The sequence below is a fragment of the Curtobacterium sp. C2H10 genome (assembly GCF_025407985.1).
Lineage (GTDB): Bacteria > Actinomycetota > Actinomycetes > Actinomycetales > Microbacteriaceae > Curtobacterium.
In genome coordinates, this window is sequence record NZ_JABXGF010000002.1 from 1 (window position 1) to 112,949 (window position 112,949).

The following is a 112,949-nucleotide window of genomic DNA, read 5'->3' on the forward strand; positions in this document are numbered from 1 at the left end:
CGGCGACGCCGCGCAGCGGCACGGCGCCCGCGGCGCGCGGCACGGCGCCAGCGCGGCTCAGTGGTACCGGTGGTCCTGGATCGTCAGGCGCGGCCCGAACGACGGCTTCCGGAAGCCCGACCCCCCGATGAGCCGCACGACCCGCTCCCGGTGCCCCCGCCACGGCTCCAGCAGCTCGAGCATCCCGTCGTCGTCCACCGGTCCCCCGGTCAGCGCCCACCCGACGAGCGCCGCCACGTGGAAGTCCCCCACGCTCGGGGAGTCCGGATCGCCGTGGGCGCGCTGCGCGGTCTCCGCCGCCGTCCACTTCCCGACGCCGGGGACCGACTGCAGCCGCGCGGACACGAGGGCCCCACCGCGACCGACCGCCAGCGTCCGTTCGAGCGCCGGAGCCACCCGGACCGCCCGCATCACCGTCGCCGAACGACCGGGCTCGATGCCGGCGCGGTGCCACTCCCAGCTCGGGATCGCACCCCACCCGGCAGCGGTCGGCGGGACGAACATGTCCGCCGGGGCCGGTCCGGGCGCCGGTGTGCCGTACCGCCGCAGCAGGTACCGCCAGGCACGCCAGGCCTGCCGCGAGGTGACCTTCTGCTCCATGATCGCGGGCACCAGGGACGCCATCACGGTGTTGGTGCGGAGCAGGCGGAGGCCCGGTTGCCGGTGCCGGGCGTCGACGAGGAACGGGTGCCGGGACACGTCGAGGTCCGACCAGTCGTCACCCCGGCCGAGCAGTTCGGGAGCGTGCGACACCGCCCACTCGGCACCGTCGCCCCACGCCGAGACCGCGATGGCGTCGGGACCGGCACGGCGCACGAGCACCGAGGCCGGGCCGTCCGGTGTGCGGAGCGCGAGCCACGTGTCGGAGCCGACCACGCGGAAGGCGGGGTCGCCGGAGCCGCGCTGCAGGGGCCGGAGCGTCGCGCGGACGTCCACCGCGCCTCCTGGCCGGTAGACGGTGTCGACGCGCGACACGGCCTCGCCGACGCGCGACACGGCCTCGCCGACGCGCGACACGGCCTCGCCGACCCGCGCCGCAGCCTCGCCGACCCGCGCCGCAGACCCACCGACCCGCGCCGCGGCGCCCTCGACGCCACCGGCGGCGGAGGACGGAACGGTGAGGGACACACGCAGGATGGTAATGCGGAACCACCGTCAGTCATGATGGGCGTGTCCCACTGCACCCCGACGACGGAGTTCCCCATGCGCATCGGCATCCTCACCTCCGGAGGCGACTGCCCCGGCCTGAACGCGGTCATCCGCGCCATCGTGCTGAAGGGCATCGCGATCTACGGACACGACTTCGTCGGCTTCCGCGACGGGTGGCGCGGCGTGGTCGACGGCGACATCGTCCCGCTCGGCCGCAAGGACATCCAGGGCATCGCCAAGCAGGGCGGCACGATCCTCGGCACGAGCCGGACGAACCCCTTCGAGGGTCCGAACGGCGGCGTCGAGAACATCGAGCGCACCCTCGAGCGGCACGGCATCGACGCCATCGTCGCGATCGGCGGCGAGGGCACGCTGGCCGCCGCGAAGCGCCTCACGGACGCCGGGCTGAAGATCGTCGGTGTCCCGAAGACCGTCGACAACGACCTCGGGGCGACCGACTACACGTTCGGCTTCGACACCGCCGTCGCGATCGCGACCGAGGCCATGGACCGCCTCCGCACCACGGGCGAGTCGCACTCGCGCTGCATGGTCGCCGAGGTCATGGGCCGGCACGTCGGCTGGATCGCCCTGCACTCCGGCATGGCCGCGGGTGCCCACGCGATCCTCATCCCGGAGCAGAAGACGAGCATGGAGCAGATCGCCGCGTGGGTCCGGGCGGCCTACGACCGTGGTCGGGCGCCGCTGGTCGTCGTCGCCGAGGGCTTCGTCCCCGACCACGAGGACAACGCGCACACCGAGCGCGGCCTCGACGCGTTCGGGCGTCCGCGGCTCGGCGGCATCGGCGAGCGACTCGCGCCCCTCATCGAGGAGATGACGGGCATCGAGACGCGTGCCACGACGCTCGGCCACATCCAGCGCGGTGGCACCCCGACGGCGTACGACCGGGTCCTCTCGACGCGACTCGGCCTGGCGGCCATCGACTCGGTGGTGGAGGAGCGCTGGGGTCGCATGGTGGCGCTCCGGGGCACCGACATCGAGCACGTCTCCTTCGAGGAGGCGCTCGGCGAGCTGAAGACCGTGCCGCAGGCCCGGTACGACGAGGCCGCCATCATGTTCGGCTGACACGCGTCCGCAGGTCGGCCGGTCGTGGTCCTGGAGGCGCGGGTAGCGTCCGACACGTGACCCGCGCAGTCCTCGTCTCCAGTTCCGCCCCGCCCACCGTCACCGAGGTCGACGTCGCCGACCCGACCGAGGGCGAGGTGCTCGTCGACGTCACGTACTCGAGCGTCAACTACAAGGACGGCCTGGCGCTCGCCCGGAACCCCGGCGTCGCGCGGGTCGACCCGCTCGTGCCCGGCATCGACGTCGTCGGCACCGTCTCGGCCCTCGGACCGGGCGTGCACGACGTCGCGATCGGTGACCGGGTCGTCGTGAACGGCGCCGGGCTCGGCGAGACCCGGCACGGCGGCTGGGCGGAGCACGCGGTGGTGCCGTCGGGGTCGCTGGTCGTGCTGCCCGGTTCGATCGACGACTCGTTCGCGGCCGCGATCGGGACCGCCGGGTTCACCGCGATGCTCAGCGTGCTGGCACTCGAACGGTTCGTCGAGCCGGGCAGCGGTCCCGTCCTCGTGACGGGTGCGTCCGGCGGCGTCGGCACGGTCGCGATCGCGCTGCTCGCCGCCCGTGGGTACGAGGTCACGGCCTCGACCGGACGCGCCGCGAACGACGCCTCGCTCCGGGCACTCGGCGCGACCGACGTCATCGACCGCGCGACCCTCTCCGAGCTCGGCCGGCCGATGCAGCGGGCGCACTGGGCGGGCGCGGTGGACAGCGTCGGGGGTGCGACCCTCGCGAACGTCCTCGCGGCCACCCGGTGGGGCGGGGCCGTGACGGCGTGCGGCCTGGCGCAGGACTCCGCGCTCCCGACCTCGGTGATGCCCTTCATCCTGCGGGCGGTGTCGCTGCTCGGCATCAACTCCGTCGACGCCCCGCTGCCCCTCCGGCAGCAGGCGTGGCAGCGGCTCGCGACCGATCTCGACCCGGCGCTCCTGGCGGGCGTGACGCGGGTCGCCGGGCTCGAGGAGGCCATCGCCGTCGGACCCGAGGTCGTCGCCGGCAACGTGCACGGACGCACGGTCGTCGCGGTCGATCGCTGAATACTAAGATTTCACAAGCGTTTGCATATTGACACGTTAGGATTTGAGTACAGAACACCTGAGCCTGTGAGGAGTCCGGCATGCCGGTACCCAAGTCCACCGTCGAGAACTCGCCGCGGAAGCTCCTGCGCGACGTCGTGCTCGAGAAGATGCTCGCCGCGATCCAGGACGGCACGCTCCAGGCGGGCGAGCGCCTCAACGACGACGAGCTCGTGCAGTGGCTCGGGGTCAGTCGCACCCCCATCCGTGAGGCGATCGCCAAGCTCGTCGACTACGGCCTGGTCGAGATGGAGGCGAACCGGTACACCCGCGTCGCCACCCCGACCGGCAAGCAGGCCGCCGACACCACCCAGGTCCTCGGTGGGTTCGTCGAACTCGCTGCGCGCTGGGGCGTGCCGAAGCTCGACGCCTCCGCCGCCAAGGCGCTGACCGAGCACCTCGAAGCCGTGCGCTCGTACTCCGAGCAGCAGGACAAGCGCATGGACGCCGAGCTCGAGACGGTCATCTCGCTGCTCGTCGACGCCGCCGACAACGAGCTGCTCGACAAGTTCGCCGAGTCGCTCCTGCCCCGCGCACGGTTCCTCTCGCTCGCCCAGGGTGCGTGGCAGTTCTGGGACTACAAGCACTCGGTCGACCCGCTGCGTGCGGCCATCGCGAAGCGTGACGGCGACGCCGCCGCGGCCGCGATCCGTGCGCTGACCGCGACCGCCGAGCAGCAAGCGGACGAGCTCCGCGCTGCCGGGACCGCCGCCGCCGGCTGACCCGTCCAGCGATCCCCGGCCGCCTGGGCCACGATGGACCCGTGAGCAGCAACGACGACGTCCTCATCCGGGCGGCCGGGGTCCGCGTGACCCGGTCCGGCCGGGACCTCCTGCACGACATCGACCTGACCGTCCGGCGTGGGGAGCACTGGGCGCTCCTCGGGCCGAACGGTGCCGGGAAGTCGACGCTGCTCGCGGTCCTCGGCGCCACCGGGCACCCGACGGCCGGCACCGTCGAACTGCTCGGCCGGCGACTCGGACGCGTCGACGTCCGGGAGCTCCGCGAGCACATCGGGCACGTCGACCCCCGCCACCGGATGCTCTCGCCGCTGACCGTCCTCGAGACCGTGCTCACCGGGCTCACCGGCACGACCGACCTCATGATGCGGTGGGAGCCGACGCCCGCGCAGGTGGCCACCGCCGAGCAGCACATCGCCGACGTCGGGCTGACGGCGCGTCGGGACGCCCGCTGGCCGGTCCTGTCGCAGGGCGAACGCGGACGGACGCTGATCGCCCGGGCGCTCATGTCCGAGCCGCAGCTGCTCCTGCTCGACGAACCGGCGACCGGACTCGACGTCGCCGCGCGCGAACACCTGCTCGAGACCGTCGACGCCCTGCGCCACCGGCACCCCGAGCTCGGGAGCGTGATGGTGACGCACCACCTCGAGGACCTGCCCGCGTCGACCTCGCACGCGATGCTGCTGCGCGACGGCGTCGCGGTCGCCCAGGGCACCTCGGACGAGGTCATCACGTCCTCGGCGGTCTCGCACGCCTTCGACTTCCCGCTCGCGATCCTCCGGGCCGAGGGGCGCTGGGCCGCCCGCCGCGCGTCCTGAGCCGCGGCGCACCGCACTCCGGGGCGGTGCTGTCCCCTGTCCCACCCTCGGCGATCCGGTCGGTACGCGGTGATGCGTGGTGCCTCGTGCCCCGTCGCCGGTGCGCGGTGCTGGGCTGCGTTGTGCCGGCTCGCGCCACGGCGCTGCCCACTGCGCCACATGAGGACCGGTTTGCCCGCCGGTCCGTCGGGTCCGTACCCGCCCCGGTCCGCCTACCGACGCACCGCCCGTCCGATCAGTCCGTCGTCTCCAGGAGCGCCACCTCCCAGTTGCTGCGCTGGATGGTCGCGTCGAGCTCGCGGAGCTCCTTGGCGAGGTCGTCCGCCCGGGACCGCAGCGTCGCGGTCGGCAGGGCGGCGAACGTGCGGAGCTCGCTGCGGAGCTGTCGGTACCCGCCACCTCCTCCCGCGGTCGCGTCCGCGGCGCCGGTCACGAGCGCGTGCCGGAGGCGCAGGGCGTCCCGGCGTGCGAGGAGCGTCGTGATGGTCTCGCCCGAGGCCAGCCGGGTGGACGCGTTCGTCGCGTTGATCCTGGCGAGCAGCACCTCGAGGTCGTCGACGGCCCGCTCGGCCTCGGCGAGCAGGGACGCCGCGTCCTCGTCGGGCTCCTCGCCCTCCTGGTAGCGGGCGTTGGCGGCGATCCGCGAGCGCAGCTGCTCGATGCGCTTCTGCAGGTCGGCGCGCTCGATGAGGGCCTCGGCGAGTTGCATGTCGCCATCCAACCAGCGCACGCGGCACACCGCCGGGTGCGGCGGACGGGAGGCGCGGGTCCGGCCCGACCCGCGCCTGACGTCAGGTAGGTGGTGGCGTCACGCCGTGGCGCGCGCGGCCGCCTTCGCCGCGGCCGGCAGTGCGTCGAGCACCCGTCCGACGGCCCGCTCGTCGTGCGCCGCCGTGACGAACCACGCCTCGAAGACGCTCGGCGGCAGGGTCACCCCCGCGTCGAGCATGGCGTGGAAGAACGGCGCGTACCGGAACGCCTCCTGCGCTCGGACGTCGTCGTAGTTCCGCGGGGCGGTCTCGGTGAACGCGAACGAGAAGAGGTTGCCGGCGTGCTGGACGGTGTGGGCGACGCCCTCGGCGGACAGCGCGTCGCTCGTCGCCGTCGCGATGGTCGCCGCCGTCCGGTCGAGGTGCGCGTAGACCTCCGGCGTCGCGGCCCGCAGCGTGGCGATGCCCGCGGCGACCGCGAGCGGGTTCCCCGACAGCGTGCCCGCCTGGTAGACGGGGCCGAGCGGGGCGAGGTAGTCCATGACCTCGCGCCGACCACCGAGTGCTGCGAGGGGCATGCCGCCGCCGATGACCTTGCCGAACGTGACGAGGTCGGGCTTCCACCCGGCGCCGTCCGGCACGACCTTCGACGCCTCGAGGCCCCACCACCCGGCGGAGCCCACCCGGAAGCCGGTCAGGACCTCGTCGACGATGAGCAGCGCACCGTGCGCCTGCACGATCTGCGCCAGGGCCCGGTTGAACCCACGCTCGGGGGCGAGGACGCCCATGTTCGCGGCCGCTGCCTCGACGATCACGCCGGCGATGCGCTCGGAGTGCTCGTCGAACGCGCGGCGGACGGCGTCGAGGTCGTTGTAGGGCAGCACCAGGGTCTGTGCGGCGGTCTCGGCGGTGATGCCGGCACTGCCGGGGAGCGCGAGCGTGGCAACACCCGAACCGGCCTCGGCCAGCAGGGAGTCCGAGTGGCCGTGGTAGTGCCCGGCGAACTTCACGAGCAGGTCGCGACCGGTGTACCCGCGGGCGAGCCGGATCGCGGTCATCGTCGCCTCGGTGCCCGTGGACACCATGCGGAGCTTCTCGATCGGGCCGTCGCCGTCCACCGACACCCGCTGCTTCACGAGCTCGGCGAGTTCGGTCTCCCCCGGGGTCGACGCCCCGAAGCTCAGCCCACGGGCCGCCGCCTGCTGCACGGCCTCGACCGTCGCGGGGTGCGCGTGCCCGAGGATCGCGGGCCCCCACGAGGCGACGAGGTCGACGTACTCACGCCCCTCGGCGTCGGTGACGTAGGCACCCTTCGCGCTCGTCAGGAAGCGGGGCGTCCCGCCGACGGAGCCGTACGCCCGGACCGGCGAGTTGACCCCGCCGGGGATGCTGTTCTTCGCGCGGCCGAAGAGCTGGTCGTTCGTGGTCATTCTGGGGCCTTCCCGGTCGAGGCGATGCCGTCCACGGCACTGGTGCTGCCGGAGGTGCGGAGTCCCGCCTCCTCGTTGAGCTTGCGAGCGATGTCGACCGCGAAGTAGGAGAGGATCGCGTCGGCGCCGGCGCGCTTGATGCCGACGAGCGCCTCCATCGCCGCGGCGTCGCGGTCGATCCAGCCGTTCTGCGCGGCTGCGGTGATCATCGCGTACTCCCCGGAGATCTGGTACGCCCAGACCGGCACCGGCGAGGTGCGTGCGGTCTCGGCCAGCACGTCGAGGTAGCTCATCGCCGGCTTCACCATGACGATGTCGGCACCCTCGGCGATGTCCTGCTCGACCTCGCGGAGGCCCTGACGACCGTTCGCGGCGTCGATCTGGTACGTGCGACGGTCGCCCACGAGCGAGGAGTCGACGGCCTCGCGGAAGGGACCGTAGAACGCGCTCGCGTACTTGGCCGCGTACGCCAGCAGCGCCGTGCCGCTGTGCCCGGCCGCGTCCAGCGCGTCCCGTGCGGCGGCGATCTGGCCGTCCATCATGCCGCTCATGCAGACGAGCTCGGCACCGGCCTCGGCCTGCACGACCGCCATGTCGCGGTACCGCTCGAGCGTGGCGTCGTTGTCGACCGAGCCGTCCGCGGCCAGGACGCCGCAGTGCCCGTGGTCGGTGAACTCGTCGAGGCACAGGTCGGACTGCACGACGAGCGCGTCACCGACCTCTTCGCGCGCGACACGGATCGCGACGTTGAGGATGCCGTCCGGGTCGGTCGCGCCGGACCCCTGCGCGTCCTTCGACGTCGGCACGCCGAACAGGTTCACGCCGCCGATCCCGACCGACGCCGCCTCGTGCAGGGCACGGCGGAACGAGTCGAGCGAGTGCTGCTGGACCCCGGGCATGCTCGTGATGTCGATCGCCTCGGTCGCCCCCTCGCGGATGAACATCGGCAGCACGAGCTCGGCGGGGTGGAGCCGGGTCTCGGCGACGAGTCGACGCATCGCGCCGGTCGCGCGGAGTCGTCGGGGGCGGACCTGGGGGAAACGGCCGGTCACTTCGGTGCCTTCCTGTTCGGGGCGGTGGGGTTCAGGGACTCGACGACGGCGTCGAGCAGGGCTTCTGCGGATCGGCTCCGGGCGACCACGTGCACGGGCAGGCCGGCGGCGCGGGCTTCGGCAGCGGTCCCGGGTCCGATGCACGCGATGACGGTGCGGGGGTCGAGCGGGGTCATCCGCCGGGCGATCTCGCGAGCGATGCTGCCGCTCGTCACGAGCACGGCGGCGGGCGGGGAGTCGAGGACGACCGGCTCGTCGCCGGTCCCCACGGTACGGTACGCGACCACCTCGTCCACGTCGATCCCGCGGGCGCGCAGGGTGTCGACGACGGTCGGGGCAGCGAGGTCCGAGCGTGGGAAGAGGACAGTGCCGGAGGTGTCCGGCAGCGCATGGGCGAGCGCGGCGCCCGAGGACTCGGACGGCACCAGGTCGACGACCCAGCCCGCAGCACGCACGGCACGGGCGGTCGGCTCGCCGACCGCCGCCACCCGCAGGTCGGACGGGAGGCGCGCCACCCGTTCCGCGACCACGCGCACGGCCGTCGCACTGGTCACCACCATCCACGCGTACCCGGCCACGTCGGTGCCGTCGGTGCGGTCGGTGCCGCCGGTACGCGCGGTGCCGTCGGCACGCGCGGTGCCGTCGGTCGCGGGTCCCGAATGGGCACGATCCGGCTCGGTCGACGCGGCCGGGCGGCCGGTTCCGCCCGCTCGCCGACCGGCCGACGGCGCGTCCTGCCCGCTCGCCGACGGCGCGTCCTGCCCACTCGCCGACGGCGCGTCCTGCCCACTCGCCGACGGCGCGTCCTGCCCGCTCGCCGACTGCGGACCGGACCCGGCCGGCGGAGGTGCGTCGTGCCTCCTGGACCCGCCGGACGCGATCAACCGGTCGACCGCAGCCTCGAGGGCGGACCGATCAGTGGGTGCCGCGTCCGCGATCAGCGGGACGACGAGCGGGTCGAGCCCGCGCTCGCGGGCGGCCGCGGCGACCCGGTCACCCCACGCCCCGCCGCGCGGGACCAAGACGACCGGCTGTCGTGCCGCGTCCGCGGTGCTGACGTCGGGGTGCGTGGCGACCGCCTACTCCGCCGAGGTCGCGAGGTCCGCCAGGTCGGCCGCACCGTTCTCGAGCAGTTCGGCGGCGACCCGGCCACCGAGCTCGAGCGCCTCGGTCAGGCGGTCCTGTGCGGAGCCGTCGAGAACGGCGGCGTGTGATGCGGTGCGGTACTCGGAGCCGTCGGGCCGGTAGACCGTCGCGGAGACGAGGAGCATCTCGGCATCGACGATCGCGGTGGCACCGATCGGGGCGGAGCACCCGGCCTCGAGCTTCGCGAGCACCTCGCGCTCGGCGGACACGGTCAGGCGGGTCGGCGCGTGCTCGATCTTCCGCAGGGCCGCGAGGAGGTTCCGGTCCGTCTCGTCCGCGCGGGTCTCGATCGCGAGCGCTCCCTGCCCGGGGGCGCTCGGCCAGAAGCCGAGGTCGAGCAGCTCGGTCGCCGCGTCGAGCCGGTCGATGCGCGTCAGGCCGGCGGCGGCGAGGACCACCGCGTCGAGGTCGTCGTCCACGCGTCCGAGGCGGGTGTCGATGTTGCCGCGGATGTCCACCACGTCGAGGTCGGGCCGCTTGGCCTTGAGCTGCGCGACGCGGCGGGGCGAACCCGTGCCGACCTTCGCGCCCTCGGGCAGGGTCTCGATGGTCGCGGCGTTCCGGGCGACGAGGACGTCTCGGGCGTCGGCGCGCTTCGGCACCGCGGCGATCGTCAGCCCCGGGTACGGCGCGGTCGGGAGATCCTTGAGCGAGTGCACGAGGACGTCGACCTCGCCCGCGACGAGTGCTTCGCGGAGCGCGCTGGCGAACACGCCCGTGCCGCCGAGGCTCGCGAGCGAGGCGCGGTTCGTGTCGCCCTCGCTCGTGACCGTGACGAGCTCGACCGGTCGACCGGACGCCGTCGCCAAGCGGTCGGCGACGTCCTGCGACTGGGCGACCGCGAGCCGGCTGGCACGGGTGCCGAGCCGGATCGGGGCCGGGCCGTCGGGGCTGCCGGTCGGCGCGGACGCGTCGGTCACGGGGCGAGTCCGGCCGCGGCGGGCTTGAACCCGGCGCGCACGTTCTCGCAGCACCCCGGACGGCAGACGTCGTACCAGGGACCGAGGTCGGTCAGGTGCGGGCGCTCGCTCGTCGGGGTGCCGTTGACACGCTCGAGGACGAGGTCCACCAGACCGGAGACGTAGGCCGGGTCGACACCCGGGGTCTGCGTGCGCACCGACCAGAAGCCGAGCTCCTGAGCGGTCTCGGTGGCCTCTTCGTCGAGGTCCCACATGACCTCCATGTGGTCGCTCACGAAGCCGAGCGGGACGATGAGCACGGCACGGGTCTGGCCGCCCCTGAGCTCCTCGTTCATGTAGTCGTTGATGTCGGGCTCGAGCCACGGCTGCGTCGGGGGGCCCGAGCGCGACTGGTACACGAGCTTCCACGGCGGCGTGCTCGTGCCGCGGAGCGACGCGTGCTCGGGCTGCTCGAGCAGCTCCGCCCACGCCTGGTCGAGGACGACCTGCGCGACGGCGAGGTGCTGGGCCTCGTACGCGCCGTGCTCGTCGAAGCCCCGGTGGTCCGGGCCGGACTTGGCGGCGTCGGTCGACGGGATCGAGTGCGTCGAGAACAGCACGTGCAGCTCGGTCGCGACGTCGAGGCCGTCGTTCTCGGCGATCGCACGCGCCATGCCGTCACGGACGCCGTCGACGAACGGGCGGACGAAGCCCGGGTGGTCGAAGAACTGCCGGACCTTGTCGATCTGGATGGTGTCGATCAGACCGGTCTCGGACAGCACGCGGGCGTAGTCCTCGCGGTACTGGCGACAGCTCGAGAACGACGAGTAGGCGCTCGTGGCGATCGCGATGAGCTTGTTGTAGCCCTTGTCGGCCGCCTCGGTGAAGGCCTCTTCGAGGTAGGGCTCCCAGTTGCGGTTGCCCCAGAGGACCGGCATGTCGATGCCGCGCGCGGCCAGCTCGGCCTCGAGCGCGGCCTTGAGCGCACGGTTCTGCGCGTTGATCGGGCTGACGCCGCCGAAGTGCCGGTAGTGGTGGGCGACCTCTTCGAGGCGTTCGTCCGGGATGCCGCGGCCCCGGGTGACGTTGCGCAGGAAGGGGATGACGTCGTCCTGGCCCTCGGGTCCGCCGAAGCCGGCGAGCAGGATCGCGTCGTACGCGACCGGGACCTCGACGTGCTCGGGACCGTCGGCGGCCGCGGGGGTCGCGGCGAGGACGGCCTGACCGTTCGTGATCATGCTGGTGTCGGTCACGAGAGCACCTCCGGCAGCTCGGTGGTCGTCACGCGACGACCGGTGAAGAAGGGCACCTCTTCCCGCACGTGCATGCGGGCTTCGGTGTAGCGCAGGTCGCGCATGAGGTCGACGAGGTCGACGAGGTCCGGGCTCTCGAGCGGCAGGATCCACTCGTAGTCGCTCAGCGCGAAGGTGGCGATCGTGTTCGTCAGCACGCGGCGGTACTTCGCGCCGGCGATGCCGTGGTCGCGGAGCATCTTCGAGCGCTCTTCTTCCGGCAGGAGGTACCACTCGTAGGACCGGACGAACGGGTAGACCGTGATCCAGGCCTCTGGCTCCTTGCCGCGCAGGAAGGCGGGGGTGTGGCGCTTGTTGAACTCGGCTTCGCGGTGCATCGCCATGGCGTGCCACACCGGCTCGGCGTCCTGGAAGAGCGCCGTGCGGCGGATCTCGCGGAGCACCGCCTGGATCGCCTGCGCGTCGTCGCCGTGCAGCCAGACCATGACGTCGGCGTCGGCGCGGAAGCCGGACACGTCGTAGAAGCCGCGGATCGTCACGCCGCGCTCGGCAGCGGCGGCGATGACGGCGTCGAGCTCGGCCACCGCGTCGTCGCCGACCGTGTGGATCGGCCCGAGCGGACGGCGGAAGACGGCCCACAGGGCGTAGGCCGTCAGCATGTTGGGGTCGATGCCGTCGGGGGAGGTCTCGTGTGCGTCGTGCGTGGGCACGGTGGAACTCATGTGTCCATTGTCCTATCGGTCACAAAGGTGACGCCGCTCCCCTTTCGACGGCGAGCGCTACCGCCGTCGGAGCACCGCTACGACGATACCCCCGACCACTGCCACGCCCGCTGCGAGGCCGGCCAGGTACGGCACCGGCTTCTCGTCGATCCCGCGCTTGACCTTCGACGCGGCGATGCCGATCTGCTTCGGGACGTTGAGCTTGTCCTCGATCGCGTCGAGGGTGTCGAACAGCTGGGCGCGGGTCGACGCGACGCGGTCGGCCAGGTCGTCGTGCTGATCGGTCACGTGGGTCCTCCGGGGTGTGGGGTGGTGGACGGGACGGTCGTCGCTAGAAGCGGCCGCCGACGTCGGGCTTGCGAGTGCCGTACTGGGTCGGCGGGGTCGGCTTCTTGCCGAGGCCCTTCACCGCGTTGACGTCGTTCTTCACGCTGTCGATGGTGCGCTTCGGCGTGATCGGGAGCCCCTTCTTCAGGCGCTTCCAGCCGAGCAGGCCGAGGATGCCGGCGACGATGAGCATCACGACGGCGATCACGAGCGCTGCGAGCCACGCGGGCATCACGGTCGCGAGCCCCATGACGGCGGCGGTCAGCAGCACGCCGATCGCGTACAGGACGATGACGAGCGCGCCCACGAGCAGACCCGCGGCGAGGCCGAAGATCTTCGCCTTCGTCAGCATCTCGGCCTTGAGCAGGTTCAGCTCACCCGTCACCAGCTCCTTGACGAGCTTGGGGACGTCGCCGACCAGGCCGAACAGCGAACGCGGCTTGCGGTCGCGGGTGTCTGTCATGAGGCCTGGCTGTCCTTCTTCTGCCCGACCTTGCGGACGACCTTCTTCGTCTGCTCACCGACGAACTCGGCGACGTCGGGGGTCTTGTCGGCGATGAATTCCTCGGCGACGTGGACGCCCTTCTGGACGCCGTTGCTGTTCCAGATCTTGCCGCTGACGGTCTTGATCTGCTCGTACCGCGCCCGTCCGGCTCGCGATCCCAGGACGTACCCGAGAGCGGCGCCGGCGACGAACAGGAGCTTGCCTCGCATGTGCGATTCCTCCGTTGGGTCAGTGTGCGTGGTCATGCGCCGAACGGAATACGTCCGGCGTTCCTGCAACAGTAGCCCTCTCCCAGTGTGCGGTCCGCTCAGGAATCCAGGATGTGCTCAGCGGCGGTCCGTGCGGCCGCGACGATGCCGGCCAGCCCCCGGCCCGTCGATGCCTCGCCGATCCCGACGACCCCGTCGGCGAGCCCCGCGGCGGTCGTGTCCGGACCGTGCCACCGGACACGTGCGGCACCGACGACGGCGGACGGCGCGATCGGCACGCCGAGCAGGGCGGAGGCGTCCTGGGCGGCGCGGGTCCCGGTCGCGTCGTACGGGTCGACCTGGAGGCTCCTCCCGATCTCGACCGCGTCGGCCGCGGCTCCAGGGGTGGTCGCCGCGACCCCCGTGTCCGTCGTCGCGTAGCTCAGCCGCAGGACGTGCCGGCCCCCGGCCGCCTCGGCCAGCCACGGCCACTTCACCGTCGCGTGCGTGATCGCCTTCGCCCGGACCCCGGGTGCGTCCGGGTGCACGAGCATCCCGGTACCGCGCGGCGCCGCGTCGAGTTCGTGCTGGTCGACCACGAGCGTCACGAGCTCGATGCCCGTGCGCACGGGTCCGGCCGTGCGGGCGGGGTCCGCCGTCGAGGCGAGGACGTGCTCGGCCACCAGTCGCTCGGTCTCGCCGTCGTCGGTGCGGACCTCGACGGCGTGCTCCTCGATCGCGGTGGCCCGGGTGTGCAGGCGGACGTCGACCCGGTAGGTCTCCATGTCGGCCACGAGCTCGTCGACGAGCCGCACGGTGCCGCCGCGGATGCCCTGCACGGCGGACCCGGCCGTCGCACGGGCCCGCAGTGCGAGGACCGCGCGGGCGAGGGACCCCTCGCGCAGCAGCGCCGCCCGGAGCCCGGGAGCCACCCGGTCCGGGTCGAGGTCGTCCGGGTGCGTCGAGTGCACGCCGGCGACGATCGGCACCACCAGGTCGTCGAGGACCTGCTCGCCCATGCGCTTCCGGACCAGCTCGCCGAGCGACGGCGCCTTCGACCCGACCAGGGACGGCAGCAGGGAGTCCATCTGCGCGCGGAGCGCCGCCTTCTGCCCGACCACCGCGAGGACGTCGGCCGCCATCGGGCTCCCCGGGATCCCGAGCAGTCCGGTCTGCGGGATCGGGGACGTCCGGCCGTCGCGGGTCATCAGCCACGCGCCGCGCGGGTCCGGCGTGGTGACCTCGTTGCCGAGGCCGAGTTCGATCGCCAGCCGGCCGACGGCGTCGTTGCGGGTCGCGAACGAGTCCGCCGCCATGTCGAGGTCGAGTCCCGCGACGGTGTGCCGACGGACCATGCCGCCGAGCACGCCGGAGCCCTCGACGAGGACGACGTGCGCGCCGCCCTTCGCCAGGTCCCGCGCCGCGACGAGTCCGGCGACCCCGCCGCCGACCACGACGACGTCGGTCACGCCCGCGCTCCGGTCGCCGCGGCCGTCCCGTCCCCGAGCTCGTGGACGAGGGACACGATGCGGGTGAGCACGGTCGGGTCGGTCTCCGGCGGCACACCGTGCCCGAGGTTGACGACGTGCGCCCGGGCCGCACCACCGCGGCGGACGACGTCGCGCACGTGTGCCTCGAGCACCTCCCACGGGGCGGAGAGCATCGCCGGGTCGATGTTGCCCTGCACGGTGACCCCGGTGCCGACCCGGCGCACGGCCTCGTCGAGCGGCAGCCGCCAGTCGACGCCGACCGCGTCGACGCCGACCCGGTCCGTCCCGAAGGTCGTCATGTCGCGCAGGACCTCGCCGCTGCCGACGCCGAAGTGGATGCGCGGGACGCCGAGGTCGGCGACGTGGGCCAGGGCGTCGGCCGAGTGCGGTGCGACGCGGGTGACGTAGTCCTCGCGGGAGAGCGAGCCCACCCACGAGTCGAACAGCTGTGCGGCGGAGGCCCCGGCGAGCACCTGGGCCCGGAGGAACGCCCCCGACACCCCGGCCGCCCAGGCGAGCAGACGCGACCAGGTCTCCGGGTCCGAGTGCATGAGCGTCCGGGCGCGGATGTGGTCCTTCGACGGTCCGCCCTCGACCAGGTAGGCCGCGAGCGTGAAGGGCGCCCCGGCGAACCCGATGAGCGGGGTGTCGCCGAGCTGCTCGACCGTGCGCGCCACGGCGTCCGTGATCGGGGCGAGGGCAGTCGCGTCGAGCTGGCCCAGCGCATCGACGTCGGCTGGGGTACGGATCGGGGACGCCAGCACCGGCCCGCGTCCGGGGACGATCTCGACGTCGACGCCCGCGAGCTTGATCGGCACGACGATGTCGCTGAAGAAGATGCCGGCGTCGACCCCGTGCCGGCGGACCGGCTGCAGCGTGATCTCCGACGCCATCGCCGGGTCGAGGCAGGCGTCGAGCATGGCCGTGCCGACGCGCAGTTCGCGGTACTCCGGCAGGGACCGGCCGGCCTGACGCATGAACCACACCGGCAGGGTCTCCGGCCGGTCGCCGCGGAGTGCCCGGACGAGGGGCGAGCCCGACGTCCGCCCGGAGACGAGCGGGTGCGAGGCGGGGAGGGCGGTCGTGGATGCGTCGGTCACCGCACGATTCTCCCATCGGCGAACGGAACGTATCCCGAGCACGCACGATGGGAACGGGAGCCGGGCGCAACGCGAGTTACCATGGAAGACGTGCTCATCTGTCTCACGGCGTCGCATCGCAACGCCAGCTTCGATCTCCTGGAGCGACTGAGCATCGGCGCACCGACCGCCGCGAGCCGTCTCGTGACGGACTCCGACGTGCTGGACGGGGCCGTCGTCCTCGCCACGTGCAACCGCTTCGAGGCCTACCTCGACATCGCCGGCGACGACCGCGACTCCGCCGTCTCGGCCACCGTCGACGCCGTCGCCACCGCGAGCGACCTCGACCCCGCCGAGGTCCTCCGGTCCGTCAACGTGCTCGGCGGCAAGGACGTCGTGCAGCACCTCTTCGCCGTCTCGAGCGGCCTCGAGTCCGTCGTCGTCGGCGAGACCGAGATCTCCGGGCAGGTCCGCCGCTCGCTCGAGGACGCCCGCTCGAACGGCACCACCACCTCGGACCTCGAGCGGCTCTTCCAGGAAGCCGCGCACACCTCCCGCGGCGTCAAGACCCGCACCCGCATCGGCGCCGCCGGCCGGTCGCTCGTGCGGCTCGGCCTCGAGCTCGCGTCCTCCCGCGTGACCGACTGGGGCCGGACCCGGGTGCTCCTGATCGGCACCGGCAGCTACGCCGCGACGACCATCGCCGCCCTGCGCGACCGCGGCGCCGACACCATCCAGGTCTTCTCCCCCTCCGGCCGGGCGCCGTGGTTCGCCGCCAAGCACGACCTCGTCGCCGCACACGACCTCCGCCAGGCCATCGGTTCGAGCGACGTCGTGATCACCTGCACCTCGAGCGAGGTCCCGGTCGTCGAACCGGCCGACCTCGACGACGGCGTCCGGCGCATCGTCATCGACCTCGGACTCCCCCGCAACGTGGACCCCGACGCGGCCGCCGTCGACGGCGTCGAACTGCTCGACCTCGAGACCATCAGCATCCACGCCCCGATCGCCGAGCTGAACGCCGAGTCCGAGGCCCGCGCGATGGTCGAGGACGCCGTGTCCCGCTTCCGCGCCCAGGCCCTCGAGCAGTCGACGACGCCGGCGCTCGTGGCCTTCCGCAAGCACGTCTTCGACATCCTCGACGACGAGATCGACCGCGCGAAGCGTCGTGCGGACGGCGACGACGCCTCGGCCGAGCAGACCGAGCGCGCCCTGCGGCACCTCGTCGGCGTCCTGCTCCACCGTCCCTCGGTGCGCGCTCGCGAACTCGGTCGCGCCGGTCGCGGCGAGGAGTTCGTCGGGGCGCTCGACGCCCTCTTCGGTGTCCGTCCCGAGCCCGAGGCGGAACTGCCGTCGCCGGTGGTGCCGCTCGCGGAGCGCACCGCGCCCGAGCGGATCGAGCGCGACCGCACCGACGAGGCGGACGCGAGCTGAGCCTCCAGGGCCACCCCGCGACCCTGCGTGTCAGTGCGCTGCTGCTGGTGCGCGAACGCCGCGTGCTCATGGTGCGCGCGCGGATGCGCGACGTCCTGTACCTCCCCGGGGGCAAGGCGGAGCCGCACGAGAGCGACGTCGAGGCCGTCGTCCGCGAAGCCTTCGAGGAGACCGGCCTGCGGCTGACCGCCGACGACGTCGAGCCGTTCGGCACCGTCACCGAGCCGGCGCACGGGCAGGCCCCGGGCACGATGGTCGCGATGGCGCTGTTCCTGGTCCGTCCAGGAGGCGCGCTCGACTCCGCCACGCCGGTCGCCTCGGCAGAGGTGGACGAGGTCGAGTGGGTCACCTCCGCGGACGCGGACCGGTGCCCGCCGGCGGGCGTGGAGACGCTCCGCCGCCTCGTGGCGGCGGAGCTGATCGACTAGGTCAGACCTGGTCGCGGTCGGTGTAGTGCCCGACCTCGCCGTCCGGGGTGGGCTCGGCCTCGCCGGGGATGTCCGACTCGACGTACTCGCCCTCGCCGTCGCCACCCTCGGGACGGGTCTCGCCGGGGATGTCGCTCGAGACGAACTCGCCCGCGGGCTCGTTCGACGCCACGGGGGGCTCGCCCGGGATCTCGCTGTCCGTGAAGGACCCGGCACGGGGCTCGACGCCGTCCGACCGGCCCTCGTCGCCGCGTGCCTGTTCGTGCTTGCCTGCCATGTCGACCTCCGTTGCTCGTGCGTTGGCGCGTGCCCTGGAGTGTCCTCGGGGCGGCTGGGCGCCACCCGAGTCGTGTACCCCGGGGCGGTGGTTGCGTTGGCTCATGCAACGTCGCGCTGGTTCCCCACTGCTCGTCGCCGTCGGCATCGTCACCGTCGGTCTGCTCGCCGGCTGCTCGTCGGGCGGCGCCACGACCCCGTCGGCCACGACGACGGAGACCGTCACGGCGACACCGACATCGACACCGACGCCTTCGTCCGCGTCGTCCGGCTCGGCGTCGTCGCCGAGCACGTCGGGCGGCGCGTCGGGCGGATCGTCCGGTGGTTCCTCGGGTGCAGGGTCCTCGGGCGCTGGGTCCTCGGCGTGCGCCACGTCCTCGCTCGCCGGGAGCATCGAGGCCGGCAGCGGTGGCGCTGCCGGCAGCACGTACGTCCACCTCGTCCTGCGGAACACCGGGTCGTCGACGTGCACGCTGCAGGGCTGGCCGGGGGTGTCCTTCGTCGGCGACACGAACGGCACGCAGATCGGCAACGCGGCGACGCTCGACCGTGCGGCGCCCCACCCGACCGTCACGCTGGCGTCCGGGCAGAAGGCCGTGGCACCGCTCAAGGTCACGAACTCGGAGAACTACCCGGAGTCGACGTGCGACCCCACCTCGCCCGACGGCTTCCGGGTGTACCCGCCCGGGTCGAAGGAGTCCCTGTTCATCCCGTACACCGCGTTCGCCGCGTGCCGGTCGGAGGACGTGACGGAGCTCGACGTGCAGGCCTTCGTCCCCGCGGGGCAGGCCGCCGACTGACGTCTGCCACGATGGGACCGTGGTGGTGATCGCGGAGGAACGACCGGCCGGGGACGAACTCCTGGCGCTGTACCGCGACGTCGGGTGGACGGCGTACACGCGGGACTCGGAGACCCTCGTCGCCGCGGTCCTCGGGTCCCACCTCGTGCTGACCGCCCGGGACACGACGGGCTCGCTCGTCGGGCTGGTCCGGACCGTGTCCGACGGCGTGACGATCGTGTACGTGCAGGACGTCCTCGTCGCACCCGAGCACCACCGGGCCGGCATCGGCGGGGCCCTACTCGACGGCGTCCTCGAGCGGTACGCACACGTGCGCCAGACCGTGCTGACGACCGACGCCGAACCGGGGCAGCGGGCGTTCTACCAGTCGCGGGGCTTCGTCGAGGTGCACGACGTCGTGCCGACTCCGCTCCGCTCGTTCGTCCTGCTCCACTGACCGGAGTCGCTCAGGACTCCGGGTCGTCCATGAACGCGCGGACCTCCTGCGCGCACCGGCAGGCCGCTGCGAACCGGGCAGCCCACACCAGGGCGTCGTCGCGCGTCGGGACGTCGAGGATGCAGAAACCCCCGATGAAGGTGTCCTTGCCGGGGCGGACGGCCGGGTCGTGCACGGTGCCGTCGGTGTCGACCAGGGCACCGGTGTCGGGCGGGAGGAGTCCCCCGCCGAACACCCACACGCCGGCGGCCTTCGCGTCGCGCAGCACCGCGTGCGTCGCGTCGGAGACGGCCTGGAGGTCGGCCACGGGGAACACCATCGTGCCCTCGTCGAAGGAGATCAGGTACTCGGTCACGAGCGTGAGGGTACGCTCAGCGGGCCGCGGGCTCGTGCACGGTCTCGAGCACCTCGGTGCCCATCGTCCGCAGGGCGTCGATGACCGCCAGCCGCCGCTGCAGCGAGTCGTCGTCGAACGTCACCGTGACGGCGTAGCTCACCGACGACCCGGGCCCGCGCAGAATCCCGGCCTCGGCCCGCACGCCCGTGCTCGACCCGGTCGCCGAGACGACCTGCAACCCGTGGTCCAGTGCGCGGTGCGCGAGCGGGTCCAGCCCGAACGACCCCGCGACGAGGCTGAGGTCGGACGCGAGGGACAGCCATCCGAGCACCCGGTTCGACACCGCCTCGTCGACGACCTCGCCGAGTGCCAGGCCCCGCATGAGCCAGGCGAGCTCGCCCGTCGGCGCGACCGAGGCGTCCGGAGCGTCGTCCGGCCCGCGACGGTCCCGCACCCGGTCGATGAGGGCGGTCCGTTCGATCCCGAGCGACTCGGCGCGCTCGCGGACGGCGTCGATCCCGACGGTCGAGAGCAGCGCGTTCATCGCCCAGGCGTCCGCACCGGCACCGACGAGGGTCGCCAGGTCGGACACCTGCATGGTCGGCTCCTGCAGGAACTGCCAGAGCCCGGCACCGGTCGCCGTGTCGCGCGCCATGCGCTGCAGCCGGTCGCCGTGCAGCCCGCCGTCCTCGAGCCGCGCCGCGACCTCGACGAGGAGCAGCACGCGGCCGAGGCTCGCCACCGGTTGGACGAGCGTGTCGTCCACGGCCAGCAGGGCCTTGCCCGTCGAGGTGTCGATCACCGAGGCGCTGACGGACGCGCCGTCCCGTGCGATGGCGCCGAGCGCCTGCAGCGTCGCGGCGAACCGGTCGTCGGCACCACCGCGGTGCCGCCCGCGCGCACGCCCGTCGGCCCCGCCGGCGTGCTGCCGTCGCCGCGACCGGCGAGCCGCTCCCGGCTCCGACGACGGAGCCGCGTCCGGCTCGGCCATCACCAGATCGAGACGCGCTCGGCCGGGTCGAGGTACATCGCGTCCCGCTCGGTCACGCCGAAGGTGTCGTAGTAGACGTCGATGTTGCGGACCACCTGGTTGCAGCGGAACTCGGTCGGCGAGTGCGGGTCGATGCTCAGCAGACGGGCGGCTTCCTCCGGACGGATCGCCATCCGCCAGGCCTGCGCCCAGCTGAGGAAGAAGCGCTCGGCACCGGTGAGGCCGTCGACCACCGGTGGCTCCTGCCCGTCGAGGGACAGCAGGTACGCCTTCCACGCGATCGACAGCCCGCCGAGGTCGCCGATGTTCTCGCCGATCGTCAGGGCGCCGTTGACGTGGCCGTCCGGGACCTCGGTCGGGACGAGCGCGTCGTACTGCGCGATGAGCGCCTTGGTGCGCTCCTCGAACGCGGTGCGGTCCGCCTCGGTCCACCAGTTCTCGAGCCGGCCGTCGCCGTCGTACTGGGAGCCCTGGTCGTCGAAGCCGTGCCCGATCTCGTGCCCGATGACGGCACCGATCGCGCCGTAGTTCGCGGCGGCGTCACGCCCGGCCTCGAAGAACGGGAACTGCAGGATCGCCGCCGGGAACACGATCTCGTTGAACCCGGGGTTGTAGTACGCGTTGATCGTCTGCGGGGTCATGAACCACTCGTCGCGGTCGATCGGCCTGCCGATCTTGCCGAGCTCGCGGTCGACCTGGAAGCTCGCGACGGCACGGACGTTGCCGATGAGGTCGTCGGCGGACACCGGCAGCGCGGAGTAGTCCCGCCACTTGACCGGGTACCCGATCTTCGGCGTGAACTTGTCGAGCTTGTCGAGGGCCCGAGCACGCGTCTCGTCGGTCATCCAGTCGAGGGCGGTGATGCTCTGCCGGTAGGCCTCGACCAGGTTCGCGACGAGGTCGTCCATCGTCGCCTTCGAGGTCTCGTCGAAGTGCTCCTGCACGTAGATGCGGCCGACCGCCTCGCCCATGGCCCCCTCGACCAGCGAGACCCCGCGCTTCCAGCGCTCGCGCTGCTTGGGCGCACCGGTGAGCGCGGTGCCGTAGAACGAGAAGTTCGTCGCCGAGAAGGCGCTCGTCAGGTAGGCCGCGGAGGCGCGGATCACCTGCCAGCGCAGCCAGTCCTTCCAGACGTCCAACGGCTGGTCGCGGAGCAGCTCCGCGAGACCGGTCACGAACGACGGTTCGCGGACGACGACGGTCTCGAAGGCGCCGGCCGGTGCGTCGATCGCTTCCCACCAGAGGCGGAGGTCGATGCCGTCGGCGAGCGCCGCGACCTCGGCCCACGGCAGCTTGTTGTAGGTCTTCTGGCTGTCGCGGGTGGTGACGTTGTCCCAGTGCTTCGACGCCAGTGCGGTCTCGAGTGCGATGACGTGCTCGGTGCGGTCGCCGCCGTCCTCGAAGCCGGCGAGCGGGAACATCGCGGCGACGAACTCGCGGTACTTCGTGCGGATGTCCGCGAAGCGGTCCTCGCGGTAGTACGACTCGTCGGGCAGCCCGAGGCCGGACTGCTCGAGGAAGACCACGTAGGACTCCGGGTCGCCCGGGTCGTTGTCGACGAAGAGCTGCAGGAAGCTCGGCAGGCCGAGGCGCTCGAAGCGTCCGACCATGCGGATGACGTCGTCGACCGAGTCGACGGCGGCGATCTCGGCGAGCAGGGGCTCGATCGGCGCGGTGCCCAGGGCCTCGAGCCGGTCCTCGTCGGTGAAGGAGGTGAAGAGGTCGCCGACCTTGCGGTCCTCGGTGCCGGGCGCGGCCTGCTGGGAGCGCTCGATGATGTCCCGCACGGCGATCTCGGCGGCCTCGGCCAACACCGTGAACGAGCCGTACCGTGCCTTGTCGTCGGGGATCGGCGTCGATGCGATCCACGAGCCGTTCACGTGGCGGTACAGGTCGTCCTGCGGGCGGACCGCGGCGTCCAGCTCGTCGGTGTGGATCCCGGAGGTGCTTGCGACGTCGGTCATGCGGTCAACGATAGCCACCGTCGCCCTGATCGAGCGGTGTCAGCCACGGTGGGCACCCCGGCGCCCGAGTGCCCGCGCTCCCGCGAGCCCGCCGAGCCCCGCTGCGAGGAGCACCCCGGCGACGCCGAGCGGCACCGAGGGGTCCTCACCCGTGTACGCGAGCCGCCCGCCGGGCACGGCGGTGATCCGGCCCGCGGTGGCCTGCGGGGCGGCCCGGTGGTTGCCGGTGGAGACGCCGGGACCCGCGCCGGGACCGGGACCGTGCTCGGGTGCGGGGCGGACCGAGAGCCTCGGCAACACGAGTCGGAGCGCACCCTGCTCGACCCCCTGCACCCGCTGCCGGGCGACCACGACGTCCCCGGGCAGCGTCGCGCGCGGGACGACGAGTTCCCAGCCGCGACCGATCGCGGCGGTGATCGGTCGGCCGTCGGCACCGTCCACCGGCGTCCCGCTCGCGGTCTCGAGCGCCACCACGCCGCCGGGCTCGCCGGTGCCGGAGAGCCGCACGGAGCCGTCGGCGAGCTCCTCGACCGAGCCGGTGATCGCGATCGGCACGGTGACCAGGGCGTCCGTCGTCCCGATCGGTGTCCCGTCGTCGAACGTCGTGACCGTGATCCGGTGGAACCGCACGGTCTCGGGGAAGGGCAGCTCCGCGCGCCAGGTGGTGTCGGTCGAGGTGGTGGCGACGACCGGTTCGCCGTCGGCACCGAGGACCGGCCCGGACGCGTCCGCGAACCGGAGCGTCGTGCCGACCGGCGCCCGTCCGGCGAGGGTGGTGCGCCGGGTCTCGCGGGAGGCCGAGGCGGTGCCGACCTCGGCCGCTCCGGAGAGCTCGTACGAGTCCCGGCCGATGCCGTTGACCGTGCCGTCGAACACGCGCTCCACCACGATGTCGTGTCGGCCTGGTGCACGGTCGCGCAGGACCGCACGCCAGGGTGCACCGGCTTCGGCGGTGACGTCCGCGACGGGTTCGCCGTCGTCGGTGACGACGTAGCGTGCCGGACGGCTCACCCCGCTGCCCTCGAGCGTGATGGTGCGGGTGAACGGATCGATCGTCGGGACCCACGTCGGCGGGAGCAGCCCGAGCACCTCGACGGGCAGGTCGACCGTCTCGCCGGTCACCTGCGACGTCGCGTGCACCACGCGGGGCCCGGGGCCGACCCGGAGTCCGACGCTCCACACGCCGTCGCGGACCTCGGTCCAGACGGTGTCGGCGCCGTCGACCGCGATCGCGACGCTGCCGCCCGTGGGTCCGGTCCCGGTCAGCTCGACGCGTCCGGTGGCGTGCTCGATCGAGCGGACCTGCGCGGTGAAGTCCGCCGCGGGGGTCGTCCGCTCGTGGGCCGGCGCGGCGACGGCACCGCTCAGGCCGACGACGGGCGAGAACGCCACGGCGACCGCGGCGCACCAGGCGGCGATCCGCCGGAGTGGGGTGGATCGGACGGACTTCGACATGGGCAACGCTCCTCCTGTGGTACGTCACACACCATATACGTGTCGACGGACATCCTCGGCGAGATCGTCACGAGCGGTGGACTGCCGCTAGCGTCGACCCCATGGGACTTCCGTGGAAGCTGCACGGGGACGGCGCGACCGTCTCCGCGACGACGATCGTCGCGCCGGACGAGCGCCTCACCTGGGGCCGGACGATCGGCCTCGGCGTGCAGCACGTCGTGGCGATGTTCGGCGCGACCTTCCTCGTGCCGCTGCTCACCGGCTTCCCGCCGGCGACGACGCTGCTCTTCAGCGGCATCGGCACGATCCTGTTCCTGCTCATCACCGGCAACCGGCTGCCGAGCTACCTCGGGTCGTCCTTCGCGTTCATCGCCCCGATCGCCGCCGCGACGAAGATCGGCGGCATCCCGCTGGCGCTGTCCGGGATCATCGTCGTCGGGGTGCTCCTCGCGGCCGTCGGCGCCGTGGTGCACCTGGCTGGCGCCGGGTGGATCGACCGCCTCATGCCGCCGGTGGTCTCCGGCGCGATCGTGGCCCTCATCGGCTTCAACCTCGCTCCGGCCGCCCGCGACAACTTCACGAAGGCCCCGGTCGTCGCGGTGATCACCCTCGCCGCGATCATCCTCGTGACCGTGCTCTTCAAGGGGCTCATCGGGCGCCTGTCGATCGTCATCGGCGTGGTCGTCGGGTACGTGGCGGCACTGATCGCCGGCGAGGTCTCGTTCGACGCCGTCGGCAAGGCCGCCTGGATCGGCCTGCCCGAGTTCACCGCGCCCGCGTTCGACCCGTCGCAGCTCGCGATCTACCTGGCGTTCGTGCCGGTCGTCCTCGCGCTCATCGCCGAGAACGTCGGCCACGTGAAGGGCGTCGGACAGCTCACCGGTCGTGACCTCACCCCGCTCACCGGGCGAGCACTCTTCGCCGACGGCATCTCCACCGTCCTCGCGGGCGTCGGCGGTGGCTCGGCGACGACCACCTACGGCGAGAACATCGGCGTGATGGCCGCCACCCGGGTCTTCTCGACCGCGGCGTACTGGGTGGCCGCGATCGTGGCCGTCCTGCTCGGCCTCTCCCCCAAGGTGGGCGCCGTCATCTCGTCCGTCCCGCCGGGGGTCCTCGGCGGAGCGACCACCGCGCTCTACGGGCTCATCGGCGTCATCGGCATCCGGATCTGGGTCGAGAACCGCGTCGACTTCGCGAAGCCGAAGAACCAGCTGACCGCGGGCATCGCGCTCATCATCGGCATCGCCGACTTCACGTTCTCGTTCGGTCAGGCGAGCTTCGGCGGGATCATCCTCGGCACGGTCGCGGCGATCGTGGTCTACCACGTGATGGACCTCGTGGGCCGTGCCCGCGGGACCGACGAGGCAACGCCCGAGGCGCCGGAAGCGGCCCACGCCGCCACCGGCGGGGTCCCCGCCGAACCGCGCGCTGACTGACGCGGGTACCCGCCGGACGGGAGGCGCGGGTCGGCGCCGACCCGCACCTCCCGTCCGACCCGTCACCGGTCCGGGCGTGCGCGCACCACGCGTGGTCCGCATCGCCGCCAGAATGGGTCGGTGCCCGGACCGACGCGACCCGCAGTGACCACCGAGCGGCGCGCGGTCGACCGCGACATCGTCCGCCTCGCGGTGCCGGCGCTCGGTGCGCTCGTCGTCGAGCCGCTGTTCCTGCTGACCGACACCGCGCTCGTCGGGCACCTCGGTGCGACGCCCCTCGCTGCCGTCGGCCTCGCCGGCGCCGTCCTGCAGACCGTCACGGGGCTGCTCGTCTTCCTCGCGTACTCGACGACCCCGGCCGTGGCCCGCGCGCTCGGCGGAGGCGATCGACGCGGGGCCGTGCACGCCGGCATCGACGGGATGTGGCTCGCGCTCGTGCTGGGCGTGGTCCTCGCGCTCGTGGGCTGGCCGCTCGCCGGACCGCTGGTCGACCTGTTCGGCGCGTCGGCCGACGTGTCGGCGGCGGCGACCGCCTACCTGACGGTGTCGCTCATCGGGCTGCCCGGGATCCTGGTCGTCACCGCCTCGACCGGGTTGCTCCGCGGACTGCAGGACACGAGGACGCCGCTCGTCGTCGCCACCGTCGGGTTCGTCGCGAACGGGCTGCTCAACGCCGCCCTCATCTACGGCGCCGGCTGGGGTGTCGAGGGGTCGGCCGCCGGCACCGTCATCGTGCAGTGGGCGATGGCGATCGTCTACGTCCGGATCGCGGTCCGCGCGGCGCGGGCCTCGGGGGCACCGCTGCGGCCGGGCGCCTCGGGTGTCGCGCGGGCGCTCCGGTCCGGTGCCTGGCTGTTCCTGCGGACGGCCTCGCTGCGTGTGGCGATGCTCGCGACGGTCGGCGCCGCCGCGGGGCTCGGGACGACCGGGCTCGCGACCACCCAGGTCGGGTTGACCGTGTTCTCCACCCTGGCGTTCGCGCTCGACGCCCTGGCGATCGCCGGGCAGGCACTCGTCGGACACGGGCTCGGGGCACGGGACCCGGCGCGGGTGCGGCTGGTGACGCGGCGGCTCGTCCTGCTCGGGATCGCCGGCGGTGTGCTGCTCGGGATGCTGACCCTCGCCGTGAGCGGGGTGCTCGGGCCGGTGTTCTCCGACTCGTCCGCCGTGCGTGGCGCGCTGCCCGTCGTCCTCGTGCTCATCGCCGTGGGGATGCCGGTCGCGGGCTACGTGTTCGTGCTCGACGGGGTGCTGATCGGCGCCGGGGACGCGCGGTACCTGGCGATCGCGGGTGGGGTGAACCTCGTGGTGTACCTGCCCCTGCTCTGGTGGGCGGGTGGGACCCTCGCGGGGCTGTGGGCCGCGTTCGCGCTCGGGTACATCGGGGTGCGGGCGGTGACGCTCGGGGTGCGGGCACACCGGCGCGGGTGGGTCGAACAGGCGTTGGCGCGGTGAGCGTGCGTCCGGCTCCCGCTCCGGCCGCGGCCTCGTCCGTCGCGTCGTCGGCCGCGCTCGCCACCGTCGGCATCGGGGTGCAGGGCGTCGCGAAGCTGCTCGTGACCGTCGTCGTCGGTCGGGTGTTCGGCACCGAGACCCTCGGGCAGACCACCGCGCTCCTGTCGCTCTCCGTCTTCGCCGCGCTGCTCTGGCCGAACGCCGCCGGCAACACGGCATCGCGGTACCTGGCGATCGCGCTGCGCGGACGACGCTCCGACGCCGCGGTGAACCGGCTGCTCGGGCTGTCCATGCTCGTCTCGACCCTGGTGCTCGCCGCCGTCACCGTGCCGATCGCCCTCGCGTGGGGCAACGGCCCGGGCACGGTCCTCGGCGGCGTCGCGGTCGTCGTCGGGTACGGGCTGTACTGCTACGCCCGCGGAGCGCAGCTCGGGTACGGCCGTGCTCCGAAGGTCGCGCTGTGGGACGGCGTGACGAGCGTGCTCGCGCTCGGGCTGCTCGTGCTCGCCTGCGTTGCCCGGCTCGAGCCGTTCGTGCTGCTGCCGCTCGCGATCGGGTACACCGTCTTCGCCGTCGCCTGCTGGCCGCGGGGGAACGGGTTCGGGCCTGCTGCTCGCGAACCCGTCGGCGGGGTGCTCGGGTTCGCGGGGTGGAACGTGCTCGCGGTGGTGACATCGAACGGGTTGCTCCAGCTGACGATGATCTCTGCGCAGGTCACCGTCTCCGCCCACGACGCCGGCGTCTACGCGGCCGCGTTCACCCTGGCGACCCCCGCGTCGATGCTCGGGCAGGCGCTGGGGCAGGTGCTCGTGCCGGCGTTCGCCCACCGGACGGACGGCGGGTCGCTCCGGTCCCGCGGGGCCGTCCTGTTGGTGGTCGGCTTCGCTGCCGGCACCGCCGTGGTGTTCGGCCTCGTGGCGCTGCTCGCCGGGTGGTTCCTGCCGATCGTCTACCCGGCCGAGGGCGCTGCGGCCGTGGCGGACCTGCGGTACCTGATGGTCGGAGTGTGGGTGTTCACCGTCGGGCTCGTGCCGGCGGCGCTGTTGCTGGCGGCGGGGCGGTCGCGGCAGGTGGCGCTGGCGTCGGTGGCCGGGTTCGTCGTCGGGGCGGTGCTCATGGCGGTGCTCGGGCCGGTCGCGGGGGTGGCCGGGGGGACGACGGGGTTCCTCGTGGGGAGTGCGGTGAACCTCGTGGCGGTGGTGGGGCTCGGGATGCGTCGAGGGAGCCCGTAACCTGCCGTCGGCGACTCGTACCGTGGGACGATGGACCTCGAGCGAATCTGGCCGCTGTTCGGATTGCGGCTCACCACTCCGCGGCTGGAGCTCCGGCCGCTGCGCGATGACGACCTCCCGGGCCTCGTCGACGCAGCCCTGTCCGGCGTGCACGATCCCGCTCGCATGCCGTTCGGTGTCCCGTGGACGGACGCCGAACCGGACGCCCTGGCTCGTTCACTGGCGCAGTACCACTGGAAGCTCCGGTCCGGGGTGACCAGCACTGCGTGGGGCGTGAGCTTCACGGTGCTCCACGACGGCACACCCATCGGCGTGCAAGAGCTCCACGGCCGACGCTTCGAGGCGCGGAAGACCGTCGAGAGCGGTTCTTGGCTCGCGCGGCCTCATCAGGGCCTCGGATTCGGCACGGAGATGCGAGCTGCGCTCCTGCTGTTCGCGTTCGACCATCTCGGTGCCGAATGGGCGGAGTCGAGCGCGGCGGCGTGGAACCACCCGTCGCTGCAGGTCTCGGAGAAGCTCGGCTACCTGATGAACGGTGTGACTCGTGCGCAGACCCGCGACGACGAAGTCGTGGACGAAGTCCGGGTCCGGCTGAAGCGGGACGACTTCGTCCGCCCGCACTGGACGCTGCGGACTACGGGGACCGAAGCCGCGATGGAACTGCTGCGGTAGCCGTCCGCTCGGACGACGGAGGCACGGCCGGCGAGCCGGAGGTCCACTCGCGGGCCTACGAGCCGGCGGTCTCGATCATCGCGAACACGTGTGGGGCACTCCAGCGCAGGAGCGCCTCGGAGGGCGGTGCTTCGAGGTCCTCGCCCCAGATCGCGACGGCCGCCCCGGACATCGGACCCGCCAGACGCGCGCCCGAGTCCCCGTCCCAGGCCCGGAGCGACCAGTTCTCGCGGAGATCGGCGACGGTGTACTCACTGTCGGCCGCATCGAGGTCCGTCGGCACCTCGTACAGGTAGTACGAGTCGTAGTTCAGCAGGTCGATCCCGGCCGCGTACAGGTCGTTCGCACCCGCCCGGCGCTCGCGGCGCTCGCGGCGTTCCGCCGCGTCCTCGGTGTCGCCGTCGAAGCTCCAGTAGGTGACGTGGATACGCGGATCCAGTCGCCCGATCGCAGCCCGGTCGATCCCGTCGTTCCACGCCCACACCGCACGGTTGCCGACGGCGGACGCCATCGTGTTCAACCACCGGACGCGTTCGTCGGCGGTGACGTCGCCGCCCCACTCGTCGCCGCCGATGTGGACGGTGCGGCTCGACGGGAAGGTCCGCGTGACCTCCTGCAGAAGTCGTGCGGCCAACGCGGAGCTCCCGGGCACCGACGTGTCGAGTTCGCTCTCGCCCGAACGGATCCGGTCCACCCACTTCTTGCCGTGTCCGGCCTCGAGGAGGGCGAACGCCGCAGCCATGTGGCCGGGGGTGTCGATCTCGGGAACGATCGCGATGCCTCGTTGCGCGGCGTACCGGGAGATCTCTCGCGCTTGCGCCGCGCTGAGGAACGGCCGACCGGTGATCCGACTCGTGTAGACGCCGTCCCGGAGATCGGCGTTCGCGAGGGTCTGGCCGAGGACCTCGCTCTCGATGCCGACGTTCTGGTCGTCGGTGAGGTGGAGGTGCAGGAAGCGACCACCGTGATCAGCGAGGAGCGCGATGTACTGCTCGATCAGCGCCACCGGGTAGTAGGCACGAGCCACGTCGAGCATCACGCCGGTGTCGGGACGTGCCCGGGTCGCGCGGGCAGTGGTGACGCTCGTGGCCGAGGTGCCGCACTTCGACAGGGAGAACGCTCCCGTGCACGCGAGGACCGCGTACTTCCCGGCCGGCGCACGAGGAGGCGCGGTGTGCGTCGCGTGGATCGTCGCGCTCGCACCGGCAGCGAGTGACTGCACCGAGACGTGTCCGAGCGTGTACCGCTTGCTCCCGGCCGCCAGGGAGAGCCACGCGTCGGCTGCCGGCTTGCGCGCCACCGAGGTGTTCTTGACCGTCAGCGTCGTGCGCACCGTGGTGCGTGTCGACGTGGTGGTGCTGCTCGCGGTGACCTTGGTGACCACCAGCCGCGGAGCTCCGGACGCATCAGCAGTGCCCGCCGATCCGCCGATCGCGTCCGCTCCGATCACGACTGCCGCCGACATCGCGATCACCAGGCCGACGGCGATGCTGCGCTTCACGCGCGACCCCGAGGCTGCCGTCGTCCTCGCATCCGGATCGCGTCTCCCGAGCCCCACAGCACCCCACCCTCGAACCGCTCCGGCGCGGACGGTCCGAGCAGGATCGCACGATCGTACTGGACGCCGTCCCCTGCGACGAGGCTGGCCCGGCACGACGGGTCGCACCCTAGGGTGATCGGGTGTCTTCCCCCGCCGAGGCCCCCGGTCCCACGACCACGACCACGACTGAGACCGAGACGACGGGCACACGCCGGACCCTGCTCGCCGTCCTCCCGTTGACGACGGCGTGGGCGGGAGCGGCGGCCGTCGTGGTCGTGCCGACCGCGAGCGTGGTGGTGGGTGCCGTCGTCGAGCGCTCCCCCGCCGCGTTGCCGTTCATCCTCATCATGACGCCGGCGATGATCGGCGGGGCGGCGGCGGTGTTCGTGTTCGGACTCGCCGCGGGCGCACTCGCGGGTCTGCCCGACCGGTGGCTGGGTCGACGCCGTCCGAGCGTCACCGGCGACGTGGCCGCCGTGATGATCCTGACGCTGCTCGTGGCGGGGACGTCGGGTCTCGCCCAACTGCTCGTGCCGTACCTGTTCCCGTGGCCCGTGACGGCTCAGGTGATCGGTGTGGCAGCCGTGACGGCCGTGTCGACGCTGCTCGTCGTCGCTGCCCACCGCAGACGCGAACGTCGGCGGCACGACCTCCGATCGACTGCTGCAGCGCAGCCGACGACCGAGGTGCGACGCTAGCGCGCTCGTCCCCGCCGGAGTGCGACCAGTCCGGCGATGCCCAGGACGAGGCCCACGACACCGCACAGCATCCCGCCGAAGTACACCGCCGCAGCGCCGAAGTTCACGCCGCCTCCGATCGGACTGAGGATCACCCAGACCGACCCGACGGCCGTCGCGACGAAGCCGATCCCGAGGACGACGACCCCCGTCGTCACGAGTCTCCGGCCGTCAGTCACGGTCGGCTTCGCGGTCTGCTTCGCGGGCTGCACGCTTGGCAGCGCGTCGTGCTCGCGCCTCGGCGTCCTGTTGCTCCTGGAGCGGGCTCTTCTGCATCGATCCCCGCGCTGCGAGCACGATCATCACGACGACCAGCACGAGCACGACCGGGACCAGGAAGGTCAAGAACACGCAGCGCCCCCATCGGTCACGAGGCTCTCGGTCGAGCCTCGTGTGCATCGTAGCCCGCGGGACACCTCAGTGCCGGCTCCCGTCCGCCGGCCCCTCCGCCCGCGGCGGCCCCGTCGTGTCCCCGATGCGGAGCTCCGAGCGGAACGCCGCCGGCTGGGGCTCGGCCCCTTCGAGCATCGCCAGGGCAGCACGGGCCGCCGCCTGCCCCTTCTGCACGAACGGCTGCACGAGCGTGGTCAGCTGCCGGATGCGCGTGCGGTGGAACAGGCTGTCGTCCACGGTGATGCCGTCGAACCCGACGACGCTGACGTCCTCGGGCACACGGAGTCCGGCGTCGAGGGCGGCCGAGATCACCCCGACGGCGAGGACGTCGCTCTGCGCGATGACCGCGGTCGGCCGGGGCCCGTCGGGGGCGAAGAGCGCGGTGCCGGCGATCCGGCCTTCCTCGACCGAGCTGCCGGCAGCCTCGATCGCGACCGAGTCGGGGTAGACCCCACGGACCCCGCGCAGGCGTTCGAGGGACGTGAAGGCGATGCCAGCGGCCTCGCGCTCGGCGTCGATCGGCCCGCGGCGGTGCGCACCGTCGAGCGGCAGCGACACGATGGTGACCGCCTCATGTCCGAGGTCGCGCAGGAATGCTGCCGCGCGGCGGGCGGCCTCGCGGTTGTCGAGCTGGATCGGCACCGCACCCTCGATGTCGTCCGCCTCGATCGCGACGACGGGGATCTGCCGACGCCGGAGCACGGCGACCGCGGGGTCGATCCGCACGTTGCACCCGACGAGGACGACGGCGTCCATGGGGGCGTCGACGAGGGGGACGGCGCCCTGTTCGTCGTCGAGGGGGCTCCGGACGAGCAGCAGCGAGGCACCGGCGGCACCGGCCACCTCGGCGATGCCGTCGAGCGTCAGGACGTTCACCGGGTCGCGGAAGGCATCGCTCAGCCGTTCGTCCATGACGACGCCGATGACGCCGGAGCGACCGCGGCGCAGCGAACGGGCACGCGGATCGGGGCCGCCGTAACCGAGCTCGGCAGCAGCGGCCAGCACGCGGGCCTTGGCGTCCTCGGAGACCGGGCCGCTGCCGCTGAACGCGAGCGAGGCCGTCGAGGGCGCGACCCCGGCAGCGCGGGCCACCGCGGTGAGGGTCGGACGTCGGGGGCGGACCGGGACGGGACCGGCCGGGACCGCCCTGGCGCGCGGGGCATCGGCGGCGTCCTCGCGGTGGTGCTCCGTCCGCGACGCGCCGGGTCCTGTTGCCGGTTCGTCCATCGCCCGTTAGCGTAGCCGGAAACAGCGGTCGAATCGATTCGACCGAGCCGCGACACGCACGGCAGCACAGCAGCGAAGCACGATGGGACCACCATGACGACGACGTCCGCCCGCACCACACCCTCGACACGGGCCTGGATCACCGCGGTGTTCGTCGTGTTCACCCTGTCCGGCCTCGACATCGCGACCTGGCTCGGCCGGATCCCGAGCGTCCGCGACTCCCTCGGAGCGAGCACCTTCGAGATGGGCCTGCTCGTGCTCGGCATGGCGGTCGGCTCGATCGGCGGCCTGACCTTCGCCGGGCACATCGTCGCGAAGCTCGGGGCTCGCCGCGGCGTCCAGGTGGCCGCAGCGTGCCTGGCCCTCGGGATGGTCTTCGCCGGACTGGCGGTGAGCCTCGGGTGGGGCTTCGCCGCCATCTGGATCGCGCTCATCGCGTTCGGGTTCGGCAACGGCCTGTGCGACGTGTCGATGAACGTGTCCGGCGCCGCGGCGGAGAAGGCCGGCGGCCGCACGATCATGCCGCTGTTCCACGCCGCGTTCAGCCTCGGCACGCTCGCCGGTGCCGGCCTCGGAGCCCTCGCCGAGGCGCTCGAGGTCCCGGTCGCGTGGCACTTCATCGTCCTCGTCGTCGTCACGAGTGCCGCGATGCTCGTCGCCGTCACGCACTTCCAGGACGAGCACCGCTTCGAGGAGCACGTCGCCACGGACACCAGCCCGGTGCCGACGCCGGTCAGCCGCTGGCAGGTCTGGGCCCAGCCGTCGACCCTGCTCATCGGCGTGATCGTGCTCGGCATGGCCCTGGCCGAGGGCTCGGCGAACGACTGGCTGCCGCTGGCCATGATCGACGGGCACGGCCTCGACAACGCCGCGGGCGCCGCCGTCCTCACGGTGTTCCTCGCCGCCATGACCGTCGGCCGGGTGGCCGGCAGTCCGCTCATCGACCGGTTCGGGCGGGTGCCGATCCTCCGCATCAGCGCCGCCGTCGCGGTCGTCGGCCTCGGCATGCTCATCTTCATCGACAACGTGCCGCTCGCCATCGTCGGGGTCGTGCTGTGGGGTCTCGGGGCGAGCCTCGGCTTCCCGATGGGCATGTCCGCCGCGGCCGACGACCCCCGGACCGCCGCCGCTCGGGTCAGCGCCGTGGCGACGATCGGGTACGTGGCGTTCCTCGCGGGACCGCCGCTCATCGGGTTCCTCGGCGAGCACGTGGGGCTGCTCGGTGCGCTCCTGGTGGTCTTCGTGTTCATCATCGCGGCGGGACTCGCGTCGGGCGCTGCCCGTGAGCGCGGCGCCGCCGCCCGGCCGACCCGCCGTGGCGGCGACGTGGACGGCGGGGGCGAGCCGCGCCTCCAGGCCCAGCGCGCCGACGCGGCCACGAGCGCCGACAGCACCACGGGCGGTCGGGACGCCGGTTAGGCTCTCCGGGTGCGTCTCGTCATCGCCCGCTGCTCCGTCGACTACGCGGGCCGGCTCTCAGCCCACCTGCCGCTCGCGACCCGTCTGCTCATGCTGAAGGCCGACGGTTCGCTGCTCGTCCACTCCGACGGCGGCAGCTACAAGCCGCTCAACTGGATGAGCCCGCCGTGCTCGATCGAGATCACCGAGCCGGACGAAGAGCAGTCGAGCGCCGGCATCACGCAGGTGTGGACGGTCACGCAGAAGAAGACGCAGGACAAGCTCATCGTCTCCCTGTACGAGGTCGTCTCCGACGAGTCCCACGACCTCGGCGTCGACCCGGGCCTCGTGAAGGACGGCGTCGAGGCGCACCTGCAGCAGCTCCTCGCGGAGCAGATCGAGCTCCTCGGCGACGGCCACACGCTGGTCCGCCGCGAGTACATGACCGCGATCGGCCCGGTGGACATCCTCGCCCGCGACGAGGCCGGGGCGAGCGTCGCCGTCGAGATGAAGCGGAACGCCAACATCGACGCGGTCGAGCAGCTCACCCGGTACCTCGAGCTCATGAACCGCGATCCGCTGCTGCGGCCGGTGCAGGGTGTGCTCGCCGCGCAGACGGTGGCGCCGCAGGCGCGCACCCTCGCCGAGGACCGCGGGATCCGCGTCCTCGTGCTCGACTACGACGCGATGCGGGGCATCGAGGGCGGCCACACCCGCCTCTTCTGAGCGGTCGGACTGGAGGCGCGGCTCGCGTCCGGCGGTGACGCCGCGCCCGCCGGGCGGTCGCCACCAGGGCCCCGGCTAGGCTGAGTGGGACATGACCAGCCCGTTCTCCGCCATCCTCTTCGACCTCGACGGCACCATCAGCGATTCCGCGCCGGGCATCCTCGAGAGCCTCACCCACACGTTCCGGAAGGTCGGGGTCCCCGTGCCGGACCACGCGACGCTGCTGTCGTTCGTGGGCCCGCCGATCATGGACACCTTCACGACGGCGATGGGCATGGACGCCGAACAGGCCGAGCACACGCTGTCCGTCTACCGCGAGCACTACTTCTCGCACGGTGCCCTCGACTCGACGATGTTCCCCGGGATCGACGTCGTCCTGCGCACCCTGCACGACGCCGGGCTGCCGATCTCGACCGCGACGAGCAAGCCCGAGACCCCGGCGACGTACATCCTCGAGCACTACGGCCTCACCGGCGACATCGACATCATCACGGGTGCCAGCGACGACGAGGTCCGGTCGTCGAAGGCCGACGTGGTCGAGGAAGCACTGCGCCGGCTCGACGCCCGCGGGTTCGACACGAGCCGTCCGGTGCTGATCGGGGACCGCCTGCACGACGTCCAGGGGGCGGCCGTGCACGGGGTCCCGACGATCTTCGCCGAGTGGGGCTACGGCTCCCCCGCCGAGGCCGAGGGCACCATCGCGCAGGCTGCGACCCCGCTCGACCTGCTCCCGATCCTGCTGCCGTCCTCGTGACGACCGGGGCGGGCGGCCGGACCGCGGCGGGACTGCGCGGTGCCGCCTGGCTGCTGCCGGCAGCCATCGTCCTCATCGCGCTGAACTTCCGCGGGCCGATCGTCGCGACGGCCCCGGTCATCGGCGACGTCCGCGTGGACCTCGGTCTGACCGCGACGGTCGCCGGGCTGCTGACGACGATCCCGGTCCTCTGCTTCGCGCTCGCGACGCCGTTCGCCAGCTGGGTCATCGCGAAGGCCGACCCCGAGCGCGCGGTGTCGCTCTCCCTCGTCATCGTGCTCGTCGGCACCGTCGTCCGCTCGATGCCCTCGTCCGCGGCGCTGCTCGTCGGCACCGCCGTGATCGGCATCGGCATCACGATCGGCAACGTGGTGATCCCCGTCGTGATCCGGCGGGACACCTCGCCCGAGCAGGTCGGCCTGGTCACCGGCGTCTACACGTCCGCGCTCAACGTCGGGTCGATGATCACCTCGCTCGGCACCGCGCCGATCGCCGCGAGCTGGGGCTGGCCGGTCGCGATCGCGGTCTGGGCGGTGTTCGCCGTGGTGGCCGGTCTCGCCTGGACCTACGCGGTCGGTGCCCGGGCCGCGTGGCGCCGCCCGACGGCGTCCGAGCCCGTCGTCGAGACGGGGCCGATCGACCAGGTCCTGGGCACGGGTGCGATCCGGACGGTCGACGGCGGTGCGGGGTCCGCGCAGGTGCGCCCCGCTCGTCGGCTCATCACCTGGGGGCTGACCCTCGCGTTCGGCGGCCAGGCGTTCTCGTACTACGCCCTCACCGCGTGGATCCCGACGCTGCTGCACGACGAGATCGGCTTCTCGAAGGCGTCCTCCGGGGCGAGCTCGTCGGTGTTCCAGATCCTCGCGGTCGTCGGGGCGCTCGGTGTCCCCGTGCTCGCGGCGAAGTGGCGTCCCCGCGCGATCATCGCCCTCGTCGCGTTCCTCTGGCTCGCGATGCCGCTCGGGCTGCTGTTCGCCCCGCAGCTCTGGCTGCTCTGGTCCGTCCTCGGCGGCGCGGCACAGGGCGGCGGCATCACGGTGATCTTCATCGTGATCGTCCGGATCGTGTCGAGCGACGCCGACGCGCGGCGGATGTCCGCGTTCGTGCAGGGTGGCGGGTACCTGCTCGGTTCCGCGGGGCCGCTCGTCGCCGGTTCGTTGCACGGGATCACCGGCGACTGGACGGCACCGTTGCTCGTCGTGCTCGTCGCCGTGCTGACCCTCGGGATCGTGGGGACGTTCGCGGCCCGACGGGTGGCCTGAGTCCACCGGGCCGCTGCCGTCGGGGCCGCTGTCCGGCCCACTGCGGTCCGGCCTGCTGCCGTCCGGCACGCTGCTGCCTGAGACCCCGTTCCGGCTCGACCGGGGATCCGCTGGTGCGGCCCGGTCGCACCCGCACGTCGTCTCAGCGCCGCGCGTGACTTCGGGGCGAGCTGGCGGCACCGTCCCGGTCCACCGTCATCCCGGGCGGCCAAGGTCCGGAGGGTGGACACTCGACGACCCGCACGGTGGCGGGACCAGCCGCTCGCGGCACGCTGCGCCCTGCTCCTGATCGCGGCCGGCATGACCGTGCTGCTCGGGTGGAACCTGGCCCGCGGCGGTGACTCCGGGTTCTACGAGGCGTCCGCCCGGTCGATGTCCGAGTCGTGGCCGGCGCTCTTCTCCGGCGCGTTCGACCCCTCGGCGACGATGACCCTCGACAAGCTCAGCGGGTTCGCCGTTCCCCAGGCGCTCAGCATCCGGCTGTTCGGCGACTCCACCGCCGCACTCGCGCTCCCCCAGGTCGTCGAGGGTCTGGTCACGCTGTGGGCCTGCTCGCTCGTCGGACTCCGGTGGGCCGGGGTCGGGACGGGGCTCGTCGCCGCGGGTGCAGCGGCGACGACGCCGATCTTCGTGTCGATGTTCGCCCACCCGATGGAGGACGGCATGGTCACGGCGGCCCTGGCAGTCGCCCTGCTCTGCTGGCAACGGGCGGCGATGACGGGCCGGTGGTGGCCGCTCGTCGCCGCCGGGCTCGCGGTCGGCGTCGGGTTCCAGGCGAAGATGCTGCAGTCGTGGTTCGTGCTGCCCGCACTGGTGCTCGGGACGCTCGTCGCCACGGCCGGCCGGGACGGCACCCGACTCGGCACCGGCGCCCGCATCGGTCGCGCGGTGGTCCTCGGTGCGGTGTCGGTCGCGGCGTCGCTCGCGTGGGTGGTCGGGCTGGCCCTCACCCCGGCGGGCGCCCGACCCTGGATCGACGGCTCGACCGACGACAGCCCGTTCGCGATGGTGTTCGGCTACAACGGGATCGACCGGTTCCTGCCGGGAGCGGTGCCCGGCTCCGTCAGCACGACCGAGGGTCCCGCCGCCCGGCCAGCGCGCCTCGGCGGTCCGGGCGGCGTGACGAAGCTCATCGAGCCGCACCTGGCGTCGCAGGTGGCCTGGCTCCTGCCCGCAGCCCTGTTCGCGGTCGTGCTCGCCGGCGTCCTGCTCCTCGTCCGCCGGTCCGGCACGCGGGTCGGCAGCGTCTTCGGTCGGGCGTTCGACACCCGTGCCGGTTCGGCCACGCTGCTCGTGGTCACCGTCTGGCTCGTGACCGCGGCCGTCGTGCTCTCGGTGGCGAAGGTGCCGCACACCGCGTACGTCGCTGCGGTCGGTGTGCAGCTCGCCGTCCTCGCAGCCCTGGGGTGGCGCGGCGCCGTCGGTCTGGTCCGGGCGCATTCGGCGTGGCTCCGGGTGGTGCCGGTGCTCCTGGCGACCGCGCAGCTCGCGTGGTGGGCGTTCCTGGCCCGAGGTGCCGCGATGCCGGAGGTGCTCGCGACGCCGGCCCTCGTCGTCGGGGTCGCGGCCGTGCTCGCGACGGTGGTCGCGTTCCTGTGGCGACCACGCTGGGAGGGGACGCGCGGGCCGGGCCGGCACCGCGCCTCCCGGGCCGCGATCGCCCTGGCAGCCGGACTCGCACTCGTCGCCGGCCCCGCGGCCTTCTCGCTGCAGGCGCTCGACGCCGCACGCGACGGGAGCGGGAGCGACGCCTCGGTCGGATCGTGGGTCCCGCGCTGGCGGGTTCCGGACGGTCGGGCCGAGGCCTTCCGGGTCTCCCGGCCGGACTGGTGGGGTGGGTCCTCGGCGCCGTACCCGGTCGTGTTCCGGCACCTCGTCCGGACGGCGCGGCGCCTCGACGGGTACCGCGCCAGCGTGCCGCTCTTCCTGACCGACACGTGGCGCATCTCGTCGCCGGTGATCGACGCGACCGGGCTGCCGGTGCTGACCGACGGCGGGTTCTCGGGGACGGTGCCGGTGTTCACGGCGCGGCAGGTGCGGCAGCGGATCGCCGGCGGACTCCGGGTGCTGGTGGTGCAGGCCGGGGCGCCCCGGACCGATCCGGTGCTGCGGGCGGCGCTGGCGGGAGGCTGTCGGGCGGTCGCCGACGTCGACCCGGGGGCGCGGGTGCCGGCGCACCCGTGGGCGGTGACGGGCATCGGGTGGACGGTGTGGCGGTGCGGGCTGCCGGGCCGGTCGGTGGACCGGCTGGGCGGGCCGGCGGCGCCGCGGGCGCGGCCGGGGACGCGCTCGGCGGAGTCGCGGGCGGGGTCGAACCACGAATCCGACATCGAACCGCGCCGATCACGTGGTTCGGTGTCGGAATCGTGGTTCGACACCCGACCCGCCGCCGCCGGCGCGGGCCGCGTCAGCCGGCGAGCAGCACCTCGCGCAACGACATCGGCCGGCGCCCCGTGACCCGCTCGACGTCGCCCGACACCCGCGCGAGCGCCCCCTCGGCGATCGCCGTGTAGGTGCTCACCCACGCGTCCGCCTGCCACGGCTCCGGGTTCCACTGCGCGCGCGAGGCGTACGCCTCCTCGAGCGTCTCCGGGTGGTAGGTGACCTCGCGCCCACGGACCTCGGACACGGTGGCAGCCGCCTCGTGCAGGGTGATCGCCGCGGGCCCCGTCAGCTCGTACGTCCGGTCGAGGTGCGCCGCCGGGTTCCGCAGGACCTCGGTCGCGACCCGGGCGACGTCGGCTCGCGCGACCGCTGCCATGGCCCCGTCGCCCGCCGGTCCACGGATCACGCCGTCCTCGCCGACGAGGTCCTCGACGAAGTCCAGGTAGAAGGAGTCCCGGAGGAACGTGTACGCCATCGAGGTCGCCCGGATCGCCTCCTCGGTCGCCCAGTGGTCGCGACCGAGCGTGAAGGTCGCGTCCGCCGCCGCGCCCACGAACGACGTGTAGACCACGTGCCGGACGCCGGCCGTCGCGGCAGCGGAGACGAACGAGCGGTGCTGGGCGAGACGGTCCACCGCCTCGGCGCCGGAGACCATGAGCAGCAGGTCGACTCCCTCGAGCGCCGCGCGGCTCGCCTCGGCATCGCCGAACGACGCGATCGCGACCTCGGCTCCGGGGAGATCCGGCGCCCGGGAGGCGTCCCGCACGATCATCCGGAACGGCACACCGCCGTCCGCCAGGGCGCGCGCCACGGCGCCGCCGATCTTGCCGGTCGCGCCGGTGAGTGCGATGGTCATGGTCGCTCCTGTCGTGGTCGTCGCTGGGGTCTCGTGGTCACGTCCGGACGGTCCTGGAGGCGCGGATCACCGTGGGAGCGACCCGCACCGCGTTCACACCGTCGACCTCGACCGCCCAGGTGCGGGCCGCCTCGTGGTCGCGGCCGTGCCGCATGTGCCGGCCCACCAGACGATCGACGCGCACGGTGTCGTCCACGGCGCAGAACCACGTCTCGGTGAAGAGGTCGGCGAGCGCTGCCCAGGGATCGCTGTCGTCGAGCAGGTAGTTCCCCTCGGACACCACGAGCCGGGTGCGCTGCGGGACGGCGATGCTGCCCGCGACGGGTTCGTCGACGCGCCGGTCGAAGTCAGGTGCCCACACCACGGCCTCGTCGCCTGCGACCAGCCGACGGACGAGCGCGACGTAGCCGTCCCCGTCGAAGGTGTCGATCGCGCCCTTGCGGTCGTGGCGGCCGAGGGTGTCCAGCGCCGTGTTCGCCAGGTGGAACCCGTCCATCGGGACCTGCACCGCGGTGCCGGCACCGAGCGCTGCGTCCACCCCCGCGACGATCCGGCGTGCGAGCGTCGACTTGCCGGCACCGGGAGCGCCGGCGATGCCGAGCACGGTGCGCTGCCCGTCCGTGGCGAGCCGGATCGCGCGGTCGACCGCGTCGTCGACGGACATCTCGGGCGGGAGCACGGCTTCATCCTGGCAGAGCGCGCCGACACCGGTCCCGGGTGGTTCACTTGCCGCATGGTCGATGCGACGAAGGCGTTCAGCGGGTTCTCGGTGCGTGACGTGCCCGAGGCGAAGGCGTTCTACGAGGACGTTCTGGGGGTCGAGGTCACCGAGGACCACGGCATGCTCTTCCTGCAGCTCGGCGACGGGCACGGCGTGCTCGTCTACCCCAAGGGTCCCGCGCACGAGCCGGCGTCCTTCACGGTGCTGAACTTCCCGGTGCCGTCGGTCGACGACGCCGTGGACGAACTCGCGGCGAAGGGTGTGACCTTCCTGCACTACGAGGGGATGACCGACGAGAAGGGCGTGAACCGCAAGGGCGGCCCGCTCATCGCGTGGTTCACCGACCCCTCGGGCAACGTGCTGAGCGTCCTCGAGCAGTAGCGGGAGTCGCGCGACATTCTGTATGCAGAAAGCTCGCGTGCTCGTCCGAGGCCGTCCTACGCTCGCTCTCCCGACGAAGGAGAGACCGCAATGCTGATACGAATCGCCGATCACGACGAGCTGCGTGCTGAGCGCGCCGAGTTGTACCGCAAGTGGAACTTGGACGAACGTGAGTTCGCCCCCATCGAGGCGTGGCGAGACCTCGATGTCGACGAGTACTGCGCCCGCGAGACACTCGACAACATCTCGTTCCTGCTGGGCGACCGCAGTCGGCCACGGCCCTGCTGAAACGCACCGGCCCGCATCCGGGCGGGTCAGCGGGTCAGCGGGGCAGGACGCCAGCCCAGCCGAGGGCGATCGGCACGACGAGCCCGTGTCGCCGGTGCGGCAGGTCCGCGATCGGGATCCACGCGGCCTCGTCGGTCGACCCGTCCTCCTCGGAACGCAGCGCCCCGCCGGTGATCGACGCCCGGAAGACCACCTGCACGGCCTTCATCGCCCGGCCGTTCGCGTGGATGCGACGCTCGGCCGGCACGATGTGGTGCCGCACACCGAGCAGTTCCCCGACGGACGCCTCGTACCCGGTCTCCTCCCGGATCTCCCGGACGACGGCCTGCTCGACGCTCTCGTCGAACTCGACCCCGCCGCCGGGGAGCGTCCACGTCCCCGCCTCGGGGATCCGGAGCTTTGCGAGGAGCACCCGGTCACCGTCGGTGATCACGCCGTAGGCGGCGAGCCGCGTGTCGTAGTCCGTGTACTCCATCAGCCGACCATGCCAGGTGCGTGCGCCGACGTCGGCGAGCCGCGCCGCGCCTCCAGGACCGACGCGCCAGGACCGGACTACCGTGACCGGCACCGACGCACTCCCGGACGGTGACGATGACGACCTCGACCCCGACGCCCCTCGGCGCGATCACCTGCCTGCCCGCGAACGAGGCGGCGTGGACGGACCTCGAGCTGGTCTTCGGCGAGCGCGGCGATCCGGCGCACTGCTGGTGTCGGTGGTTCAAGGCCTCGGCGGCGGAGTTCCGGGCGATGCCGAACGACGAACGCCGCGAGCGCTTCCACCGGGAGACCGGCTGCGGCGACCCCGCGGCACGCACGACGACCGGAGTGGTCGCCTACCGTGACGGCGAACCGGTGGGGTGGGTGGCGGTCGAACCCCGGCCCGGGCTGGTTCGGCTGCGCGGCGCGAAGGTGCCGTGGAGCGGGCGTGACGAGGACCCCGACGACCCGGCGGTCTGGGTGGTCTCGTGCTTCGTCGTCCGGCGGGGCTTCCGTCGGCAGGGCGTCAGCCGCGCGCTGCTCGGCGGGGCGGTGGACCACGCGCGTCGATCGGGTGCGACGGCGGTCGAGGGGTACCCGACGGAACCGGCTCCGGGTGCGACGGACGGCGGCGGCGCGATGTTCGTCGGACCGCGGTCGGTGTTCGAGGCGGCGGGCTTCACCGAGGTGTCGCACCCGACACCGCGTCGCTGGGTCTACCGGAAGGACTGCTGACGACCAGGCCCGTGTCCGCTCAGACGGTCGCGGCGGCAGACGCCCAGCCGACCCGCATCCGTGCCACCGCGCGGTCGAACCCGGCGAGGGGATCGGCGTCGTCGCGGAGGAGCGACTGCAGCTGCAGCCCTTCGTAGAGGGCGACGAGCTGCTCGGCGGCGTGCCGGGGCGAGGTGCCGCGCGGCTCCCGTCCGGCGACGACGTCCCGCACGAGGGCGAGCGTCACGTCCTCGAACGAGCGGGTGTACTGCCCGCGGAACCAGCCGGCCGCGGGGTGGTCGGGGCTCGAGGCGGCACTGAGCAACGCGACCCGGAGCCGGACCAGTGCGGGGTCGTCACGGCCGACCTCGAGTCGCGCGCGGAGGTACGCGACCGCGCCCGAGCGCTCGGCGACGACCCACAGCGCACGACGGCTGCCGTTGTTCCACCGGTCCATGACGGCGACGACGAGGAGCTCCCACAGCGGGTAGACCCGTCGGACCTCGGCTTCGGGGACCTCGGCGTGAGCGGCGACCTCGGCGGGACCGACCGTGTGGAAGTCCGACGCGCGGTACGCCTCGATGGCGCCCGTGACGATGCGGGCGCGCAGGTCGGCGTCGGACTCGGGCATGCCGTCGATTCTCCGGGGGACCCGGCGGCCCCGCGAGTCGCCAGTTCAGGGGTGGTACCAGGCGCACCGCGCCAGCCCAGCCAGAGGGGCAGGTACCCGGCGCCCCGTCAGCCCCGGTCGAACGTCAGCGTCTCGTCGTCCGCCGCGGTGACCCGACCGGTCCGCGCGAACTCCGCCCAGATCGCCCGGAAGGCCCGCCCGCGCCGCTCGACCTCGGGCCAGTCCCGCTGCGGCACGAAGCGCGAGCCGGCCCAGGCCTCGCGACCGCCGAGCAGCAGCGGCAGGTCGCTCATGTGCACGGCCCCGGTCGGCTGCACGGTCACGCCGCGGTGCAGCCGGTACGAGGTCGCCCGACCACCGGCGGCCCGGTGCCGCGCGGCGAACCGACGGACGTCCCGCCCGTAGATGACCTCGGACAGCGGGCGCACGAGCAGCCAGCGCAACAGCGGTCGCACGGCTCGCACCCGGGCGAGTGATCGCAGCCCGGGGATCAGCGGCACGTACATCGCGGTCTCGTCCGCACCGGAGCCGATCAGGACGTCGACGTCCGGAGCCGCGTCGCGCCAGGCCTGCCCGGTGTCACGCTCGGCGGGGAGCGGCGCGAACCCGTACTGGGTGCCGTAGGGCATGCCTCCGGGCAACCCGAAGGGCGCAGCGGCGCGGCTGCCGAGGGCCTGGCGATCGAGCACCTCGTCGAGCGGGGTGTCCGGGAGCACGGCCCCGACGGCCCGGACCATCGCCCGGTTCATCCGCGCCCGACCCCGCGACAGCCCGAGCGGTGCACTCTGGACGATCACCCGCCGGAAGAGGCCGGCTGCTCCGTCGCTGATCATGAGGTGGGCCGCGGCGTCGCCCCCGGCGGACTGCCCAGCCACGGTGACGAGGTCCGGGTCACCACCGAAGGCCGCGATGTTCGCCTGCACCCACCGCAGCGCCTCGACGAGGTCGAGCAGCCCGAGGTTCGCCGGGACGGTCTCCCCGTCGCCGAGGAACCCGAGCACACCGAGCCGGAACGTCACCGAGACGAACACGACCCGCTGCTCCGTGACGAGGTCGCGCGCGTCGTAGATCGGCAGGTCACCGCCGCCGATGACGTAGGAGCCGCCGTGGATCCAGACGATGACGGGCAGCCGCTCGCCCGGCCGGGCGTCGGCGGGCACCGTGATCGACAGCCGCTGGCAGTGCTCGTCGACGACGAGGCCCGCCACCGGGTGGAGCAGCTGGTCGACGAAGGTCGCCTGCGACTGCGGCGCCACGGGCGACGGGGTGGTCGCCGGGAACGGCTGGGCGAACGCGGGGACCGGCTCCGGGACCGCGAAGCGCTCGGCGCGGGCGTAGGGGATGCCGAGGGCTCGGACGACACTCCCGTCCGCGACGCCGGTGATGCGTCCGGCAGGTGGGTCCCAGGTCAGCGAGGCGGCGTCGAGCATCCGTCCACGCTAGCCAGCGTGACCAGTGGACGGCCTGGAGGGACGGTGCGGGCCCGCACCGCGCCTCCCGTCCCGCAGTCCCTCCGTCACTCGCGGCGCACGACGGGCCGCAACGAGCCGGACGCGGCGAACGCCGCGACGAACAGCACCGCCACCAGCCAGAGCGCGCTCAGCGCGCCGACGTGCTCCGCGATCGCACCGATGACGGGCGGACCCGCGAAGTTCGCGAAGTACCCGATCGAGGCGACCACGCTGACACGGGCCGCCGGGTTCGGGCCACTCTGCGCCGCCGCCGACATCCCGAGCGGGAAGCCCATGGAGACGCCGACCGCCCAGAGCACGACGCCCACGAGCGTGAGCCACCAGCTCCCGCCGACGATGAAGAGCACGGCGCCGACGATGCCGAGCGCGGTCGTCCACCGCACGGTCCGCACTCGACCGAGCCGGTCCACGACGGGTCCGGCGAAGACGCGGGTGGCCGCCTCGGAGACGGCGAACACCGTGAAGAACAGCGCACCGACGGCGGCGGTCTGCCCGTGACCGTCGGTGGTGGCGAGGGCGAGCCAGTTGTTCGCCGAGCCCTCACCGAGTTCGACGCCGAGCATGACCACCCCGATGAGGAGCAGTCGGACGTCCGCCCACCCTCGTGCCCACTGCCGGAGTCGCTGCCGGGAGGTGAGCGTCGTGTCGTGTTCCTCGGCACGGGTGCCGTCCGGGATGCCCCGCATCGCGAGCACACCGACCACGAGGATGACGACGGCCTCACCGAGGAGCTGCGCCGACGGGGTGATGCCGAGCCACGCGCAGAGGGCGGCGATCCCGGCGCCGAGGGCCGCGCCTCCCGACCAGGCCGCGTGCATCAGCGGGAGCAGCGTGCGACCGGCGAGCGCCTCGATCGCCGTGCCCTCGACGTTCGCCATCACGTCCAGCGAGCCGATGCCCGCCCCCGCGACCACGAACCCGACCGCTGCCAGCGGGACGGAGTGGAGCGCGGCTGCCGTCCCGATGACGGCGATCGCGACCGGGACCAGCACGACCACCGCGGTGAGCGCCCGGCGCCCGCCGAGTCGGCGCAGCAGCGGGGCCGCGCTGAGCAGGCCGCCGATGGACCCGATCGTGACCCCGCCGAGCATGAGCCCGATGGTCCCGACGTCCACACCGAGCTCGAGCCGGAGCTCGGGCAGCCGCGGACCCCACGCAGCGAGGCTCACCCCACCGATCGCGAAGGCGATGACGATGGCGTTCCGCCACCCGGCGAGCTGTCTGCGGTCCTCGTCGACCCCGAGCTGGTGCATCCGGCTATCGAACCCGCTTGATGGGGATCACCACAAGGGCGCCGAGGAGTGCGACGACACCCGCGGCCCAGCACATGAGGACGTAGTTGTCGGCGTGCGAGCTGCCGATGGACAGGAAGAAGAGCGAGATCGCCGGCGCGAGTGACTGGGGCAGCGCGTTCGCGATGTTGATGACGCCGAGGTCCTTGCCCGGACGGTCGGCGTTCGGGAGCACGTCGACGACGAGTGCGGTGTCGATCGCGGAGTAGATCCCGTACGCGAAGCCCATGATGACCTCGGCGACGTAGAAGCCGTTCACGGTCTCGGCGTGCGCGAGGACGACGAGGCCCACCGCGAAGAGGGCCGTCGAGCCGCCGACGAACACCTTGCGGCGACCCAGCTTGTCGGACGCCCACCCCGAGAGCGCCGCGCTGACCAGGAGCGCGATCGTGTAGAGCAGCACGCCGAACGCGACGGCCTCGGTGGCCTGCTTCGCGTCCTCGATGCCGATGTGCTCCTGCATGTAGAGCAGCCGGTACGTCGTGAACATGAACGTCGCGAGGATGATCAGGAAGCGCGACCACCACGCGAACGCGAAGTCCGGGTTCTTGATCGGGTTCGTCCAGAACGACGAGATGAGGTTGAGGAACGTGAACTTCTTGAGCGTGTACGTCGGCAGCTCGTCCCGGGCGACGACCGCGTAGACGGCGACGAGGATGATCGCCAGGATGCCGGGCGCGATGAACAGCACGGGCAGGTTCGCGACGAAGAACACCGACAGGTAGGTGCCGGCGAGCACGGCGAGGTTCTGCGCGAGCGCGATGATGCTCGACGACCGGCCGCGCTGGAGCTGCGGGACGTTGTCGGCGAAGCTCGCCAGCAGGGTGGCGAGGGTCGCGTTGGCGGCGAGCTGGGCGAGCAGCCACGCGAGCGTCAGGTTGAGCACGTCGGGTGCGTAGGCGATCCAGGCGAGTGCGATCGCGAAGACGACGACACCGCTCATGAGCCATGGACGACGCCGGCCCCAGCGGGTGCGGGTGCGGTCGGACAGCGCGCCGGCCAGGGGGTTCATGATGAGCGCGCCGAACGCACCGATCGGCAGGACGGAGCCAATGACGTTCGCGGCGTCGTCCCCGACCAGGGCCTGCGCCTTGAGCTGCATGCTCACGTAGACCGGTGCCATGAGCGCGACGAAGAGGCCGAACTGTCCGAGGAACAGCGCGATCTGGTAGCCGATGCCCACCCGCATCGTGCTGACCGGCTGCGTGATGCCCTCTTCGGGGTTCAGCAGTGCCGGGCTGCCGGGTTCGGGTGTGCTCATGACGCCTCCTTGAGTCGATGCTTCGCCGTCCAAAACCGTCTTGCGCACGGTTTTGACTGGCTGAGCATACATCGACAGGTGTCGTTCATGCAGCAGCGTGCGTCACGGAGCGCAGCAAAAACTACACACCGGGTGGTTTTTGGGGTAGCGTCGTCATCGATCTCGCCGTGGAGCATCGCTCCTCGACGGACTGCGACACCCGGTGCTGCGACACCCGGTGCCGCGACACCCAGTCAGGACCGAAGGAGCCTCACGCAATGCCCACCACCTCTGTGCAGCTGTACTCGCTGCGCGACGCCATCGCGGAAGACCTCGACAAGGCGATCGCCCGTGTCGCCGAGATCGGGTACGAGAACGTCGAGCCCTACGCGTTCGTCGAGCGTGCCGCGGACCTCGAGCGCGCCTTCGCCGCCACCGGCCTGAAGGCCCCGTCCGGCCACGTCGCCGTGATCGACGCCGAGGACACCGCCCCGATCTGGGACGCGGCCGAGCGCCTCGGCATCCAGACCGTCATCGACCCGTTCATCCCCACCGACCGCTGGCAGACCGCCGACGATGTCGCGAAGATCGCCGAGCGCGTCAACGTCCTCACCGCCGAGGCAGCCTCGCGCGGCCTCAAGTTCGGATACCACAACCACCAGTGGGAGTTCACGAACAAGGTCGACGGCCGCACGGTCTACGACCACTTCGTCTCGCAGATCAGCCCGGAGACGGTGCTCGAGCTCGACACCTTCTGGGCGACCGTCGGTGGCGCCGACGCCCCCGCCGTCCTGAAGTCGCTCGGCGACCGCGTCGTCGCGATCCACGTCAAGGACGGCAAGGTCGACGGCGACATCCTCACCGCGCTGCCCTCGTCCGAGAGCGCACTCGTCGTCCCCGAGGCGCTGCAGCGTGCCTTCGAGAACCAGACCCCCGCCGGTCAGGGCGACGTCGACGTCCCGGCCATCCTCGCCGCGGCGCCGCAGGCCATCCGCGTCGTCGAGTTCGACGCGTACTCCGGCGACGTCTTCGAGGGCATCACCGAGTCCCTCGCCTGGCTGAAGGACAACGACAAGTGACCCGTGTCGGGATCGGCATCATCGGTGCCGGCAACATCTCCACGCAGTACCTGGAGAACCTGACCAAGTTCGCCGACGTCGAGGTCCGGTTCGTCGCCGACGTGCTGCTCGACCGCGCAGCGGCCCAGGCAGCGGAGTACGGGGTCGGCGCGTCCGGCTCGGTCGAGGAGCTCCTCGCACGCGACGACATCAGCATCGTGATCAACCTGACGATCCCGGCGGCCCACGCCGAGGTCGACCAGCAGATCATCGACGCCGGCAAGCACGTGTGGAGCGAGAAGCCGATCGCGACCGACCACGAGTCGGCCGCCGCGGTGCTCGCCTCCGCTGCGTCGAAGGGACTCCGGGTCGCGACCGCGCCGGACACCGTGCTCGGCGCGGGCATCCAGACGGCGCTCCGTGCCATCGCCCGCGGTGACATCGGCGAGCCGCTGACCGCGACGACGCTGTTCCACGTGCCCGGACCCGAGGCGTGGCACCCGAACCCGGACTTCCTGTTCGCCGAGGGCGCCGGTCCCCTGTTCGACATGGGCCCGTACTACGTGACGACCCTCGTGCACGCGTTCGGCACCGCCAGCCGCGTGCAGGCCGTGTCCTCGAAGTCGCTCGACCGTCGCACGATCGCGTCCGGCCCCCGCGCCGGCGAGACGTTCCCGGTCGAGGTCCCCACGCACCACGCCGCCCTGATCGAGTTCGCCGGCGGGCAGTCCGCCCAGTCGACGTTCTCGTTCCAGCACGCGCTGCCGCGCATGGGCTTCGTCGAGATCAACGGCACGCTCGGCACGATCTCGCTGCCGGACCCGAACACGTTCGAGGGCTCGTCGCAGCTCTGGCGCTACGGCCAGGAGGAACCCGAGACCCTCGAGGCGATCGGCTCCACCTGGGGTCGTGGCACCGGGGTCGTCGAGCTCGCGCGCGCCATCGCCGAGGACCGTCCCGAGCGTGCCTCGGGCGCGGTCGCGCTGCACGTCCTCGACGTGCTGCTCGGCATCCGCGACGCGGCGGCGTCGGGTTCCGCGGTCGACATCACGTCGACGGTGGACCGTGTCCCGCCGCTGCCGGAGGACTTCGATCCGTCGGCTGCGGTGCTCACCGCGTAGGTTCCCGCTCCGCAGGACGGCCGGCTCCGACAGGGGCCGGCCGTTCTGCGTACGGGGGAGCCAGGAGGCGCGGTACGGCTCCGGTGCGTCGGCTACGGCCTGCGGTCGCGAGCCGCTCGCGGAACGCTACGCAAGGCCAGGTCCGCTCGTCGCCATCCCTGTGAGTACAGCGGCGGCGGCGAGCAAGAACCCGATGACCATCACAAGCATCGGCCACTTCCGCGGCGGGAACTCGCGCCCCGGACGGAAGTTGATACCGCAGTAGACGACGCCTGCTGCGAACGGCACTGCGCCCACGACGAACATCGTGATCAGCAGGATCTTCATGCCACAGCCCGATCTGTGTCGCAACAGATGTTCATCTGCGGCGACCTCGGAAGATCGCGAGAGCTCCACCGACCGCAACCAGCGCTCCCACGATGACGATCCAGACACCGAAGGGCATCCCTCCACCCGGGTTCATCCGTCGACCCTACCGGATCACGAGGTCGTCGAGCCGTGCACGAGTGTCGGTGATCCGGACACCGCTCCTCGTGGCGGACCCGGCTGGTGTCGCCGGTACCCGTGATCTCCGCTGCAGCGTTCCCGATGCCGTCAATGACCCGCATGCTTTATTGTCGACGTCTGTCCGGATCCTGACTTGATCGTCGCCACACCGTTACCGAAGCGACCCCAAAGGAAACTGCCGCCAGGGCCATCACGAGAAAGATTGGGACGTCAGAACTCCCAATTGAAATCAGGAGCCCAATTAGAATTGCAATTGCTATGGCGGCCAGTACAGCGCTGAAGGCACGCAGGGCGATTTTCTTGGTCATGCGTACTTCACTCCACCGTAAAGCGCGCCTCCGATACCGGGTACCAATGCACTCACCAACCCGGTCTTGATCCCTGTAAAGAAGGCGGATTGCGTGTCTTCGCCGTTTACGTAGGCAGTCTGCGCAGAGCCAATTCCAGACCCGAGGATGCCCCCGACATAAGCTCCCGCGGCACAACCAATTGGGCCCAGAGTGCAGCCAACTGCCCCAACAAAGAGTGTCGTAAGCCCTCCCAAGATTGCTCCCTGCGTGTCAGCGCTGAATCGGCCAACCGGATCGGCCCCGTTGATGGGGTCATCGCCGGCGTATGCGTATCGGTTGGCGTTGGTGGGACTGAGGGGTGCGTCGAGGGTGTCGCGTTGGAGCCAGCCGCCGGTGAGGTTGGACTGCCACCGGTACCCGAACTTCGTCAGCCCGTTGTCGGAGCTGGACGAGCGGAGCCCGACCTTGAACCCGTACGGGTTCTGCAGCCACTGCGCGCTGGTGCCGCCCCGAACCGTTTCCGCGCCGTAGGGGTCATAGCTGACGGTGTAGGCGGTGTTTCCGGTGTCCGCGATCGCTGCTGCGGGGTTCCCGATCCCGTCGATGACCCACATGCTCGTGACAGTGTCGGTGGTTTGCAGGTCCATCGGCTGTCCGGTGGTCGGGTCGCTGATCACGGACGCCGTCCCGGTGCCGGCGATGGTGCGGCTGGTGATCACGGGGACGCCGTGCTGGTCGGTGGTGCCATACGTGTAGTCGTACTCCGCGCCCCCGTCCGTGGACTGCTTGAGGAGCTTGTTCATGTCGGCGCCGGCGTACTCGTACCGGGTCGTGACGCCGGTCTTCGTCGACGCCGTCAACTGCTGCGCGTCGTTGTACGTGAACGTCGCACCCGGTGCCGCGGTGAGGTTCCCGACCCCGTCGTACGCGTACCCGGCCGAGGTGATCTGCCCGACCGCGTTGTACGTCAACGTCTGCGAGCTCGTGCTGTCACCGGTCTGCTTCGCGGTGAGCCGGTTCCCCGCCGCGTCGTACGTGTACGCCCACGTCGTGTTCGTCGCACCGCCAGCCTGAGCGGCCTTGCTGAGGCGGCTGTTCGAGTCGTACGTGTACGACGTCGTCTTCTGCCCGGCGCCGGGCGCCTCAAGCAGCTTGCTCCGGCTGTGCTCGCCCGCCGTCCAGAGCGACCTCCCTCCTCTGTCCGCCTCGACAGAGTCGCAACGCGGGCAGCCAACCCCATCGAAACGGAAGCAGGGACACGATGTCCCTCAAGCATCAGTCCACGACGGGCACGAAGAAAGTAACGGGGGTCGATGCTAACCCTGCCGAGGTGGTTGATGGTGAAGAATAACAGCAGTCACGATTAGCCCGATCACGATCATCTCGAACAGGAAAAACCAGTTCTTGAATTCGGGGCTAGAAATAACGCCACTATCGCACCAATGCCCACAATGGTAGCGCTCGCGAGCAAGAAAGTCGAGGCCCTCACGGGACAAAGCTGCCTACGACACTGTCGAAAACGGAGGACGCGGGGCCGAACCTATGCGGGGCGACTTGACGCGCCACGCTTCCAGTCGTCAAACGTTGAGATTATCTCTCGCTTCATCCGACCGTCCGGGGTTCTGTCGTCTGGGGTGGAGTAGCCTAGCGCGAGCGCTATTATCGCCTTTTTCCGACGACCCGCCTGAAGGTAGATTAGTTTTGCGCCATCCTCAATGCCGACGGCATTGCGATAGTTTACCCGCTTCTGAGAAAAGAAGCCTGTGATGATCATCTCTGTCGGGAAGAAGGTCACTTTGAGTGACAATATTCGCCACCAAAGAGCAGCAGATACGCCTACGAGCAACATCGCTCGGATGTCGAAGAAGCTCACGACGGCAGCGAACAGTAATAAGGAACCGAAAATTATCGAAATGGCAATTCGCACTTTCAGCGAGAAGCCAATTTTTACCGGATTCACTTGTTTTTTCGACTAGATGCCGCTGCGTACACGATCGCTGCAACGATAATAGGGACCATGACCCATGGTAGCCATGGCAACACTGATGCGCCCATCGATTACTCTTCCCTTTGTTAGCTAACTGCGGCGCTTTGCGCCATCTCAATCCCGCCGTAAATACCTGAGGCTACGGTGCTCGCTGTCCTCCCGACGTTGAGCACAGCCGGGCTTGCGACAACACCGAACCCCAGCGATGCCGTACCGAGGACGGCTGCCCCAGCTACCTCGCTTGCCGACCCACCGTTCTCCGCAATTGACCAGGTATTCGCGACCGAACTCAAGCCGCCGAGGATGAGACCAGCCGGACCCCCGACCCCGGTGGCGGTTGCCGCAAGACCGCCAATCGCGAGTGCCGTACTTGCGATGCCCAGCGCGTTCCCGAACGTGCTTCGACCGGTTGGGTCGCTGCTGTTGATAGGGTCGTCGCCGGCATACGCGTATCGGTTGGCGTTGGTGGGGCTGAGGGGTGCGTCGAGGGTGTCGCGCTGGATCCATCCGCCGGTCGCGGTGGTCTGCCACCGGTACCCGAACTTCGTAAGCCCGTTGTCGGTGCTGGACGAGCGGAGCCCGGCCTTGAACCCGTACGGGTTCTGCTGCCACTGAGCGCTCGAGCCGCCGTTGACGGTCTCCGCCCCGTAAGGGTCGTAGGAAACCGTGTAAGCAGTGTTGCCGGTGTCGGCGATCGCTGCCGCCGGGTTCCCGATGCCGTCGATGACCCACATGCTCGTGACACCGTCGGTGGTTTGCAGGTCCATCGGCTGCCCTGTCGTCGGGTCGCTGATCACCGACGCCGTGCCTGTGCCGGCGACGGTGCGGGATGTGATGCCCTTGCCATATGTGTAGTCGTACTCCGCTCCCCCGTCCGTGGACTGCTTGAGGAGCTTGGTCATGTCGGCACCGGCGTACTCGTACCGGGTCGTGACACCGTTCTTCGTCGATGCGGTCAGCTGCTGCGCATCGTTGTACGTGAAGGTCTCACCCGGTGCTGCGGTGAGGTTCCCGACCCCGTCGTACGCGTACCCGGCCGAGGTGATCTGCCCGACCGCGTTGTACGTCAACGTCTGCGAGCTCGTGCTGTCACCGGTCTGCTTCGCGGTGAGCCGGTTCCCCGCCGCGTCGTACGTGTACGCCCACGTCGTGTTCGTCGCGCCTCCGGCCTGCGCAGCCTTGGTGAGGCGGCTGTTCGAGTCGTACGTGTACGACGTCGTCTTCTGCCCGCTGCCGGGCAGGTCGTTGCGGGACCACTGCAGCTTGTCGCGGTCGTTGGCCTTGTCCGCTGCGCAGTCGCTGCTGGTGGCGGCGCCAGCGATGTAGCAGTAGAGGGTGTTCACGACCGGGGTGGCGTCGTTGTCGCCGGCCCAGGCGCGGACACGGGTGACCGTGCCGGAGGAGTCGTAGTCGATGTGCTGATGGCCCTGCCACGACGCCGGCTTCACACCAGGCGTTGCGGCGCTCGATGCGCCGAGCCAGGTGTCGGTGCGGCGGCCGTGGTCATCGGTGAGGTAGATCTGCTTCGCCGTTCCGGCATCGGTCGGGTACGTGGTCGCGGTGAGCACGTTCGACGGGTCGTAGCTGTGCGTGACGTCACCGTGCTGGTCGGTGACGCGGACCGTGTTTCCCGCGAGGTCGTACCCGTAGGACACGGTTCCGCCGCCGGCGGTGTTGACCGTGGAGATGAGCCGGTTGCGTTGGTCGAACGTGTTCGTGATGGTCCCGGTCGCGGACTGCTGGGTGAGCTGGTTGCCGTTGCCGTCGTACGTGTTCGTCACCGTCAGAGCACTGTCGGCGAACGTGGTCGTCAGGAGCCGGTCGTCGTTGTCGTACGTGTACGACGTGGCACCGCCGCCACCGTCGGTGTGGGACGAGACGCGGCCGAACGCGTCGTAGGCGTACTTCTGCTGCCCGACCGTGTTCGCCGGCGCGTCGATTGTGAACAGCTGGTTGTACTGGTCGTAGCCGTACGTCGTCTTGACCGTGTTGCCCGGAGCGGTAGCGGACTTCACCGCACCCCAGGCGTACTTGTCGACGTCCTTCTTGTTGTACTCGAGCTTCGCCTCGGCAGCTTCCGGACCCGTGCCGGTGCCGGTCGAGGTCTGGTTCCCCGGACCGTCGTAGGTGAACGAGGTGGTGTTGCTCGAGGAGTCCGTGGTGGAGGACGGGAGGTACTTCGCCGACGCGCCGGATGCGTCGTACGCGGCATTCGACTTCGAGCCGGAGCTGCTCGAGGTCTGTGTGAGCGACTGGCTCTGGTTCTTGCCGTACTCGTTCGACGACGTCGATGCCGGCAGCTCGCCCGACCCATCAGCCTTCCCGACGGTCGAGGTGGCTGTGCCGTTGTTCGCCGAGTTGTACGTCTTGGACCGTTCACGCCCCGCCGCGTCGACAGCCTTCGTAACGAGGTCCCCGGCGTTCAGCGTGTACGTGGTGTGGTCCGCGGTCGCGACGGGCTGCGACTGGTTCGAGCGGGGGTCGGCGACCTGGGTAGTGTCACCGTCCGTGTACGCGAAGCGGGTCACCGCGGTCCCCGGGGACCCGGCGGTGGTGTTCGCCTGCGACACCTTCGTGACCCGCTTGGTGGAGTCGTACGTGAACGAGGTCACCCCGCCGGTCGGTGCGGTGATCGAGGTGAGGTCCCCGCTCGTGTACCCGAACGTGGTCGTCGCACCGGTCGCGTCCGTGTACGTCGTGATGTCACCCGCGGCGTTCTTCGTCCACGAAACGCTCCGCGACGACGAGCCGGACGTCTGCGTGAACGTCGTCTTCCCGTTCGCGTACGACACGTTCGCCGTCTTCGCGCCATCGGTGCCGGCAGTGGAGACCAGGGTGCCGAGCGAGAACTTGTCCGCCGCCACGTTGAAGCTGACCTGGTTGCCGTTGCGGTCGTTGACCGACTTGGGCTGGCCGCCGAGGGTGAAGTGGATGACCTGGTTCGTCGTCCACGACGTCAGCGTGTACTCCCGCGTGTCCGCGTTCGCGACCCGCGCCAACGTCATCTGCAGGCCTGGCGGGGACGTGAACGCACCAGCGGTCCCGGTGGGCTTGAACTGCCACGCCGTCCCGACCGCGTCCGTGTAGACCACACCCGCAGCGTTCGCCGACAGGTCCCCGGCACCAGCGAGGGCGTACTGCCACCGGTTCGCTTCCATCGTGTTGCTGTTCGCCGTCGTCGTCGACCGCGAGTTGTACGCAGCACCGATCGTCGTGCTCTGCGTCACACCCGGCAGGGTCAGCGCACTCGTGGTGACGAGCAGGTTGCCCGTGCCGACGTCGACGCTCGCGTTGGTCTGGTCCGAGATCGGGAACGGCAACGTCGTCGCGGACGTCCGCTGCCCGGTGACGTTCGTCGACACGGGTCCGCCCGGCAGCCAGTTGTAGGTGCCCTGCAGGTCGAGCACGAAGTCCGTGGTCCCCGAGGAAACGTTCTGGATCCGCACCTTCCCGTTCGACCCCACGGGCAGGATCGCCGTCGTCGTCCGGATCGACGACGTCGGCGCGTACCCGATGACCGCCCCGGTGGGCTCGGAGGAACCGTCCGCCCATGCCTTCGCGTACCCGCCGGTCGTGCCCGAGTGGATCGCCGTGACCGTCACCGCGACCGCCGACAGGCCACCCTCGACCGTCCCGATGCCAGCAACTCCCGCGACCTGCACCGCGACCGACGCATTCGCCCCGACGCTCGAGGACGTGCGGGTGTCGACGATTCGGCCCGTTCCCGGAGTGAACCCGCCACCCGGATTGCTGGGGACGAAGTACCCCTGCACGTCGACCTGGATCTGCACCGTGCCACCGTCGGGAGCGTTGTCGATCGTGATCTTCCCATCGGAGCCGACAGCGACCTGCGCGCTCATCGCCGTGGTCAGCTTCGTCGACGGGTAGTTCAACGACCCCGTGCTCTTCGGCCCATCGGACGGCGACGGACGCACCCACCCGGCCCCACCGCCGGTGTTCTGCACCACGACACTGACCGCGACCGCGGCCGCGTTCGTCGGAACGCCACCCTTGCCGGTGACCTGGAACGTGATGCCGTCCCCACCCGACAGGGCACCCTGCCGCACGTTCGTGCCGTCCGCCGTGTTCGCGATCCGGGTCCCGGACAGCGGAACGAACCCGCCAGCGCCGACACCGTTCGCCGTGGACGTGTAGTAGCCGGTCACGTCCAGGATCACCCGCGACTGCGCAGTCGTCGTGTCGATCCGGATGGATCCGTCGTCCCCGACCGCGAGCAACGACGTGTTCGACGTGTTCCCCGCCACTCCGCTGCCGTAGATCATCAGCAGCGTCGGCCCGTCGCTCGACTCCGCTCGACCCTTCAGCTGCCCGGTGCCGTTCGCGTCCGCGACCGTCGCCAGCACACTGATCGCGCCGACACCGTCAGCGGGGATCCCCTTCACCCCGGCGACCGGCACCGTCGTCGACGACCCGGCAGGCGTGGCGCCGTCGAAGATCCTGGCGTTGGTCGGCAACGGCACGAACTGCCCACCCGTACCCGTCGCGACCGCCTGCGCCGGAGCAGGTGGCGAGACCACCGCCAACAACGACCCCAGCAGCGCCACCAACGTGACGACGGCCAGCACGACCCAACGAGAACGAACAGACAACGGCGACGTCGCGAACACGCGCAGAACCCCTCAACAGGTCACCACCAGCGAATCCGCCCCCATGACGGCACTGTGCAACCACACAGCACGCTACGGAGCATCCCTCACCACTGCTCCCCCGCTACAGGGGGTAGAAAGTTCCGCGCCCGAACCGATACGGCTCCGGTCCTACCGGATCACGAGGTCGTCAAGCCGAGCGCGAGTGTCGGTGATCCGGACACCGCTCCTCGTGGCGGACCCGTTGAAGCTGTCCGCGCTGGAGTACACGGCGGGACCGTCGACGTAGACCTTGATCTTCGCGCCGTCGGCCCTGACCCGCACGGTCGACCCCGGCTTGACCTCGCGGCTCAGTGCCTTACCGATCTGGATGAACCGCCCGTTGACCCGCTTGTAGACCTTCGCGTTGCCCTTGCCCGACCCGTGGACGTCGAGCACGAAGTAGTCCTTGGCGCTGCTCAGTCGCCACACCGGCCCCGCACCCTTCGAGGAGATCGCCGTCATGGTGAGGCTGATGTCGACCGCAGCCTTCTTCGTGTCGACGGTGGCCGCGGATTCACGAACGGCCCCGCTGCTGGCTCGGTAGGCACGGCCAGCAGAGATGCCGTACTTCACTCCGCCGACCGTGGAGTAGGACCGGCCGTGCAGGTCCTTGCCGAGTCCGGTGATCATGTCGGGCCGGTTGAACGAGTCGTAGCGAACCGCCGGTGCCGGCGTCAGGACGTTCTGCCCCTCACGGAGCCGCACCCCGCTCAGTGCTGAGGTGATCGTCTCCGTGATGTGCGCCTGCCCGACGTCGTTCGGGTGCTGCCCGTCGGGCCCGATCATCGTCGCCTTGTTCCATCCGGTGAAGGCATCGGCGATGATGACCGATCCGTCCTTCGGGTACGCCGCGACGACGCTGCGGAGGTAGCGGTTGTACCGGACGACGTCAGCGTCGGTCGGGGGTGACGGGTACCACGCGTAGCCCTTCGTCGTCGACGGGGTGTCGAGCACGATGACGATCGTGGGTGGGAACGGCCCGGTTCCCCGCACCCAGTCGATGAAGCCCCGGACGTTCGCCTTGAACGTGGCCTCGGGCACGTGGCGGCCGACGTCGTTCTGGTTCCCGAGGTACGAGACGACCCCGTAGTCGCCGCGGTTCCACGTCGAGCGCGCGCGGTCGAGGATCTGCGCCGTCGAGGCCCCGCTGATGGTCTCGTTCGACCAGAGCGTCGGATCCGCGCCGAGGCTCGTGCGGACCATGGACGGGTACATCCGGCTCGGCACCGAATCGGAACCGAGTTGCACCTGTCCGAACGAGTGACCGTACGCGGCGTACCGCACACCACGCAGCGCGTCGTTGCCGGGCGACGGAGCGGCCTGCACACCGCCCGGTAGGAGCGCACCGATGACCGCGAGGACGGCAGTGGCCGCCGTGATCACGGCAGAGCGGTGGCCACGGGTCGTGCGCATGTTCGTCCCCCTCCGGACGCCCCATGCGCCGCGACAGATACGGGCGCATCGATCGCACCCCCGCCTACGCTAGGGCAGAAACAAGCTCACCTTCTGCTCCCCGTTCGCGTGACAGGCAGAGGAACGGGGCAACGCATCGCCTAGAGATGACGACCGGACCGGACCGTTCGGTCGGGCGAGCGCTACCGGTCGCGAGCTGCGAGCCACTCATCGAACGTCGGGCCGACCACCTCGACGTCTCCCGCGGGCAGGAGCGCCCCGTCCCGGAACGCCCGGCCCGTCCGGCCCGGGATCGGCATCGGGACGGGCACCACGCCCGGATGCGGCAGCGCCGTCGTCATCGCCCACAGGGACGTCGTCTCGGGCCCGGCGACCTCCACGACCGGCGCGGACCGCCGGCCCGTCGCGACCTCGGCCACCACCGTCGCCACCGCTTCGAGCGACACCGGAGCGATGGTCATCCGCGGCACGAGCGCGATCGGCCCGACGCGCAACCGCTCGAGGTTCTGCGCGGCGAACTCGAACCACTGGGCCGAACGGACGATCGTGGCGCCCCGGCCCGCCGCTCCCGCTGCCCGCTCCTGTGCGGTCTTGCCGGCGAAGTACCCGTAGCCCTGCACCTCGGACCTGGTGCAGTTGAGGATGGACAGCAGCACGTGTCGCGCCCCGGACCGTTCGGCCGCCGCACCGACCACCGCCGTCGAGCGCGTGAAGAAGTCCGTCGCACGCCGCCGACTCGTCGTGAACCGTCCGGTCGCCTCGACGATGACCTGCGGCCGGACCGACGCCAGCCGATCGACCGCGTCGCCCGCGTCGCCCGCGAGCACGTCGAACCCCGATGACCGGGACAACCTCGTGACCGAGCAGCCGTGCGCCCCCAGCGCTGCCTCGATCGCGACTCCGGAGATCCCGCCTCCGACCACTGCAACCCGCATCGTGCCCCCTTCGACTCTACATCCGTAGAGAACACTACGATGGTAGAGGCGAGAGGGGAAGAGCATGGGGCGACGCGAGGACCTGGCGGACGCGGGAGTACGGCTCACCGCTCGCGGTGGGGTCCGAGCCCTGACGCACCGGGCTGTCGACACCGAGGCCGGAGTGCCTGCCGGATCGACGTCGTACTACGCGTCGACGCGGCGCGAACTGACCGCGCTCGTCGTCGCGCGCATCACGGAGCAGCTGTCGACGGAGCTGGGCGCGTTGCGTCTCCACGAGCCGCTCGACGACGCGACGGTCGTCGAGGTCGCCGCCACGTTCCTCCAGGGCCTCACAGAGCGGGCGGAGGCGCAAGCCGCTCGCCTGGCCCTCCTCCTGGAGCTCCGGGACGACGAAGCGCTCCGCGCACCCCTCACCGGCGCCGACCCGGTGCGCGCCGCGCTGCTCGCCACGGCGGAGGACCTGCTCGACCGCATCGGCGTCGACCACCCCCGACGATCCGCGGTCGACCTCGTCGGACTCGTCGATGCACTGCTCCTCTACCGCGTCGCGGGGGTCGCGCCCGTGGACGACCGAGCGGTGCTCGGCGCGTACGTCGCAGGGCTCCCGCGCAGCTGAACGCGCCCTCACCCACTCGCAGCTGCACCGGGCGATCGGCGGGTCCACCCCCTGCCAGGATGAGCGCCGTGGGGAGACGTCGGCTCGTGCTCGGAGGGGTGGTCGCCGCCGTGCTCGTGGCGGCCGGCACGGTGACCGTGGTGTCGGTGACGCACGCGCAGACCGTGGCGGTGCGGCTCCCGCCCGCGAGCGCGTCCTCCGAACAGGTCCTCCGCGTCTACCTCCGGGCCGCGAAGGCACACGACTGCGCCGTCACCGAGGCCCTCACCGACGACAGCGGCGGTCCGGACGCGGCCTGGTGCGGCGGACGCACCCCGTCCTCGTGGTTCGACGACCACCCCGACCTGCTCGGCTACCGGCATGTCGGGGCGGTCTCGCGACTGAGCGCGAAGGAGACGGGCCGGGCGGCGGAGGAGTGCATCCCGGTCGACGTCACCGAGACGAACATGACAGGCGCCGAACCCGGCGACCTCCCCGGGTGGCAGTTCTGCTTCCGCCACACGCCGGCCGGCTGGCGCCTGACCGACGAGGGCTACGGCTGACCCGACGCCGTCGCCGGTTCCCGCGAGCCTCAGTCGGGGCGGACCGGTCCCGCCGCGAGATCGCCCACCACGGTCGTCCACGGTCGCGCGGTCCACGACGTCACGAGTCCCCCGGTCACGTACGGGTCCGTCGCCGCGAACGCCCGCGCACGCCCGAGCGCGTCGTCGCCGACGAAGACGATCAGCGCGGTGAACGGCCCGGTCCCCTCGCCGACCGCACCGCCGAGGAGCAGCTCGCCGCGCTCCGCCGCAGCCCAGGCCGCCCGGAGGTGCTGCTGGCGGAACGCGTCTCGGCGCTCGAGGTAGTCGTCGACGTAGGTGTACTCGAGTACGGCGTGCATGGTCCTGCTCCGATCCTGTCGTGCGCGGGACCCACGGCCCCGCTGACACGAGTGTGGCAGGACCGGCGGGTCCGGTCAGCCCGCCGGCGGCACGATCTGCTCGAGCAACCGCAGCACCCGCTCGCCGTCGACCGCGTCGGGGTCGAGCAGCCACTGCACCTGCAGTCCGTCCGACGCCGCGATGCTCAGGGACGCCAGGTCGACGGGGTCCAGGTCGGCCCGGATCCGCCCGGACGCCTGGTCCGCCTCGATCAACTCCGCCAGGTCCGCCCGCAGCCGGGTGAACCGTTCCCGCATGAACTCTCGCGTGGCGGGGTGCCCCTCCTGCACGGCATCGGCCGCCAGGGTCGTGTACAGCTGCACCAGCCCCGGGACCGCGCGATTCCGCGAGGCGCTCTCCCGCATGTCCCCGATCGCGGACTTCATCCGGTCCGGCGCCCCCTGCTCGCGGACCTCGTGCTCGCGGTAGACCGCGAGCAGTAGTTCGTCGCGGCTCGGGAAGTAGTGCCGCAGCGCCGCGTGGGTGATCCCGAGGGCGTCGGCGACGGATCGCAGCGAGGACGCGTCGACACCCTGCTCGGCGACCATGCGGATCGTCTCATCGAGGATCTGCGTCCGTCGTTCGGCACCCTTGCGGTAGCCGCGTCGCGGCAGGGCCGCGTCGTCGTCGGCAGGGTGCGTCATGCGCCCAACTTACCGCTGGAAGGTTTTTCCGGGAGGCGCGGCTCGGCGCCGTCACGGACCGCCCGGTTCAGGAGTCGTACGGCTCCGCGTCGCCGTCCGGGTCGACCGTGTACTCGTCGACGGGAGCTGGCGCGCCACCGACGAGGGCCTCGGTGATCTGGACGAGGCAGCGGGCAAGGACGTCGTTCTCATCGGAGGACAGGTGGTCCATCACCTCGACCACGGCTTCGTGGAAGCGTGCGTAGGACGCGTCGATCTTCTTCGCCGCCTGCACCGTGGGCTCGAGCACCTGTGCCCGACGGTCGGTGGGGTGCGGGGCGCGGACGAGGTCGCCCTTCTCGACGAGCCCGTCGACGATCTTCGTCACCGACGCGTTCGAGACGTTGAGCATGACGGCGAGGTCCTTGGGCCCCATCGCCCGGCCGTCCCGGTGCGCCTGGAGCATGTACCGGACCGCGAGGAACTCGTTCTTCGTGAGACCGCTCTCCGACCGGGCCTGTTCGAGCTGCTGCTCCTCGGCGTGCTGCAGCCGGAGGAGCGCGTCCACGGCACCCTTCGCGGCACGCGACCGGGGCTCCCGGGCGTAGAGGTGCATGTGCTCGCGGCGGACGACGGTCAACGGCATCTGGTCGGGTGTTCTCTCTGCCTGGTGCGGATCGGGGGTGCGGGGCCTAGGCCGCCGGGACCGAGAAGAAGTCGGCGTAGGACGGTTCGGAGCGACCGGACAGGAGCGACGGGTCCTGGATGCGGCGCTCGACGTAGGCGTCGATGATCGCGGGGTCGGTCAGACCGACGCGCGTGTGGGTGCCGCCGAGCCGTGCCTGTCGCGGCATCCCGGTGTACGTGCTGTGCATTGCGATACCGCCCCTCGTCGACGTTGCTGTCCCCATCGGACGCCCGAAGTCTTTCACAACGTGAACGATCAGCAAAACGAACAATTCGTGTTCTGTACGGTTCACGCACTGAACAGTCAGCCCAACCGAACTACATCCCTGTCATTCATAACGCCCAGAGGGCATGAATAACGCCCAGAGGGCATGAAAAAACCCGGCCCCAGAGGGGCCGGGTGGTATGGGATGACTCTACCAGGACTCGGGCCGTCGGATGTGGGCGACCTGTTCCGGTAGCTGCGCTCCACGCACGTCAGTGTCGGTCAACTGGTACCACCAGTGTCCGCCGACCCCGTCATCTCGGTCGCCGGCGAGCTTGCCGGCCCGGTACCCCGGCGTCGGGTTCACCAGTCCGAGCGGCACGAGGGTCCGCACGTGACGGACGGGGAACTCGAGATCGCTGTCGTTGCTGATGACGATCGCGGCGTCGACACGCTTCGTCAACACGTCGATGAGCAGGTGCGCCGCGACGTTGACGTCGGAGCCCTTCTCCTCGCGCCGGGCGACCGATGCCATGAAGGTCGCTCCGGGGACGTCGGCGCCGTGGGAGTCACGGACCTGGAGCGGCCAGTCGGCGCGCGTCAGCTGCGGGCGTCCCCGCCGATCGGGCGTCGCCAGCGGTGCGGTCGCGACCCGGGTGACGTAGTTGCCCATGGCGAACTCGTCGACCGCGCCGTGCCGTCGAAGCGCTCGGAGGTAGGTGTCCTGGTCGTGTTGCCCCTGCGGGTTCTCCGCACCACTCACCCGGGCGGTGCAGTAGACGACGCGCTCGATGGTGGCCGACCCCCACTGCGCACCCGTTCCGCGCAGCAGGTTCTCGGACAGCGCGCGGAGATCCAGCCACCGCCAGCCCGGAGTGGAACGACCGCAGATGCTCCTCGCGCCGTAGTAGAGGTTGAACCCATCGACGTACACCCCGACTCGCATGAGCAAACGGTACGGGTCCCGCGCCGACGCCCGTGACTCCTGTGTATTTCGCCGGGGATCCCCGGCTCCGAGCGGATTCCGAGCGTTCTTTTGGCACTCGCCAGGCTTGAGTGCTAAAACATGTCGCAGTTGAGTCGAGGGGACTCAACACCAGGCACGAAGGAGTTGACACCGATGACGATGAACTTCGATCCGTTCCGCGAGCTGGACCGTCTCGCCGGCTCCCTCCTCGGCACCGCCGGCCCCCGCTCGATGCCGATGGACCTCTACCGCACGGGTGACCACTACGTCCTCGACGTCGACCTGCCCGGCATCGACCCGGGTTCCGTCGACATCGACGTGGACGGCTCGGTCCTGACCATCCGCGCCGAGCGCACCCTCGGCGCTCCCGAGGGCTCGCAGTGGCTCACCCGAGAGCGCCAGCCGGGCACGTACGTCCGTCAGCTGACGCTCGGCGACGGCCTCGACGCCGAGCGCATCACGGCCGGCTACGACAACGGCGTCCTGAGCGTCACGATCCCCGTGAAGGAGTCGGCTAAGCCCCGCAAGATCGCCGTCACCACGGGCGGTGGCCGCGAGCAGCTCGCCGTCGGCAGCGGGGAGTAGGAGCGGCAGCCGTGTTCGACCTCGTCAACGCCCTGGTCGCGATCGCCGCCGTGACGGTCGCGCTCGCGCTGTCCAGCCTCGACCGACGGACCGCGGTCCTGCTCGGGGCAACGGGCGGCCTCGCGGGGAACTTCCTGACGTGGCTGGCCGTCCCGTCGCTCTGGGACCGGTGGGCCGTGGTGCCGTGGGTCGCCGCCGTCGCCGGCACCGTCCTGCTCATCGCGGGCTGGAGCGCCGTCCGGGCGTACTCGGGCCTGTTCGAGCCGCCGCGTGCGGACGAGACCGACACCGGCGCGCTCCTGACGGTCGGCGGGAGCGGTCGCCGCAGCTGATCGAACCGACGACGCCTCGGGCTCGGTGCACGACGTGCGCCGAGCCCGAGGCGTTCCGGGCGTAGCGTGACGGCGTGGACCTCGAACTGCAGAACCGTGTCGCGCTCGTCGTCGGAGGGAAGGGGTACATCGGCGCCGCCGTCGCCGATCGGCTCCGGGCCGAGGGGGCGACCGTCGTCGTGGCCTCCCGCAGCGCCGGCGACTCCCCCGACAGCGTCGCGATCGACACCGCCGACCAGGCCTCCGTCGACGCCGGTGTCGCGCGGGTGCTCGAGCAGCACGGCCGCATCGACGCCCTCGTCGTGACCGCGGCCCCGAGCGCCGGCACCCTCGACCCGGCGAAGAAGTCCGACCCCGAGCAGGTCCTCACCGCGATCGACGGCAAGGCACTCGGGTTCCTCCGCGTCGCCAACGCGGTGCTGCCGGCCCAGCTTGAGGCCGGGTTCGGACGCGTCGTCGTGATCAGCGGACAGAACGCCTACCTGTCGGGCAACATCACCGCGTCGCTCCGCAACACCGCGGTGAGCGTCATCGCGAAGAACCTCGCCGACGAGGCCGCCGGCTCCGGCGTCACGGTGAACGTCGTCAACCCGGGGCTGGTGACGGACACCCCCAGCACCGAGGTCCGCCCCGGTGGCCCCGGCGACTCCAGCCCGCAGCAGATCGCCGACCTCGTCGCGTTCCTCGCGTCGCCGCTGTCGGTGGTGTCGGGTGAGTCGATCTCGATCGCCCACCGCGTGCTGGGCCAGATCACCATCTGACCGACGGGCGGTCCCGGCAGATCGGTGCGATTCGCGGGCCAGGAGGCGCGGTGCGGGCCCGACCCGCGCCTCCTGGCCGCCACCCGGTCGCGTCGCGACGGACCAGACGCCTTCATCCGTCCGGATGAACGCGTTCACCCGTGCGCCCGATGCCTTGCGGGCGCCGCTCGGCGAGGCTCGGAGCATGGAGTCCTCGACGAAGCACACGATCGCCACCCTGCTGGTCTGCGCCGCGATCGTCACGGTCACGGCCACCGCCCTCATCGCGATGTCGCCGGTCCCGTGACCGGCGGACGACGCCCCCGTGCGATGATCGTGCCGTGACGGAACGGCGCACGTTCATCCGGCCGCTCGCCACCCGCTCGATCATCATCGACGTGGCATGGGCGGTCTTCGCGGCGTTCGTCTTCCTGCTCCCGATCGACCTCGAGCTCGAACACGCGAGCTTCTTCGCGGTCCTCGCCGCGGCCGGGGCGATCGCGCTCCGACGGGTCTCGCCGTCCGCGGCGATGCTCATGATCGTCGTCCTCGGCATCGTCCAGGTCGGCGGCGGCGAGCGGCCGTCGCTCGTCGACATCGCCATCTTCGTGGTCATCGGCACGGCGGCGGTCGTCGGCACGCGCGGTGAGGTCATCGTGTCCGGCCTGCTGGCGTTCGTTGCCGGCATCAGCGCGACGCTCTACCTCGCACTCACCGGCTTCCGGTTCCTCGTCCTCATCAACGGCCCGCGCGACCAGGCGTTCCTGGCGATGGCCGCGCCGGTGACGGCGCTCCTCGGGGTCTGGGCGGGCGGGGTCGCCGTCCGGGCCTTCCGTTCGCGGGACCGCGAGTCCGAACGCCGGGCGGACGCCGAGGCCGCGGCGTCCCGAGCCGAGGCCGTCGCTACCGAGGCCGAGGCCACCGCCACCCGGGCCATCGACGTCGCCGAGTCCGAGCGGATCCGTGCGGACATCGCCCGCGACGTGCACGACGTGGTCGGCCACTCCCTCGCCGTGATCATCGCGCAGGCCGACTCGGTGCCGTTCCTCGCCGACGAGGCCCGCATCCGCGAGGTGAGCGCCACGATCGCGAGCACCGCCCGGAGCTCCCTCGTCGAGGTCCGGCAGGTGCTCGGGCACATCGACGGCTCCGGCGCCTCGACCGACCCGGGGTCGCTCGAGGAGATCGTGCAGGGCATCCGCGAGGCCGGGGTCGACGTCGACCAGGCCGTCCGCGGGGTCCCGGTCGTGCTCGGGCCGGAGAGCGGGACCGCCGCCCGCCGGGTGCTGCAGGAGATGCTCACGAACGCGCTCCGACACGGTGCCCCCGGGATGCCGGTGACGGTGCGGGAGACGTGGCGGTCGGCCGACCTGGTGCTCGAGGTCGAGAACCTCGTCCCGACCGCCGGCACCGTCGGGACGGCCGCGCCCGGCGCCGGCACCGTCGGGACCGGCCCGGTCGCCGTCGGGACCGGCCCGGTCGCCGTCCCGCCGGTGAGCACCCGCGGGTCCGGCCGTGGCCTCGCCGGCATGCAGTCCCGGCTCACCGCACTCGGCGGGTCCTTCGACGCCGCCGTCCTCGACGACGTGTTCGCCGCACGTGCCCGCATCCCGTTCGACGTCCTTGGGGGGACCAACCGATGACCGATCCGATCCGCATCCTGCTCACCGACGACCAGGCGCTGTTCCGAGCCGGCCTCCGCGTCGTGCTCGACGCCCAGGACGACATGGTCGTCGTCGGCGAGGCGTCCGACGGCGCCGAGGCCCTGGCGCGCATCCCCGAGCTGCGACCGGACGTGATGCTCCTCGACATGCGGATGTCGGGCATGGACGGGGTCGAGACCGTCCGGCAGCTGTTCTCCGGCGCGGTCGAGGGGCCGCTCCCCCGCGTGGTCGTGCTGACGACGTTCGGCCTCGACCCCGCTGCCGCCACCGCGATCCGCCTCGGGGCGAGCGGCTTCCTGCTGAAGGACACCACGCCGCCGTTCCTGTTCGCGGCCGTCCGGGCGGTGCACGAGGGGAGCTCGGTGATCGCGCCGAACGACCTCTCGCAGCTGTTCGGCGCCGACGTCGAGCGCGCGCCGGCGCCGCAGCCCGAGGCGTTCCAGTCGCTGACGGACCGGGAGCGCATCGTGTTCGGCTGGGCCTCGCGCGGGTTGTCGAACGCGGAGATCGCGGCGAAGGAGTTCGTCACGGAGTCCACGGTGAAGACGCAGATCTCGAGCATCCTCGGGAAGCTCGCGCTGCGGGACCGGGTACAGCTCGTGGTCTACGCGCACGACCACGGGCTGGCGGGCGCTCGCGACGCCTGAGCGGCGGCACGGCTCAGCTGACGTCGAGCGCCGCCACCTCGTCGAGGATCGTGGCGATCGCCGCCGGGTCGTGCGCGAACCGCCCCAGGAAGAGGCCGCCGATCCGCCCCTGCCCGCGGGTGAGCAGCCCCGGTCCGGCACTGCCGCCGTAGATCACCACGGACCCGGCGAGTTCCGGCCGCGTGGCCAGGTGCTCCTCGATCCCCGCGAGCACCCCCACGACGTGCTCGTCGGGCGCCGGTGCCGGGGCGCCGATGGCCCACACCGGCTCGTACGCCACGACGAGCGGCCCCGCCAGTCCGTCCGCGACCGCGGTCGAGACGGCCCGGTCGAGCTGCGCGGTCACCTCGGCGACGGTCTCCGCTCGGGAGGCGCGGGTCGGCTCCCCGACGCAGACCAGCGGCCGCAGGTGGTTGCGGAAGGCGGCGTGCACCTTCCCCGCGACCTCGTCGTCCGTCTCGTGGAACAGGGAGCGCCGTTCGGCGTGGCCGATCTCGACGAGGTCGACGCCGATCTCGCGCAGCTCCGCACCCGTGACCTCGCCGGTGTACGCCCCCGCGTCGGCCCACGACAGGTCCTGGGCGCCGAGCAGCACGGGAGCACCGGCGTCGGTCAGGATGCGGCGGACCGGGGCGAGCGCCGGGAACGTCGGCACCACGAAGAGGGACGCAGCACCGGACGTCACCGCGGGGTGCCGCCGGGCGACGTCCGCGACCTCGGCCGCCCACGACAGGGTCCGGGCGTGCGAGAAGTACGTCTTGAGCGACACCCCGATGGTGATCACGGCGCGACGGCCTCCACGATCAGCGCGAAGGACACCGCTCCCGGGTCGACCGTCCCGACGGCGTGCTCGGCGTGGGTCCGTGCCCGGCCCTTCCTCGGCAGCAGCTCGGCGGTGCCCTGCGCAGCGTCCTGCGCGGCGGACACCGCCGCACGCCAGGCATCGGGGAGCGCGTCACCGTCGTCGACGCTCGCGCGGAGGGCCTCGCGGAACGGGACGAGCGCGTCCACCATCGTCTTGTCCCCGGGCACCGCGCCGAAGGCGAGGACCGCCTCGGTCGCCGCACCGACGGCCTCGACGACGTCCACACCCGTCGGACGCGAGTCGTCCCCGAGCACGCGACCCAGTGCCTCCAGGGCCGCACCCCAGATCGCACCGGACGTGCCACCGGCCTTGTCGGACCAGGCGTCGCCGGCGATCCGCAGCACACTGCCCGCACCGGCTCCACGCTCGACGGCGTCGGACGCGGCCTCGGCAGCGGCGTGCGATCCCCGCTGCATCCCGATGCCGTGGTCCCCGTCGCCGGCCACCGCGTCGATGCGGCCGAGTTCGTCGGCGTGCTCGTCGATGACCGAGCGGACCGCGGCGAAGCCGGCGGCGACCCGGACGGCGACGGCCCGGGAGTCCTCGCTGGCCGGGCCGACCTCGTCGGGTGCCGCGTCGGCCGCCACCACGGACGGTGCGACACGCTCCGCGGAGACGGCACCGCCCTTGCGGTACGCGGGGGTGTCGGCCGGGGCGGCCCAGAGCTCCTCGAGCTCCGTGTCGAGCCAGAACAGCGTCAGTGAGACGCCGGCCATGTCGAAGCTCGTGACGAGCTCCCCGACCTCGGGCTCGACGATGACGACGCCCGCGTCGACGAGCCGGCGCTGCACCGAGCGGTAGACGACGAAGAGCTCCTCGTACTTCACGCTCCCGAGCCCGTTGAGGATCGGGACGACGCGGGAGCCGGCGGCGGTGACCCCCGGCGGCAGTTCGTCGAGCAACCGGTCGACGAGCAGCGCGGCGAGTCCGTCGGCGCTCGGGACGTCGGCTTCGTCGATGCCGCGTTCACCGTGGATGCCCATGCCGATCGCCATGCGCCCCTCGGGCACGGTGAACAGGGGTTCCTCGGCGCCGGGCAGCGAGCAGCCGGAGAACGCGACGCCGAACGATCGGGTGCGGTCGTTCGCCCGCTCGGCGATCGCCGTGACCGCGTCGAGGTCGTCACCACGTTCCGCGGCCGCTCCGGCGACCTTGAACACGCAGAGGTCACCCGCGATCCCGCGCCGTTCGTGCGCGCGATCGGCGGGCGCGCTCACCACGTCGTCGGTGACCCGCACCGTGCGGACGCTGATCCCGGAGGCCTCGAGCGCGCGTGCGGCAGCGTCGAAGTTGAGGACGTCGCCGGCGTAGTTGCCGTAGCTCAGGAGCACCCCGCCGCCGTGCTCGGATGCATTCGCGACCGCCGTGACCTGCTGCGCGCTCGGGCTGGCGAACAGGTTCCCCATCGCCGCACCGGCCGCGAGCCCGTGCCCGACGAGCCCCCCGAACGCCGGGTAGTGCCCGGACCCGCCGCCGATCACGAGCGCGACCGTGCCGTCCGGCGACGTGGTCGACCGCGCGACCCCGCCGTGGACCTTCCGGACCCACCGCTCGTTCGCGGCGACGAACCCGTCGGTCGACTCGTCGGCGAAGTCCGCCGGGTCGTTGAAGAGCCGGGTCATCGCTCGTCCCCCTGGGTGCGCACGTGCGTGGTGTCGAGCAGCTCGTCCGCCTTCGCGCCACGGAAGTACTTCGTGCAGAAGATCATCACCGCGGCCACGAACGCCAGGACCCCGAGCGACACGATGCCGAACGCTCCGCTGTCCGTGGGCACCACGTCGTTGATCGCCGTGCGCATGATCGGCGCCACGAACCCGCCGAGGTTGCCGAGCGAGTTGATGAGCCCGATGCCCGCGGCCGCTGCGGCCCCGGTCAGGAAGGCCGTCGGGTACGCCCACGTGATCGGTCCCACCGCGAGGAAGCTCGCGACCGCCAGCGTGATGAACAGGATGCCGAGGATCGGCTGCCCGTTCGCGCCGGCCCAGGCGGACCCGAGGATCGACAGGCCGGTGGTGATGTAGAACCAGGTGCCCCAGCGTCGACGACGCCCGACGGTGTCCGCCCGCGAACCGACGAGGTAGCAGGCGACGAGCCCGACGAGCCACGGGATCGCCGCGACCAGTCCGACCTGCCAGCCGACGTCCTGCCCGAGCAGCGACGAGACCTGCTGCGGCAGGTAGAAGGTCGTGCCGTACACGGCGACCTGCAGGCAGAAGTAGATGATCGTGAAGTACCAGACGCGACCGCTGGCCAGTGCCTTCCAGATGCCCGTCGGGCCGTCCTCGCTGCGGGCGGTGTCCTCGCGGGCCATCGCGGCCGTGAGTGAGTCCTTCTCCCCCGGCTCGAGCCACTTCGCCTGCTGCGGACTGTTCGTCAGGAACACCAGGGCCGCGATGCCGGCCAGGACCGCGAGCAGTCCCTCACCCGCGAACATCACCTGCCAGCCGTGGAACGGGGTGGCCTGGTCGCCGAAGCTGATCAGTCCGCCGGACAGCGGTGCGCCGATCATCTGCGAGAACGGCTGCGCCAGGTAGAAGATCGCGAACATCCGCACGCGGACCTTGTTCGGGAACCACTCGGACAGGTACATGATCACGCCGGGGAAGAGCCCCGCCTCGGTCACGCCGAGGATGAAGCGCAGGATGATGAACATCGTGTCGTTCGTCGTGAACGAGAACAGCGCGGCGACGATGCCCCACGTGATCGCGATGCGGGCGAGCCAGAAGCGTGCACCCAGGCGCTTGAGCAGCAGGTTCGACGGGATCTCGAAGATCGCGTAGCCGATGAAGAAGATGCCGGCACCGAGCGCGAAGGCGGCGTCGGAGATGCCGCGGTCGACGCTCAGGGCCTCCTCGGCGAACCCGACGTTGGTGCGGTCGAGGAACGCGACGAAGTACAGGATGACGAGCATCGGCATGAGGTGCTTCGTCGCCTTGCCGATCGCCGACTTCAAGGCCGGGTCGTGCGTGGACCCGAGCGCGGGGGCAGGGGGAAGTGACACGGGTTCGCTCCTTTGCGAGCACGGTGCGGTGGGTTGGGAGGGGACGGTGGACCCGTCAGTGCATGTACAGGCCGCCGTCGACGTTCAGCGTCTGGCCCGTGACGAACCCGGCGTCCTCGCTGATGAGGTAGGCGATCGCGGCGGCGATGTCCCTCGGGGTGCCGATCCGCGACAGCACGCCGTCGGCGGCCATCGCGGTCTTGCGCTCCTCGGTCAGGGTGCCGCCCATGATGTCGGTGTCGATCGGCCCGGGGGCGATCGCGTTGACGGTGACGCCCTGCGGCCCGAGCTCGCGGGCGAGGCCACGGGTCAGACCGATCACGCCGGCCTTCGCGACCGTGTACGGGGTCTTGCTGAAGGTGCCGCCGCCGCGCTGGGCGGAGACCGACGACAGGTTCACGATGCGGCCGTAGCCGTTCCGCACCATCGACTCCGCCGCCCGCAGGCTCGCGAAGTGCACGCCGTCGAGGTTGATCGACAGCACGCGGTGCCACTCCCCCTCCGGGAGGTCGAGGTACGCGTGCGCCGAGGACACCCCGGCGAGGTTGACCAGGGCGACGATCGGGTCGAGCTCGGCCTCGATCGTGTCGAAGGCGGCCCGGACGGCGGTCTCGTCGGCGACGTTCGCGCCCACCCCGACGGCCCGGACGCCGTGCTGCTCGCGGATCTCGGTGGCGACCGCCGCGCTGGCGTCCTGGTCAAGGTCGATGATGCCGATGTCCCACCCGGCCTCGGCGAGGTGGTGGGCGGTGGCGCGGCCGATCCCCCGGGGCGATGCGGCCCCGGTCAGGACGGCGGTGCGGTGCTGCTGTTCGTTGTCCATGGTGTTCCGCCTCAGTGGATCGGGGCCGGGCCGAGCTCGTCGAGGAGCTTCTGCATCGCGACGTAGGCCTTGTTGCGGTAGGCGACGAGTTCCGGCGTGCGGTCGGCGGGCACCTCGAGGTACCCGGCACCCGACTTCGTGCCGAGCTCGCCCGCGTCGACGTGCTGCTGCAGGGACGGCGGGGTCGCGAAGCGCTCGGGCCAGCGGGTCTGCAGCGACTCGAAGCAGAACGCGTACACGTCGAGTCCGGCCATGTCGGCGATCGCGAACGGGCCGAAGAACGGCAGGCGGAAGCCGAACGTGGTCCGCACGATGGTGTCGATGTCGTCGGGGGTCGCGATGCCCTCGTCGGCGATCTTCGTGGCTTCCTCGAACAGTGCGTACTGCAGGCGGTTCAGCACGAACCCGGTCGAGTCCTTCACCCGCGCCGACTGCTTGCCCGTGGCCGCGACGACGGTCTCGCCGACCGTGATCGCGTGCTCGTTCGTCGTCGGGTGCGGGATGAGCTCGACGCCGGGGATGAACGGCGCCGGGTTCGAGAAGTGCACGCCGAGGAACCGCTCCGGACCCACGACGGCCTCGGCCAGCGACTCGATGAGGATCGTCGACGTGTTCGAGCCGATGACGGCGTCCGGGCGGGCGGCCTCGCTGATGCGCCGGAGCGTCGCGTGCTTGATCTCGAGCTTCTCGGGGACGGCCTCCTCGATGAAGTCGGCCGAGGCGACCGCTTCCTCGATCGAGGCGGCGGCGCTGAGGTGGGCGTCCACCCGCGACACGGCATCAGCGGGGAACAGCCCGTCCGCGACGAACTGCTCCGTCTCGGTGATGAGCCGGGCGCGGTTGGACGCGGCGATCTCCGCCGAGACGTCGGCGATCCGGACGGTGTGACCGGCGAGGGCGAGGACCTGGGCGATCCCGCCGCCCATGTAGCCGGATCCGACGACGGCGATGTCGAGGGTGCTCATCGGGTGACTCCTTGCTTCGTCGCCCCGACCACCGAGGTGGCGAGGACGGAACGGATGTACTGCTGGTTGGTGGCGCAGACGCCGAGGCTGTCCCCGCCGTACTGCTCGGTCATGACGATCCCGCGGAAGCCGTCGGCGACCGCGTCGCGCAGGACCTGGCGGTAGTTGATGAGTCCGGCCTCCATGGTGCTCGGCGCGCTCGTCGCCCAGCTGCCGTCGCCGGCCTCGTCCCGCGTGTAGTTCTTCACGTGGAGGTAGTTCGTGTACGGCAGGGTCTTCGCGAACAGCTCCTTCCAGTCCTCGACCGGACGGTGCAGACGGATGAGGTTCGCGACGTCGGCGTTCAGCCCGACGTTGTCGAGGCCGATCTCCTCGACGAGTCGGACGGCGCTGTCCGCCGTGCCGAGGTAGGTGTCCTCGTACAGCTCCAGCGCCATCGGGAGTCCGACGCTCGCGGCGTGCTCGCCGAGCTCACGCAGACGGGACACGGCGGCGGCACGGACCTCCGCGTCGTCCGGGTCCTTCGGGCCCTGCGCGGTCCAGAACCAGAGCGCCTTCCGCTGGGCCTCGTTGAACGGCTGGTGGAGCCCCGTCGAGAACACCTGCATGCCCCACTCGGCCGCCGCATCGATCGTGCGGTGGGCGTAGGCGAGGTTGTCCTCCTCGTGCCCGGGCTGGACGACGCTCTTGCGCTGCAGGTGCACCGACGGGATGCCGACGCCGTGCGCCTTCGCGATCGCGAACAGCTCGTCGCGGCGGGACCGTTCGAGGTCGGCGGGCCGGATGTGGCTGTCGGCGAGTTCGGCGAGCGAGAACCCGACGGCTTCGATCTGGGCGAACACGTCGTCCCACACGGCCGGGTCCGCGTCGTGGAAGGCGACGCCGTCGCGCGTCGCCTGCGGGAACCCGTGCAGACACGTCGCGATCGGCCAGGTGTCGGCCGTCCAGCTGCTGGAGTCCCAGTCTTGGTCGACCCAGTCCTGCGGTGTGCTCACGGGATGCTCCTTCGCATGTCGGGGTTCGTCGTCGAACCTCTTTCCTATAGGAAAGATACTCCGTCGTCGGAGATTCGCAACCGATCGGACCAAACCCCTCGTCCGGGGGGCTCCGAAGGAGGGCGGGCACGGAGGATCAGGACGCCCGTCCCGTTGACCCGAACCTCGGGACGGGCGTCCGCCCGGGCCGGATCAGGCGGTGTGCGACGCGTCCGCTCGCGACCGGAGCCGCACGGCATCGATGTGGTGCCGCATCGCCGCGACCGCCGATGCGGGGTCCTCGGCCAGTGCGTCGAGGACGGCGCGGTGCTCCTGCACGGCACGGTCGGTGTCGTCGCCACCACCCTCGACGATCTGCCGCATCCGGTGGACGCGGGTCGTGATGATCTCGGACATCTCCTCGAGGAACGGGTTCCGCGTCGCGTCGAAGACGACCTGGTGGAACTGCCAGTCGGCACGGAAGAACCGCGCCATCAGCTCCTCGGACGCCGCACCCGCACCGATCGCGGCGATCTCCTCGGCCACGGCCGCCTGCTCGGCGAGCGCCGTCGCCAACCGTGACCGCAGGGCGGGGACGTCGCCGCGCGCAGCCAGCTCGACGGCGCCCGACTCCACGATGAGTCGGGCGTCGAAGAGGGCCTCGAGCTGGTCGCCGGCGAGCGGCGGGGACACCCGGTACCCCTTGTTGGCCTCACGCGTGACGAGCCCGGTGCGTTCGAGCTGCACGAGCGCCTCGCGCACCGGGGTCGGCGAGACGCCGAGGGAGCGGGCCAGTCCGTCGATCGACAGGCGCATGCCCGGTTCGACGTCGTGCCCCATCAGGACCTCGAGCACCCGGTCGTAGACGCGGTCGCGCAGCCCGAGCTGGGTGATGCGCTCGGTCCCGAAGCCCGGCATCGTGGTCGACATGCATCGATCCTAGAGAATCCAGGATCACGGGCGCCTCGACCCGCTCCGGATCAGTAGAGCGCGTCGATGCCGATCAGGTCGCCGAGGCCGAGGGTCCGCTGGCCGGTCTCGCACGTCGTCGACGCGGGCTTCATCACGAGGCCGCTCGTCGCCGCGGTGTGCCCGAGGCCGTACGCGTGCCCCCATTCGTGCGTGGCGACCCCGCGCAGGTCGAAGCGCTTCCCCGAGCAGGTCGACGCGGCGGACCAGTCGACCGACGTCGAGTACCGCTGGTCGGCCTCGACCGCGACGCCCGAGCGCGACCAGACGCAGGTCACCGCGAGGGTCCCGGCGCGCAGCGATCCCCACCCGACCATGTTCGAGCCGTCGGACGCGCCGCAGCCACCGGTGGCGGTGACGCCCATCGCGCGCTTCCGGCTGCCGAGGGGCGTGTCGTCCGCCGTCGACTTCACCGTCCGGCCGCACGCCGACGTGGTCCCGGTCCAGGCGTCGGCACCGGCGCCGATGGCTGCTGCGCCGGACACCTTCTGGTTGTTCGGGTTGTAACTCCACTCGACGGTGTTGGCCCAGCGGAAGCCGAGCTTCGTGTACGCCGTCGCGGAGCAGCTGGACGTCTTGCCCGTGGCCGCCGTCGACGACGACGCTCCGCCCGTGGCCCGGAGTCCGGAACCGCCCGGGAGCGTCCGGTGCGCGAGGGCGGCACGCTCCTGGCGGATGGCTGCCGGCGCCCCGGACCATTGGTCGTGCACGAGGACCGCGACTCCCGAGCGGCCGGTGTTCGTCACCGACACGTCCCCGTCGTCGGCACTGCCCGCGGCGCCGACCGGCATCGCGGAGACCGTCGTCCCGACCGGCGGCACCCGGAACTGCCGACCATCCGGCAGCACTAACGTGCCGGACGACACGGCACACCCCGACGACAGCGCGGCGACGGTGATCCGGTCCCCGCGGCAGGACGGTGCGGCATCGGCGTGCGGGACGCCGACCGACGTGGAGACGACCGCGGCGAGCGCGATCCCGAGCACGACCGCCCCTGCGGTCACGGTGGACATCCGCACGTTGTCGACCCTCCTGGTCCCCTGTACCGGCAGCCCCCTGCCGGGCGCAGTCAGTGTGCGGACCCCCGGACGGCGCGGTCAACCCCCCCGAACTGGCCGTGCACACGCGCCGAGACTGTGCTCAGGGCACCCGCACGAACCGCGGCGCACCCCGCTCTCGCAACCGGAACCCGAGGTGCTGGTACAGCCCGATCGCCCCGGTGTTGCCGGCGGCGGCGTGCATGAGCGGCGTCTCGCCCCGCGCGCGGATGCCGTGCGCGACGTCGAGCACGAGGCGCCGTCCGAGCCCCTGCCCGCGGAAGTCGGCGTCCGTGCACACCGCACTGATCTCGGTCCACCCCGGCGGGTGCAGGCGCTCCCCGGCCATCGCGATGAGGCGGCCCTCGCGCCGGACGCCGACGTACCGGCCGAGCTCGATCGTGCGGGGCAGGAACGGCCCGGGCTTCGTGCGGGCGATGAGCTCGAGGATCTCGGGGACGTCGTCGGGGGTGAGCTCGACGGCCTCGGGGTCCGGAGCGCCCTCGATGTCCTCGCCGGTGAGCTGCACGCCCCCGGAACCCTCGACGGCGTGCCAGCCCTCGGGGAGGACGGCGGACGCACCGACGCCGAACACCGCACCGGGTCCGAGCAGCGCGCGCACGTCGTCCCAGTCCGCGGCCGTCGGTCGCTCCGGGATCCCGGTCCAGACCGACACGTCGGGCAGGTACCGCGCGATGTCGCCGCGACGCTCGGCGAACCGGGCGTGCTCGCCGTTCAGGGACGCGAGCGCGGGGTTGTCGAGCAGCCGGGTCGGGGTGCCGTCGTCGGCGATCGTGAGGTCGAGCGTCCGCACCGCCGCGCCGCGGGGGTCGCCGCCGCGGAAGCCGAGGTCCTCGAGGCGACGCCGGTCCCCGTCCTCCCAGCCGGCCGTGTCCGCGACGGCGGCGGCGGCGTAGGTGTTGCGGGCGTGGTCGACGACGGCCTCGACGTCCGTCGCGGTGGTCAGGACGACCGCTCCGGGTCGGGTCAGGTCGGTCGTCGGGGCATCGGTCGTCATGGGTCCATCCTGCGACGCCGGGGACACCGACCGCACATCGTTGCACCGCGTGACACGGCGCCCGGGGGCCAGCGGGCAGCGGGCAGCGGGCAGCGGGCAGCGACAGGCGCTACGCCAACCGCGCCGCCACGAACGCCACCATCCGCCGCACGAGCTCCACGCGCGACGTGGCCCGGCGGTACTCGTGCCCCTCGCCCGCGAGCTCGAGGTACTCCACGTCGTGCGACCTCGCCGTGAGCGCCTCGACCACCTGGTACGCCTCACCGATCGGCACGTTCGTGTCGAGCTCGCCGTGCACGACGAGCAGCGGCGCGGTGACGTCGTCGATCGCCCGCATCGGCGACAGCGAGTCGAGCAGCGCGGCGTCGTCCACGGGGTGCCCGTACTTCGTCGCGGCCGCCGAGGCGATCCACGGCTCGGTGTCCCGGTAGAAGGTCGCGAAGTCGCTCATCCCGCACACGGCGACCCCGGCCGCGAAGACGTCGGGGGTGAAGGCCAGGGACGCGAGCGTCGCGTACCCGCCGTACGAGCGGCCCTCGACGGCGACGCGGGAGCGGTCCGCGTACCCGTTCGACACGAGGAACCGCGCGCAGTCCACGACGTCGGCGAGCGCGTTCCAGCGCAGCCCGAGGTCGTCGGCGTGCACGAAGTCGCGCCCGTACCCGCTGGACCCGCGGATGTTCGGCGCGAACACGGTGATGCCCGCGGCGGCGAGCGCCTGGTGTTGCGGTGAGAAGGTGGGTCGCTCCTGCGACTCCGGTCCGCCGTGCAGGTGGACGAGCGCTGCGCGCGGCTCGGGATGCACGGCACAGACGTCGGGACCACCACCGGTCGACGGCGTGGCCGGCTCCACCGCCCGGTACAGCCAGCCGGTGATCTCCAGTCCGTCACGCGCCGCGAAGCGCTCGAGGGTCGGCTCGACCAGGGGCACCTCCGGCAGCCCGGGGACGCCGGTGACCCGGCTCCACGTCAGCGCGTTCGTGTCGAGGCGCCAGAGCTCCCGGGGCCGCAGGGGTCCCTCGACGGCGAGGAGCACACTGCGCCCGTCGCGGCTGAGGACCGGGTCGGTGACGACGTACCCGGGCAGGTCCGGCACGGGCGTCCGCGAGGCGTCGTGCGTGTTGATGAGGTCGAGTTCGCTCCGGCCGTCGACGTTCCAGACGAGCAGCAGGGTCCGGCCGGCGTCGTCGGCGTCGAGGTACTCCAGTTCGGCGTCGTCGCGCTCGGTGATCCGCCGGGGTGCGCCGCGCCAGCCGTGCGGGCCGACCGGCTGGGCGACGAGCCCGCGGCGGGGCAGTCCGGCCTCGGTGGCGACGTAGGCGACGAGCGGACTGGTCTCGCTCGCGGGTGCCGGTCGGAGGAAGGCGATCTCCGCCGAGCCGTCCGGCGAGTCGGCGAGCAGCGCGTGGCTCTCGTCGGTGAGCCGGTCGACGACCACGACGAACTCGTGGCCACGCTGCCCGTCCCGGAGCACGACGAGGCGCTCCTCGACGCTGAGGTCGAGGATGTGGATGAGCTCCCCCACCGCGAGGTCGTCGCGGTCGCCGGAGACGGGGTCGACGAGGTACGAGCGGGCGGGCTGGTCGGCCTCGGTGGACGGCAGGGTGATGACGACCCGGTGGCCGCTGCGGCTCCACGGGCCGAGTTCGGCGTGCTGGTACCGCGACCCGGCGATCTGCGCGGCGTCGGTGCCGTCGGGTCGGACCACCCAGACCTGCTGCTTCACGCCGCCGTCGGTCGCGATGGCCACGGCGAGCCACTCCCCGTCGGAGGACCACGTCACCCGGATCACGGGGTCGTCGGACAGCCGGATCCGCACGGGCTCGGGTGCTTCGTCGCCGACGACGACGTCCTGCACGAAGACCTCGGGGGTGCCGTGCCGGTCGCTCACGAACGCGACGCGGCGGGCGTTCCGCGTCATGGTGGGCCCCCACGATCCCCAGGCCGCGACGAGGCGCTCGCCCAGGTCGGCCGCCTGCCGGGCGCGTGCCGACGGCTCGAGGTGGGTCGCGCCTCCTGGCCGCACGGCGGGCCCGCTCACCGCACCCCCTGCTGCTGCAGCCACATCTCGATCAGGCCGAGCTGCCAGAGCGCGTTCGCGCCGATCTCGGTCCGCGTGCTGTTCGGGTCCTGGAGCATCCGCTCGACCGTACCCGGATCGAAGAGCCCGCGCTCCCGCGCCTCCGGCGCGTGCAGCGCCTGCCGGACGCGCTCGAGGTACGGACCCTCGAGCTGCCGGATCGCCGGCACCGGGAAGTACCCCTTCGTCCGGTCGATGACGGCGTCGGGGACGATGCCGCGGGCCGCGCGCTTCATGACGCCCTTGCCGCCGTCCGCGAGCTTGAGCTCGGGTGGGATCGCGCCGGCGAACTCGACGAACTCGTGGTCGAGGAACGGCACGCGCGCCTCGAGTCCCCACGCCATCGTCATGTTGTCGACGCGCTTCACCGGGTCGTCGACGAGCATCGTCATCGTGTCGCTGCGGAGCGCGGCGTCGACGCTGGTCTCCGCTCCCGGCACGGCGAACGCGGCGTCCACGAACGCCGAGGGCGTGTCGTCGTCGCTCCGCCAGCGTTCCCCGAGCAGGGGTTGGAGTGCCGGCCACCGGCGGTCCATGAACACCGAGCGGTAGACCTCGGCGGCCTGGTCCCGCGGGACGGAGGCGAGCGGCGGGTACCAGCTGTAGCCGCCGAGCACCTCGTCCGCACCCTGCCCGGACTGCACGACCTTGACGTGCTGCGACACCTCTTGCGAGAGCAGGTAGAAGGCGACGCAGTCGTGGCTGACCATCGGCTCGCTCATCGCGCCGATCGCGCCGTCGATGCCGTCGAGCAGGCGCGACGAGGGGATGCGGATGCGGTGGTGGTCGGTGCCGAAGTGGCGCGCGACCTCGTCGGAGTACTCGAACTCGTCGCCGGACTCGCCACCGGCCGACTCGAAGCCGATGCTGAACGTGGCGAGGTCCTGTTGCCCGGCCTCGGCGAGCAGTGCCACGACGAGCGAGGAGTCGATCCCGCCGGAGAGCAGCACGCCGACCGGCACGTCGGCGACCATGCGGCGCTCGACCGCGGTGCGGAGCTTCGCGGTGAAGGCCTCCTGCCAGTCCTGGTCGGTCCAGTCGGCCTTGTCCGGGTCGCGCTCGAAGCGGGGCTCCCAGTACGTCTCGTCACGGGAGGTCCCGTCGCGCTCGATGACCCGGACGGTCGCGGGCGGCAGCTTGCCGACGCCGGACAGGATCGTGCGGGGCGCCGGGACGATCGAGTGGAAGGTCATGTACGACGCGAAGGCGACCGGGTCGATGCTCGTGTCGACGCCACCACCGGCCAGGACAGCGGGCAGGGAGCTCGCGAACCGCACCCCGCCGGGGACCTCGGCGACGTAGAGCGGCTTGATGCCGAGCCGATCGCGGGCGAGGACGAGCCGGCCGCTGGCGTGCTCCCAGATGGCGATCGCGAACATCCCGACCAGGTGGTCGACGAACCGGGTGCCCCACTCGGCGTAGGCGGCGAGGATGACCTCGGTGTCCGAGGTCGAGAAGAACTCGTGGCCACGGCCGCGCAGCTCGTCGCGGAGCTGTCGGTAGTTGTAGACCATGCCGTTGTAGGCGATGGTCAGTCCGGCACGGGGGTGCACCATCGGCTGCGCGCCCGCGGTGGACAGGTCGACGATCGACAGCCGTCGGTGCCCGAGCGCGACCGGTCCGCGCGCCCACAGCCCGTCGCCGTCGGGGCCGCGGTGCACGAGGCAGCCCGTCATCCGCGCCACGGCCGCGACGTCCGGCGCCGTCCCGTCGAACCGGAGTTCTCCCGCGAGTCCGCACATCAGCTGTCCCCTGCCGTTCCGGTGATCCAGGTGTCCTTGGCGCCGCCGCCGCGCGAGGAGTTCACGACCATGCTCCCCTCCGGCGCGACCCGCGTGAGCGCGACGTCGGCGAGGTGGGTGTCGTCCGGCCCCGTGCCCGTGACGTAGACGAAGGCACGCAGGTCGACGTGCCGGGGGTCGAGGCCGGCCGGGCCGATGGTCGGGTGCGACGACAGCTGCACGACCTCCTGCCCGACCCAGCGGTCGGGGTCCGCGGCGATCGCCCGGCGCCGCTCGGCGACCTCGGGAGCGCTCGCGCTCGGACCGATCAGGACGTCCCGACCGCCCTCGCCGTCGACGGGCTTCGTCACGAGCTCGCCGACGCGGTCGAGCACCGAGAGCCGTTCGCCCTCGATGCTGGTCCGGTACGTGGGGACCGAGTCGAGCAGCGGCTTCTCGTCGAGGTAGTACCAGATGAGGTCCGGCACGGTGACGTACATCGCCTTGTCGTCGACGAGCGCGTTGCCCGGCGCGTTCGCCAGGTGCACACCCCCGGCCTCGGCGACGTCGAGGATGCGCGCGCCGAGGTCCGGTGCGTGCTCCGCCGCGAGCGCGCTGACGTCGCGGTCGATGCGCAGGTACAGCCCGTGCAGCACGTCACCCGTCCGCGCCTCGACGACGTGTCCGTCGCGGACGTCCAGGTCCGAGCCGGCCAGGAGGCGCAACCCGGCCCCGTCGGCCAGCCTGTGGTGCTCGAACCACGCGCCGGCGGCGGGGCCGTCGCTGATCAGCGCGATCACCGGGTCCGGTTCGCCGGTCACGGCGGTCGCGTTCGTGCGGAGCGTGTCGCGGAGGCGGTCGACCACACCGTGCGGGTCGAGCAGGTGCTCCGGCCGCGGGGCGTCCGGCACCACCTCGTCCATCAGCTCGCGGAGCGCGATGCCGTACGCGACGCCGGAGGGCGACCGGACGTTGTCCTCGAGCACGCGCCACCCGCCGAACTCGTTCCGGACCAGGTCGAACCCCATGACGGGCGCACGCACGGCGTCCTGCGGCAGCCGGGCGGCCGCCGGGTCCCACCCGTTGGCCCCGACGAACTGGTGCTCGTCCATCACGCCGTCCGCCACGATCCGCAGGGGACCGTACGCGTCGCGGAGGAACAGCTCGATCGCGCGGGCGCGCTGCCCGAGGCCGGCGGCGAGCTGGCGCCACTCGTACGCGCTGACGGTCCGCGGGACGAGGTCGCAGCCGAACGCCTGGACGCCGCCGTCGACCACGAAGCCGACCTCGTGCTCGCGGGTCCAGGTGTCGCGGGCGGCGCAGCGGTCGATGGTGGTCTCGGCGTCCCACCCGCCGAAGAACACCGCGAGGTCGCGGAAGGCCGGGCGGGGCCGGGCTCCCGGTCCGACGGCCTCGTCACCGGCGCGGACGCGGTACGACGGCAGCGTCACGGTCGGGTGCTCGGTGCGGCCGGAGGGCGTCCCGGCGGTGTCCTCGACGACCGAGGCCACGACGTCGTCGAGCTCGCCGCGCTCGGCGTACGCGGTGCGCTGCCGGTCCGTGGAGTTGCCGCGGGCGAGGGTGTCCTCGACGAGCCCGGCCACCGTGCCCCAGTCGCCGAGCTCCTCGAGCTCCGGACGCAGGCGGGAGACGAGCTGCCGGACGGCGGTCTCGGCGGGCAGCCGCTCCGGGTGCTGCCCGAGCCCGAGCAGCTCGCCGGTCAGGCCGCCACGCGCCGCCTGCCACATCGCCGCACGGTGCAGGGGTTCGCTGCGCGGTCGCCACTCGGCACCGGACTCGACCGCCTTCTCCGCCTTGCGGACGGCGGCGCGGAACAACCCGGCGATGAGCACGGCGTCGTCCACGATCGGGGTCGCGTCGCACACCCGGAGCTCGAGCGTCGGGGCGTGCGACGAGGGCCGCACGTCGAAGTACGCCATCTTCTTGTCGGCGATCACCCCGGACGCGATGAGGTCGTCGAGCATCGCGTCGTACTCGGCGGCGTCCTTGACGCGCCCGAAGCTGCCCGCCGAGGGCCACCGCTGCCAGATGATGCTGCGGAACGACGAGTAGCCGGTGTCCTGCCCGTTCCAGAACGGACTCGAGGCACTGAGCGCCAGCAGCACCGGCAGCGCCGGGGCCACCCGCTGGGCGATCTGCACCGCCAGGTCGCGGTCGCTCACGCCGACGTGCACCTGCAGGCCGCAGATGAGCTGTTCGTCGACGAGCATCCGGTACTGCTCCTGCATGCGGCCGTACCGTCCACCGGAGGTCAGCTCGAAGTCGGCGTACTCCGACCGCGGCGCGGTGCCGGCAGCCGCGATCGTGACCCCGGCGGGGGCGATCGCGGCGCTCAGCTCGCTGCGCAGGTCGACGATCACCCGTCTCAGGTCGTCGAGGGTGCGCACCACGGGGGTGTTCGTCTCGATGGTCGTGCGCTGGAGTTCAGCGCCGAACCGGTCGGCGGGCAGTTTGGGCAGAAGGCGCGGGGCCTTCGCGGAAAGTCGTCCGGAATCGAGGTCGATGAGGTGCAGTTCTTCCTCGGCGCCGAGCGTCAGCTCTGCACTCATGGGCCGAACCTATCGCCGCACCTTGTGGAAGGCCCCGCCCGAGGGCAGATCGTCGCATGCTCGAAACAATGCCGCACGGGGTACACCCCGCTGGGAGCGCCGGCGCCGCGGCACGTAGGAACGAAGGATGCCCACCACCGTGTTCTGCCTGCACGCCCTCGGATCGAGTTCCGAGGAGTTCGTCGGGCTGCGGTCCCGCCTCGCCGGGACGCTCGACCTGGTCGGGATCGACCTGCCCGGGTTCGGCACCAGCACGGCCGCGACCGGCACCACCGTCGAGGAGATGGTCGTGCTCGTCGAACGTGCGATCGGCCGGAGCGGCGCCACCGACTGGGCGCTGATCGGGCACTCGATGGGCGGGAAGGTGGCGTCCGTCGTCGCCTCGCGCACCGTCGACGGCAGCAACGGCCTGTTCGGCCTGCGCGCCGTGGTGCTGCTCGCCGCGTCGCCGCTCTCCCCCGAGCCGATGGACGAGGAGCGCCGGCAGACGATGCTCGACTGGGCGTCGGACGGCGAGATCGGCCCCGACGAGGCCGATGCGTTCGTCGACGCCAACACCGCGTCCCGCCTCGACCCGGAGCCGCACGCGATCGCCGTGCACGACGTCGAGCGCGCGGTCCCGCAGGCCTGGACCGACTGGCTCGTCCGCGGCAGCCGCGAGGACTGGTCGACCGTCTTCCCGCCGAACCCGGTCCCCGCCCTGGTGCTGGCCGGCGCCGAGGACGGCGACCTCGGTCCCGAGGCCCAGCGGACGCTGAACCTGCCGCACTGGACCGCGGGCGAGTTCGACGCGGTGCCGGACGCCGCGCACCTGCTGCCGTGGGAGCAGCCCGACGCCGTCGCCGACCGCATCCGCGACTTCTGGCACCGTCGGGTCGACCACGGTCCGCTCGTCCCCGCCGAGACCGCCCGCGTCATCGCCTCCCCCCGCGTGAGCACACGGACCCGCGGCATCCTCGCCGTCCGAGCACTCCCGGACGCCCCGGACCGCGAACCGCGCGCCCTCACCCGCGAGCAGCTCGACACGTTGCGCGCCGTGGCCCGCGCCGTCGTCCCGCAGCCGGGCGACCGCCACCTCGACCTCGCGCTCCGCGTCGACGACCAGCTGGCCGACGAACTCGGCGACGGCTGGCGACCGGACGGCCTGCCCGCCGACGTCGAGGCCTACCGTGCCGGACTCGACGCACTCCGCAGCGAGGCCGCGCAGGGCGACGAGCACCTCGCCGGGGTGCTCGACGCGGTCACCGCGGGCGAGTACACACCGACGGCGGGTCCGCTCGGTGGTTCGCAGCTGCGAGCGTGGCTCGAGGACGCCAGCGTCGACCTCGCCAAGCAGTGGATGGCGCACCCGGCGACGATGGCCGCGATCGACTACGACGGCTTCGCCAACGGCGGCGACGGGCTGCGCAAACAGGGCTTCCTGCTCCTCGGAGCCGGCGAGCGCGAAGCATGGGAACCGACGGGAGCCGGACGATGAGACTCGACCACCAGCGCCACCACAGCGAGCACGAGGTCGTCGACGTCGTCGTCGTCGGGACCGGCGCGGGCGGCGCACCGCTGCTCGCGACCCTCGCCCGCCGCGGCCTCAGCGTCGTCGCGCTCGAGGCCGGCCCGAACACCGACCCGGAGCAGTACACCCCCGACGAGGTCGAGGCCCCCGGGGACATCAACTGGATGGACGAGCGGATCAGCGGCGGCAGCGCCCCGACCGCCTTCGGCCCGAACAACAGCGGCACCGGCGTCGGCGGCTCGACCCTGCACTGGGGCGCGTTCACGCCGCGGCCGAACCAGCACGACATCCGGCTCCGCACCGACTCCGGGCAGGGCGAGGACTGGCCGATCGACCACGCTGAGCTCACCCGCTGGATCGAGCAGGCCGAGCACGACGTCGGCGTCGCCGGACCCGCGCACTACCCGTGGGACCCGGAGCGCCGCTACCGCATGGGCCCGCCGCCGCGGAACGCCTCGTCGGACATGATGATCCGGGGTGCCGCCGCCGTGGGCATCACCGCCACGGACGCCCCCGTCGGCCTCACCACCGAGGACCGGCACCAGGAGCACCACGGGCTCCGCCAGGCCTGCGTGTCCTGCGGTTCCTGCCACCAGGGCTGCCGGAACGGGGCGAAGGTGTCGATGGACACCACCTACCTGCCCGCCGCCGTCGCGTTCGGTGCGGAGATCCGCGCCGAGGCGTTCGTGCACGGCATCGAGCTCGACGCCAGGGGCCGGGTCGAGGCCGTCGTCTACCGCCAGGACGGCCGCGACCACCGGCAGCGCTGCCGCACGCTCGTCCTCGCCGCGGGTGGCATCGAGACCCCGCGCCTGCTGCTGCACACCGGGATCGCGAACAGCAGCGGCCAGGTCGGCCGGAACTTCACCGCGCACGGGGCCACCCAGGTCTGGGCGACCTTCGACGAGTCGATGCGGTCCTACCGCGGGTACCCGTCGTCGATCATCACCGAGGACTTCGTCCGCCCCGCCGACGCGGACTTCGCGGGCGGCTACCTGATCCAGAGCCTCGGCGTGCAGCCGCTGACGCTCGCCACCTCGCTCGTGCGGGGCGGTGGGCTCCGCGGTGCCGCGCTCGTCCGGGCGCTGCAGGACTACCCGCGCATGGCCGGCGTCGGCATCAACGCCGAGTGCCTGCCGTACGACGACAACCGGCTCGTGCTCGCCGACGAGGTCGACGCGAACGGGGTGCCGAAGGCCCGCGTCACGTTCTCGCCCGGGTCGAACGAGGAAGCGATCACCCGCCACGCGGTCCGCACGATGACCGCGATCGTCGAGGCGGCGGGCGGCACGGACGTCCGGGTCCTCGACCGCACGGCGCACACCGTCGGCACGGCGCGGATGGGCACCGACGCGGGGAACTCGGTCGTGGACGCCGCCGGCCGGTCGTGGGACGTGCCGAACCTGTGGGTCGTGGACAACTCGGTGTTCCCGAGCTCCCTCATCGCGAACCCGGCGCTGACGATCATGGCGCTGTCGCTCCGTACCGCCGACCGGCTGCTCCGCGACGACGCATCGGCCGACCGCGAGCAGGCCGCGACCGCCGTCGCCTGACGCGCGAGCCGAGGGACGGTCGTCGGTGGCGGTCAGGAGTCGGCGGGTGCCCGGTCCTCGATCGGCACCACGACCGGATCCGCCCGGCGCGCACGCATGCGCGCACGGCGGTCGACGTCGAGGTCGTCCTCCGGAGGATCGTTCGCGTCCGAGCCCACGAGCCAGGTGAGCCCGCGCAACCCGCGCCGGTCGTCGGAGACGAGCGCGATCGACCAGAGCGCGCCCTCGTGCTCGGCGGCGCGGCGCTGGGCCCAGTCGACGGCCTGCAGGACGTCGGCCTCGAGCAGGTCGGTCGTCTCCGTCGCGAACACGTCGCCGTCGGGGCGCTGGACGTACACGCGGAAGCGCGGGCGCGGGTCCTCCCAGGTACTGTCGCGCTCGTCGACCTCGATGACGTCCATCCCCCGAGCCTACGAGTCCGGGTCAGCCGCGGGTGCGCGCCAACCGCCGGTTCAGCGCCCCGTTCAGCAGCGCCACGAGCAGCCCCACCGCGAACACGAGCGTGCCGAAGCACAGCACCTGCGGCGGCATCCCGGCCTTGGCGGCGCCGTACACGAACAGCGGGAACGTGACCGAGGGCCCGGCGACGAACGAGGTGATCACGTAGTCGTCGATCGACATCGCCAGCGCGAGCAACCCCGCGGCCAGCATGCCCGGCGCGAGCAACGGCAGGGTCACGAGCCGGAACGCCTGCAAGGGCGTCGCCCCGAGGTCCCCCGCGGCCTCCTCGAGCGCCCGTGACGTCCCCGCGATCCGCGCCCGGAGGACCACGACGACGTAGGCGACGTCGAACGCCACGTGCGTGAGCAGGATCGTCAGGAACCCGGTGCCGAGCCCGACCGACAGGAAGAACGACAGCGACGCGGACCCGACGACGATCGACGGCGCCGCGATGTCCGCGAACACGACGGCGTTCACGGCACCGCGCCCGGGGAACCGGTAGCGCTCGAGCGCCAGGGCCAGCGGCAGGCCGATCGCGACCGAGATGATCGCGGCGAGGAAAGCGATGACGACCGAGGTGACGAACGCCTGTCCGAGGCCGGAGACGTTCACGAGGTTCGCGTACCAGTAGGTCGTGAACCCGTTCCACGCGAACGACAGCCGGTTCGTCGGGGCGTCGTTGAACGAGTACACGATCATGTAGACGATCGGCACGAGGGTGATCGCGATGGTGACCCAGTACACGATCGCGAGCCACGGCCCGCGGCGGCTCACCCCGTGCCGGCCGGGTCGGCGCGCGGCCGTCCCGGTGGCGGGTGCGGCGGGTGCGGTGGCGCGGGGCGGTGCGACGGCGGTCATACGAGGTCCTCGAGGTCGTCGGTGCCGGAGACGCGGGCGTAGATGAACAGGATGATGCCGAGCACGACCATGAGCACGGTCGAGAGCGCCGCGGCGACGTTGTACTGCTGGTTGCCGGAGTAGGCGTCCTGGATCGCCTGCCCGATCGTGTACGTGTTCGTGCCGCCCAGGAGCGCCGAGTTCACCGGGTCGCCCACGCTGTCGATGAAGACGAGCAGGACACCGGCGAAGATGCCCGAGCGGGACAGCGGCAGCGTGGTGTGCCAGAACGCCCGGACCTTGCCGGCGTAGAGGTCGTTCGCCGCCTCGCCGAGTCGGGGGTCGATGCGTTCGAGCGCGGCGTAGATCGGCAGCACCATGAACGCCAGGTCGTTGTAGGCGTCGCCGAAGATCACCGCGCCACCGGTCCCGAGGATGTGGAAGTCCTTGCCGGCCAGGCCGATCGCCTGCAGCGCCGTGACGACCGGCCCCTGCGAGGCGAGCACGAACGCCCACATGTCGGTGCGGATGACGAACGACACGAGGAAGCTCACGAACACGAGCATGAGGAGCGGGTTCTTCCACCGTGGCGACACCCGGAACGCGATGAAGTACGCCACCGGGTACCCGACGATGATCGTCACGACGGTCGCGGCCGCGCCGTACCAGAGCGACCGGCCGAGGAACGTCAGGTACGGCACCTGCGGGTCGATGAACAGGGAGCCGTAGATCCCCCAGTTCCACGTGAACGTGTAGCCGTCGTCCGGGTTGCCCGACATGAGCGAGACGATGAGTCCCGACACGAGCGGGATGACGAAGAACACGGCCAGGTACGCGGTGCCGACGACGGCGAGCAGGAACGGCACCCGCAGGCGACGACCGTGCCGCACGGGCGCGGGTCCCGGTCCGGCCCCGAGACCGGCGGTCCCGGCCGTCCCGACAGCGCTCACGACTGCACCACCGCGTTGAAGATGCCGTTCCACTCGGAGTACTCGTCGTAGTTCTCGAACACCCGGAACTCGTGCGACTTGTCGAGCACCTCGGACGACGGGAACACCAGCGGGCTGTCCGCCACGGTGGGGTCGTCCAGCTCGTCCCGGACGTAGTCCTCCGCGGCGGGCACGGGGCAGACGTAGTTGACGTAGTCCTCGACGATGCCGGCGATCTTCGGCGTGTAGTAGAAGTCCATCCACTCCAGGGCCGACACCGGGTTCGCCGCCTGCCGGGGGATCATGAGGTTGTCGTGCCACATCATCTGGCCTTCCTCGGGCGTGACGAACCGCAGGTGCTCGAACCCGGACTGCTGCGCCTGGAACACGTCGCCGGACCACGCCTGGGTGATCCAGGTGTCACCGTTCTCGAGCTTGTTGATGTAGCTCTGGTCGTAGAACCCGGTGACGCTCGGGCGGAGCTTCCGCAGCCAGTCCTGGGCCGTCCGCCAGTCCGCGGGGGTCGAGGTCTCCGGGGCGATGCCGTTCGCGAGCAGCCCGAGGGACCCGAGCTCGGTGTTGTCGCTCATCAGCCCGACGCGGCCCCGGAACGCCGGGTCGAGCAGGTCCTGGAACGACGTGATCTCGCGGTCGATGTACTTCGGGTTGTAGGCGATCCCGGTGAACCCGGTCTGCCACACGACCGAGTGCTTGTTCCCGGGGTCGTAGGTCGGGTCCTTCACGGAGTCGCCCGCGTTCGCCGCGAAGTTCGGCAGCCGCGAGTGGTCGAGCTCGCACACGAACCCGTTCTTGATCATCTGCGTCAGCTCGAAGCCGTTCGTCATCACGACGAGGTCGTAGCCGGTGGCCCCCTGCGCGCGGAGGATCGGGGACACCGTCGCGTAGAACGTGGCGTTGTCCTGGATCACGGCCTGGTAGTCGACCGAGACCCCGGTGGCCCGCTCGAACAGCTGGATGGATTCGGACTTGCCGTGGTCGGAGTCGATGTAGAGCGGCCAGTTCGCGAAGTTGAGCTGCTTCGTCGCCTTCTGGTCCGCCCAGAACCGCTCCCAGTCCACCGGGTGTTCGGGGAGCGACGCCGCCGACCCCTTGATGCTGCAGCCGGCGAGCAGGGCGGCGACCGCGGCGGCCCCGCCGCCCGCGAGGAACCCGCGACGGCTGACGCGTGCGGACGTCAGTCCGCGCACCAGGTCCGGTCGCGGACTCACGCGACGACCCCCGCGGTGGCGGGCGCGGACTGGAGGCACGGGTCGGCTCCGGCGGTGACGGTCGCGTCGGACGCGGGGTGCGCCTCCAGGCCGAAACCGTGGTCGACGCCCCACGTGAGCCAGACCTCGGTACCGGTGGCGATGCGCGGTCCGCCCTTGGAGTTCTGCGCGAAGACGGAGACGCGGCCCGCGCCCGGCACGTCGACGAGGTACTGGGTGCTGACGCCGGAGAACGACACGTCGACCACACGGCCGGGGCCGAGGATGTTGCGACCGGCCTCGGGTGCCGGCTCGGCGGTGCGGATCTTGAGCTTCTCGGGACGGACGCCGACCACCACGTGTCCGGTCGTCGCGACGGCCCGGTCGGTCGGGACGGCGATCGTGCCGGCCGCGGTGGCGACGACGAGGAGTCCGCCGTCGGTGCCGCGGACCTCGCCCTCGAGCAGGTTCGACTGCCCGAGGAAGTTCGCGACGAACGCCGTGCGGGGCAGCTCGTACAGGTCCTGCGGGCTGCCCATCTGCTCGATGCGGCCGCCGTTCATGACGGCGACCGTGTCGGCCATCGTCATCGCCTCCTCCTGGTCGTGCGTGACGTGCAGGAAGGTGAGACCGACCTCGGCCTGGATCGTCTTCAGCTCGAGCTGCATCTGGTGCCGCAGCTTGAGGTCGAGGGCGCCGAGGGGCTCGTCGAGCAGGAGCAGGGCCGGGCGGTTCACGATCGCGCGGGCGAGGGCGACGCGCTGCTGCATGCCGCCGGACAGCTGCGCCGGACGCTTCGACGCCGAACCCTCGAGCTCGACGAGCCGCAACGCCTCGGTCGCCTTCGTCATCGGGTCCGGGATGCGCCGGCGCTTCAACCCGAACGCCACGTTCTCGAGCACGCTCATGTGCGGGAACAGCGCGTAGTTCTGGAACACCGTGTTGACCGGCCGCTGGTACGGCTTCGTGTCGGTGACGTCCCGTCCGCCGATCGTGATCGTGCCGCTCGTGGGCTCCTCGAGGCCGGCGACGAGCCGGAGCGTCGTCGTCTTGCCGCAGCCGGACGGCCCGAGCAGCGCGAAGAACGAGCCGGCCGGGACGGTGAGGTCGAGGGCGTCGACCGCGGTGTGGCCGGGGAAGGACTTGGTGATCCGGTCGAGCCGGAGATCGGCTCCCGATTCGGCGAAGGTGCCGGTCATTGCCATGGTGCCTCCTGCTGCTCGTGCTGCTCGGGGTCGGGTTCGGGCTCAGCCGATGTAGGACATGACGTGCTTGATGCGGGTGTAGTCGTCGAACCCGTACTGGGACAGGTCCTTGCCGTAGCCGGAGTGCTTGAAGCCGCCGTGCGGCATCTCGGCGACGATCGGGATGTGGGTGTTGATCCACACGCACCCGAAGTCGAGGTCGCGGGCGAAGCGCATCGCCCGCGCGTGGTCTGTCGTCCACACCGAGCTCGCCAGGCCGTACTCGACGCCGTTCGCCCACGCGAGGGCCTGCTGCTCGGTCGAGAAGCGCTGGACGGTCTGCACCGGGCCGAAGATCTCCTGCTGCACGGCGCGGTCGTCCTGCCGGAGACCGGAGACGATCGTCGCCTCGTGGTGGAAGCCGCGGTCGCCCAGGCGGTGGCCGCCGAGCTCGATGGACGCGTGGTCGGGGAGGGTGTCGATGAACGACCGGACCTGGGCGAGCTGGGCCGCGTTGTTCACCGGGCCGAAGTACGGGGTCGGTGCGTCCGGGCCGGTCTGCGCGTCGGTCCGCGCCGCCTCGGCGAGCGCCGCCACGAACTCGTCGTGGATGCCGTCCTGCACGAGCAGGCGGGTGGCGGCGGTGCAGTCCTGCCCGGCGTTGAAGAAGCCGGCGGCGACGATGCCGGCCACGGCAGCGGGGACGTCGGCGTCGTCGAACACGATCACCGGGGCCTTGCCGCCGAGTTCGAGGTGGGTCCGCTTGAGGTCACTGGCGGCGGCGCGGGCGACCTCGATGCCGGCGCGGACGGAGCCGGTGATCGACACGAGCTGCGGCGTGGGGTGGTCGATCATCGCGGCGCCCGTCGTCCGGTCCCCCACGACGACGTTGAGGACACCCGGCGGCAGGAACTCGGCAGCGACCTCGGCCAGCAGCAGGGTCGACAGCGGGGTGGTGTCGCTCGGCTTGAGCACGGTCGTGTTCCCCGCGGCGAGCGCCGGCGCGAACTTCCACACCGCCATGTTGAGCGGGTAGTTCCACGGGGTGACCTGGGCGACGACACCGATCGGCTCGCGCCGGACGAACGACGTGTGGTCGGTCATGTACTCGCCGGCGCTCCGCCCCTCGAGGTTCCGGGCGGCGCCGGCGAAGAAGCGGATCTGGTCGACGGAGAGCAGGATCTCGTCCTCGACGAGGGTGGCGCGGGGCTTCCCGGTGTCGAGCGACTCGAGGTCGGCGAACTCCTCCGCCCGCTGCTCCATCGCGTCGGCGATCCGGAAGAGCGCGAGCTGTCGTTCCGCCGGTGTGGTGCGGCCCCACGTCCCGAACGCGCTGCTCGCCGCACGGAAGGCCGCGTCGACGTCGGCGGCGCTGGACACCGGCGACGTGCCGTAGACGTGCTCGTCGGTCGGGTCGATCAGGTCGAAGGCCGCGTCGGCACGGACCTCGACGGACGCGCCCCCGATGAAGTTCCGGACCTCGCTCGTCTTCGTGGTCTCCCGCATGGCGGCGATACTGGCACGGAAAAAGCCGGTTCGGAAGACTTGTAACAACGGAAATCGTCGTGAAACACGGTGTTCACAACGGATTCCCTTGCTTTCTGGGCGATGGCGCTGCAATGCTGTCCGGCATGGCGGCAGCACCACGACGTCCGGGACCGATCGACGACACCTCGAAGCGGATCATCGAACAACTCCAGGCGGACGGGCGCCGTCCGTACGGCGAGATCGGCAAGGCGGTCGGTCTCAGCGAAGCGGCGGTCCGGCAGCGCGTCCAGAAGCTGACCGAGACCGGCGTCATGCAGATCGTCGCGGTGACGGACCCCCTGCAACTCGGGTTCCACCGCCAGGCGATGATCGGCATCCGGGTCAGCGGCGACACCCGAACCGTCGCCGACGAACTCGAACGGCTCCCGGCGGTCGACTACCTCGTCATGACCGCCGGGAGCTTCGACCTCATGGTCGAGGTCGTCTGCGAGGACGACGACGACCTGATCGAACTCCTGAACGGCACCATCCGGGCGATCCCGGGCGTCGCCGGCACCGAGACCTTCGTCTACCTGCAACTCCGCAAACAGCTCTACGACTGGGGAACGCGATGACCATCTCCGAACGACCCACCACCCGTCTCGGCTCGTACGACCCGTTCGCACCGGTGGACGACGCCGCGCTGCAGCAGAAGTCGCGCGACCACCTGTGGATGCACTTCGCCCGGCACGGTGCGAACCAGGCCGGTGCCGACGTGCCGATCATGGTCCGCGGCGAGGGGCACCACGTCTACGACAGCCACGGCAAGGAGTACATCGACGGGCTCTCCGGCCTGTTCGTCGTCGCCGCGGGCCACGGCCGGAAGCGCCTGGCCGAGATGGCCGCCAAGCAGGCCGAGACGCTGTCGTTCTTCCCGATCTGGTCGTACGCGCACCCCGCGGCGATCGAGCTCGCGGACCGGTTGGCCGACCACGCCCCCGGCGACCTCAACAAGGTGTTCTTCTCGACCGGTGGCGGCGAGGCCGTCGAGACCGCGTTCAAGCTCGCGAAGTACTACTGGAAGCTCCGCGGCAAGCCGATGAAGCACAAGGTGATCTCCCGCGCGGTCGCGTACCACGGCACCCCGCAGGGAGCGCTCGCGATCACGGGCATCCCGGCGATGAAGCAGATGTTCGAGCCGCTCGCGCCGGGTGGCTTCCGCGTGCCGAACACGAACTACTACCGCGCCGCCGAGATGGGCTTCGCCGGCGAGAGCGAGGAGGAGTTCGGCTTCTGGGCGGCCGAGCGCATCCGCGAGATGATCGAGTTCGAGGGTCCGGACACCGTCGCCGCGGTCTTCCTCGAACCGGTGCAGAACTCCGGCGGCTGCTTCACCCCGCCGCCCGGGTACTTCCAGCGGGTCCGCGAGATCTGCGACGAGTACGACGTGCTGCTGGTCTCCGACGAGGTGATCTGCGCGTTCGGTCGGATCGGCACCATGTTCGCGTGCGACACCTACGGCTTCGTGCCGGACATGATCACGTGCGCGAAGGCGATGACCTCGGGCTACTCCCCCATCGGCGCGACGATCATCAGCGACAAGCTCTTCGAGCCGTTCTCCACGGGCGACACGACCTTCTACCACGGGTACACGTTCGGCGGGCACCCGGTCTCCGCCGCCGTCGCGATGGAGAACCTCGACATCTTCGAGGAAGAGGGGCTCCTGCAGAACGTCCAGCAGAACGCCCCGCTCTTCAAGGCCGAGCTCGACACGCTGCGCGACCTGCCCATCGTCGGGGACGTCCGTGGTGACGGGTACTTCTACGGCATCGAACTCGTGAAGGACAAGGCCACCAAGACGACCTTCGACGACGCCGAGTCGGAGCGCCTGCTCCGCGGGTTCCTGTCGAAGGCGCTGTTCGACGCCGGGCTGTACTGCCGTGCCGACGACCGCGGCGACCCCGTCGTGCAGCTCGCGCCACCGCTCACCATCGGGCAGCCGGAGTTCCGCGAGATGACCTCGATCCTGCGGAGCGTCCTGTCCGAGGCCTGGACGAAGATCTGACCGTGACCGGCTACCGGGGCGTCTCGTTCTGGCTCGACGCGCTCGTCACGAGTGGCCGCGACGACCTGACGCCCCGCCCGCCGCTCGACGGCGACACCACCGCGGACGTCTGCATCGTCGGCGGTGGACTGACCGGTCTCTGGACCGCGTGGTACCTGCACCAGGCCGACCCGCGCCTCCAGGTCGTCGTCGTGGAACGCGAGATCGCGGGCTTCGGCGCGTCCGGACGCAACGGCGGCTGGTGCTCCGCACTGTTCCCGCGGTCCGCCGAGGCGATCGCCCGCGAGCACGGCCGCGACGCGGCCCTCGCCCTGCGTCGGGCGATGCGCGACACCGTCGACGAGGTCGGGCGCGCAGCGTCCGAGGCCGGAGTCGACTGCGACTACGTCAAGGGCGGCACCGTCCTCTACGCGCGCTCCGTCGTGCAGGAACGCGCGGCCCGCGACGAGGTCGCCGCCTCGGACGCGTGGGGCGACGACATGACGTACCGCGACGCACGGCCCGGCGATGCCGCCGGATCGGCCGGTGTCGCGTGGACGCCGGACTGCGCGCGGGTCCAGCCCGCAGCGCTGGTGCGCGGCCTGGCGGCGGCCCTGGAGGCGCGGGGCGTCCGGATCGCGGAGCACACGCCCGCCGTCTCGTGGGGTCCAGGGCACGTGGTCACGTCGCGCGGGACCGTCACCGCCGGTGCCGTGGTCATCGCGGTCGAGGGCTACGGCGCGCAGCTCGAGCAGACGAAGCGGCGCATCCTGCCGCTGTACTCGCTCATGATCGCGACCGCTCCCCTGCCGGTCGCGGTGTGGGACCGTGTCGGGCTCGAACACGGGCAGACGTTCTCCGACTACCGGCACCTGCTCGTGTACGGGCAGCGCACGGCGGACGACCGACTGGCGTTCGGCGGACGCGGAGCCCGCTACCACTGGGGGTCAGCGATCACCCCCGGCTACGACCGGGTACCACGCGTGTTCGAGCACCTGCGGCGGTCCCTGGTCGAGCTGTTCCCCGCCGTCGCCGACGCCCCGGTCACCCACACGTGGGGCGGACCCCTCGGGGTGCCCCGGGACTGGTGCGCCTCGGTCACGTGGGACGGCCACGTCGGGACCGCCGGCGGCTACGTCGGCGACGGCCTGTCCACGACGAACCTCGCCGGACGGACGCTCGCCGACCTCGTGCGGGGTGTGTCCTCGCCGCTGACCGCGCTGCCGTGGGTGAACCACCGGTCGCCGGACTGGGAGCCGGAGCCGCTGCGGTTCCTCGGGGCGAACGCCGGGCTCGTGGCCACCGACCTGGCCGACCGCGAGGAAGCACTGACCGGGCGGCCGAGCCTCGCCGCCCGCCTGATGGCACCGCTGACCGGAGGACACTGATGGCTGCACTCGATGCCGACGTCGTCGTCGTGGGGGCTGGGGTCGCCGGGCTCGCCGCTGCTCGAGCGCTCGTGCAGGGCGGGCAGCGCGTCGTCGTGCTCGAAGCCCGCGACCGCATCGGTGGCCGCACCTGGACCGACGACGAGATCGGGGTGCCGGTCGACCTCGGAGCCTCGTGGATCCACGGCATCGAAGGGAACCCGCTCTGGTCCCTGGCGTCCGCGTTCGGGATCGAGACCGTCGAGTTCACCGTCGGCAGCTTCCAGTTCGACGGGCGGCCGATCGGCTGGCACGCCCCGTCCGGACGGCGGTTGACCGCGCCCGAGGCCGCGTCGTTCGTCGCGGACCTGCACACCGTCGACGCGGCCCTCGCCGCGGTGGTCGCCGACGCCCCGCCGCCGGCGACCTACGCGTCCGCCGTCGACACCGCGCTGCGGTCCCTGCAGTGGCAGGGCGACCGGGCCGCGCGGATCCGCGAGTACACGGCGCACCGCTCCGAAGACCTCTGCGGCGCCCCGGTCACCGTGCTCGACGCGCACGGGCTCGACGAGGAGCACGTCGCCGGCGACGAGGTGGTGTTCCCCGGCGGCTACGCCCAGTACGCGCACGCCCTGGCGGCCGGGCTCGACGTGCGGCTGTCCTCCGTCGTCGCCGCCGTGCGCTCGTCGTCCTCGGGCGTGGTCGTCGGGCTCGCCGACGGGACGACCGTGTCCGCTGCGGAGGTCGTCGTCACGGCGCCCCTCGGCGTGCTGCAGGCCGGCGCGATCACGTTCGAGCCACCGCTCGAGCCCGCGGTGCTCGACGCGATGGGCCGACTCGGGATGGGCGTCTACGACAAGGTGTTCCTGCGGTTCCCCGAGCGCTTCTGGGGTGACGACTGGGTGGTGCGGCAGCAGGGTCCGGCCGGGGTCGACTGGCACTCCTGGTACGACATGTCCCGGGTGACCGGCGAACCGGTGCTCGCGGCGCTCGTGGGCGGTGCCGGCGCGCGGCGGATCGAGTCGCTGCCCGATGCCCTGGTCGTCGACGAGGCGGTCGAGGCGCTGCGCCGGATGTTCGGGCCCACGGTCCCGGAGCCGGACGGCGTGCGGATCACCCGGTGGGCGGCGGACCCCTTCGCGCGCGGGTCGTACTCGTACCTGCACGTGGGGGCGTCACCGGACGACCACGACCTGCTCGGCACCCCGTCGGGGCGGGTGCAGCTCGCCGGTGAGGCCACGTGGGGCGACGACCCCGCGACGGTGCACGGGGCGCTGCTCTCCGGGCTGCGGGCGGCGGGGCGGTTGCTCGGGCACGAGGTGTCGGCCGGGTCGTTGGCGGGGCCGCTGCCCGGCTGACGGGCGGGGCCGGAGTCGGCCGGATCCGGCCGGCACCCGCCGCCCGGTCGGGCGTGACGCTCCGTCAGTCGAAGGCCGGGGTGTCCGCCGAGCACCGCACCGCGTCGCCCGGCCGCGCCGACGTCTCGCTCGCGATCTCGCGCTTCCCGTCGAGCAGGATCCGGCACGTCGCCGTGGCCCCGGCGCCCGGCGTCGCCCGCACCGACGCCCGCTGTTCGGCGAGGACGATCGCGTCGTGCTCCCATTGCGACCCGTCGCCGTCCGAGGACCCGGTCTCCTGCTCGTCGAGCCGGTGCACCGCGGGCGCTTCGCCCCGTCGCTCGGCACCCTCGACCCGCACGTCCGTGAGCGCGGCCCCGCTCGGCTGGTCGACGCGGACCTCGTAGGTCACGGACCAGGCATCGCCCGTCTGCTGCTGGACGAAGCTGCACCCGGTCGCGAACACCGCGACGGAGCCGGCGACCACGGCGGCGGCGAGGAGACGGACGGTGGGACGGTTGCGTTCGGACATGCCACCAGCCTGCGCACCGACCGCCCGCGGATCGTCCTCCGGGCGACGCGACCCCGTGCGACGACGGATCGATCCCGGGTCCTCCGAGCGGTTGACATCGGCACCGTCCGCCCGCGCAGTCAGTACCGTCGACCGCATGGGAACCGTGCTGCCAGGCGTGATCGCGTTCGTCGTGGGGGTCGTCCTCGCCGTCGGGGCGCTCGTGCCGTGGACGGCGTGGGAGTACCGCCGTCACGGGCAGCTCGGCTTCCGACGCTCGCTCGTCGCGTTCGGCACGCTCGTCTACGCCCTCGCGCTCGTCACCTACACGCTGCTGCCGCTGCCCGACGACGTCGCGACGATGTGCCGGAACACGGCCTCGCCGCAGCTGACGCCGTTCGCGTTCCTCGGGGACGTCGCGAAGGAGGGCGGGATCTCCGGACCCCGGTCGCTGCTGTCCAACCCGGCGTCCGCGCAGGTCCTGTTCAACGTGCTGCTCTTCGTGCCCCTCGGTGCACTCGCCCGGCACGCGGTCGCCCGGAGGCGCGTGTTCGCCGGCCTGCTCGTCGGGCTCGGCGCCGGGTTCGTGGTGTCCCTGCTCATCGAGACGACGCAGCTCACCGGCGACTGGTTCCTCTACCCGTGCTCGTACCGCCTCTTCGACGTCGACGACCTGCTCGCGAACACGACCGGCGCCGTGGTCGGCACGCTCCTCGCCCCGCTCGTGGGGCTGCTCGCCGGGTCGGGGCGGACCACCGACGCGGACGCCCCGCGCCCGGTCACCGCGGCACGACGGTTCTCCGGCATGCTCGCGGACGTGCTGGCGATCTGGCTCCTGTCCGGCACGCTGAGCGTCGGGACCGCCCTGGTGTGGGCGATCGCCGGGCGGGACGACCAGGACCCGGTGCTCGGCACGCTCATCACCGCCGGTGCCCTGGTCGCCCCGTTCGCACAGCTCGTGGTCGTGCTCGCGACAGGCCGGACCCTCGGTGAGCACGTCGTCCGGCTCCGTCCGGCCCCGACACCGGGGACCGGGAGGCGCGTGGTGCGCTGGGCGCTCGGCTCCGGCGGGTGGGCGGCACTGCTCGCCGTGGACGTCCCGTTCTCCGCGTTCCTCGCGTTCGTGCTCGCGGTGACGTCGGTCATCGCGGTGTGGGCGACACGCGGCCGGCGTGGGTTCGCGCTCGCGGTGATCCGGGCGGAGGTCGAGGACGACCGGGTGCCGGCGCGCGTCGGCTGAGGGGGTCCGACGGGTGCCCCGCGCCGGCAAGAGCGCGGGACACCCTGGGCTCAACCCTTGCGCCACACGTCGTGCAGGAGCCGGGCCAGGGTCACGAGCAACGTCGCGATCCCCAACCACGGCACCTGACGGCGTCGACGCGGTTCGTCGTCGGAGGACATCCGAACCACCTTCCGTGTCAGCGCCGGCGGACACGAAGAGCAGGGGCCGAGGGACGTGCGACCCGACGGTGATCGGGCTACGCTGGCTCCAAGTTCAAGCTCGGGACGCATCGTGTCCCTCGTTCTCCACTCGGAGAGCAAATCGAAGCCCATCGCTGTTGTCCCAGCGGTGGGCTTCATCCTTGCTCGGGCCACGCTCCGGCGGTGACGCGGCCCGCCACCAGCCTACTGATGTTCCATGTTCCGGTGAGAGCGACACGGGGGTCGTACTGACCGGACGCTCACGGGTCGCACGGGCCCGGAACGGTGTTCGAGTGCCACACTCGGAGCCGTGACGACGACGCGGACCACACCCCGGCACGAGCACCGCGGGCCGGTCGCCGTCGCCGTGCTGGTGAACCTCGCGCTGAGCCTGTTCCTGCCCGACGAGGTCCTGTTCTTCCCGTCCTGGGTGGTCCCGCTCCTCGGGGTACTGCTCCTCACCCCGCTCATCGTGTTCAACCCTCGGCGGCTGACCCGTGAGACCACCTGGTCGCGGTGGCTGTCCACGGGCCTCGCGGTCCTGCTGACCGTCGCGAACCAGCTGACCGTCGTCCGCACGGTCGACGAGCTGCTGCACGGGCACCCCGACGGCGGCGCGGTGCTCCTGACCGCCCTGCAGGTCTGGGTGAGCAGCATCATCGCGTTCGGGCTCGTGTACTGGGAGCTCGACCGGGGCGGCCCCGTCGCCCGACGGCAGCCGGGGCTGTGGGTGACCGACCGCGCCGACTTCCAGTTCCCGCAGGAGACCGACCCGAAGACAGCGGCCTGGCGGCCGGTGTACCTCGACTACCTCTACGTCGCGCTGACGAACATGATGGCGTTCAGCCCGACGGACACGATGCCGATGACCATCCGGGCGAAGATGATCATGGCCTACCAGTCGATCGGCGGGTTCATCCTGCTGGCGCTCGTGATCTCTCGCGCGGTGAACATCATCAGCTGACCGAACTCCCGACGAGCGACTCCGACACGTCCCAGAGCCGAGCGGCGTCCTCGTCACGGAGCAACGGCGCCCACGGCTTCCGACGGCCGGCCGGTCCGCCGAGCTGCCCGGGTCCGGTCGGACCGACGAAGCCTCCGTCGAGGTCCGCGTCGGTCGCCGCGAGCAGGGCCGGCTCCGCCGCCGAGGCCGGGGTCCCGACGAGGAGGCCGCGCGCCGACAGCCAGCGGATCAGCCGGACGGCCACGGTGTCGCCCGAGCGTCCGATCTCCGGGCGTGCGGCGAGCAGGCTCGTGGGTGCGACGCCGGGGTGGCTGACCGCACTCGTGATCCCCCACCCGCCGGCCCGGCTCCTCCGACCGAGCTCGAGGGCGAAGAGCGCGCACGCGAGCTTCGACTGCCCGTACGCCCGCGCGACGTCGTAGTCCCGCTCGGACTGCAGGTCGTCCCACCGGATCGAGGCACGCTGCGCCGCCACGCTCGACTGCATCACGACCCGACCGTCGGCGGCACGGAGCAGGGGGAGCAGGGCGCCGACGAGTGCGACGTGCCCGAGGTGGTTCGTGCCGAACTGCAGCTCGAAGCCGTCCCGGGTCGTCTGCCGCTCCGGCGGGTTCATCACGCCGGCGTTCCCCACGAACACGTCGATCGGCGCGCCCTCGGACCGCATCCGCTCCCCGAGCGTCGACACGGACTCCAGCGAGGAGAGGTCCAGGTCCTCGAGCAGCACGGATGCATCCGGGTGCTGCGCGGCGATCCGGGCGACGGCCGCCGCTCCCTTGTCGCGGTTGCGCACCGGCACGACCACCTCCGCCCCGGCGCCGGCGAAGCGCGCGGCGATCTCCAGTCCGATGCCGTCGCTCGCTCCGGTCACCAGGACCCGGTGCCCGCCGAGGTCCGGGAGGGTGAGTCGTTCGTTCCGTGCCATGGTCCGCCTCTTCCGTCGTGGTGAGCACCCGATCCGGCACCCGAGACGATCGTCGCCGTGTCGTGGACGCGCAACCACGGCCTGACGATCCGTGGCTGCGGTCGACGCCCCGGGAGAGGATGGGCGCATGATCGACCGAGCGTCCCTCGCGGACTTCCTCCGCAGCCGTCGGACGGCCCTGCAGCCCGAGGACGTCGGCCTGCCCCGGGGCCAGCGCCGTCGCACGAGCGGGCTGCGGCGCGAGGAGGCGGCCTTGCTGAGCAACATGTCCGTCGACTACTACGCGCGGCTGGAACGGGAGCGCGGACCGCAGCCGTCCGACCAGATGCTCGCGTCGATCGCGCAGGGCCTGCGCCTCACGATCGCGGAGCGCGACCACCTCTTCCGCCTCGCCGGACACGAGCCCCCGACCGCGGCGTCCGGCGGCGAGCACGTCAGCCCCGGCATGATGCGCATCTTCGACCGACTCGCCGACAGCCCGGCCGAGATCGTCACCGAGCTGGGCGAGACGCTGCAGCAGACGTCCCTCGCCGCCGAACTCACCGGTGACGCCAGCGGCCGACGGGGCGACGACCGGAGCATCGGGTACCGGTGGTTCGACGACCCGGCATCCCGAGACGTCCACCCGGTCGAGGACCACCCCTTCCTGTCCCGGATGTACGCCTCGGGTCTCCGCACCGTCATCGCTCGCCGCGGACCCGACTCCCGGGCCGCACACCTGGCCGAACGGCTGCTCGCGACGAGCGAGGAGTTCCGCGAGGTCTGGGCGCGCCACGAGGTCGGCATCCGCCCGCGTGACGTGAAGACCTACCGCCACCCCGAGGTCGGGCTGCTCACCCTGCAGTGCCAGGTGCTGCAGGACCCCGACAGCTCGCAGAACCTGCTCGTGTACACCGCCGAACCCGGCAGCGAGACCGCCGAGCGACTTCGGCTGCTCGCCGTGGTCGGCTCGGCGGTCGGTCGCGCCTGACCTCGGAGGTCGTCAGGCGCCGTGTGCCTCCTCGGCCACCGGCTGCCACTCGCGCCAGGTCGCCAACCGCGACTCGTAGTCACGCTCCGCGATGCCGAGCGGCGCCTTGCCGAAGAACACCCGCAGCGGCGGCTCGTCCGCGTCGACGACCTTCAGGATCGCCGACCGGGTCGCCTTCGGCTTGCCCGGGTCGGCGGCGGACGGGCGCTTGGACGCGGCCTCGCGCACGTCGGCGTAGGCGGCGATCTCCTCGCTGTGCTTCGAGGACGGACCGGACCAGTCCGTCGAGAACCCGCCGGGCTCGACGAGGGTGACGTGGATGCCGAACCCGCCGACCTCCTGGGACAGCGACTGCGAGATCCCCTCGAGCGCCCACTTCGACGCGTGGTACGCCCCGACCGTCGGGAACGCACTGATCCCGCCGATGCTCGACACCTGGATGATGTGTCCGGACCCCTGCTCGCGCATGATCGGCAGCGCCGCCTGGGTGACCCAGAGCGCACCGAACAGGTTCGTCTCGAGCTGCGCGCGCACCTCGTCCTCGGTGAGCTCCTCGACCATGCCGAAGTGGCCGTAGCCGGCGTTGTTGACGACGACGTCGAGGGAGCCGAAGTGCTCGGCGGCACGCTGGACCGCGGCGATGTCGGCTGCACGGTCGGTGACGTCGAGCTGCAGTGCGAGGAACGTGTCCGGGTACTGGTCGACGAGGTCGTGCACGTCGTCGGGGTTGCGGGCGGTCCCGGCGACGGAGTCCCCGCGCTCGAGTGCCGCTTCCGTCCACTCGCGGCCGAAGCCCTTGGACGCGCCGGTGATGAACCAGGTCTTGCTCATGTGTCCTCCTGTTGTCTGACCGGATCAGCCAACGCCCGGGGCACGGGTGTCACCTCGACGCCCGGGGGACGCGCGCGCCGACCGGACAGCCCCTCGGGCGACACCGACTCACGCCCGGGGCGCCGCGAACTCCCGGTTGACGTCGTCCGGGTCCTGCACGGACAGGATCACGAGCCCGAACGGCGGCAGGCCGGTCACCTCGCCGTGCTCGATCCCCGCCGCGTCGAGCCGGCCCACCGCGGCGTGCAGCTCGTCGACCGAGGCGACCCGGAACGACACGTGGTCGAGGCCGACCCGGTCGGCGTCGAACCGGTCCCCCGCCGGCGCGACCGGCCGCAGGCCCAGGGTCTGCCCGCCGAACGTGAAGGAACACCCGCCGTAGGTCCGCCACGGGTCGTCGTGGATCGTCGGGTCGTCGATCTGGTCGCTGAAGTCGCTCCCGGGCGGCATCCCGAACAACTGCTCGTAGAACGCCTTGCTGCGTCGGATGTCGGTGACCGTCAACCGGACGTGCGAGAAGCCGAGCGGCGTGACGATGGGTTCGCTCATGCGTCCACACAACACCTCGAGGGGGTTGCGCTCGTTGATCGTGCGATCAACAATGGCGTCATGGACGTCATCACCGGCACACCGCAGCCGTCTCCCCTGCACGAGGACACCGGCCGACCCCGACGCCGCCTGCGCGTCGGCCTCGTGCAGTCCCGGTGGCTCGAGGATCCCGCGGCCCACCTTGCCCAGCTCGCGGACGGCATCGCGACGGCAGCGGCGAACGGCGCCACCGCGGTGTTCCTCCCCGAACTGACGCTCTCGCGCTACCCGGGCGACACCCCCGCGACCGGCGCACCGAAGGAGTCGGCCGAGTCGCTCGAGGACGGCCCGACGGTCGCGTTCGCCCGCGCCCAGGCGGCGGAGCACGGGGTGTTCGTGCACGCCTCGCTGTACGAGCGTCCGGCCGCCGACGACCGGCCCGAGGACCCGCGCGGCTACAACACGGCCGTCCTCGTCGCGCCGGACGGCACGCTGGTCGGACGGACGCGCAAGACGCACATCCCGATCAGCGCCGGCTACTACGAGGACACCTACTTCCGCCCGGGTTCCGACGCCGACGCCTTCCCGGTGTACGAGCCGGCCGGACTCGGCGCCCGTGTGGGCCTGCCGACCTGCTGGGACGAGTGGTTCCCCGAGGTCGCGCGGTCGTACGGTATCGCCGGCAGCGAGGTCCTCGCGTACCCGACGGCGATCGGGTCCGAGCCGTCGTTCCCCGCGTTCGACACCGCGCCGATCTGGCGGCAGGTCATCGTGGCGAACGGCATCACCTCGGGGCAGTTCATGGTGGTCCCGAACCGCTGGGGCGACGAGGGCGACATCACCTTCTACGGCTCGTCGTTCATCTCCGACCCGTTCGGCCGCGTCCTCGTCGAGGCACCGCGGGACGCGAGTGTCGTGCTCGTCGCGGACCTCGACCTCGACGCCCGCACGGAGTGGCTCCGGCTCTTCCCCTTCTACGTCACGCGCCGACCGGACCTGTACGGCACGCTCGTCGCCCCCGTCGACGAGGAACGCCACGCGTACGGCGCACGCGACGCGATCGACGCGGCCATCGCCGTGGCGGCGACCCCCGCCGGACGCGAGGTGCGCGCATGACGTGGGTCATGCCTCCCGAGACCGCCCCGCAGGAACGCACCTGGATGGCGTTCCCGCGGCCCGGGCTGACGCTCGGCGACGACCCGGCGAGCGCCGAGGCGGCGCGTGCCGTCTGGGCGGCGACCGCGAACGCGATCAGCGAGTACCAGGCCGTCACCGTGGCCGTCGACCCGGTCGCGCGCGACGACGCCCGACGCCTCCTGTCCGGCGCCGTGGACGTGCTCGAGGCGCCCCTCGACGACTTCTGGATGCGCGACATCGGTCCGACGTTCGTGGTCGACGACGTGACCGGGGCCCGTGGCGCGGTGGACTGGGTCTTCAACGGCTGGGGCGCGAACCCGTGGTCGACGTGGACGCGCGACGCCGAGGTCGCCGCCACGGTCGCCGCGGCCGCCGGGGTGGAACGGATCCCGTCGCTGCTCGTGAACGAGGGCGGGGCGATCCACGTCGACGGGACCGGACGCGTCCTCGTCACCGAGACGGTCCAGCTCGATCCCCGACGGAACCCCTACGCCGACCGCGCGCGGGTGGAGCAGGAGCTGGCGCGGACGATCGGCGCGACCGACGTGGTCTGGCTGCCCCGCGGTCTCACCCGCGACTACGACGGCTTCGGCACCCGGGGGCACGTCGACATGGTGGCGACCTTCGCCGGCGCCGCGATGGACACCGTGCTGCTGCACGCCCAGCCGGACCCCGGCCACCCGGACCACCTCGTGATGCCGATCGTCCGACGGGCGATCGAGGAGGCCACGGACGCCACCATCGTCGAGCTGCCCGCACCCGCGACGCTCGCCGACGCCGACGGACCCGTCGACTGGAACTACGTGAACCACGTGGTGGTGAACGGCGCGGTGATCGCGTGCGGGTTCGGGGAGCCGGCGGCGGACGAGCGGGCGCGGGGGATCCTCGCGGACGTGTACCCGGGGCGCGAGGTGCGGACGATCGACGCGCGCGAGGTGTTCGCGCGCGGCGGTGGGCTGCACTGCATCACGCAGCAGGAGCCCGCGGCGCGGTAGACGTCAGGCCGCCGGCGCCCCGAGCCCCACCCGCGGCTGCAACCAGTCGAGCCCCGCGGCGAGCGCCGCCCGCGCCGTCACCCAGCTGTGCCGCCCACCCGGCACGACCCACGTCGCGACGTGCATCCCCGCTGCCCGCGCCCGCCCGGCCATCACGGGCATCACGGGCCCGTAGGTGGTGTCGAGGGCCCCGGCCGCGAAGAACGCGTTCGAGTCCCGGAACGGCGCACCGGCACGCAGCAGCGCCGCCGGCTGCGCAGCCGCCCACGCCGCCCGGTTCCCGGCGAACCCCTCGTCGACGGTCTTCGTCTCGCTGCCGAGCGTGGGCCCGTCCTCGCCGGAGACGTCGATGAGGTTGCCGAACCGCGAGGGGTCCCCCGCCCCGAGCTGGATCGCGCACGTCCCACCCTGCGAGAACCCGCCGATGGTCCACGCGGAGGCCGCGGTCTGCACCCGCAGGTGGCTCGTCACCCACGCCGGGACGTCCTCGGTGAGGTAGGTCCGGCTGTTGCCGAGCGCCCCGTCGACGCACATCGGGTTCGCCGACCGCGGGCCGAGCTGGTCGGGCACGACGACGATCGGTGCGAGGCCACGGTCGACGGTCGCGAGCGCGTCCATCGTCTGCTCGATCGCCCCGCCGGTCTGCACGTCCTCGGGGCCGGCACCGCGGGACTGGCCGGACAGGAGCACGTCGACGGGCAGCGCCGGTGGGTCGGCGGTGAGCGCGGCCGGGGGCAGGTACAGCAGTGCCTGGCGTGCGACGAAGTGCGATCGCGTGGCCGGGATGGTCACCCGGAGCAGCCGCCCCTGCGTCGGCAGGTCGGCCGGTGCGGTCCACGTCCTCGCCAGGTCGACGCTCGCCGGAGCGGGAGTGGACCCGGGTGCCTCGGCAGCGGGGATCCCGCCGGCCGTGGTCGCGATCGGGGCGTGCGCGGAGGGGGGTGCGCTCGGCACGGTCGTCGCGCGGGCCGTGGAGGCGCGGCTCGGCTCCGCAGCGACGGCCCGCCCGCCAGCGGCGGAGCCCGTCCCACCCGCACCGGTCGCGTGGGCGACACCCCACCCACCGGCCGCGCCGAGCGCGAGGCCGACCACCAGCCCGGCGGCGAGCAGTCCTCGTGTCCGTGTCATCGGTCGTCCTCGTCCGTCGACGTCCGGCCCGGTGCCGGTCGTGCCGAGCCGATCGTAGGGAGCCGTGCCGGGAGTGCGCCCGCGGTTCCGGCACCGTGGCTGAGCATCTTCCCGGCCGGTCCCAGGCTCCGGTCGGCAAGCGACACCGCGTACATCCCTGCCTCGCATCGTGTACTCCGTGGCGGGTCCGACGCTGCCCGCGGCGTCGGTATCGTCAGCGGATCGGTCCACCCGATCAGGTCCGCGCACCGCCGCGCGGACCCCGGCCCCCGCAGCTCCGGCTGCGAGCAGGAGGAACTCCCCATGGCGTCACCGACCATCGTCACCGCCCCGCCCGGCACCGCGCGTGGTGGGTCCCTGAAGCGGAGTCTCGGGCTGTGGGCGATCGTCGGACTCGGCCTCGGGTACATGACGCCGACCGTGGTGTTCGACACCTTCGGCATCGTCTCCGGCGAGACGAACGGCGCCGTCCCGAGTGCGTACCTCATCGCCCTCGTGATCATGCTCCTGACGGCGATCAGCTACGGGAAGATGGTCCGCGTCTACCCGGCCGCGGGATCGGCCTACACCTACGTGCGGGAGTCGATCCACCCGAACGCCGGCTTCATGGTCGGCTGGGCGTCCCTGCTCGACTACCTGCTGCTCCCGATGGTGAACGCGCTCATCATCCGCCTGTACCTCGAGCAGGTCTTCCCGGCACTGCCCGCGTGGGTGACGGTGGTCGTCTACACGGTGTTCGTCACGACGGTGATCTGCCTGTCGATGCGCGGGACGTCGAACCTCAACATGGTCCTGCTCATCGGGGCGATCCTCGCGATGATCGCCTTCGTCGTCTTCGCCGTGATCGAACTCGTCGAGGGTGCCGGTGCCGGCACGGTGGTCAGCGCCGAGCCCTTCGTGCACGACGGCGTGACGATGTCGGCGCTCCTCACCGGGGCGACCGTCGTGTGCTTCTCGTTCATCGGGTTCGACGCGGTGACGATGTACACGGAGGAGGCGAAGAGCATCCGCATCATGCCGAAGGCGATCCTGCTGACCGTCCTCATCGGGGGGCTCATCTTCCTCGTCTCGGCGTACTTCGCCCAGCTCCGCTTCCCGACCAACGCCCCGTTCGGCGAGTTCACCGACGACCCGCTGCCCCAGATCGGGCTGCTCGTCGGCGGCAGGGTGTTCCAGGCGATCCTCGTCGCCGCCGGGTTCGTCGCCGCGCTCGCCTCGGGCCTGGCCTCGCACGCCAGCGTCGCCCGCATGCTGCTCGTGATGGGCCGCAACAACGTCCTGCCGAAGAAGGTCTTCGGCTACGTGAGCCCGAGGACCCGCACGCCCATCCCGAACGTCGTCATCGTCGGGGCGGTCACGCTCCTCGCGATGACGTTCTCGCTCGACACCATCTCGGCGTACATCAACTTCGGCGCCCTCATCGCGTTCACGTTCGTCAACCTGACGGTCATCGTGCACTTCGCCTGGCGCGAGGGCCGCCGGCACACCGCCCGTGACCGGTTCGCCTTCATCGCCCTCCCCGGGGTCGCGATGCTGCTGACCGGTGTTCTCTGGTCTCAGCTGCACGCCGACGCCCTCATCGCCGGCGGCGTCTGGGCCGCGATCGGCTTCGTGTACCTGCTGGTGATCACGAAGGGGTTCCGGATCCAGCCGAAGGGCTTCGACGAGAACCAGCCCGTCACCGGCGTCAACAAGCAGCTGACCGACCAGGTCTGAACCACACAGGAGACACGATGAACGACACGGCCACCGTCTACGCGGTCACCGACCCGGCCACCGGCCAGACCCTCGCCACGTTCCCGACCATCACCGACGACGAGCTCCGCGCGGCGATCGACACCGCCGACCGCACGCACGCCCAGTGGTCGCGCACGAGCACCGTCGCCGACCGCGCCGCGCTGCTGCACCGCGTCGCCGAGCTGTACCGGGAGCGTCGGGACGACCTCGCCGCGACGATCGTCCGCGAGATGGCGAAGCCGATCGACCAGGCCGTGGGCGAGGTCGACTTCTGCGCCGACATCTACGACTACTACGCGGACCACGCCGAGGAGTTCCTCGCCGACCAGCCGATCACCCTGGCGGACGGCAGCGAGGGCAGCGCGTTCATCCGGAAGTCCTCGATCGGCGTCCTGCTCGGCATCATGCCGTGGAACTTCCCCGCGTACCAGATCGCCCGGTTCGCCGGTCCGAACCTCGTCATCGGCAACACCGTCTTGCTCAAGCACGCCCCGCAGTGCCCGGAGTCCGCACTCGCGATCGAGCAGGTCTTCCACGACGCGGGCTTCCCCGAGGGCGCGTACACGAACGTCTTCGCCACGAACGACCAGGCGGCCGACGTCATCGCCGACCCGCGCGTCCAGGGCGTCTCCCTCACCGGCTCCGCACGCGCCGGTGCCGCCGTCGCCGAGATCGCCGGCCGCAACCTCACCAAGGTCGTCCTCGAGCTCGGCGGCTCGGACCCGTTCGTCCTGCTGTCGACCGACGACCTCGACGCCGTGGTCGCATCAGCCGTCGCCACCCGCCTCGAGGGCAACGGCCAGGTCTGCAACGCCGCGAAGCGCTTCCTCGTCGCCGACCACCTGTACGACGACTTCCTGGCGAAGTTCACCGACGCGATGGCCGCGGTCTCACCCACCGACCCGACCACGCCCGGTGCCGAACTCGGTCCGCTGTCCTCCCCCGCCGCTGCCGACCGGCTGCAGGAGCAGCTCGCGGCCGCGACCGCCCAGGGCGCAACCGTCGTCACCGGCGGCCAGCGCCAGGGGAACGCCTTCACCCCGACGATCCTGACCGGCGTCACGCCCGAGAACGACGCGTACCGCGAGGAGTTCTTCGGCCCCGTCGCCGCCGTCTACCGGGTCGAGGACGAGGACGCCGCGATCACGATCGCGAACGACACCCCGTACGGCCTCGGCTCGTACCTCTTCACGACCGATGCCGAGCAGGCGCTGCGCGTCGCCGATCGCATCGAGGCCGGGATGGTCTACGTGAACATCGTCGGCGCGGACAGTCCGGAGCTCCCCTTCGGCGGCGTCAAGGCGAGCGGCTTCGGCCGCGAGCTCGGCCCCCTCGGGGCCGACGAGTTCGTCAACAAGAAGCTGATCCGCATCGGCGGCTGACGCCCGCGACCCGGCCCACGGACGGACGGGAGGCGCGGTGCCGGCTGGCACTGCGCCTCCCGTCCGTTATATAAGCGGGTGTATAGTCGTGGTCTGCAAGCACGGAAGGAGCGGACACGATGACCGTCACGACGATCGACCTCGACCAGGCGGTGCTCGACACCGCCAAGGAACTCACGGGCGCACGCACGAACCGCGACGTCGTGAACCGCGCGCTGCAGACGCTCATCGCGGTGCGGCGCCAGCCCGACGCCGTCGAGCGGATCGTGGGCCGGACGTTCACCGACGAACAGACGGGTGCTCCCGTCGAGCACTACTCCGCGCCGGGAGTCCCCTCGGACGAGGCGTGAGCGCGTACATCGTCGACAACTCGGTGTGGTGGAAGGCCGGGCGTCATCCCGCCATCGCGACACGACTCCGTGCGGTGTCGACGCAGGACCTCATCCTCACGTGCCCGCCGCAGGTGCTCGAGTACTGCTTCTCCGCACGCGATGCGGCTGAGCACGCGGAGTTCCGACGCGACATGGCGGTGTTCTTCCCCGCCGAGGAGCACCCGAGCGCAGCCGACGTCCTCACGCTGCAGAGCGCACTGTGGAACGGCGGGTACGTCCGTGGCGCCGGAGCGGTCGACTCGCTGATCGCCGCGTACGCGATCGCGAACGAGGCGATCGTGCTCACGGCTGACCGCGACTACGACCACATCGCTGCCGTCGTGCCGGACTTCCGGCACGAGTACCTGCCGGAGCGGTGAGCGGGCGCGACCGCACTGCTCCCGCATGACGGGAGGCGCGGTGCCAGCCGGCACCGCGCCTCCCGTCCGTCAGATGGTCGCCCGAGCGATCAGACCAGCGCCGTGAACGACGCGTCGCGCACCAGCACGGTCGCCGCGTCGTCGCCGACGGCCTGGTCCGGGTCGCTCGACAGCCCGAGGGACCAGCGCCCGCCACCCGGCTTCTCCGGCAGGGTGAACTCGACGGTGGTCTCCGACGCGTTGAGCAGCACCGCCACCGTGTCGTCGCCCTGCTGCAGGACGAGCATGACCGCCCGGTTGCCGCCGTCCGCCCAGTCGGCGTCGTCGAACCCCTTCGCGTCGGCACGGAGCACGTCCACCGTGGACGCCGAGTCGCCCGGGGCCGTGCGGTACCACTCGGGACGCAGGGACACGTGGTCGCGGCGGAACGCGATCGCCTCGGTCGTGAAGGCCAGCAGGTCCCGGTCGGCCGCGGCCCAGTCGAACCACGAGATCTCGTCGTCCTGGCAGTAGGCGTTGTTGTTGCCGCCCTGCGACCGGGCGATCTCGTCGCCGCCGAGGATCATCGGCACGCCCGCAGACAGCAGCAGCGTGCCGAGGAAGTTGCGGCGCTGCCGGTTCCGGTAGTCGTTCACCACGCCGTCGTCGGTCGGCCCCTCGACGCCGCCGTTGAACGAGGTGTTGTCACTCTCGCCGTCGTTGTTGTCCTCGCCGTTCGCCTCGTTGTGCTTCTCGGCGTACATCGTCAGGTCCGCCAGGGTGAAACCGTCGTGGGCGGTGACGAAGTCGACCGAGCACAGCGGGGAGCGACGGGAGCCCTCGTAGACGTCCGGGCTGCCGAGCACGCGCTGCACGGCGTCACCGAGGGTGCCCGCATCGCCGCGCCAGAACGCGCGCAGGTCGTCGCGGTACTTGCCGTTCCACTCCGACCAGTCCGCCGGGAATCCGCCGACCTGGTAGCCGGCGGTGTCCCACGGCTCGGCGATCATCTTCACCTCGCGGAGCACCGGGTCCTGGTGGATGATGTCGAGGAACGCCGAGTGCTTCTCCGCCTCGCCGCCCTGACGGGTCAGCGTCGTCGCGAGGTCGAAGCGGAAGCCGTCCACGTGCATCTCCTCGACCCAGTACCGGAGCGAGTCCATGACGAGGCCGAGCGCCGCGGGGTGCGACACGTTGAGGCTGTTGCCCGTGCCGGTCGTGTCGAAGTAGTTCGCCTCGTCGCCCTCGACCAGGCGGTAGTACGACTCGTTGTCGATGCCCTTGAACGAGAGCGTCGGGCCCATGTGGTTGCCCTCGGCCGTGTGGTTGTAGACGACGTCCATGATGACCTCGAGGCCGGCGGCGTGCAGGGCCTGCACCATCGCCTTGAAATCGGCGACCTGCTGGCCGGCGGTGCCGGACGACGAGTACTCGTCGTGAGGGGCGAAGAACCCGATGCTGTTGTAGCCCCAGTAGTTGCGGAGGCCCTTGTCGGCGAGGGTCGAGTCCTGCACGAACTGGTGCGTCGGCAGCAGCTCGACGGCGGTCACCCCGAGGTCGGTGAGGTGCTTGATCGCCGCCGGGTGCGCGAGTCCGGCGTACGTGCCGCGGATCTCCTCGGGCACGTCCGGGTGCTGCTTCGTGAAGCCCTTGACGTGGACCTCGTACACGACCGTGTCGGCGAGGGCCGTGCGGGGTCGCGCGTCGTCGCCCCAGTCGAAGTCGCGGTCGGCGACGACGGACTTCGGCATCGCCGCGGCCGAGTCGGTCTCGTCGATCTGCTCGGGGTGCTGCATGTCGTGGCCGAACAGCGCCTGGCCCCACTGGTACGTGCCGTCGACGGCGGTGGCGTACGGGTCGAGCAGCAGCTTCGCCGGGTTGTGGCGGAGGCCCTTCGCCGGGTCCCATGCGCCGTGGACGCGGAAGCCGTAGCGGGTCCCCACGGTCACGTCCGGGACGACGTCGTGGAAGGTGTAGCCGGTGCGGTTCGTGAGCTCGGTGCGGTGTTCGGTGCCGTCCTCGTCGAACCGGCAGAACTCGACGCGCTCGGCGGTGCTGGAGAAGAGAGCGACGTTCGCGCCGCCGTCGACGAGTGTCACGCCGAGCGGGGTGCGGGAAGAAGTGGTCATGCCGTCGTTCTACCGGTCGGCGACTGTGGCCTCCGCGCGCGGACGTACCCCGTTGCCGACCGAGCTGCGCGATGAAGACGAGTGCGAGCACCAGGGCGTGGTGCGCAGCGCAACTCCGGTCCTAGGATCACCACGTGACCACCGGTGTCCCGCGCTCCCGCCCCGTCCTCGTGACCGCAGCCGTCGTGCTGTGGCTCGTGCTGTTCGCGTGCGACCTGGTCACACGACTCGTGGACCTGCCCGGAACGGTGTCGTCCGGTGGCCCCTGGGCCCTCGTGCCGGTCGCCATCGGCCTGGCGATCCTCGGCTGGTTCGTGTTCGGTGCACTGCGCGTCGGCCGCGGGTCCGGACGCGCGCGGTTCTGGATGGCGGTGCTCGGTGTGGTCGGAGCCATCGGCGCCCTCCTGCCGCCGTACGGACTCACCACCGCGAACGGCGTACTGGGTGCCGTCGCCGCGTTCCTGCCGTACCTGCCAGCTGCTCGCGGGTACTTCCCGCCACGCCAGCGCCCTGCTGCCCGGGTCGCGCAGCCGCGGGTGGTCGGTTGGGACCCGGACACCGGCGAGCCCATCCGCGCCGCCGACTGACGAGGGCGCAGACCGACGCTGTCCTGCTCCCGGTCCTTCGTGGC

At 71.8% G+C, this 112,949-nt stretch carries 111 protein-coding genes; 47 read left to right on the forward strand and 64 right to left on the reverse strand.

Features of this window, described 5'->3' with window-relative positions; genetic code table 11:
• Positions 1-57: 57 nt before the first annotated feature.
• A complete protein-coding gene (locus tag HWD93_RS01165) occupies positions 58-996 on the reverse strand; it encodes a DNA-3-methyladenine glycosylase 2 family protein (RefSeq protein ID WP_261645913.1) in 939 nt (312 codons plus the stop codon).
• 207 nt (positions 997-1,203) lie between these two features.
• Between HWD93_RS01165 and HWD93_RS01170 the strand changes: the two genes are divergently transcribed.
• From HWD93_RS01170 to HWD93_RS01185, 4 genes are all read left to right on the forward strand, one after another.
• Complete coding sequence (locus HWD93_RS01170) at positions 1,204-2,232, forward strand: 6-phosphofructokinase (protein WP_070419301.1); 1,029 nt, start codon at positions 1,204-1,206, stop codon at positions 2,230-2,232.
• A 56-nt stretch (positions 2,233-2,288) separates the two neighbouring features.
• Entirely contained in the window at positions 2,289-3,266 is a 978-nt protein-coding gene (locus tag HWD93_RS01175) for an MDR family oxidoreductase (RefSeq protein ID WP_092385755.1), read from the forward strand.
• Positions 3,267-3,346: 80 nt separating this feature from the next.
• Positions 3,347-4,027, forward strand: a complete 681-nt coding sequence (locus tag HWD93_RS01180; protein WP_070417351.1) for a GntR family transcriptional regulator — start codon at positions 3,347-3,349, stop codon at positions 4,025-4,027.
• 41 nt (positions 4,028-4,068) lie between these two features.
• The gene (locus HWD93_RS01185; RefSeq protein ID WP_261645791.1) at positions 4,069-4,863 is read left to right on the forward strand and encodes an ABC transporter ATP-binding protein; all 795 of its coding nucleotides are present in this window, start codon (positions 4,069-4,071) and stop codon (positions 4,861-4,863) included.
• A gap of 235 nt (positions 4,864-5,098) precedes the next feature.
• Here HWD93_RS01185 and HWD93_RS01190 read toward each other — a convergent pair whose 3' ends face one another.
• From HWD93_RS01190 to hemE, 12 genes are all read right to left on the reverse strand, one after another.
• A complete protein-coding gene (locus HWD93_RS01190; protein ID WP_071294330.1) occupies positions 5,099-5,572 on the reverse strand; it encodes a DIP1984 family protein in 474 nt (157 codons plus the stop codon).
• A 99-nt stretch (positions 5,573-5,671) separates the two neighbouring features.
• Entirely contained in the window at positions 5,672-7,003 is a 1,332-nt protein-coding gene (gene hemL / locus HWD93_RS01195; RefSeq protein ID WP_092385749.1) for a glutamate-1-semialdehyde 2,1-aminomutase, read from the reverse strand.
• Complete coding sequence (hemB, locus tag HWD93_RS01200) at positions 7,000-8,001, reverse strand: porphobilinogen synthase (protein ID WP_261645914.1); 1,002 nt, start codon at positions 7,999-8,001, stop codon at positions 7,000-7,002. Before hemB ends, hemL begins: the two co-directional genes overlap by 4 nt.
• Positions 8,002-8,051: 50 nt before the next feature.
• A complete protein-coding gene (locus HWD93_RS01205; protein ID WP_261645792.1) occupies positions 8,052-9,077 on the reverse strand; it encodes a uroporphyrinogen-III synthase in 1,026 nt (341 codons plus the stop codon).
• 57 nt (positions 9,078-9,134) lie between these two features.
• On the reverse strand, positions 9,135-10,121 hold the full coding sequence (hemC, locus tag HWD93_RS01210; RefSeq protein ID WP_261645793.1) for a hydroxymethylbilane synthase: 987 nt from the start codon (positions 10,119-10,121) through the stop codon (positions 9,135-9,137).
• Positions 10,118-11,353 carry a ferrochelatase gene (locus HWD93_RS01215; protein ID WP_374115130.1) on the reverse strand — a complete coding sequence of 412 codons (1,236 nt, stop codon included), beginning with the start codon at positions 11,351-11,353 and terminating at the stop codon, positions 10,118-10,120. Before HWD93_RS01215 ends, hemC begins: the two co-directional genes overlap by 4 nt.
• The gene (gene hemQ, locus HWD93_RS01220) at positions 11,350-12,075 is read right to left on the reverse strand and encodes a hydrogen peroxide-dependent heme synthase (RefSeq protein WP_071294326.1); all 726 of its coding nucleotides are present in this window, start codon (positions 12,073-12,075) and stop codon (positions 11,350-11,352) included. Before hemQ ends, HWD93_RS01215 begins: the two co-directional genes overlap by 4 nt.
• A gap of 57 nt (positions 12,076-12,132) precedes the next feature.
• Complete coding sequence (locus tag HWD93_RS01225; protein ID WP_070417357.1) at positions 12,133-12,363, reverse strand: DUF3618 domain-containing protein; 231 nt, start codon at positions 12,361-12,363, stop codon at positions 12,133-12,135.
• A 43-nt stretch (positions 12,364-12,406) separates the two neighbouring features.
• Positions 12,407-12,865, reverse strand: coding sequence for a phage holin family protein (locus HWD93_RS01230; RefSeq protein WP_071294325.1), 459 nt, complete (start codon positions 12,863-12,865; stop codon positions 12,407-12,409).
• Positions 12,862-13,116 carry a hypothetical protein gene (locus tag HWD93_RS01235; protein ID WP_070417359.1) on the reverse strand — a complete coding sequence of 85 codons (255 nt, stop codon included), beginning with the start codon at positions 13,114-13,116 and terminating at the stop codon, positions 12,862-12,864. Before HWD93_RS01235 ends, HWD93_RS01230 begins: the two co-directional genes overlap by 4 nt.
• Positions 13,117-13,214: 98 nt before the next feature.
• Positions 13,215-14,564, reverse strand: a complete 1,350-nt coding sequence (locus tag HWD93_RS01240) for an FAD-dependent oxidoreductase (protein WP_261645794.1) — start codon at positions 14,562-14,564, stop codon at positions 13,215-13,217.
• Complete coding sequence (gene hemE / locus HWD93_RS01245; protein WP_070417361.1) at positions 14,561-15,685, reverse strand: uroporphyrinogen decarboxylase; 1,125 nt, start codon at positions 15,683-15,685, stop codon at positions 14,561-14,563. Before hemE ends, HWD93_RS01240 begins: the two co-directional genes overlap by 4 nt.
• A 90-nt stretch (positions 15,686-15,775) precedes the next feature.
• Between hemE and HWD93_RS01250 the strand changes: the two genes are divergently transcribed.
• Both HWD93_RS01250 and HWD93_RS01255 read left to right on the forward strand, forming a co-directional pair.
• On the forward strand, positions 15,776-17,098 hold the full coding sequence (locus HWD93_RS01250; RefSeq protein WP_261645795.1) for a glutamyl-tRNA reductase: 1,323 nt from the start codon (positions 15,776-15,778) through the stop codon (positions 17,096-17,098).
• A gap of 23 nt (positions 17,099-17,121) precedes the next feature.
• Positions 17,122-17,526, forward strand: coding sequence for an NUDIX domain-containing protein (locus tag HWD93_RS01255; protein WP_261645916.1), 405 nt, complete (start codon positions 17,122-17,124; stop codon positions 17,524-17,526).
• A 1-nt stretch (position 17,527) separates the two neighbouring features.
• Here HWD93_RS01255 and HWD93_RS01260 read toward each other — a convergent pair whose 3' ends face one another.
• Complete coding sequence (locus HWD93_RS01260; protein ID WP_071294322.1) at positions 17,528-17,803, reverse strand: hypothetical protein; 276 nt, start codon at positions 17,801-17,803, stop codon at positions 17,528-17,530.
• A gap of 103 nt (positions 17,804-17,906) precedes the next feature.
• On the opposite strand from HWD93_RS01260, the gene HWD93_RS01265 reads away from it, so the two are divergent.
• Both HWD93_RS01265 and HWD93_RS01270 read left to right on the forward strand, forming a co-directional pair.
• Complete coding sequence (locus tag HWD93_RS01265) at positions 17,907-18,602, forward strand: DUF4232 domain-containing protein (protein WP_261645796.1); 696 nt, start codon at positions 17,907-17,909, stop codon at positions 18,600-18,602.
• A gap of 19 nt (positions 18,603-18,621) precedes the next feature.
• Complete coding sequence (locus tag HWD93_RS01270) at positions 18,622-19,038, forward strand: GNAT family N-acetyltransferase (RefSeq protein WP_261645797.1); 417 nt, start codon at positions 18,622-18,624, stop codon at positions 19,036-19,038.
• A gap of 10 nt (positions 19,039-19,048) precedes the next feature.
• On the opposite strand, the gene HWD93_RS01275 is transcribed toward HWD93_RS01270, so the two are convergent.
• The 4 genes from HWD93_RS01275 to HWD93_RS01290 are packed head-to-tail and all read right to left on the reverse strand — an operon-like array spanning position 19,049 to position 23,785.
• Entirely contained in the window at positions 19,049-19,393 is a 345-nt protein-coding gene (locus tag HWD93_RS01275) for a YciI family protein (protein WP_261645798.1), read from the reverse strand.
• A 16-nt stretch (positions 19,394-19,409) separates the two neighbouring features.
• Positions 19,410-20,366: a serine hydrolase gene (locus HWD93_RS01280; protein WP_071294319.1), complete on the reverse strand. Its 957-nt coding sequence runs from the start codon at positions 20,364-20,366 to the stop codon at positions 19,410-19,412.
• Positions 20,366-22,330: a M13 family metallopeptidase gene (locus HWD93_RS01285; protein ID WP_261645799.1), complete on the reverse strand. Its 1,965-nt coding sequence runs from the start codon at positions 22,328-22,330 to the stop codon at positions 20,366-20,368. The genes HWD93_RS01280 and HWD93_RS01285 overlap by 1 nt, the downstream gene beginning before the upstream one ends.
• Positions 22,331-22,369: 39 nt before the next feature.
• Positions 22,370-23,785, reverse strand: coding sequence for a hypothetical protein (locus HWD93_RS01290; protein ID WP_261645800.1), 1,416 nt, complete (start codon positions 23,783-23,785; stop codon positions 22,370-22,372).
• 101 nt (positions 23,786-23,886) lie between these two features.
• Between HWD93_RS01290 and HWD93_RS01295 the strand changes: the two genes are divergently transcribed.
• From HWD93_RS01295 to HWD93_RS01310, 4 genes are all read left to right on the forward strand, one after another.
• The gene (locus tag HWD93_RS01295) at positions 23,887-25,224 is read left to right on the forward strand and encodes a uracil-xanthine permease family protein (protein WP_071294316.1); all 1,338 of its coding nucleotides are present in this window, start codon (positions 23,887-23,889) and stop codon (positions 25,222-25,224) included.
• A 144-nt stretch (positions 25,225-25,368) separates the two neighbouring features.
• A complete protein-coding gene (locus HWD93_RS01300; protein ID WP_261645801.1) occupies positions 25,369-26,679 on the forward strand; it encodes an MATE family efflux transporter in 1,311 nt (436 codons plus the stop codon).
• Positions 26,676-27,911, forward strand: a complete 1,236-nt coding sequence (locus HWD93_RS01305) for a lipopolysaccharide biosynthesis protein (RefSeq protein ID WP_261645802.1) — start codon at positions 26,676-26,678, stop codon at positions 27,909-27,911. The genes HWD93_RS01300 and HWD93_RS01305 overlap by 4 nt, the downstream gene beginning before the upstream one ends.
• 30 nt (positions 27,912-27,941) lie before the next feature.
• Positions 27,942-28,583 carry a GNAT family N-acetyltransferase gene (locus HWD93_RS01310; protein ID WP_261645803.1) on the forward strand — a complete coding sequence of 214 codons (642 nt, stop codon included), beginning with the start codon at positions 27,942-27,944 and terminating at the stop codon, positions 28,581-28,583.
• A 55-nt stretch (positions 28,584-28,638) separates the two neighbouring features.
• Here the strand turns inward: HWD93_RS01310 and HWD93_RS01315 are convergent, their stop codons facing one another.
• Positions 28,639-30,084: a family 20 glycosylhydrolase gene (locus HWD93_RS01315; protein ID WP_261645804.1), complete on the reverse strand. Its 1,446-nt coding sequence runs from the start codon at positions 30,082-30,084 to the stop codon at positions 28,639-28,641.
• 179 nt (positions 30,085-30,263) lie between these two features.
• Between HWD93_RS01315 and HWD93_RS01320 the strand changes: the two genes are divergently transcribed.
• On the forward strand, positions 30,264-30,821 hold the full coding sequence (locus HWD93_RS01320; protein ID WP_261645805.1) for a hypothetical protein: 558 nt from the start codon (positions 30,264-30,266) through the stop codon (positions 30,819-30,821).
• Here HWD93_RS01320 and HWD93_RS01325 read toward each other — a convergent pair.
• The 3 genes from HWD93_RS01325 to HWD93_RS01335 all read right to left on the reverse strand — a co-directional run bounded on the left by HWD93_RS01325 (position 30,818) and on the right by HWD93_RS01335 (position 32,480).
• Positions 30,818-31,039, reverse strand: coding sequence for a hypothetical protein (locus HWD93_RS01325; protein ID WP_139199237.1), 222 nt, complete (start codon positions 31,037-31,039; stop codon positions 30,818-30,820). The two genes, HWD93_RS01320 and HWD93_RS01325, sit on opposite strands and share 4 nt — an antisense overlap.
• Positions 31,032-31,211, reverse strand: a complete 180-nt coding sequence (locus HWD93_RS01330; RefSeq protein ID WP_156794799.1) for a hypothetical protein — start codon at positions 31,209-31,211, stop codon at positions 31,032-31,034. The genes HWD93_RS01325 and HWD93_RS01330 overlap by 8 nt, the downstream gene beginning before the upstream one ends.
• Before the next feature lie 66 nt (positions 31,212-31,277).
• On the reverse strand, positions 31,278-32,480 hold the full coding sequence (locus tag HWD93_RS01335; protein WP_261645806.1) for a LacI family DNA-binding transcriptional regulator: 1,203 nt from the start codon (positions 32,478-32,480) through the stop codon (positions 31,278-31,280).
• 93 nt (positions 32,481-32,573) lie between these two features.
• Here HWD93_RS01335 and HWD93_RS01340 point away from each other — a divergent pair, with 93 nt between their 5' ends.
• The 5 genes from HWD93_RS01340 (at position 32,574) to HWD93_RS01360 (ending at position 39,077) form a co-directional block, all read left to right on the forward strand.
• Positions 32,574-33,899, forward strand: coding sequence for an MFS transporter (locus HWD93_RS01340; RefSeq protein ID WP_254791785.1), 1,326 nt, complete (start codon positions 32,574-32,576; stop codon positions 33,897-33,899).
• A gap of 9 nt (positions 33,900-33,908) precedes the next feature.
• Complete coding sequence (gene nucS, locus HWD93_RS01345) at positions 33,909-34,604, forward strand: endonuclease NucS (protein WP_070417381.1); 696 nt, start codon at positions 33,909-33,911, stop codon at positions 34,602-34,604.
• Positions 34,605-34,695: 91 nt separating this feature from the next.
• The gene (locus tag HWD93_RS01350) at positions 34,696-35,358 is read left to right on the forward strand and encodes an HAD hydrolase-like protein (RefSeq protein WP_071302228.1); all 663 of its coding nucleotides are present in this window, start codon (positions 34,696-34,698) and stop codon (positions 35,356-35,358) included.
• Positions 35,355-36,620, forward strand: a complete 1,266-nt coding sequence (locus HWD93_RS01355; protein ID WP_261645807.1) for a CynX/NimT family MFS transporter — start codon at positions 35,355-35,357, stop codon at positions 36,618-36,620. The genes HWD93_RS01350 and HWD93_RS01355 overlap by 4 nt, the downstream gene beginning before the upstream one ends.
• A 222-nt stretch (positions 36,621-36,842) precedes the next feature.
• A complete protein-coding gene (locus HWD93_RS01360) occupies positions 36,843-39,077 on the forward strand; it encodes a glycosyltransferase family 39 protein (protein ID WP_261645808.1) in 2,235 nt (744 codons plus the stop codon).
• Here HWD93_RS01360 and HWD93_RS01365 read toward each other — a convergent pair.
• Positions 39,028-39,861 carry an SDR family oxidoreductase gene (locus HWD93_RS01365; protein WP_261645809.1) on the reverse strand — a complete coding sequence of 278 codons (834 nt, stop codon included), beginning with the start codon at positions 39,859-39,861 and terminating at the stop codon, positions 39,028-39,030. The two genes, HWD93_RS01360 and HWD93_RS01365, sit on opposite strands and share 50 nt — an antisense overlap.
• Before the next feature lie 37 nt (positions 39,862-39,898).
• Positions 39,899-40,525 carry a nucleoside/nucleotide kinase family protein gene (locus tag HWD93_RS01370; RefSeq protein ID WP_261645917.1) on the reverse strand — a complete coding sequence of 209 codons (627 nt, stop codon included), beginning with the start codon at positions 40,523-40,525 and terminating at the stop codon, positions 39,899-39,901.
• Positions 40,526-40,594: 69 nt separating this feature from the next.
• Here HWD93_RS01370 and HWD93_RS01375 point away from each other — a divergent pair, with 69 nt between their 5' ends.
• Together HWD93_RS01375 and HWD93_RS01380 are read left to right on the forward strand one after the other, a co-directional pair.
• Positions 40,595-40,963, forward strand: coding sequence for a VOC family protein (locus HWD93_RS01375; protein ID WP_071302231.1), 369 nt, complete (start codon positions 40,595-40,597; stop codon positions 40,961-40,963).
• A gap of 90 nt (positions 40,964-41,053) precedes the next feature.
• Positions 41,054-41,251 carry a hypothetical protein gene (locus tag HWD93_RS01380; protein WP_092385707.1) on the forward strand — a complete coding sequence of 66 codons (198 nt, stop codon included), beginning with the start codon at positions 41,054-41,056 and terminating at the stop codon, positions 41,249-41,251.
• A gap of 34 nt (positions 41,252-41,285) precedes the next feature.
• Here HWD93_RS01380 and HWD93_RS01385 read toward each other — a convergent pair whose 3' ends face one another.
• A complete protein-coding gene (locus HWD93_RS01385; RefSeq protein ID WP_070417388.1) occupies positions 41,286-41,726 on the reverse strand; it encodes an NUDIX hydrolase in 441 nt (146 codons plus the stop codon).
• A 116-nt stretch (positions 41,727-41,842) separates the two neighbouring features.
• On the opposite strand from HWD93_RS01385, the gene HWD93_RS01390 reads away from it, so the two are divergent.
• Entirely contained in the window at positions 41,843-42,463 is a 621-nt protein-coding gene (locus HWD93_RS01390) for a GNAT family N-acetyltransferase (RefSeq protein WP_261645810.1), read from the forward strand.
• 19 nt (positions 42,464-42,482) lie between these two features.
• Here HWD93_RS01390 and HWD93_RS01395 read toward each other — a convergent pair whose 3' ends face one another.
• The 4 genes from HWD93_RS01395 to HWD93_RS01410 form a co-directional block, all read right to left on the reverse strand.
• Entirely contained in the window at positions 42,483-43,073 is a 591-nt protein-coding gene (locus HWD93_RS01395; RefSeq protein WP_070417389.1) for a TetR/AcrR family transcriptional regulator, read from the reverse strand.
• 107 nt (positions 43,074-43,180) lie between these two features.
• Positions 43,181-44,503 carry a carboxylesterase family protein gene (locus tag HWD93_RS01400; RefSeq protein ID WP_261645811.1) on the reverse strand — a complete coding sequence of 441 codons (1,323 nt, stop codon included), beginning with the start codon at positions 44,501-44,503 and terminating at the stop codon, positions 43,181-43,183.
• A gap of 86 nt (positions 44,504-44,589) precedes the next feature.
• On the reverse strand, positions 44,590-45,798 hold the full coding sequence (locus tag HWD93_RS01405; protein WP_261645812.1) for an MFS transporter: 1,209 nt from the start codon (positions 45,796-45,798) through the stop codon (positions 44,590-44,592).
• A 4-nt stretch (positions 45,799-45,802) separates the two neighbouring features.
• Positions 45,803-47,098 carry an MFS transporter gene (locus tag HWD93_RS01410; protein WP_071294300.1) on the reverse strand — a complete coding sequence of 432 codons (1,296 nt, stop codon included), beginning with the start codon at positions 47,096-47,098 and terminating at the stop codon, positions 45,803-45,805.
• A gap of 257 nt (positions 47,099-47,355) precedes the next feature.
• Here HWD93_RS01410 and HWD93_RS01415 point away from each other — a divergent pair, with 257 nt between their 5' ends.
• Together HWD93_RS01415 and HWD93_RS01420 are read left to right on the forward strand one after the other, a co-directional pair.
• Positions 47,356-48,156 (forward strand): sugar phosphate isomerase/epimerase, encoded by an 801-nt coding sequence (locus HWD93_RS01415; protein WP_175473648.1) that lies wholly within the window; start codon positions 47,356-47,358, stop codon positions 48,154-48,156.
• Positions 48,153-49,256, forward strand: coding sequence for a Gfo/Idh/MocA family protein (locus HWD93_RS01420; RefSeq protein WP_071302235.1), 1,104 nt, complete (start codon positions 48,153-48,155; stop codon positions 49,254-49,256). Before HWD93_RS01415 ends, HWD93_RS01420 begins: the two co-directional genes overlap by 4 nt.
• A gap of 126 nt (positions 49,257-49,382) precedes the next feature.
• On the opposite strand, the gene HWD93_RS01425 is transcribed toward HWD93_RS01420, so the two are convergent.
• Together HWD93_RS01425 and HWD93_RS01430 are read right to left on the reverse strand one after the other, a co-directional pair.
• The gene (locus HWD93_RS01425) at positions 49,383-49,583 is read right to left on the reverse strand and encodes a hypothetical protein (protein ID WP_261645813.1); all 201 of its coding nucleotides are present in this window, start codon (positions 49,581-49,583) and stop codon (positions 49,383-49,385) included.
• Positions 49,584-50,067: 484 nt separating this feature from the next.
• Positions 50,068-50,856, reverse strand: a complete 789-nt coding sequence (locus HWD93_RS01430; RefSeq protein WP_261645814.1) for an RHS repeat-associated core domain-containing protein — start codon at positions 50,854-50,856, stop codon at positions 50,068-50,070.
• Between HWD93_RS01430 and HWD93_RS01435 the strand changes: the two genes are divergently transcribed.
• Positions 50,855-51,127 (forward strand): hypothetical protein, encoded by a 273-nt coding sequence (locus tag HWD93_RS01435; protein WP_261645815.1) that lies wholly within the window; start codon positions 50,855-50,857, stop codon positions 51,125-51,127. The genes HWD93_RS01430 and HWD93_RS01435 overlap by 2 nt on opposite strands.
• A 466-nt stretch (positions 51,128-51,593) precedes the next feature.
• Here HWD93_RS01435 and HWD93_RS01440 read toward each other — a convergent pair whose 3' ends face one another.
• The 4 genes from HWD93_RS01440 to HWD93_RS01455 all read right to left on the reverse strand — a co-directional run bounded on the left by HWD93_RS01440 (position 51,594) and on the right by HWD93_RS01455 (position 59,037).
• On the reverse strand, positions 51,594-51,926 hold the full coding sequence (locus HWD93_RS01440) for a hypothetical protein (protein ID WP_261645816.1): 333 nt from the start codon (positions 51,924-51,926) through the stop codon (positions 51,594-51,596).
• Positions 51,927-52,126: 200 nt separating this feature from the next.
• A complete protein-coding gene (locus tag HWD93_RS01445) occupies positions 52,127-56,626 on the reverse strand; it encodes an RHS repeat-associated core domain-containing protein (RefSeq protein WP_261645817.1) in 4,500 nt (1,499 codons plus the stop codon).
• A gap of 192 nt (positions 56,627-56,818) precedes the next feature.
• A complete protein-coding gene (locus tag HWD93_RS01450) occupies positions 56,819-58,102 on the reverse strand; it encodes an SGNH/GDSL hydrolase family protein (protein ID WP_261645818.1) in 1,284 nt (427 codons plus the stop codon).
• 182 nt (positions 58,103-58,284) lie between these two features.
• Positions 58,285-59,037 (reverse strand): hypothetical protein, encoded by a 753-nt coding sequence (locus HWD93_RS01455; protein WP_261645819.1) that lies wholly within the window; start codon positions 59,035-59,037, stop codon positions 58,285-58,287.
• A gap of 64 nt (positions 59,038-59,101) precedes the next feature.
• On the opposite strand from HWD93_RS01455, the gene HWD93_RS01460 reads away from it, so the two are divergent.
• A complete protein-coding gene (locus HWD93_RS01460; RefSeq protein WP_261645820.1) occupies positions 59,102-59,656 on the forward strand; it encodes a TetR/AcrR family transcriptional regulator in 555 nt (184 codons plus the stop codon).
• A gap of 68 nt (positions 59,657-59,724) precedes the next feature.
• Positions 59,725-60,198 (forward strand): hypothetical protein, encoded by a 474-nt coding sequence (locus HWD93_RS01465; protein WP_261645821.1) that lies wholly within the window; start codon positions 59,725-59,727, stop codon positions 60,196-60,198.
• A gap of 29 nt (positions 60,199-60,227) precedes the next feature.
• Here HWD93_RS01465 and HWD93_RS01470 read toward each other — a convergent pair whose 3' ends face one another.
• The 5 genes from HWD93_RS01470 to HWD93_RS01490 form a co-directional block, all read right to left on the reverse strand.
• Entirely contained in the window at positions 60,228-60,539 is a 312-nt protein-coding gene (locus HWD93_RS01470) for a YciI-like protein (protein ID WP_070417398.1), read from the reverse strand.
• A gap of 75 nt (positions 60,540-60,614) precedes the next feature.
• Positions 60,615-61,223: a TetR/AcrR family transcriptional regulator gene (locus tag HWD93_RS01475; RefSeq protein WP_071294276.1), complete on the reverse strand. Its 609-nt coding sequence runs from the start codon at positions 61,221-61,223 to the stop codon at positions 60,615-60,617.
• 67 nt (positions 61,224-61,290) lie between these two features.
• Positions 61,291-61,848 (reverse strand): MarR family winged helix-turn-helix transcriptional regulator, encoded by a 558-nt coding sequence (locus tag HWD93_RS01480; protein WP_261645822.1) that lies wholly within the window; start codon positions 61,846-61,848, stop codon positions 61,291-61,293.
• A 46-nt stretch (positions 61,849-61,894) separates the two neighbouring features.
• Positions 61,895-62,077 carry a hypothetical protein gene (locus HWD93_RS01485; RefSeq protein ID WP_070417401.1) on the reverse strand — a complete coding sequence of 61 codons (183 nt, stop codon included), beginning with the start codon at positions 62,075-62,077 and terminating at the stop codon, positions 61,895-61,897.
• A 228-nt stretch (positions 62,078-62,305) separates the two neighbouring features.
• A complete protein-coding gene (locus HWD93_RS01490; RefSeq protein WP_261645823.1) occupies positions 62,306-63,040 on the reverse strand; it encodes an NYN domain-containing protein in 735 nt (244 codons plus the stop codon).
• 174 nt (positions 63,041-63,214) lie between these two features.
• Here HWD93_RS01490 and HWD93_RS01495 point away from each other — a divergent pair, with 174 nt between their 5' ends.
• The 5 genes from HWD93_RS01495 (at position 63,215) to HWD93_RS01515 (ending at position 67,029) form a co-directional block, all read left to right on the forward strand.
• A complete protein-coding gene (locus tag HWD93_RS01495; protein ID WP_071294275.1) occupies positions 63,215-63,646 on the forward strand; it encodes an Hsp20/alpha crystallin family protein in 432 nt (143 codons plus the stop codon).
• 11 nt (positions 63,647-63,657) lie between these two features.
• Complete coding sequence (locus HWD93_RS01500) at positions 63,658-63,978, forward strand: hypothetical protein (RefSeq protein ID WP_071302246.1); 321 nt, start codon at positions 63,658-63,660, stop codon at positions 63,976-63,978.
• A 74-nt stretch (positions 63,979-64,052) separates the two neighbouring features.
• On the forward strand, positions 64,053-64,739 hold the full coding sequence (locus HWD93_RS01505) for an SDR family oxidoreductase (protein WP_261645824.1): 687 nt from the start codon (positions 64,053-64,055) through the stop codon (positions 64,737-64,739).
• A gap of 320 nt (positions 64,740-65,059) precedes the next feature.
• Positions 65,060-66,361: a sensor histidine kinase gene (locus tag HWD93_RS01510; protein WP_139199239.1), complete on the forward strand. Its 1,302-nt coding sequence runs from the start codon at positions 65,060-65,062 to the stop codon at positions 66,359-66,361.
• Positions 66,358-67,029, forward strand: a complete 672-nt coding sequence (locus HWD93_RS01515) for a response regulator transcription factor (RefSeq protein ID WP_070417406.1) — start codon at positions 66,358-66,360, stop codon at positions 67,027-67,029. The genes HWD93_RS01510 and HWD93_RS01515 overlap by 4 nt, the downstream gene beginning before the upstream one ends.
• Before the next feature lie 13 nt (positions 67,030-67,042).
• Here HWD93_RS01515 and HWD93_RS01520 read toward each other — a convergent pair whose 3' ends face one another.
• From HWD93_RS01520 to HWD93_RS01575, 12 genes are all read right to left on the reverse strand, one after another.
• Positions 67,043-67,813 (reverse strand): triose-phosphate isomerase family protein, encoded by a 771-nt coding sequence (locus HWD93_RS01520; RefSeq protein WP_261645825.1) that lies wholly within the window; start codon positions 67,811-67,813, stop codon positions 67,043-67,045.
• Positions 67,810-69,516, reverse strand: coding sequence for a dihydroxyacetone kinase family protein (locus HWD93_RS01525; protein ID WP_261645826.1), 1,707 nt, complete (start codon positions 69,514-69,516; stop codon positions 67,810-67,812). Before HWD93_RS01525 ends, HWD93_RS01520 begins: the two co-directional genes overlap by 4 nt.
• The gene (locus HWD93_RS01530; RefSeq protein ID WP_071294269.1) at positions 69,513-70,895 is read right to left on the reverse strand and encodes an MFS transporter; all 1,383 of its coding nucleotides are present in this window, start codon (positions 70,893-70,895) and stop codon (positions 69,513-69,515) included. The genes HWD93_RS01525 and HWD93_RS01530 overlap by 4 nt, the downstream gene beginning before the upstream one ends.
• Before the next feature lie 55 nt (positions 70,896-70,950).
• Positions 70,951-71,718, reverse strand: a complete 768-nt coding sequence (locus HWD93_RS01535; RefSeq protein ID WP_261645827.1) for an SDR family NAD(P)-dependent oxidoreductase — start codon at positions 71,716-71,718, stop codon at positions 70,951-70,953.
• 11 nt (positions 71,719-71,729) lie between these two features.
• On the reverse strand, positions 71,730-72,683 hold the full coding sequence (locus HWD93_RS01540; RefSeq protein ID WP_092385676.1) for a 3-hydroxyacyl-CoA dehydrogenase family protein: 954 nt from the start codon (positions 72,681-72,683) through the stop codon (positions 71,730-71,732).
• Positions 72,680-73,678, reverse strand: a complete 999-nt coding sequence (locus HWD93_RS01545) for a sugar phosphate isomerase/epimerase (RefSeq protein WP_261645828.1) — start codon at positions 73,676-73,678, stop codon at positions 72,680-72,682. The genes HWD93_RS01540 and HWD93_RS01545 overlap by 4 nt, the downstream gene beginning before the upstream one ends.
• Before the next feature lie 192 nt (positions 73,679-73,870).
• A complete protein-coding gene (locus HWD93_RS01550; RefSeq protein ID WP_070417415.1) occupies positions 73,871-74,587 on the reverse strand; it encodes a GntR family transcriptional regulator in 717 nt (238 codons plus the stop codon).
• 50 nt (positions 74,588-74,637) lie between these two features.
• Positions 74,638-75,639, reverse strand: coding sequence for a matrixin family metalloprotease (locus tag HWD93_RS01555; RefSeq protein ID WP_261645829.1), 1,002 nt, complete (start codon positions 75,637-75,639; stop codon positions 74,638-74,640).
• A gap of 127 nt (positions 75,640-75,766) precedes the next feature.
• The gene (locus tag HWD93_RS01560; protein WP_261645830.1) at positions 75,767-76,681 is read right to left on the reverse strand and encodes a GNAT family N-acetyltransferase; all 915 of its coding nucleotides are present in this window, start codon (positions 76,679-76,681) and stop codon (positions 75,767-75,769) included.
• 109 nt (positions 76,682-76,790) lie between these two features.
• The gene (locus HWD93_RS01565) at positions 76,791-78,722 is read right to left on the reverse strand and encodes a S9 family peptidase (protein ID WP_261645831.1); all 1,932 of its coding nucleotides are present in this window, start codon (positions 78,720-78,722) and stop codon (positions 76,791-76,793) included.
• A complete protein-coding gene (locus HWD93_RS01570; protein WP_261645832.1) occupies positions 78,719-80,503 on the reverse strand; it encodes an N-acetylglutaminylglutamine amidotransferase in 1,785 nt (594 codons plus the stop codon). The genes HWD93_RS01565 and HWD93_RS01570 overlap by 4 nt, the downstream gene beginning before the upstream one ends.
• Complete coding sequence (locus tag HWD93_RS01575; RefSeq protein ID WP_261645833.1) at positions 80,503-83,052, reverse strand: carboxylate--amine ligase/circularly permuted type 2 ATP-grasp protein; 2,550 nt, start codon at positions 83,050-83,052, stop codon at positions 80,503-80,505. Before HWD93_RS01575 ends, HWD93_RS01570 begins: the two co-directional genes overlap by 1 nt.
• A gap of 127 nt (positions 83,053-83,179) precedes the next feature.
• Here HWD93_RS01575 and HWD93_RS01580 point away from each other — a divergent pair, with 127 nt between their 5' ends.
• Together HWD93_RS01580 and HWD93_RS01585 are read left to right on the forward strand one after the other, a co-directional pair.
• The gene (locus HWD93_RS01580) at positions 83,180-84,529 is read left to right on the forward strand and encodes an alpha/beta hydrolase (RefSeq protein ID WP_261645834.1); all 1,350 of its coding nucleotides are present in this window, start codon (positions 83,180-83,182) and stop codon (positions 84,527-84,529) included.
• Positions 84,526-86,115, forward strand: coding sequence for a GMC family oxidoreductase (locus HWD93_RS01585; protein WP_261645835.1), 1,590 nt, complete (start codon positions 84,526-84,528; stop codon positions 86,113-86,115). The genes HWD93_RS01580 and HWD93_RS01585 overlap by 4 nt, the downstream gene beginning before the upstream one ends.
• 32 nt (positions 86,116-86,147) lie before the next feature.
• Here the strand turns inward: HWD93_RS01585 and HWD93_RS01590 are convergent, their stop codons facing one another.
• From HWD93_RS01590 to HWD93_RS01615, 6 genes are read right to left on the reverse strand one after another with little or no spacing between them, the layout of a single operon-like run.
• Entirely contained in the window at positions 86,148-86,516 is a 369-nt protein-coding gene (locus tag HWD93_RS01590) for a hypothetical protein (RefSeq protein WP_261645836.1), read from the reverse strand.
• Positions 86,517-86,538: 22 nt separating this feature from the next.
• A complete protein-coding gene (locus HWD93_RS01595; RefSeq protein ID WP_071302258.1) occupies positions 86,539-87,414 on the reverse strand; it encodes an ABC transporter permease in 876 nt (291 codons plus the stop codon).
• A complete protein-coding gene (locus HWD93_RS01600; protein WP_217637333.1) occupies positions 87,411-88,343 on the reverse strand; it encodes an ABC transporter permease in 933 nt (310 codons plus the stop codon). The genes HWD93_RS01595 and HWD93_RS01600 overlap by 4 nt, the downstream gene beginning before the upstream one ends.
• Positions 88,340-89,551 carry a spermidine/putrescine ABC transporter substrate-binding protein gene (locus tag HWD93_RS01605; RefSeq protein ID WP_261645837.1) on the reverse strand — a complete coding sequence of 404 codons (1,212 nt, stop codon included), beginning with the start codon at positions 89,549-89,551 and terminating at the stop codon, positions 88,340-88,342. Before HWD93_RS01605 ends, HWD93_RS01600 begins: the two co-directional genes overlap by 4 nt.
• Positions 89,548-90,735, reverse strand: a complete 1,188-nt coding sequence (locus tag HWD93_RS01610) for an ABC transporter ATP-binding protein (RefSeq protein ID WP_139199240.1) — start codon at positions 90,733-90,735, stop codon at positions 89,548-89,550. The genes HWD93_RS01605 and HWD93_RS01610 overlap by 4 nt, the downstream gene beginning before the upstream one ends.
• Before the next feature lie 42 nt (positions 90,736-90,777).
• Positions 90,778-92,220, reverse strand: coding sequence for an aminobutyraldehyde dehydrogenase (locus HWD93_RS01615; RefSeq protein WP_261645838.1), 1,443 nt, complete (start codon positions 92,218-92,220; stop codon positions 90,778-90,780).
• Positions 92,221-92,333: 113 nt separating this feature from the next.
• Here HWD93_RS01615 and HWD93_RS01620 point away from each other — a divergent pair, with 113 nt between their 5' ends.
• From HWD93_RS01620 to HWD93_RS01635, 4 genes are read left to right on the forward strand one after another with little or no spacing between them, the layout of a single operon-like run.
• Complete coding sequence (locus tag HWD93_RS01620; RefSeq protein ID WP_070417426.1) at positions 92,334-92,816, forward strand: Lrp/AsnC family transcriptional regulator; 483 nt, start codon at positions 92,334-92,336, stop codon at positions 92,814-92,816.
• Entirely contained in the window at positions 92,813-94,246 is a 1,434-nt protein-coding gene (locus HWD93_RS01625) for an aspartate aminotransferase family protein (protein ID WP_070417427.1), read from the forward strand. Before HWD93_RS01620 ends, HWD93_RS01625 begins: the two co-directional genes overlap by 4 nt.
• Before the next feature lie 2 nt (positions 94,247-94,248).
• Positions 94,249-95,613 carry an FAD-binding oxidoreductase gene (locus HWD93_RS01630; RefSeq protein WP_261645839.1) on the forward strand — a complete coding sequence of 455 codons (1,365 nt, stop codon included), beginning with the start codon at positions 94,249-94,251 and terminating at the stop codon, positions 95,611-95,613.
• Positions 95,613-96,950: an NAD(P)/FAD-dependent oxidoreductase gene (locus tag HWD93_RS01635; protein ID WP_261645840.1), complete on the forward strand. Its 1,338-nt coding sequence runs from the start codon at positions 95,613-95,615 to the stop codon at positions 96,948-96,950. Before HWD93_RS01630 ends, HWD93_RS01635 begins: the two co-directional genes overlap by 1 nt.
• A 64-nt stretch (positions 96,951-97,014) precedes the next feature.
• Here HWD93_RS01635 and HWD93_RS01640 read toward each other — a convergent pair whose 3' ends face one another.
• Positions 97,015-97,461: a hypothetical protein gene (locus HWD93_RS01640; protein ID WP_261645841.1), complete on the reverse strand. Its 447-nt coding sequence runs from the start codon at positions 97,459-97,461 to the stop codon at positions 97,015-97,017.
• A 136-nt stretch (positions 97,462-97,597) separates the two neighbouring features.
• Here HWD93_RS01640 and HWD93_RS01645 point away from each other — a divergent pair, with 136 nt between their 5' ends.
• Both HWD93_RS01645 and HWD93_RS01650 read left to right on the forward strand, forming a co-directional pair.
• A complete protein-coding gene (locus HWD93_RS01645; RefSeq protein WP_261645842.1) occupies positions 97,598-98,680 on the forward strand; it encodes a VanZ family protein in 1,083 nt (360 codons plus the stop codon).
• Between the two features lie 492 nt (positions 98,681-99,172).
• Positions 99,173-99,826, forward strand: a complete 654-nt coding sequence (locus HWD93_RS01650) for a DUF1345 domain-containing protein (RefSeq protein ID WP_261645843.1) — start codon at positions 99,173-99,175, stop codon at positions 99,824-99,826.
• Here the strand turns inward: HWD93_RS01650 and HWD93_RS01655 are convergent.
• Entirely contained in the window at positions 99,819-100,751 is a 933-nt protein-coding gene (locus tag HWD93_RS01655; RefSeq protein ID WP_261645844.1) for an SDR family oxidoreductase, read from the reverse strand. The genes HWD93_RS01650 and HWD93_RS01655 overlap by 8 nt on opposite strands.
• Before the next feature lie 127 nt (positions 100,752-100,878).
• On the opposite strand from HWD93_RS01655, the gene HWD93_RS01660 reads away from it, so the two are divergent.
• Positions 100,879-101,721 carry a helix-turn-helix transcriptional regulator gene (locus HWD93_RS01660; RefSeq protein ID WP_261645845.1) on the forward strand — a complete coding sequence of 281 codons (843 nt, stop codon included), beginning with the start codon at positions 100,879-100,881 and terminating at the stop codon, positions 101,719-101,721.
• Between the two features lie 12 nt (positions 101,722-101,733).
• On the opposite strand, the gene HWD93_RS01665 is transcribed toward HWD93_RS01660, so the two are convergent.
• Together HWD93_RS01665 and HWD93_RS01670 are read right to left on the reverse strand one after the other, a co-directional pair.
• Positions 101,734-102,552, reverse strand: coding sequence for an SDR family oxidoreductase (locus HWD93_RS01665; protein ID WP_261645846.1), 819 nt, complete (start codon positions 102,550-102,552; stop codon positions 101,734-101,736).
• 108 nt (positions 102,553-102,660) lie between these two features.
• Entirely contained in the window at positions 102,661-103,101 is a 441-nt protein-coding gene (locus tag HWD93_RS01670) for a VOC family protein (protein ID WP_261645847.1), read from the reverse strand.
• A 60-nt stretch (positions 103,102-103,161) separates the two neighbouring features.
• Between HWD93_RS01670 and HWD93_RS01675 the strand changes: the two genes are divergently transcribed.
• A complete protein-coding gene (locus tag HWD93_RS01675) occupies positions 103,162-104,196 on the forward strand; it encodes a nitrilase-related carbon-nitrogen hydrolase (RefSeq protein WP_261645848.1) in 1,035 nt (344 codons plus the stop codon).
• A complete protein-coding gene (locus HWD93_RS01680; RefSeq protein WP_261645849.1) occupies positions 104,193-105,212 on the forward strand; it encodes an agmatine/peptidylarginine deiminase in 1,020 nt (339 codons plus the stop codon). Before HWD93_RS01675 ends, HWD93_RS01680 begins: the two co-directional genes overlap by 4 nt.
• Positions 105,213-105,215: 3 nt before the next feature.
• Here HWD93_RS01680 and HWD93_RS01685 read toward each other — a convergent pair whose 3' ends face one another.
• A complete protein-coding gene (locus tag HWD93_RS01685) occupies positions 105,216-106,340 on the reverse strand; it encodes an esterase family protein (RefSeq protein ID WP_261645850.1) in 1,125 nt (374 codons plus the stop codon).
• 303 nt (positions 106,341-106,643) lie between these two features.
• On the opposite strand from HWD93_RS01685, the gene HWD93_RS01690 reads away from it, so the two are divergent.
• From HWD93_RS01690 to HWD93_RS01705, 4 genes are all read left to right on the forward strand, one after another.
• On the forward strand, positions 106,644-108,056 hold the full coding sequence (locus HWD93_RS01690; protein ID WP_261645851.1) for an APC family permease: 1,413 nt from the start codon (positions 106,644-106,646) through the stop codon (positions 108,054-108,056).
• Positions 108,057-108,073: 17 nt separating this feature from the next.
• The gene (locus tag HWD93_RS01695) at positions 108,074-109,459 is read left to right on the forward strand and encodes an NAD-dependent succinate-semialdehyde dehydrogenase (RefSeq protein ID WP_261645852.1); all 1,386 of its coding nucleotides are present in this window, start codon (positions 108,074-108,076) and stop codon (positions 109,457-109,459) included.
• A gap of 119 nt (positions 109,460-109,578) precedes the next feature.
• Positions 109,579-109,809, forward strand: coding sequence for a type II toxin-antitoxin system VapB family antitoxin (locus HWD93_RS01700; RefSeq protein ID WP_261645853.1), 231 nt, complete (start codon positions 109,579-109,581; stop codon positions 109,807-109,809).
• Complete coding sequence (locus HWD93_RS01705; RefSeq protein ID WP_261645854.1) at positions 109,806-110,210, forward strand: PIN domain-containing protein; 405 nt, start codon at positions 109,806-109,808, stop codon at positions 110,208-110,210. Before HWD93_RS01700 ends, HWD93_RS01705 begins: the two co-directional genes overlap by 4 nt.
• 89 nt (positions 110,211-110,299) lie before the next feature.
• Here HWD93_RS01705 and glgX read toward each other — a convergent pair whose 3' ends face one another.
• Positions 110,300-112,318, reverse strand: coding sequence for a glycogen debranching protein GlgX (gene glgX, locus HWD93_RS01710; RefSeq protein WP_261645855.1), 2,019 nt, complete (start codon positions 112,316-112,318; stop codon positions 110,300-110,302).
• Between the two features lie 134 nt (positions 112,319-112,452).
• Between glgX and HWD93_RS01715 the strand changes: the two genes are divergently transcribed.
• The gene (locus HWD93_RS01715) at positions 112,453-112,905 is read left to right on the forward strand and encodes a hypothetical protein (protein ID WP_071294247.1); all 453 of its coding nucleotides are present in this window, start codon (positions 112,453-112,455) and stop codon (positions 112,903-112,905) included.
• The last annotated feature ends 44 nt before the right edge of the window (positions 112,906-112,949 follow it).

Excerpts from the sequence above, each read along its gene's own strand:
- HWD93_RS01170 (WP_070419301.1), top strand. The coding sequence starts at position 1,204 with ATGCGCATCGGCATCCTCACCTCCGGAGGCGACTGCCCCGGCCTGAAC.
- HWD93_RS01180 (WP_070417351.1), top strand. The coding sequence starts at position 3,347 with ATGCCGGTACCCAAGTCCACCGTCGAGAACTCGCCGCGGAAGCTCCTG.
- HWD93_RS01190 (WP_071294330.1), bottom strand. The coding sequence starts at position 5,572 with ATGCAACTCGCCGAGGCCCTCATCGAGCGCGCCGACCTGCAGAAGCGC.
- hemL (WP_092385749.1), bottom strand. The coding sequence starts at position 7,003 with ATGACCACGAACGACCAGCTCTTCGGCCGCGCGAAGAACAGCATCCCC.
- hemB (WP_261645914.1), bottom strand. The coding sequence starts at position 8,001 with ATGCGTCGACTCGTCGCCGAGACCCGGCTCCACCCCGCCGAGCTCGTG.
- hemQ (WP_071294326.1), bottom strand. The coding sequence starts at position 12,075 with ATGAGTTCCACCGTGCCCACGCACGACGCACACGAGACCTCCCCCGAC.
- HWD93_RS01230 (WP_071294325.1), bottom strand. The coding sequence starts at position 12,865 with ATGACAGACACCCGCGACCGCAAGCCGCGTTCGCTGTTCGGCCTGGTC.
- HWD93_RS01235 (WP_070417359.1), bottom strand. The coding sequence starts at position 13,116 with ATGCGAGGCAAGCTCCTGTTCGTCGCCGGCGCCGCTCTCGGGTACGTC.
- HWD93_RS01260 (WP_071294322.1), bottom strand. The coding sequence starts at position 17,803 with ATGGCAGGCAAGCACGAACAGGCACGCGGCGACGAGGGCCGGTCGGAC.
- HWD93_RS01265 (WP_261645796.1), top strand. The coding sequence starts at position 17,907 with ATGCAACGTCGCGCTGGTTCCCCACTGCTCGTCGCCGTCGGCATCGTC.
- HWD93_RS01280 (WP_071294319.1), bottom strand. The coding sequence starts at position 20,366 with ATGGCCGAGCCGGACGCGGCTCCGTCGTCGGAGCCGGGAGCGGCTCGC.
- HWD93_RS01285 (WP_261645799.1), bottom strand. The coding sequence starts at position 22,330 with ATGACCGACGTCGCAAGCACCTCCGGGATCCACACCGACGAGCTGGAC.
- HWD93_RS01290 (WP_261645800.1), bottom strand. The coding sequence starts at position 23,785 with ATGTCGAAGTCCGTCCGATCCACCCCACTCCGGCGGATCGCCGCCTGG.
- HWD93_RS01295 (WP_071294316.1), top strand. The coding sequence starts at position 23,887 with ATGGGACTTCCGTGGAAGCTGCACGGGGACGGCGCGACCGTCTCCGCG.
- HWD93_RS01310 (WP_261645803.1), top strand. The coding sequence starts at position 27,942 with ATGGACCTCGAGCGAATCTGGCCGCTGTTCGGATTGCGGCTCACCACT.
- HWD93_RS01335 (WP_261645806.1), bottom strand. The coding sequence starts at position 32,480 with ATGGACGAACCGGCAACAGGACCCGGCGCGTCGCGGACGGAGCACCAC.
- HWD93_RS01340 (WP_254791785.1), top strand. The coding sequence starts at position 32,574 with ATGACGACGACGTCCGCCCGCACCACACCCTCGACACGGGCCTGGATC.
- HWD93_RS01350 (WP_071302228.1), top strand. The coding sequence starts at position 34,696 with ATGACCAGCCCGTTCTCCGCCATCCTCTTCGACCTCGACGGCACCATC.
- HWD93_RS01365 (WP_261645809.1), bottom strand. The coding sequence starts at position 39,861 with ATGACCATCGCACTCACCGGCGCGACCGGCAAGATCGGCGGCGCCGTG.
- HWD93_RS01370 (WP_261645917.1), bottom strand. The coding sequence starts at position 40,525 with ATGTCCGTCGACGACGCGGTCGACCGCGCGATCCGGCTCGCCACGGAC.
- HWD93_RS01375 (WP_071302231.1), top strand. The coding sequence starts at position 40,595 with ATGGTCGATGCGACGAAGGCGTTCAGCGGGTTCTCGGTGCGTGACGTG.
- HWD93_RS01380 (WP_092385707.1), top strand. The coding sequence starts at position 41,054 with ATGCTGATACGAATCGCCGATCACGACGAGCTGCGTGCTGAGCGCGCC.
- HWD93_RS01385 (WP_070417388.1), bottom strand. The coding sequence starts at position 41,726 with ATGGAGTACACGGACTACGACACGCGGCTCGCCGCCTACGGCGTGATC.
- HWD93_RS01390 (WP_261645810.1), top strand. The coding sequence starts at position 41,843 with ATGACGACCTCGACCCCGACGCCCCTCGGCGCGATCACCTGCCTGCCC.
- HWD93_RS01395 (WP_070417389.1), bottom strand. The coding sequence starts at position 43,073 with ATGCCCGAGTCCGACGCCGACCTGCGCGCCCGCATCGTCACGGGCGCC.
- HWD93_RS01400 (WP_261645811.1), bottom strand. The coding sequence starts at position 44,503 with ATGCTCGACGCCGCCTCGCTGACCTGGGACCCACCTGCCGGACGCATC.
- HWD93_RS01405 (WP_261645812.1), bottom strand. The coding sequence starts at position 45,798 with ATGCACCAGCTCGGGGTCGACGAGGACCGCAGACAGCTCGCCGGGTGG.
- HWD93_RS01410 (WP_071294300.1), bottom strand. The coding sequence starts at position 47,098 with ATGAGCACACCCGAACCCGGCAGCCCGGCACTGCTGAACCCCGAAGAG.
- HWD93_RS01415 (WP_175473648.1), top strand. The coding sequence starts at position 47,356 with ATGCCCACCACCTCTGTGCAGCTGTACTCGCTGCGCGACGCCATCGCG.
- HWD93_RS01425 (WP_261645813.1), bottom strand. The coding sequence starts at position 49,583 with ATGAAGATCCTGCTGATCACGATGTTCGTCGTGGGCGCAGTGCCGTTC.
- HWD93_RS01435 (WP_261645815.1), top strand. The coding sequence starts at position 50,855 with ATGTCGGCGCCGGCGTACTCGTACCGGGTCGTGACGCCGGTCTTCGTC.
- HWD93_RS01430 (WP_261645814.1), bottom strand. The coding sequence starts at position 50,856 with ATGAACAAGCTCCTCAAGCAGTCCACGGACGGGGGCGCGGAGTACGAC.
- HWD93_RS01450 (WP_261645818.1), bottom strand. The coding sequence starts at position 58,102 with ATGCGCACGACCCGTGGCCACCGCTCTGCCGTGATCACGGCGGCCACT.
- HWD93_RS01455 (WP_261645819.1), bottom strand. The coding sequence starts at position 59,037 with ATGCGGGTTGCAGTGGTCGGAGGCGGGATCTCCGGAGTCGCGATCGAG.
- HWD93_RS01460 (WP_261645820.1), top strand. The coding sequence starts at position 59,102 with ATGGGGCGACGCGAGGACCTGGCGGACGCGGGAGTACGGCTCACCGCT.
- HWD93_RS01470 (WP_070417398.1), bottom strand. The coding sequence starts at position 60,539 with ATGCACGCCGTACTCGAGTACACCTACGTCGACGACTACCTCGAGCGC.
- HWD93_RS01475 (WP_071294276.1), bottom strand. The coding sequence starts at position 61,223 with ATGACGCACCCTGCCGACGACGACGCGGCCCTGCCGCGACGCGGCTAC.
- HWD93_RS01480 (WP_261645822.1), bottom strand. The coding sequence starts at position 61,848 with ATGCCGTTGACCGTCGTCCGCCGCGAGCACATGCACCTCTACGCCCGG.
- HWD93_RS01485 (WP_070417401.1), bottom strand. The coding sequence starts at position 62,077 with ATGCACAGCACGTACACCGGGATGCCGCGACAGGCACGGCTCGGCGGC.
- HWD93_RS01490 (WP_261645823.1), bottom strand. The coding sequence starts at position 63,040 with ATGCGAGTCGGGGTGTACGTCGATGGGTTCAACCTCTACTACGGCGCG.
- HWD93_RS01495 (WP_071294275.1), top strand. The coding sequence starts at position 63,215 with ATGACGATGAACTTCGATCCGTTCCGCGAGCTGGACCGTCTCGCCGGC.
- HWD93_RS01515 (WP_070417406.1), top strand. The coding sequence starts at position 66,358 with ATGACCGATCCGATCCGCATCCTGCTCACCGACGACCAGGCGCTGTTC.
- HWD93_RS01525 (WP_261645826.1), bottom strand. The coding sequence starts at position 69,516 with ATGACCCGGCTCTTCAACGACCCGGCGGACTTCGCCGACGAGTCGACC.
- HWD93_RS01535 (WP_261645827.1), bottom strand. The coding sequence starts at position 71,718 with ATGGACAACGAACAGCAGCACCGCACCGCCGTCCTGACCGGGGCCGCA.
- HWD93_RS01540 (WP_092385676.1), bottom strand. The coding sequence starts at position 72,683 with ATGAGCACCCTCGACATCGCCGTCGTCGGATCCGGCTACATGGGCGGC.
- HWD93_RS01550 (WP_070417415.1), bottom strand. The coding sequence starts at position 74,587 with ATGTCGACCACGATGCCGGGCTTCGGGACCGAGCGCATCACCCAGCTC.
- HWD93_RS01555 (WP_261645829.1), bottom strand. The coding sequence starts at position 75,639 with ATGTCCACCGTGACCGCAGGGGCGGTCGTGCTCGGGATCGCGCTCGCC.
- HWD93_RS01560 (WP_261645830.1), bottom strand. The coding sequence starts at position 76,681 with ATGACGACCGATGCCCCGACGACCGACCTGACCCGACCCGGAGCGGTC.
- HWD93_RS01570 (WP_261645832.1), bottom strand. The coding sequence starts at position 80,503 with ATGTGCGGACTCGCGGGAGAACTCCGGTTCGACGGGACGGCGCCGGAC.
- HWD93_RS01575 (WP_261645833.1), bottom strand. The coding sequence starts at position 83,052 with ATGAGTGCAGAGCTGACGCTCGGCGCCGAGGAAGAACTGCACCTCATC.
- HWD93_RS01580 (WP_261645834.1), top strand. The coding sequence starts at position 83,180 with ATGCCCACCACCGTGTTCTGCCTGCACGCCCTCGGATCGAGTTCCGAG.
- HWD93_RS01585 (WP_261645835.1), top strand. The coding sequence starts at position 84,526 with ATGAGACTCGACCACCAGCGCCACCACAGCGAGCACGAGGTCGTCGAC.
- HWD93_RS01590 (WP_261645836.1), bottom strand. The coding sequence starts at position 86,516 with ATGGACGTCATCGAGGTCGACGAGCGCGACAGTACCTGGGAGGACCCG.
- HWD93_RS01595 (WP_071302258.1), bottom strand. The coding sequence starts at position 87,414 with ATGACCGCCGTCGCACCGCCCCGCGCCACCGCACCCGCCGCACCCGCC.
- HWD93_RS01610 (WP_139199240.1), bottom strand. The coding sequence starts at position 90,735 with ATGGCAATGACCGGCACCTTCGCCGAATCGGGAGCCGATCTCCGGCTC.
- HWD93_RS01615 (WP_261645838.1), bottom strand. The coding sequence starts at position 92,220 with ATGCGGGAGACCACGAAGACGAGCGAGGTCCGGAACTTCATCGGGGGC.
- HWD93_RS01620 (WP_070417426.1), top strand. The coding sequence starts at position 92,334 with ATGCTGTCCGGCATGGCGGCAGCACCACGACGTCCGGGACCGATCGAC.
- HWD93_RS01625 (WP_070417427.1), top strand. The coding sequence starts at position 92,813 with ATGACCATCTCCGAACGACCCACCACCCGTCTCGGCTCGTACGACCCG.
- HWD93_RS01635 (WP_261645840.1), top strand. The coding sequence starts at position 95,613 with ATGGCTGCACTCGATGCCGACGTCGTCGTCGTGGGGGCTGGGGTCGCC.
- HWD93_RS01640 (WP_261645841.1), bottom strand. The coding sequence starts at position 97,461 with ATGTCCGAACGCAACCGTCCCACCGTCCGTCTCCTCGCCGCCGCCGTG.
- HWD93_RS01645 (WP_261645842.1), top strand. The coding sequence starts at position 97,598 with ATGGGAACCGTGCTGCCAGGCGTGATCGCGTTCGTCGTGGGGGTCGTC.
- HWD93_RS01655 (WP_261645844.1), bottom strand. The coding sequence starts at position 100,751 with ATGGCACGGAACGAACGACTCACCCTCCCGGACCTCGGCGGGCACCGG.
- HWD93_RS01660 (WP_261645845.1), top strand. The coding sequence starts at position 100,879 with ATGATCGACCGAGCGTCCCTCGCGGACTTCCTCCGCAGCCGTCGGACG.
- HWD93_RS01665 (WP_261645846.1), bottom strand. The coding sequence starts at position 102,552 with ATGAGCAAGACCTGGTTCATCACCGGCGCGTCCAAGGGCTTCGGCCGC.
- HWD93_RS01670 (WP_261645847.1), bottom strand. The coding sequence starts at position 103,101 with ATGAGCGAACCCATCGTCACGCCGCTCGGCTTCTCGCACGTCCGGTTG.
- HWD93_RS01675 (WP_261645848.1), top strand. The coding sequence starts at position 103,162 with ATGGACGTCATCACCGGCACACCGCAGCCGTCTCCCCTGCACGAGGAC.
- HWD93_RS01680 (WP_261645849.1), top strand. The coding sequence starts at position 104,193 with ATGACGTGGGTCATGCCTCCCGAGACCGCCCCGCAGGAACGCACCTGG.
- HWD93_RS01685 (WP_261645850.1), bottom strand. The coding sequence starts at position 106,340 with ATGACACGGACACGAGGACTGCTCGCCGCCGGGCTGGTGGTCGGCCTC.
- HWD93_RS01690 (WP_261645851.1), top strand. The coding sequence starts at position 106,644 with ATGGCGTCACCGACCATCGTCACCGCCCCGCCCGGCACCGCGCGTGGT.
- HWD93_RS01695 (WP_261645852.1), top strand. The coding sequence starts at position 108,074 with ATGAACGACACGGCCACCGTCTACGCGGTCACCGACCCGGCCACCGGC.
- HWD93_RS01700 (WP_261645853.1), top strand. The coding sequence starts at position 109,579 with ATGACCGTCACGACGATCGACCTCGACCAGGCGGTGCTCGACACCGCC.
- glgX (WP_261645855.1), bottom strand. The coding sequence starts at position 112,318 with ATGACCACTTCTTCCCGCACCCCGCTCGGCGTGACACTCGTCGACGGC.